General features: G+C 60.2%; 83 protein-coding genes and 1 pseudogene (1 of these 84 only partly in view). 70 read left to right on the top strand and 14 right to left on the bottom strand.

What is annotated here, in order from left to right:
* The 20 genes and pseudogenes from fabZ to FGQ67_RS00845 form a co-directional block, all read left to right on the top strand.
* On the top strand, positions 1-348 hold the 3' portion of the coding sequence (gene fabZ, locus FGQ67_RS00750; protein ID WP_138339621.1) for a 3-hydroxyacyl-ACP dehydratase FabZ. 75 nt of this gene lie to the left of the window's left edge; only the last 348 of its 423 coding nucleotides appear in the window; the start codon falls outside the window, past its left edge; its stop codon occupies positions 346-348.
* Between the two features lie 10 nt (positions 349-358).
* Entirely contained in the window at positions 359-1,702 is a 1,344-nt protein-coding gene (locus FGQ67_RS00755) for an acetyl-CoA carboxylase biotin carboxylase subunit (RefSeq protein ID WP_138339622.1), read from the top strand.
* 34 nt (positions 1,703-1,736) lie between these two features.
* Positions 1,737-3,413, top strand: a complete 1,677-nt coding sequence (accD, locus tag FGQ67_RS00760) for an acetyl-CoA carboxylase, carboxyltransferase subunit beta (protein WP_212745990.1) — start codon at positions 1,737-1,739, stop codon at positions 3,411-3,413.
* A gap of 40 nt (positions 3,414-3,453) precedes the next feature.
* Entirely contained in the window at positions 3,454-4,668 is a 1,215-nt protein-coding gene (locus FGQ67_RS00765; protein ID WP_138339624.1) for a PTS sugar transporter subunit IIC, read from the top strand.
* A gap of 150 nt (positions 4,669-4,818) precedes the next feature.
* The gene (locus FGQ67_RS00770) at positions 4,819-5,973 is read left to right on the top strand and encodes a cation diffusion facilitator family transporter (RefSeq protein WP_249934342.1); all 1,155 of its coding nucleotides are present in this window, start codon (positions 4,819-4,821) and stop codon (positions 5,971-5,973) included.
* Positions 5,974-6,012: 39 nt separating this feature from the next.
* Positions 6,013-6,639 (top strand): histidine phosphatase family protein, encoded by a 627-nt coding sequence (locus FGQ67_RS00775; RefSeq protein ID WP_138339626.1) that lies wholly within the window; start codon positions 6,013-6,015, stop codon positions 6,637-6,639.
* 458 nt (positions 6,640-7,097) lie between these two features.
* Positions 7,098-7,718 (top strand): 50S ribosomal protein L3, encoded by a 621-nt coding sequence (gene rplC, locus FGQ67_RS00780; RefSeq protein ID WP_035137484.1) that lies wholly within the window; start codon positions 7,098-7,100, stop codon positions 7,716-7,718.
* A gap of 46 nt (positions 7,719-7,764) precedes the next feature.
* The gene (gene rplD, locus FGQ67_RS00785) at positions 7,765-8,391 is read left to right on the top strand and encodes a 50S ribosomal protein L4 (RefSeq protein ID WP_006235032.1); all 627 of its coding nucleotides are present in this window, start codon (positions 7,765-7,767) and stop codon (positions 8,389-8,391) included.
* On the top strand, positions 8,392-8,679 hold the full coding sequence (gene rplW / locus FGQ67_RS00790) for a 50S ribosomal protein L23 (RefSeq protein WP_006235033.1): 288 nt from the start codon (positions 8,392-8,394) through the stop codon (positions 8,677-8,679).
* A gap of 179 nt (positions 8,680-8,858) precedes the next feature.
* The gene (gene rplB / locus FGQ67_RS00795) at positions 8,859-9,689 is read left to right on the top strand and encodes a 50S ribosomal protein L2 (protein WP_022094198.1); all 831 of its coding nucleotides are present in this window, start codon (positions 8,859-8,861) and stop codon (positions 9,687-9,689) included.
* A gap of 32 nt (positions 9,690-9,721) precedes the next feature.
* Positions 9,722-9,982, top strand: a complete 261-nt coding sequence (rpsS, locus tag FGQ67_RS00800) for a 30S ribosomal protein S19 (protein ID WP_006235035.1) — start codon at positions 9,722-9,724, stop codon at positions 9,980-9,982.
* Positions 9,983-9,996: 14 nt separating this feature from the next.
* Positions 9,997-10,368, top strand: coding sequence for a 50S ribosomal protein L22 (gene rplV / locus FGQ67_RS00805; RefSeq protein ID WP_006235036.1), 372 nt, complete (start codon positions 9,997-9,999; stop codon positions 10,366-10,368).
* A 6-nt stretch (positions 10,369-10,374) separates the two neighbouring features.
* Positions 10,375-11,085, top strand: a complete 711-nt coding sequence (rpsC, locus tag FGQ67_RS00810) for a 30S ribosomal protein S3 (RefSeq protein WP_006235037.1) — start codon at positions 10,375-10,377, stop codon at positions 11,083-11,085.
* Positions 11,085-11,501 (top strand): annotated as a pseudogene (gene rplP, locus FGQ67_RS00815) (50S ribosomal protein L16); the annotation flags it as partial. The gene rpsC and the pseudogene rplP, both read left to right, overlap by 1 nt.
* Before the next feature lie 86 nt (positions 11,502-11,587).
* Positions 11,588-11,803 (top strand): 50S ribosomal protein L29, encoded by a 216-nt coding sequence (rpmC, locus tag FGQ67_RS00820; protein ID WP_006235039.1) that lies wholly within the window; start codon positions 11,588-11,590, stop codon positions 11,801-11,803.
* A gap of 16 nt (positions 11,804-11,819) precedes the next feature.
* Complete coding sequence (rpsQ, locus tag FGQ67_RS00825; RefSeq protein WP_006235040.1) at positions 11,820-12,080, top strand: 30S ribosomal protein S17; 261 nt, start codon at positions 11,820-11,822, stop codon at positions 12,078-12,080.
* A 118-nt stretch (positions 12,081-12,198) separates the two neighbouring features.
* Positions 12,199-12,567, top strand: coding sequence for a 50S ribosomal protein L14 (rplN, locus tag FGQ67_RS00830; protein WP_006235041.1), 369 nt, complete (start codon positions 12,199-12,201; stop codon positions 12,565-12,567).
* Positions 12,568-12,580: 13 nt separating this feature from the next.
* On the top strand, positions 12,581-12,886 hold the full coding sequence (gene rplX, locus FGQ67_RS00835) for a 50S ribosomal protein L24 (RefSeq protein WP_099432059.1): 306 nt from the start codon (positions 12,581-12,583) through the stop codon (positions 12,884-12,886).
* 483 nt (positions 12,887-13,369) lie between these two features.
* A complete protein-coding gene (locus tag FGQ67_RS00840) occupies positions 13,370-14,449 on the top strand; it encodes a Gfo/Idh/MocA family protein (protein WP_138339627.1) in 1,080 nt (359 codons plus the stop codon).
* A gap of 3 nt (positions 14,450-14,452) precedes the next feature.
* A complete protein-coding gene (locus FGQ67_RS00845; RefSeq protein ID WP_138339628.1) occupies positions 14,453-15,199 on the top strand; it encodes a DeoR/GlpR family DNA-binding transcription regulator in 747 nt (248 codons plus the stop codon).
* A gap of 423 nt (positions 15,200-15,622) precedes the next feature.
* Here FGQ67_RS00845 and FGQ67_RS00850 read toward each other — a convergent pair whose 3' ends face one another.
* Together FGQ67_RS00850 and FGQ67_RS00855 are read right to left on the bottom strand one after the other, a co-directional pair.
* The gene (locus FGQ67_RS00850; protein WP_249360943.1) at positions 15,623-16,282 is read right to left on the bottom strand and encodes an RluA family pseudouridine synthase; all 660 of its coding nucleotides are present in this window, start codon (positions 16,280-16,282) and stop codon (positions 15,623-15,625) included.
* A gap of 15 nt (positions 16,283-16,297) precedes the next feature.
* Positions 16,298-18,793 carry a U32 family peptidase gene (locus FGQ67_RS00855; RefSeq protein WP_138339629.1) on the bottom strand — a complete coding sequence of 832 codons (2,496 nt, stop codon included), beginning with the start codon at positions 18,791-18,793 and terminating at the stop codon, positions 16,298-16,300.
* 300 nt (positions 18,794-19,093) lie between these two features.
* Between FGQ67_RS00855 and FGQ67_RS00860 the strand changes: the two genes are divergently transcribed.
* Positions 19,094-19,471 carry a RidA family protein gene (locus FGQ67_RS00860; RefSeq protein WP_055285184.1) on the top strand — a complete coding sequence of 126 codons (378 nt, stop codon included), beginning with the start codon at positions 19,094-19,096 and terminating at the stop codon, positions 19,469-19,471.
* Between the two features lie 112 nt (positions 19,472-19,583).
* On the opposite strand, the gene FGQ67_RS00865 is transcribed toward FGQ67_RS00860, so the two are convergent.
* The gene (locus tag FGQ67_RS00865; protein ID WP_226790694.1) at positions 19,584-20,240 is read right to left on the bottom strand and encodes a helix-turn-helix transcriptional regulator; all 657 of its coding nucleotides are present in this window, start codon (positions 20,238-20,240) and stop codon (positions 19,584-19,586) included.
* Positions 20,241-20,592: 352 nt separating this feature from the next.
* Here FGQ67_RS00865 and FGQ67_RS00870 point away from each other — a divergent pair, with 352 nt between their 5' ends.
* The 15 genes from FGQ67_RS00870 to FGQ67_RS00940 all read left to right on the top strand — a co-directional run bounded on the left by FGQ67_RS00870 (position 20,593) and on the right by FGQ67_RS00940 (position 43,809).
* Positions 20,593-21,987 carry a uracil-xanthine permease family protein gene (locus FGQ67_RS00870; RefSeq protein ID WP_138339630.1) on the top strand — a complete coding sequence of 465 codons (1,395 nt, stop codon included), beginning with the start codon at positions 20,593-20,595 and terminating at the stop codon, positions 21,985-21,987.
* Positions 21,988-22,182: 195 nt separating this feature from the next.
* Positions 22,183-23,538, top strand: a complete 1,356-nt coding sequence (ssnA, locus tag FGQ67_RS00875) for a putative aminohydrolase SsnA (RefSeq protein WP_117769385.1) — start codon at positions 22,183-22,185, stop codon at positions 23,536-23,538.
* 148 nt (positions 23,539-23,686) lie between these two features.
* Entirely contained in the window at positions 23,687-26,686 is a 3,000-nt protein-coding gene (ygfK, locus tag FGQ67_RS00880) for a putative selenate reductase subunit YgfK (RefSeq protein WP_117769386.1), read from the top strand.
* Between the two features lie 11 nt (positions 26,687-26,697).
* Positions 26,698-27,177, top strand: a complete 480-nt coding sequence (locus FGQ67_RS00885; RefSeq protein ID WP_138339631.1) for a 4Fe-4S binding protein — start codon at positions 26,698-26,700, stop codon at positions 27,175-27,177.
* A 12-nt stretch (positions 27,178-27,189) separates the two neighbouring features.
* Positions 27,190-29,967, top strand: a complete 2,778-nt coding sequence (gene xdh / locus FGQ67_RS00890) for a selenium-dependent xanthine dehydrogenase (protein ID WP_138339632.1) — start codon at positions 27,190-27,192, stop codon at positions 29,965-29,967.
* 343 nt (positions 29,968-30,310) lie between these two features.
* Positions 30,311-31,702: an ATP-binding protein gene (locus tag FGQ67_RS00895; RefSeq protein WP_271735078.1), complete on the top strand. Its 1,392-nt coding sequence runs from the start codon at positions 30,311-30,313 to the stop codon at positions 31,700-31,702.
* Between the two features lie 258 nt (positions 31,703-31,960).
* Positions 31,961-33,184 carry an ATP-binding protein gene (locus tag FGQ67_RS00900; RefSeq protein WP_249934343.1) on the top strand — a complete coding sequence of 408 codons (1,224 nt, stop codon included), beginning with the start codon at positions 31,961-31,963 and terminating at the stop codon, positions 33,182-33,184.
* Between the two features lie 455 nt (positions 33,185-33,639).
* Entirely contained in the window at positions 33,640-34,374 is a 735-nt protein-coding gene (locus tag FGQ67_RS00905; protein ID WP_171025116.1) for a 3'-5' exonuclease, read from the top strand.
* A gap of 329 nt (positions 34,375-34,703) precedes the next feature.
* A complete protein-coding gene (locus FGQ67_RS00910) occupies positions 34,704-34,910 on the top strand; it encodes a hypothetical protein (RefSeq protein WP_117769397.1) in 207 nt (68 codons plus the stop codon).
* A 2-nt stretch (positions 34,911-34,912) separates the two neighbouring features.
* Positions 34,913-36,709 carry a type I restriction-modification system subunit M gene (locus FGQ67_RS00915; RefSeq protein WP_117769399.1) on the top strand — a complete coding sequence of 599 codons (1,797 nt, stop codon included), beginning with the start codon at positions 34,913-34,915 and terminating at the stop codon, positions 36,707-36,709.
* A gap of 2 nt (positions 36,710-36,711) precedes the next feature.
* Positions 36,712-37,986, top strand: a complete 1,275-nt coding sequence (locus FGQ67_RS00920) for a restriction endonuclease subunit S (protein WP_117848312.1) — start codon at positions 36,712-36,714, stop codon at positions 37,984-37,986.
* Positions 37,987-37,989: 3 nt separating this feature from the next.
* Positions 37,990-38,553, top strand: coding sequence for a hypothetical protein (locus FGQ67_RS00925; RefSeq protein WP_117769403.1), 564 nt, complete (start codon positions 37,990-37,992; stop codon positions 38,551-38,553).
* A gap of 1 nt (position 38,554) precedes the next feature.
* On the top strand, positions 38,555-41,647 hold the full coding sequence (locus tag FGQ67_RS00930; protein WP_138339635.1) for a type I restriction endonuclease subunit R: 3,093 nt from the start codon (positions 38,555-38,557) through the stop codon (positions 41,645-41,647).
* A gap of 72 nt (positions 41,648-41,719) precedes the next feature.
* A complete protein-coding gene (locus FGQ67_RS10375) occupies positions 41,720-42,241 on the top strand; it encodes a DUF262 domain-containing protein (RefSeq protein WP_416378153.1) in 522 nt (173 codons plus the stop codon).
* Positions 42,139-43,809 (top strand): DUF262 and DUF1524 domain-containing protein, encoded by a 1,671-nt coding sequence (locus tag FGQ67_RS00940; protein WP_249934344.1) that lies wholly within the window; start codon positions 42,139-42,141, stop codon positions 43,807-43,809. The genes FGQ67_RS10375 and FGQ67_RS00940 overlap by 103 nt, the downstream gene beginning before the upstream one ends.
* Positions 43,810-43,876: 67 nt before the next feature.
* Here the strand turns inward: FGQ67_RS00940 and FGQ67_RS00945 are convergent, their stop codons facing one another.
* The 3 genes from FGQ67_RS00945 to FGQ67_RS00955 form a co-directional block, all read right to left on the bottom strand.
* Complete coding sequence (locus tag FGQ67_RS00945) at positions 43,877-44,158, bottom strand: hypothetical protein (RefSeq protein WP_147332627.1); 282 nt, start codon at positions 44,156-44,158, stop codon at positions 43,877-43,879.
* A gap of 149 nt (positions 44,159-44,307) precedes the next feature.
* Positions 44,308-45,297, bottom strand: a complete 990-nt coding sequence (locus FGQ67_RS10160) for a hypothetical protein (RefSeq protein ID WP_117769409.1) — start codon at positions 45,295-45,297, stop codon at positions 44,308-44,310.
* A 123-nt stretch (positions 45,298-45,420) separates the two neighbouring features.
* Positions 45,421-46,074, bottom strand: a complete 654-nt coding sequence (locus tag FGQ67_RS00955; protein WP_022094290.1) for a helix-turn-helix transcriptional regulator — start codon at positions 46,072-46,074, stop codon at positions 45,421-45,423.
* A gap of 277 nt (positions 46,075-46,351) precedes the next feature.
* Between FGQ67_RS00955 and dpaL the strand changes: the two genes are divergently transcribed.
* The 5 genes from dpaL to hydA all read left to right on the top strand — a co-directional run bounded on the left by dpaL (position 46,352) and on the right by hydA (position 52,572).
* Positions 46,352-47,566, top strand: a complete 1,215-nt coding sequence (gene dpaL / locus FGQ67_RS00960; protein WP_138339638.1) for a diaminopropionate ammonia-lyase — start codon at positions 46,352-46,354, stop codon at positions 47,564-47,566.
* Between the two features lie 74 nt (positions 47,567-47,640).
* Entirely contained in the window at positions 47,641-49,026 is a 1,386-nt protein-coding gene (locus FGQ67_RS00965; RefSeq protein WP_117821229.1) for a YgeY family selenium metabolism-linked hydrolase, read from the top strand.
* 201 nt (positions 49,027-49,227) lie between these two features.
* Positions 49,228-50,430 (top strand): knotted carbamoyltransferase YgeW, encoded by a 1,203-nt coding sequence (gene ygeW / locus FGQ67_RS00970; protein WP_055287465.1) that lies wholly within the window; start codon positions 49,228-49,230, stop codon positions 50,428-50,430.
* A 150-nt stretch (positions 50,431-50,580) separates the two neighbouring features.
* Positions 50,581-51,195, top strand: coding sequence for a nucleotidyltransferase family protein (locus FGQ67_RS00975; protein WP_138339639.1), 615 nt, complete (start codon positions 50,581-50,583; stop codon positions 51,193-51,195).
* Positions 51,196-51,204: 9 nt separating this feature from the next.
* Complete coding sequence (gene hydA / locus FGQ67_RS00980; protein WP_138339640.1) at positions 51,205-52,572, top strand: dihydropyrimidinase; 1,368 nt, start codon at positions 51,205-51,207, stop codon at positions 52,570-52,572.
* 26 nt (positions 52,573-52,598) lie between these two features.
* Here hydA and yqeC read toward each other — a convergent pair whose 3' ends face one another.
* Entirely contained in the window at positions 52,599-53,333 is a 735-nt protein-coding gene (gene yqeC / locus FGQ67_RS00985) for a selenium cofactor biosynthesis protein YqeC (protein ID WP_138339641.1), read from the bottom strand.
* Between the two features lie 102 nt (positions 53,334-53,435).
* Here yqeC and yqeB point away from each other — a divergent pair, with 102 nt between their 5' ends.
* From yqeB to FGQ67_RS01100, 23 genes are all read left to right on the top strand, one after another.
* Positions 53,436-54,230, top strand: a complete 795-nt coding sequence (yqeB, locus tag FGQ67_RS00990) for a selenium-dependent molybdenum cofactor biosynthesis protein YqeB (RefSeq protein WP_138339642.1) — start codon at positions 53,436-53,438, stop codon at positions 54,228-54,230.
* Between the two features lie 9 nt (positions 54,231-54,239).
* Entirely contained in the window at positions 54,240-55,283 is a 1,044-nt protein-coding gene (locus tag FGQ67_RS00995) for an XdhC family protein (RefSeq protein ID WP_138339643.1), read from the top strand.
* 311 nt (positions 55,284-55,594) lie between these two features.
* Positions 55,595-56,152: a 50S ribosomal protein L5 gene (rplE, locus tag FGQ67_RS01000; RefSeq protein WP_006235260.1), complete on the top strand. Its 558-nt coding sequence runs from the start codon at positions 55,595-55,597 to the stop codon at positions 56,150-56,152.
* A gap of 79 nt (positions 56,153-56,231) precedes the next feature.
* On the top strand, positions 56,232-56,417 hold the full coding sequence (locus FGQ67_RS01005) for a type Z 30S ribosomal protein S14 (protein ID WP_022094280.1): 186 nt from the start codon (positions 56,232-56,234) through the stop codon (positions 56,415-56,417).
* A 119-nt stretch (positions 56,418-56,536) separates the two neighbouring features.
* Complete coding sequence (rpsH, locus tag FGQ67_RS01010) at positions 56,537-56,935, top strand: 30S ribosomal protein S8 (protein WP_006235262.1); 399 nt, start codon at positions 56,537-56,539, stop codon at positions 56,933-56,935.
* 33 nt (positions 56,936-56,968) lie between these two features.
* Positions 56,969-57,505, top strand: coding sequence for a 50S ribosomal protein L6 (gene rplF, locus FGQ67_RS01015; protein ID WP_006235263.1), 537 nt, complete (start codon positions 56,969-56,971; stop codon positions 57,503-57,505).
* Positions 57,506-57,580: 75 nt separating this feature from the next.
* Entirely contained in the window at positions 57,581-57,949 is a 369-nt protein-coding gene (rplR, locus tag FGQ67_RS01020; RefSeq protein WP_006235264.1) for a 50S ribosomal protein L18, read from the top strand.
* A 14-nt stretch (positions 57,950-57,963) separates the two neighbouring features.
* Positions 57,964-58,488 carry a 30S ribosomal protein S5 gene (rpsE, locus tag FGQ67_RS01025; protein ID WP_006235265.1) on the top strand — a complete coding sequence of 175 codons (525 nt, stop codon included), beginning with the start codon at positions 57,964-57,966 and terminating at the stop codon, positions 58,486-58,488.
* A gap of 2 nt (positions 58,489-58,490) precedes the next feature.
* Positions 58,491-58,673, top strand: a complete 183-nt coding sequence (gene rpmD, locus FGQ67_RS01030; RefSeq protein ID WP_006235266.1) for a 50S ribosomal protein L30 — start codon at positions 58,491-58,493, stop codon at positions 58,671-58,673.
* A gap of 3 nt (positions 58,674-58,676) precedes the next feature.
* On the top strand, positions 58,677-59,126 hold the full coding sequence (gene rplO / locus FGQ67_RS01035; protein WP_006235267.1) for a 50S ribosomal protein L15: 450 nt from the start codon (positions 58,677-58,679) through the stop codon (positions 59,124-59,126).
* Positions 59,120-60,406 carry a preprotein translocase subunit SecY gene (gene secY, locus FGQ67_RS01040; RefSeq protein WP_035137447.1) on the top strand — a complete coding sequence of 429 codons (1,287 nt, stop codon included), beginning with the start codon at positions 59,120-59,122 and terminating at the stop codon, positions 60,404-60,406. The genes rplO and secY overlap by 7 nt, the downstream gene beginning before the upstream one ends.
* An 18-nt stretch (positions 60,407-60,424) precedes the next feature.
* Entirely contained in the window at positions 60,425-61,051 is a 627-nt protein-coding gene (locus tag FGQ67_RS01045) for an adenylate kinase (RefSeq protein ID WP_138339644.1), read from the top strand.
* Positions 61,048-61,836, top strand: coding sequence for a type I methionyl aminopeptidase (gene map, locus FGQ67_RS01050; RefSeq protein ID WP_089573563.1), 789 nt, complete (start codon positions 61,048-61,050; stop codon positions 61,834-61,836). Before FGQ67_RS01045 ends, map begins: the two co-directional genes overlap by 4 nt.
* Positions 61,837-61,940: 104 nt before the next feature.
* The gene (gene infA / locus FGQ67_RS01055) at positions 61,941-62,159 is read left to right on the top strand and encodes a translation initiation factor IF-1 (protein ID WP_035137443.1); all 219 of its coding nucleotides are present in this window, start codon (positions 61,941-61,943) and stop codon (positions 62,157-62,159) included.
* 150 nt (positions 62,160-62,309) lie between these two features.
* On the top strand, positions 62,310-62,423 hold the full coding sequence (rpmJ, locus tag FGQ67_RS01060; RefSeq protein ID WP_006363204.1) for a 50S ribosomal protein L36: 114 nt from the start codon (positions 62,310-62,312) through the stop codon (positions 62,421-62,423).
* Positions 62,424-62,437: 14 nt separating this feature from the next.
* Entirely contained in the window at positions 62,438-62,812 is a 375-nt protein-coding gene (gene rpsM / locus FGQ67_RS01065) for a 30S ribosomal protein S13 (RefSeq protein ID WP_022094275.1), read from the top strand.
* Positions 62,813-62,826: 14 nt separating this feature from the next.
* A complete protein-coding gene (rpsK, locus tag FGQ67_RS01070; RefSeq protein ID WP_006235274.1) occupies positions 62,827-63,231 on the top strand; it encodes a 30S ribosomal protein S11 in 405 nt (134 codons plus the stop codon).
* Between the two features lie 19 nt (positions 63,232-63,250).
* Positions 63,251-63,847 carry a 30S ribosomal protein S4 gene (gene rpsD / locus FGQ67_RS01075; RefSeq protein WP_138339645.1) on the top strand — a complete coding sequence of 199 codons (597 nt, stop codon included), beginning with the start codon at positions 63,251-63,253 and terminating at the stop codon, positions 63,845-63,847.
* A gap of 32 nt (positions 63,848-63,879) precedes the next feature.
* Positions 63,880-64,821 (top strand): DNA-directed RNA polymerase subunit alpha, encoded by a 942-nt coding sequence (locus tag FGQ67_RS01080; RefSeq protein WP_138339646.1) that lies wholly within the window; start codon positions 63,880-63,882, stop codon positions 64,819-64,821.
* 30 nt (positions 64,822-64,851) lie between these two features.
* A complete protein-coding gene (gene rplQ, locus FGQ67_RS01085; RefSeq protein ID WP_006235277.1) occupies positions 64,852-65,319 on the top strand; it encodes a 50S ribosomal protein L17 in 468 nt (155 codons plus the stop codon).
* 92 nt (positions 65,320-65,411) lie between these two features.
* Positions 65,412-66,236 (top strand): tRNA pseudouridine(38-40) synthase TruA, encoded by an 825-nt coding sequence (gene truA, locus FGQ67_RS01090; RefSeq protein WP_117786816.1) that lies wholly within the window; start codon positions 65,412-65,414, stop codon positions 66,234-66,236.
* A gap of 161 nt (positions 66,237-66,397) precedes the next feature.
* Positions 66,398-67,438 (top strand): glycosyltransferase family 2 protein, encoded by a 1,041-nt coding sequence (locus tag FGQ67_RS01095; RefSeq protein WP_171025118.1) that lies wholly within the window; start codon positions 66,398-66,400, stop codon positions 67,436-67,438.
* 132 nt (positions 67,439-67,570) lie between these two features.
* Positions 67,571-68,008 carry an arginine repressor gene (locus tag FGQ67_RS01100; RefSeq protein WP_006235280.1) on the top strand — a complete coding sequence of 146 codons (438 nt, stop codon included), beginning with the start codon at positions 67,571-67,573 and terminating at the stop codon, positions 68,006-68,008.
* Between the two features lie 189 nt (positions 68,009-68,197).
* Here the strand turns inward: FGQ67_RS01100 and FGQ67_RS01105 are convergent, their stop codons facing one another.
* A complete protein-coding gene (locus tag FGQ67_RS01105) occupies positions 68,198-70,396 on the bottom strand; it encodes a transglycosylase domain-containing protein (RefSeq protein ID WP_138339648.1) in 2,199 nt (732 codons plus the stop codon).
* Between the two features lie 162 nt (positions 70,397-70,558).
* On the opposite strand from FGQ67_RS01105, the gene FGQ67_RS01110 reads away from it, so the two are divergent.
* From FGQ67_RS01110 to FGQ67_RS01125, 4 genes are all read left to right on the top strand, one after another.
* The gene (locus FGQ67_RS01110; protein ID WP_171025119.1) at positions 70,559-72,517 is read left to right on the top strand and encodes a U32 family peptidase; all 1,959 of its coding nucleotides are present in this window, start codon (positions 70,559-70,561) and stop codon (positions 72,515-72,517) included.
* 96 nt (positions 72,518-72,613) lie between these two features.
* Positions 72,614-73,825 (top strand): tyrosine--tRNA ligase, encoded by a 1,212-nt coding sequence (gene tyrS / locus FGQ67_RS01115; protein ID WP_138339650.1) that lies wholly within the window; start codon positions 72,614-72,616, stop codon positions 73,823-73,825.
* 385 nt (positions 73,826-74,210) lie between these two features.
* The gene (locus FGQ67_RS01120) at positions 74,211-76,031 is read left to right on the top strand and encodes an adenine deaminase (protein ID WP_138339651.1); all 1,821 of its coding nucleotides are present in this window, start codon (positions 74,211-74,213) and stop codon (positions 76,029-76,031) included.
* Positions 76,032-76,237: 206 nt separating this feature from the next.
* Complete coding sequence (locus tag FGQ67_RS01125; protein WP_138339652.1) at positions 76,238-77,032, top strand: Cof-type HAD-IIB family hydrolase; 795 nt, start codon at positions 76,238-76,240, stop codon at positions 77,030-77,032.
* Between the two features lie 115 nt (positions 77,033-77,147).
* On the opposite strand, the gene FGQ67_RS01130 is transcribed toward FGQ67_RS01125, so the two are convergent.
* The 6 genes from FGQ67_RS01130 to FGQ67_RS01155 all read right to left on the bottom strand — a co-directional run bounded on the left by FGQ67_RS01130 (position 77,148) and on the right by FGQ67_RS01155 (position 81,758).
* On the bottom strand, positions 77,148-77,990 hold the full coding sequence (locus FGQ67_RS01130; RefSeq protein ID WP_138339653.1) for a Cof-type HAD-IIB family hydrolase: 843 nt from the start codon (positions 77,988-77,990) through the stop codon (positions 77,148-77,150).
* An 87-nt stretch (positions 77,991-78,077) separates the two neighbouring features.
* Complete coding sequence (locus FGQ67_RS01135; protein WP_138339654.1) at positions 78,078-79,496, bottom strand: citrate synthase; 1,419 nt, start codon at positions 79,494-79,496, stop codon at positions 78,078-78,080.
* A 78-nt stretch (positions 79,497-79,574) separates the two neighbouring features.
* Positions 79,575-79,862: an ACT domain-containing protein gene (locus FGQ67_RS01140; RefSeq protein ID WP_006235289.1), complete on the bottom strand. Its 288-nt coding sequence runs from the start codon at positions 79,860-79,862 to the stop codon at positions 79,575-79,577.
* A 396-nt stretch (positions 79,863-80,258) separates the two neighbouring features.
* Complete coding sequence (locus FGQ67_RS01145) at positions 80,259-80,966, bottom strand: site-specific integrase (protein ID WP_255360342.1); 708 nt, start codon at positions 80,964-80,966, stop codon at positions 80,259-80,261.
* An 18-nt stretch (positions 80,967-80,984) separates the two neighbouring features.
* A complete protein-coding gene (locus FGQ67_RS01150) occupies positions 80,985-81,236 on the bottom strand; it encodes a helix-turn-helix domain-containing protein (protein WP_006235292.1) in 252 nt (83 codons plus the stop codon).
* A gap of 9 nt (positions 81,237-81,245) precedes the next feature.
* Positions 81,246-81,758 carry a hypothetical protein gene (locus FGQ67_RS01155; protein WP_138339655.1) on the bottom strand — a complete coding sequence of 171 codons (513 nt, stop codon included), beginning with the start codon at positions 81,756-81,758 and terminating at the stop codon, positions 81,246-81,248.
* Positions 81,759-82,310: 552 nt separating this feature from the next.
* Here FGQ67_RS01155 and FGQ67_RS01160 point away from each other — a divergent pair.
* Positions 82,311-84,533, top strand: a complete 2,223-nt coding sequence (locus FGQ67_RS01160) for a hypothetical protein (protein WP_117734371.1) — start codon at positions 82,311-82,313, stop codon at positions 84,531-84,533.
* A 5-nt stretch (positions 84,534-84,538) separates the two neighbouring features.
* Positions 84,539-85,279, top strand: coding sequence for an ABC transporter ATP-binding protein (locus FGQ67_RS01165; protein ID WP_117769450.1), 741 nt, complete (start codon positions 84,539-84,541; stop codon positions 85,277-85,279).
* Positions 85,280-85,389: the final 110 nt, after the last annotated feature.

The raw sequence follows: 85,389 nt of genomic DNA on the forward strand, positions 1-85,389 counted from the left end.
GGCGACGAGGCCCACGGCAAGATCACGATTACGGGCGACGAGTACTTTTTGCAGGGGCATTTTCCGGGAAACCCGGTTGTCCCCGGCGTGATTCAGTGCGAGATGCTTGCCCAGAACTGCTGCGTGCTGCTGATGGGCGATGAGGAGGCGCGCGGCGCGACGCCGTTCTACACGAGTCTGGACAAGGTGCGCTTTAGGCGTCCGGTGCGCCCGGGCGACACGGTTGATCTGGTGTGCTCCATCACGCGTGCGCGCGGGCCGTTCCGCTTTGCGACGGGTACTGCGAGCGTCAACGGTGAGGTTTGCTGCCGCGCCGATATGTCTTTTGCACTCATGCACGAAAGTTAAGGAAGGCTTCATGTTCGACAAAGTGCTCATCGCCAACCGCGGCGAGGTCGCGGTCCGTGTTATCCGCGCGTGCCGCGATATGGGCATCAAGACCGTCGCCGTCTACTCCACGGCCGATGCGGACGCGCTGCACGTGCAGCTTGCCGACGAGGCGTATTGCATCGGCGGCCCGCGTCTTGCCGAGAGCTACCTCAACGACGATGCCGTGCTCACCTGTGCCGTAAAGTCGGGAGCTAAGGCGATCCATCCCGGCTATGGCTTCTTTTCCGAGAAGGCGAGCTTCGTGCGCGACTGCGACAAGTATGGCCTGGCGTTTGTCGGTCCTTCGGCCGAGGTGATCGACAACATGGGCGACAAGGACGCCGCACGCCGAACGGCTGCCGCGGCGGGCGTGCCCATCGTTCCGGGCTGCGATTTGCTCAAAAGCCCTGAGGAGGCGACGGCCGAGGCCGAGCGCATCGGCTGCCCCGTGCTTATTAAGGCGCGGGCGGGCGGTGGCGGTCGTGGTATTCGCAAGGTCGAGCGCGTGGAAGACGCGGCAAAGGCCTTTATTGAAGCACGTGCCGAGGGCGAGGCCGTTTTTGGCGACGGCGAGTGTTACATGGAGAAGTTCGTCGCGCCGGCGCACCACGTTGAGGTGCAGATTATGGCCGATAAGCAGGGCCATGTGTTTTCGCTCGGCGAGCGTGAGTGCTCGGTGCAGCGCCGCAACCAAAAGCTGATCGAGGAGAGCCCCGCACCGTGCCTCGACGGACACGACGACATTCGTGCCCGTATGCACAAGGCGGCGCGTGACCTGGCTCGTGCCGTTGGCTATGAGGGCGCCGGCACCATTGAGTTTCTGTACTCAGATGACGGCAATTTCTACTTTATGGAAATGAACACGCGCTTGCAGGTGGAGCATCCGGTTACGGAGTTTGTGACCGATACCGACCTGGTCAAGTGGCAGCTGCGCGTGGCAGCCGGCCAGCCTCTGCCATTTGAGCAGGAGGACGTGCCGGTCCGCAACCACGCCATGGAGTGCCGCATCAATGCCGAAACGCCGGACTTTCTGCCGTCATGCGGAACGGTCACCGCGTTGCGTGTACCGGGTGGTCCGCGCGTGCGCTGGGATTCGGCCATGTTCACCGGTGCGACAGTTCCGCCGTACTACGACTCCATGCTCGGCAAGCTCATCGTGTGTGCGCCCACGCGTGACGGCGCCATTCGCAAGATGCGCTCGGCCCTGGGCGAGCTCGTGATTGAGGGCGTGAGCGAAAACAGCGAGCTTCAGCTCGACGTGCTGGCAAACGGCGAGTTCTTGTCGGGCATGTATCACACCGATCTGATGGGGCATCTCTATGCTGATGAATAGAAAAGCGAAGACGGTCAATGTCCTTGAGGGGCCGATGACCGAGTCGTGCGCCGAGTTTCCCGCGCGCCATGTGTTTATCAAGTGTCCGGAGTGCCGCCGTGTGATCGATGAGGCACGCCTGCACGACAACCTCGAGGTCTGCCCTCGTTGCGGCAAACACTTTCGCGTGAGCGGTCGCGCGCGCATGCGCATGACGGTCGACGAGGGCACGTTTGAGGAATGGGATGCCAATCTGGCGTCGGAGGACTTCCTCTCGTTTCCCGGCTATGCCGACAAGCTTAAGAGCGTGAGCGAGCGTTCGGGCGAGCGCGATGCCGTTGTGTGCGGCAGGGGCAAAATCTGCGGTTGCGATACCGCGCTCTTCTTTATGGACGCCAACTTTATGATGGGCTCGATGGGTTCCGTGGTGGGCGAGAAGATCTGTCGCACATTTGAGCATGCGACCGAGCTGGGATTGCCAGTTGTCGGCTTTACCGTTTCGGGCGGTGCGCGCATGCAAGAGGGCGTGACATCGCTTATGCAGATGGCCAAGATTTCTGCGGCGGTTAGGCGCCATAGCGAGGCGGGCGGCCTGTATATCACGGTGCTCACCGACCCCACGACCGGAGGCGTAACCGCGAGCTTTGCCATGGAGGGCGACATTATCCTGGCCGAGCCCGATGCCCTGACGGCATTTGCCGGCCCGCGCGTGATCGAGCAGAACATGCATAAGCGACTGCCCAAGGGATTCCAGCGCTCCGAGTTTTTGCTGGAGCACGGCTTTTGCGATGCCGTTGTTCCGCGTGGCGAGATTGCGCTCACGGTAGGCGAGCTGCTGGCGCTGCACGAAGGGCACGCGCCCGGCCTGGGGGCACCGCACGAGATCGTGCATACGGGTCGCCGCGGCAAAAAGCTGGGGCACTTGTTTAAGCGATCGGCGGCACCAAAAACCGCGCTCGAGATTGTCAAGCAGACCCGCTCGGCAGATCGTGCCACGGCGGGTGAGATAATCTCGCTGGGCCTGGATGGATTTGTGGAGCTGCACGGCGACCGTTACTTTGGCGACGACGCCGCTGTGGTGGCTGGCATTGGCTGGAAAGACGGACGCCCCGTAACGGTCATCGCCATTGAGCGCGGCACCACGACCAAAGAGCGTATGCGCCGCAACTTTGGCATGGCGCATCCCGAGGGCTACCGCAAAGCGCGTCGCCTTATGCGCCAGGCCGAAAAGTTTGGTCGACCGGTTCTGTGCCTGGTCGATACTTCGGGCGCGTTTTGCGGCATCGGTGCCGAGGAGCGCGGTCAGGGCGAGGCGATTGCCCAGAATCTCATGGAGATGAGCGGCCTTAAGACGCCGATTGTCTCGGTGGTGACAGGCGAAGGCGGCTCTGGTGGCGCGCTGGCGCTGTCCATGGCCGACCGCATCCTGATGCTCTCGAGCTCGGCCTATTCGGTCGTGAGCCCCGAGGCCTGTGCGTCGATCCTGTGGAAGGATACCGAGCGCGCGAATGAGGCCGCCGAGGCGCTGAAGCTCACGGCTCCCGATCTGTTGGCGCTCGGCATCATCGACGGCATTGTCGACGATAGGGGCCTGTCGCATGAGGAGATCGCCGGCGCCGTCATGTCCTCGGCATTTGATGCCTTCGATACGCTTGGGCGGCTCGACGACGCGACCCTCGCAAACCTCCGCTACGAAAAGTACCGCGCAATCGGTCGGTACAGCACGATGTAACAAAGGGACAGTCCGCATGTCACATTGGGAAAGGGTTCCTGTGTCACAAGTTTCTAACACCTCGTTTACAACGACGGTTTCATCAAACGCCATGGCCGTGGTGGACTATCTGTCCAAAAGCATGATGTCGGCGCTGCCGTTTATTGTCTGCGCGGCGTTGTTCCGCACCGTCGCCGTCATTATGGGCGAAGGCATGCTGGGCCTATGGTCTGCCGATTCCGAAATCTATCGCCTGTTCTACAGTTGGCTCTATAACGCCGGCTACTACTTTTTGCCCATTTATCTTGGTTGGGCGGCCGCCCGCCAGCTCGGTTGCTCGGAGCAGCTGGGCATGATGCTGGGCGGCGTATTGATTGCGCCCGATCTGCTTAAGCTCGTCGATGCCGCATCGACGACGGGGGCATCGATGACTTCCGTGTATGGCCTGCTTCCCGCGCCGGTCAACGATTACACGACGACTGTTATTCCGGTTCTCATCTCGGTACCCGTGCTTTGGCGAGTGGAGTGTTTCTTTCGGCGCGTTATCCCTCAGGCCGTGGCGTTTTCGTTCGTTCCGTTTGCGACCATGCTCGTCATGGTTCCGGTTTCGCTGTGTATCACGGCACCGGCGGGCAGCTATCTGGGCATGCTGTTGGGCCAGCTTATGTTTATGCTTGGCAATTCCGGTGGCATCGTGTCGCTGCTCACGCTCATGGGGCTTGCCGCGGGCTGGGAGTTCCTAAAGATCGCGGGCGTCAGCAACGTCGTCCTATCGCTCGCCTACGCGCAGTTTATGAGTGTGGGAACGGATTCGTGCATTCTGATCGCCGCGACGATGGCAACGTTTGCCGTTTGGGGCATGCCCTTTGGCGCGTCGCTCCGCGTTGCGGATAAGGACGAGAAGGCGCTCATGCTGGGCTATTCGATCTCGGGTGTTCTTGGCGGCGTAAGCGAGCCGGCGCTGTACGGTTGCGGCTTTAAATATGGCAGGTGCCTGACGTACATGGCCATTGGTGGTGCCGTCGGAGGCCTTGTTGCGGCCGTGGGCCACGTTACGGCCTATACCATCGGCATGACGAATGTCCTCATGGTCATTGGCTTTGCCACAGGTGGTTTTTCGAACCTGCTGTGGTGCTGCGTTGCCGGCGGCACGGCATTTGCGGTGTCTGCGGCGCTGAGCTACTGCTTTGGCGTGGTGCCGGCGAAGGGGCAGGCGGCAGGAGACGGAGCCGATTCGCCCAAAACCTCGAAGAGCGTGGCCGAGGCAAGCGCATAAATCGATCGACAAAGGGGCAGTCCCGCATGTCACATTCCAAGGCCGCGGCCCGTGTGGGCTGCGGCCTTTTTGTATCTGGGGAACAAAGTGGCTACACTACAATCCGGTCAAGCAATAGATATATAAGTAGTACCGTGGGGGCGGATGCAGATGGTCGAGTGGATTGTTAGGCGCGCGCAGGGCGATCGTGCGCGTGTGGGCACGTTAGCGGGCATGGTGTGTATTGTCGCCAATGTGGCGCTATGCGCTGCAAAGGGTGCCATTGGTGTGGTTTCGGGATCGGTTTCGATTGTGGCGGATGCCATGAACAACCTGTCCGATGCCAGCTCGAATATCGTGAGCGTGCTGGGCTTTAAGTTGGCGAGCAAGCCGGCCGACCCCGAGCATCCTTACGGCCACGGTCGCTACGAGTATCTTTCGGGATTGGTCGTGGCGGCCCTCGTGCTGCTGATTGGCGTTGAGCTGGTGAAGTCCTCGGTTGAGCGCGTCATCCACCCCGAACCTGTCGAGTTCTCGCTTGCCCTGGTGGCAGTTCTAGTGCTCTCGATGGTCGTTAAGCTGTGGATGGCGGCCCTCAACCAAAAGCTCGGCGATCGCATTGAGTCCGAGACACTGCATGCGACCGCGCAAGATTCCAAGAACGATGTTCTTGCCACAGGCGCCGTGCTGGCGTGCGCAATTGTTTCGCAGGTGACGCACATCAATCTTGACGCATGGGTCGGCCTTGCCGTTGGCGCTTATATTGGCTGGAGCGGCTTTGAACTCATCCAGGATACGGTGAGTCCGCTTTTGGGCCAGACGCCCGATCCTAAGCTGGTCAAGCACATTCGAGACAAGATCATGAGCTACCCCGGCGTTTTGGGCGTTCACGATCTGATGGTTCACGACTACGGCCCGGGCAGGAAGTTTGCAAGTGCACATGCCGAGATGGCAGCCGAGGCCAGCCCGCTGGAAAGTCACGACACGCTCGATAACATCGAGCAGGCGTTTAGGAACGAAGACGGCATGATTGTCACGCTCCATTACGACCCCATCGTGACCGACGATCCCAAGGTGGCGAGCGTGCGTTTACGCATTAACGCCATGGCTCAACAGATCGATAGCCGCCTTTCAATTCACGATCTGCGCTGTGTGCCGGGCCCTACGCACACCAACGTGATCTTTGACTGCGTGCGGCCCTCGGATCTGCAGATGAGTGCCGAGGACCTAAAACACGAGTTGGCACAACGGGTCGAATCGGAATATCCCAAGTCGGTTGCCAAGATTACGATCGACGAGGACTATGTCGGCCATACCCACGAGTAAGGTCACGCCGATAAAGCAACTGATGCAGAAGGGGAGAGCATGAAGCGCCTATACCTACTCCGCCACGGCCAGACGGAATTCAACGTCAAAAAGCTCGTCCAGGGTCGCTGCGATTCTCCGCTCACCGATCTGGGCCGCCAGCAGGCACGGGCGGCAGCCGCATGGCTCAAGGCCCACGGCGTCGTTCCCGACAAAGTGGTCTCATCACCCTTAGGCCGAGCCATGGACACAGCTCAGCTCGTCGCATGCGAGCTCATCGGCCCGGATGCAGCAGTCGAGCCCTGCAAAGGCATTATCGAGCGCTGCTACGGCACCTTCGAAGAAGGCCCCCACGACGCCCTCCCCACCGACGTCTGGGATCCGGGCGAGGACCTGGTCCCCTTCGGAGGAGAAGGAAGCCGCGCGCTGCAAGAGCGCATGGTAGACACTCTCACCGATATCATGGGCGTCGAGGGCATCGAAACCCTCCTGGCAGTAAGCCACGGCAGCGCCAGCCGCCAATTCATCAAGGCTGCAGCCCCAGAGGGCTTCGAGCTCCCAGCAAAACTCCCCAACTGCGCCATCATGATCTTCAATTTCGATGAGGCAAAGCCACAAGCAGAAGGCGAGCCAATGCAATGCAAGTTCACCCTCCAGCAAATAGTGGACCCTCAACAAAGTAATTAGCTGAGCGAGCAAGGTTTAGCAGACATCAACGTGGCGTTCCCAGTGTGCGGCGGAGGGGGCGGGCCTGAGACATATTAAGGTTGTCGCGAGTTCCGCACGAACAGGAGAGCACTTAATGTGCTCTCCGTCGTGAGCAGGACTGTAGAGCAGCAACCTTAATATGTCTCAGGCCCGCCCCCTCCGCCGCACACTGGGAACGTGCCACGCACTTTACCTGCGTAAACAATGTGAGTGAAATATGAATCTCGATGGATACGCCCGCAGCCGTGTATACTAAACAGCTGTGTGAAACCAGGGGAGTATTCTGGCTGGACAAAATGCCTGCTTAATAGGGTTGTCAGGTAGTCCGGGCGAAATACAAGGCTGGGGAGCACGTCGTGTAAGTAGTGGTCCTCTAGGGGCGTACGCTCGGTGGTGTACGCATTGTCCCAAGACCACGCGAGAGTTGGGATCATATCTTGATCAGCATGATTCTCGGCCGCAAGATTGGCATGACCCAGGTTTGGGACGAGGACGACAACGTCGTTCCCGTCACGGTCATCCAGGCTGGCCCCTGCGCTGTCTCGCAGGTTAAAACTCAGGCAACCGACGGCTATGATGCCGTCCAGATCGGTTTCGGCGACATCAAGGCCAAGAACGTGAACAAGCCCATGGCTGGTCACTTCGCCAAGGCTGGCGTCGAGCCTGTCCGCTTCCTTCGTGAGGTCCGCGTCGAGAACGGCGAGGAGCACAAGGTCGGCGAGGTCGTCACCGTCGCTGATTTCGCTGATGTCGAGAAGGTCGACGTCATCGGTACCTCCAAGGGTAAGGGCTTCCAGGGTCGCATCAAGCGCTGGGGTCAGCGCCGCGGTCCTATGACGCATGGTTCTCACTTCCAGCGTCACCCCGGTTCTATCGGTCAGTGCGCCTATCCTGCGCGCGTCCTCAAGGGCGTCAAGATGGCCGGTCACATGGGTAACGAGCGCGTTACCGTCAAGAACCTTTCCGTTGTCCGCATCGATGCCGAGCAGAACCTCATCTTGGTCAAGGGCGCTGTCCCGGGTGCCAAGAATGGTCTCGTCGCCATCCGTATGGCCTAAGGGCCCAGCCCATTTAGCCCAGCGTCATACCAAGGAGAACACTTAAATGGCAAAGTTTGAAGTAAAGAACAGCGAGGGCAAGAAGGTCGCCGAGGCCGAGCTCGCCGCTGAGGTGTACGGCATCGAGCCGAACATCCACGTTATGCACCACATCGTCAAGTGCCAGATGGCCTCTTGGCGTCAGGGCACCCAGTCCGCTAAGGGCCGCTCTGAGGTTTCCGGTGGCGGCAAGAAGCCTTGGCGTCAGAAGGGCACCGGCCGTGCCCGCCAGGGTTCCATCCGTGCTGCCCAGTGGCGTCACGGTGGCGTTGTCTTCGCCCCCAAGCCCCGTTCCTACGCTAAGCGTATGAACAACAAGGAGGTCAAGCTGGCTATGCGCTCCGCGCTGTCCGCCAAGCTGGCCGATGGCGAGCTCGTGCTCGTCGACGACTACGGCTTCGAGAAGCCTTCCACCAAGGCTGCCGTTGCCATGCTCAAGGCTCTCGGCCTTGAGGGCAAGCGTCTGACCATCATCGTTCGCGATGAGGACGTCAACGCCTACCTGTCGTTCCGCAACATTCCCAAGACGTTCATCATCACCGCCGACGAGGCCAACACCTACGATCTCGTCAACAACAACGCCGTGCTGATGCCCGCCGACATCGCCGCTCACTTCGGGGAGGTGCTTGCTTAAATGACCGCCCACGAGATCATCATCCGTCCGATCGTGTCCGAGCGTTCCTTCTCCGGCATGGAGCAGAACAAGTACACGTTCGAGGTCGCCAAGGATGCTAACAAGTATCAGATCAAGGACGCTGTCGAGGAGATCTTCGGCGTCAAGGTCGTTCGCGTGAACACCCTGACGGTCAAGCCCAAGACCAAGCGCGTGCGCTATGTCGCCGGCAAGACCCGTTCTTGGAAGAAGGCCATCGTCACGCTGGCCGAGGGCGACACCATCGAGGTCTTTGGCAACCAGGCCTAAGACTCGCTGCTGTTGAGTGAGCTCATGCCTCCCAAATAGGGGAGGCGGGAGCTCAAGGTTTTGGGCGTATAAAATGGACACGCCCGGAACCGTGTATACGTCCGGTGTCATCGCACCCGAGGCAGAACCTCGAATCCCTGTCTGCGATGGCTAACGGATTCCTATTGAAAGGGATTGTAATGGCTGTAAAGCACCTTAAGCCGACCTCCGCTGGTAGGCGTTGGCAGACGATCTCCGACTTCTCCGAGATCACCTGCACCAAGCCCGAGAAGTCTCTTCTCGAGCCCCTGCCCAAGAAGGCCGGTCGTAACAACAACGGCCGCATCACCACCCGCCACCAGGGCGGCGGCGTGAAGCGTCGTTACCGCGTGATCGATTTCAAGCGCAACAAGGACGGCGTGCCCGCCAAGGTTGCCACGATCGAGTACGATCCGAACCGTTCCGCTCGCATCGCTCTGCTGCACTACGCTGACGGTGAGAAGCGCTACATCCTGGCCCCCAAGGGCCTCGAGGTCGGTCAGACCATCATGTCCGGTTCTGACGCCGACATCAAGCCGGGCAACGCTCTGCCCCTCGCCGACATCCCCGTCGGTACGCTCATCCACGCCGTCGAGTTTCAGCCGGGCAAGGGTGCCGCTATCGCCCGTTCCGCCGGTAACTCCTGCCAGCTGATGGGTAAGGAGGGCAAGTACGCTATCGTCCGTATGCCTTCCTCCGAGATGCGCCGCATCCTCGTTACCTGCCGCGCCACCGTCGGTGAGGTCGGCAACGCCGATCACTCCAACATCGTCATCGGCAAGGCCGGCCGTAAGCGTCACATGAACGTGCGCCCGACCGTCCGCGGTACCGTCATGAACCCTGTCGACCACCCGCACGGCGGTGGCGAGGGCAAGAACCACACCTCTGGTCGTCCCTCTGTTACCCCCTGGGGTAAGCCGACGAAGGGCCTTCGTACGCGCAAGAAGAAGAAGGTCTCGAACCAGCACATCATTCGTCGCCGTAAGAAGTAATTTCGGATACCGAGTTTTAGGAGAAAGCACTTATGAGCAGAAGTCTCAAAAAGGGCCCGTTCGTGGAGACTCGCCTTCTCTCGCGTATCACCGCGATGAACGAGGCTGGCAAGAAGGACGTCGTGAAGACCTGGTCCCGCGCGTCCACCATCTTCCCCGAGATGGTTGGTCACACCATCGCCGTCCACGACGGCCGCAAGCATGTGCCCGTGTATGTTACCGAGTCCATGGTTGGTCACAAGCTCGGCGAGTTCGCGCCGACTCGTACGTTCCGTGGCCACAAGGCCAAATAGGGGGTTAACCGTAAATGGCAACTAAGTCTATTGAAACTGAGGCCACCGAGGTTCGCGCCGTCGCTAAGTACGTGCGTGTTTCCCCCAGCAAGGCCCGCCTGGTGGTCGATCTGATCCGCCGCAAGCCTGTCGCTCAGGCCTTCGACATCCTCCACTTCTGCGACCGCGCCGTCGCCGTGGATGTCGAGAAGGTTCTCCGTTCCGCCGTTGCGAACGCCGAGAACAACAACGGTCTGCGTGCCGACAACCTGGTTGTCGCCGCTGCCTATGTTGACGAGGGTCCGACGCTTAAGCGCATCCGTCCCCGCGCCAAGGGTTCCGCTTCTCGCATTCTGAAGCGTACTTCCCACATCACCGTCGTCGTTGCTCCTCGAAAGGAGGCGTAAAGCTGTATGGGTCAGAAAGTCTACCCCACCGGCTTCCGTCTTGGCATCACCGAGAACTGGCGCTCCCGCTGGTTCGCAGAGAAGGATTACGCTAAGACCCTCGGTAACGATCTCGAGATCCGCAAGTACCTCGAGAAGCGTCTTTCCCGCGCAGCTGTCTCCCGCGTCGAGATCGAGCGCGCTGGCGACAAGGTGAAGGTCATCATCCTCACCGCTCGCCCCGGCGTTGTCATCGGTAAGAAGGGTGCCGAGATCGATACCCTCCGCACCGAGCTCGAGAAGGTCGCTGGCGTCTCCAAGGGCCAGCTCTCCGTCGACGTTGTCGAGATCAAGCGCCCCGAGCTCGACGCCAACCTCGTTGCTCAGTCCATCGCTGAGCAGCTCGAGGGCCGCGTTGCCTTCCGTCGCGCTATGCGCAAGGCTGTCCAGTCCGCCCGCAAGGCCGGCGCCAAGGGCATCCGTATCCAGTGCTCCGGTCGTCTCGGCGGTGCCGAGATGGGCCGTCGTGAGTGGTACCGTGAGGGTCGCGTGCCTCTGCACACCCTCCGCGCCAAGATCGACTACGGCACGGCTGTCGCCAGCACCACTATGGGTGCCTGCGGCGTGAAGGTCTGGATCTACCTGGGCGAGAAGCTCCCGGGCCAGCCTGTTCCCAACCCTGCACTCGAGGGCTCTTCCCGTCCTCGTCGTCGTAACTCCGAGAGGAGGGGTCAGTAGTGCTTGCCCCTAAGCGTATTCTTCACCGCAAGGTGCAGCGTGGCTCCATGAAGGGCCAGGCCAAGGGTAATACCGAGCTGCATTTCGGCGAGTTTGGTATCCAGGCTCTCGAGGCCCATTGGATCACCAACCGTCAGATCGAGGCCGCTCGTATTGCCATGACCCGCTACATGAAGCGTGGCGGTCGTGTCTACATCACGATCTTCCCCGATAAGCCCATCACCAAGAAGCCTGCCGAGACTCGCATGGGTTCTGGTAAGGGTAACCCCGAGGAGTGGGTGGCCGTCGTCAAGCCCGGCCGCATCATGTTCGAGGTCAAGGGCGTGCCCGAGGAGGTCGCTCGCGAGGCTCTGCGTCTTGCACAGCACAAGCTTCCCATCAAGACCAAGATTGTTGCTGCTAAGAACGCTGAGCAGCGCATCGAGAAGGAGATGGCTGAGGAGGCCGCTCTCGAGGCCAAGTGGGCTGCTGAGGACGCCGCCGCCGCCAAGGAGGAGAACTAATGAAGCCCGCAGAGATTCGTGAGCTCTCGGACGCTCAGCTCGTTGAGAAGCTGAAGGAAATGCGCGCCGAGCTCTTTAACCTTCGTTTCCAGATGGCCACCAGCCAGCTGGACAACACCGCTCGCGTCAACACCGTGAAGAAGGACATCGCTCGCGTCCTCACGGAGCAGCGCGCCCGCGAGATCGCAGCGGAGAAGTCCGCTGTCGCCGAGTAGGACCTAAGGAGAGAACATGACTGATTCGCGTAACTCGCGTAAGGTCCGTACGGGTGTCGTTACCTCCGTCTCCGGTGCCAAGACCATTGTTGTCACCATCACCGAGCGCAAGCGTCACCCCAAGTACGGCAAGATGATGACCAGCTCCAAGAAGCTGCACGCTCACGACGAGGAGTGCACGGCTGGCGTGGGCGACACCGTCCGCGTTATGGAGACCCGTCCTATGTCCAAGATGAAGCGTTGGCGCCTCATCGAGGTCGTCGAGCGCGCTAAATAAGAAGTCGCTCTTACGACTTGTACGTTTCCGAAGATGTGCGTATGCCTGGCTTGCATACCACGAGCCGCATAAAGGCTGCGCACCTCTCTTCGGTTCTTAGTTCGGAGGAACATCTACCATGATTCAGATGCAAACCATGCTGAACGTCGCCGACAACTCCGGCGCTCGCAAGATTCGCTGCATCAAGGTGCTTGGCGGTTCCAAGCGTCGTTATGCAGGCATCGGCGATGTGTTCATCGGTGCTGTCCAGGAGGCTACCCCTGGCGCCAACGTCAAGAAGAAGGACGTTGTCCGTTGCGTCGTCGTTCGCACCGTTAAGGAGATCCGCCGCAAGGATGGCTCCTACATTCGCTTTGATGAGAACGCTTGCGTTGTCATCAACAACGATGGTTCGCCCGTCGGCACCCGTATCTTCGGGCCCGTCGCTCGCGAGCTTCGTGACAAGAAGTACATGAAGATCGTCTCGCTCGCTCCCGAGACCCTGTAGTTAGGGGAGATATATGTATATCAAGAAGGGCGATAAGGTCCAGGTTCTCTCTGGTAAGGATCGCGGCAAGCAGGGCGTTATCCTGCGTGCTCTCCCCGCCGAGAACAAGGTCGTTGTCGAGGGCGTTTCGGTCGTCAAGAAGGCCGTCAAGCCCAACGCTGCCAACCAGCAGGGCGGCATCGTTTCGCAGGAGGCTCCCATCGACGCCTCCAACGTCAATCTCGTCTGCCCCGAGTGCGGTAAGGTTACCCGCGTCGGTCACGAGAAGGACGGCAAGAACAAGCTGCGCGTCTGCAAGAAGTGCGGCCACAAGTTCTAAGCTGCCCGCAACATCAAGTTGCTAGCAAAGGCCCGGATGCCACGGCACCCGGGCCTTTTTCTATCCCCACTCATTGGGTACTCATTGGGGACAGACTTAAATGAGCGGAAGTCGCTTGGCATTCATTGGGGACCATTTATTGGGGACAGACTTAAATGACCGGTCGTTGGGGGGCAGACTCTATGTGCCGGCAGTTTGGGACGGTCCTTTGATGTCTGGTGCCCCCAGAGGGGTGAAGTAATACAGCTGGCTCTGTTTTTTGGCTTCGGTGCTCCGCCCCTTTATGTTTCACAAGGATCGTCGCATGCGCATTTACGCGCATGCCTTGCGCGATAATGCGCATAGCCGCGCAAACATCTGACAACTATGGCTAAATAATGACCGATACGCAAATAAGCACGCAAACACGAGCAGATACGCGCGCAATTGTGCGAATATAGGGTTATTAGAAATGAAGGACTTCCGATGATTCAGGAGGCACATATGGCAGATTCCAAACAGGCTCCACTCGACTCCGCGGCAGCCGCAAAAGCAGCGTTCGCTTCGGTCCAGGACAAGCCATTCCCTGATGATATCTTTACGGCTCCCGAGCTTCGCTGGGCTGTGATCGGGTGCGGCGTTATCGCCAACCAGATGGCCCAGTCTCTCGCTCTTGCCGGCCGCAAGCTTGCGGGCGTCGCCAACCGTACGCTGTCCAAGGCTCAGGCTTTTGCTGAGCAGTATGGCATCGAGAAGGTCTATGAAACGGTCGAGGACCTCTATGCCGATCCGAACATCGACGCGATCTATATCACCACGCCGCACAACACGCATATTACCTACCTGCGAGCCGCTCTGGCAGCTGGTAAGCACGTGCTCTGCGAGAAGGCCATTACCCTCAATTCCGCTGAGCTCGACGAGGCGCGTGCCATCGCCGACGAGCACAACGTCGTCCTTATGGACGCCACCACGGTGCTTCACATGCCCTTGTACCAGGAGCTGCGCCGTCGCATGAATGCGGGCGACTTTGGCCGCATGAACCTCGCTCAGCTCAACTTTGGCAGCTACAAGGAGTACGGCGACCTGACCAACCGCTTCTACAATCGTAACCTTGCTGGTGGTGCCATGCTCGACATTGGCGTCTATGCCCTGTCCGTCATGCGCTTCTTTATGGCAAGCCAGCCCACTGAGGTCATTTCGCTGGGCAACACCTGCGAGACCGGCGTTGACGTTGCGGGCGGCATCGTCTGCCGTAATGCAGAGCAGCAGCTGGGTGTTGTGAGCCTTACGCTCCACTCCAAGCAACCCAAGCGCTCGGTCATTAGCTTCGATAAGTGCTATATCGAGGTCAACGAGTATCCGCGTGCCGACCACGCGACCATCGTGTGGACTGCGGATGGCCACCGCGAGGAGGTCCACGCCGGCACCGAGGCTTACGCCCTTTGCTATGAGATGGCCGATCTTGAGCAGGTCGTTGCCGGCGACGACTCCAAGCGCGAGCTTCTGGGCTATGCTTCCGATGTTATGGAGCTGATGACCAAGCTCCGCGCCGATTGGGGAGTCGTGTACCCTGAGGAGGAGTAAGCGATGCTTGCGGAAGATAGGCTCAACGCGATCGTGTCGATGGTGCAGCAGGCTGGCTCGGTTACTGTGCCAGAGCTTGCCGAAGCCCTGGGTGTGACGGCGTCTACCATTCGGCGCGACCTGCAGACGCTCGACCGAGCGCATCGCATCGCCAAGGTCCACGGTGGAGCAACGAGTCTTGAGCGCGCGCACGTGACGCGCGACCTAACGCTTAATGAGCGCAGCGACCTCCATAACGACGACAAGGAGCGTATCTGCGCCCGTGCGGCGGCGCTTGTGGAGCCTGAGAGCTTTGTATACATCGACTCGGGCTCGACGACGCTCAGACTCATCGAGCATCTTCCACACCTTGAAGATGTCACCTATGTGACCGATTCCGTGCTCCATGCTCAGCACCTTGCTTTGCGCGGCATGCGTACCGTGGTGCTGGGCGGCGAGCTCAAACCCGAGACCGAGGCGCTCGTTGGCCCCGATGCCTTGGCAACCTTAGACCGCTACAACTTCAACTGTGGTTTTTGGGGCTCTAACGGCATTGCCGCCGAGCAGGGCTTCACGGCGCCCGATATCGAGGAGGCGCAAGTAAAGCGTATCTCGATGCGCCATACGGCCAAGCGCTTCGTAATCTCGGACGTCAGTAAATTTGGCATGGTGGCGCCCGTCAAGTTCGCGGACTTCCGTGACGCAACGATTATTACCGCAGGCGATGTCCCTGCCAAGTACCGGGCAATGGACAACGTCATCACGGTCTAGCGATGAGGCAAGGCCAAAACCACTACAAAGGTGCCTGTCCCCATTGTGGTGGTTAGTAACGAAAACCGAGTAGTTTTCTCAATAGAAAAGCGGCAACGTCCATCCCGGGCGTTGCCGCTTTTGTTGTCTACCGGTTTGTCTAAATCTGTAACAACTGGACCGTTAAAAGTGGGCTAGATGTTACAGATCGAGATAATTCCGAACCGAGCCGTCCCTTTGTCTCAATCTGTAACATCTGGGACCGATTTTGCCGAGTTACTGTTACAGATTGAGATTTTCCCTTGAGGGGGATTCGAATGTCTCGATCTGTAACAGATAGACCGGAAAATGGGTTCTAACTGTTACAGATCGAGACGTTTTGGGACCGCGGCTGAGTCATTGCGGCTAAACCACCACAAAGGCGCCTGCCCTTTTTGGCGGGTTTTAGGGCTCCCAGGGGCAGGGGGCTTCGATGTGGATGTGCTCGCCGGTTACGGGATGCGTGAAGGACACGCTGTGGGCGTGGAGCATCAGGCCGCAGGGGCGCGGCGTTCCGTACAGGTCGTCGCCAACCAGGGGATGATGCTCGCTCGCCAGATGCACACGGATTTGGTGCTTGCGGCCGGTGAGCAACTCGACATCGATATACGAGCGCGTGGGCAGGCCTCGGCGGCTCTTAAGGCGCTTGAGCACCTTCACGCGCGTTTGAGACGGCTTGCCGCTGGCGCCGACGCGCATCTTGCGGCTGTCGTGGCGGTCGCGGGCGATGGGCTTGTCGATGAGCTTCTCGTTCCAGTCGATCTTGCCCTCGGCGAGCGCCAGATAGTGCTTTTCGAATGCGTGGTCGATGATCATCTGGTCAAAAGCGGGTTGCGTCTGCTTGTCGAGCGAGAACAACACCACGCCGGTGGTGTTGCGGTCCAGGCGGTTGAGCGGCTGCATGTCAGTCGCGGCAAAGCCGTCACCCATCGCCAACAAAAGGTCGCTAGCGTAGTCGGTAAGTGTGCGCTCGCCGGTGCCGTCACCGTGGACGATCATGCCAGCGGGCTTGTCGATGGCCATGAGCCAGGCGTCGCAGTAGAGGACTTGAGGTTCTTCGTTCACGCGTAAGCCTTTCGGTTAGCTAATTCCCACAAACATGCAGCCCGAGGTCGCCCCGCGCAGGCGGGCGGCGGGCTTGCGGCCGGCATGCGCTGCTTCGATGGCACGACGGACGCGGGCGACGGCACGGCCCACCTCATCTGTCTCGAGCAGCGTTCCGTCTACCATGAGACGACGCACGCCGGCATCGAGCAGCTGAGGAACCTGCGGCGTGAGGTCGATGGGGTAAGCATCGTACAGGCGAGAGCGGCCGTGGATGTCGGTACGCACCGGCATGACCTTGCCGTCGATATTCTTAAGCGAGAGCTTGCGGGCGCGAAGGCGGCAGTTGGCACAATCGTGGATGCAGCCGTTGGCAACCTGCAGAATGCAATGCTCGCTTGTCATGACGCGTGGGCGGCCAAAGACGGTGATGCCCAGAGCTGCGGGCGCGGCGGCGCCGAGCGAGACAATCTCGTCGAGCGTGATCTCGGGCGAGAGCCAAAACGCACCGGCTCCGCGCTCGGCAAGCGCCTCCATGCAGGGCGCGTTGTGAACCGGCAGGCAAGAGCGAATCTCGGCCGTGGTGCCAACCTGGGCGGCCAGGGCAAGCTCAGAGATGTTGCCAATAGCGACCGTGGCGCCGGCAACAACCCACGGGTCGACGCGTACGTGGTCAACGGCGCGGCAGACCTCGTCGAGCACGGGTACGATGCCCTGCTCAAATGCATCGGCGGGGGAGAGCTCGGCCGCATCGAGCGCGTCGGTGGTCATGTAGATGCGCGTTGCACCCTCCGCCCGCGCTGCCTCGGCGGCCTCGAGCGAGGTGACGGTGGCACAGATCTGCGGCTCATCGCGGTAGTGCTCGGGCGCGGGACGGGAATCACTGGTTGCAATCGCCGGCAGCTCGAGCGTTTTCGCGCGCTCCTCGTACGGTGCCAGAATGGTCTCTTCCAGCGCCTTACAAGCGGCGGCGCGCACCTTATGTACGGCGGAGAAGCCCATGCCACAGGCCTCGTCGAGCGCCACATCAAAGCTCGCGGCCTCAAAGGGCGAGGAACCCATGCGGCCTACATGCTCCACCAGATCGGATGCCTCGACGGCGCGCGTCTTGGCAGCCTCGACGGTAAAGCCCGTGGCCGTGGCCGTAAGCGAAGGATCGTCACAGCAGGTGAGCGTAACGGTAAACGGCTCGCCTAGACGCGCCACAACGGACACGTCTACAGAGCGGCGGCGCAGCACATCGCGTTTGAGCGCAGCGCCGGCAGCGTCAATGGCGCGCTGGCTTCGAATCACGCGCACGCGGCAGCCCTCGGGCATGCTGCGGGGCACGCGGCATTCGATGATATCGCCGGCGGCGGCATCATCGGCGGCGATGGTGGTCAGGAATTGGTCGAACTCATCGTCGTGACGAAGTTCCAGCAGGTCGCCCTTGCCCACGGGCTCAAACAGCTCAATGCGGGCGATGGCAGCGCGGCGACGGCGGTCGTCGGGCTTGAGCCCGCGCACATCGCGGTTGGCCAGACGGCTGCCCAGCACCGTGCCCACAATCTGGCCGCGGTTGTTGGAGCGCTCGTAGCTCATCATCTCGTCGCCCGAGGTGCCATTCTGGTAGGCGTGCGTGAAGTCGCGATTAAAGCAGCGCTTGAGCTGGCGCTGTCGGGCTGCATCCTCATCCTTGGAGGTCGAAACATCGGCCAGCATATCGTCAATCTGGTGACGGTACACATCGACGATGGAGTACACGTAATCGGGAGCCTTCATGCGGCCCTCGAGCTTGAGCGATGCGGCGCCGGCGTCATACAGACGGCGAACAAGCTGCGACGTGTTGGTGTCGCGCGGGCACAGCGCGCGCTCGCGACCGGCAGGGGAGAGCGAGCGGCCGCTCTCGTCGATCAGCTCGTAAGGCAGGCGACAGGGCTGAGCGCACATGCCGCGGTTGGCCGAGCGGCCCGCCATGGCAAAGCTCGAAAGCAGGCACAGGCCCGAGTAGCAAAAGCAGATGGCGCCGTGGCTAAAGACCTCGAGGTCGACATCGGGCGCGGCGTCGTGGATGGCGGCGATCTCGTCGATGGAGAGCTCGCGCGAGAGAGTCACGCGGTCGGCGCCCTGCTCGCGGCACCAAAGCGTTCCGCGGTCGTCATGGATGTTCGCCTGGGTCGAGATGTGCGTCTCGATGCCGGGCATGGCGCGCTTGACCTCAAAGAACAGACCCCAGTCCTGGATAATGAAGGCGTCGGCGCCCAGCGTTGAGCAGCGATAGATGAGTTGCAGCGCATCGTCCATCTCGGACTGCTTGATGACGATGTTGACCGTGACGTAGACGCGCGACCCGGCTAGATGTGCGGCGCGGCAGGCTTGCTCAAAGGTCTCGTCGGTAAAGTTGGTGGCCTTGCGGCGGGCGTTGAAGCTGCCCATGCCGCAGTAGATGGCGTCTGCCCCGGCGGCGAGTGCGGCGGCAAAGGGCTCGGGTCCTCCGGCGGGCGCTAAAAGCTCGGGTCTGCGGTTGGTGGTTCGACTGGCGGTTGCGGTCATATCCTGCCTTTCAAAATGCTCAGATACTCAAAAGTATAGTGGCGTCGCTGCGGTGGGCGACGCCCGCAGCCTAAGCAGGACAAAGTCTTCAGCAGCTTGGACTGGCTGCTCCACATGAGAACCGTTCAGCGGTTCGGGGAAACCGTTGGGCGATAAAATATTCTCGCAACGTGATAATAATCTTGCATCGCGCGGAAACCTTGAGTACTATCCCAATCAAGCGCGGTGTTCAGACCGAACTGTGCCTCCCGGTGTGAACACCGCGCTCACGCTCTCTCAATTGATCGTAAGGAGAAAAACATGAGCAAGACCGTCGTGTCTTCCGATAACGCACCCGCAGCCATCGGCCCGTATTCCCCCGGTATCCAGGCCGGCAACATGGTGTTCCTGTCCGGCCAGCTGGGCATCGATCCCGCGACTGGCAAGATGCCCGAGGGCGTCGAGGCCCAGGCCAAGCAGTCCCTCGCCAACGTTGAGGCCCTGCTGACCGCTGCCGGCGCTACCTTTGCCGATGTCGTCAAGACCACGGTCTACCTGGCCGACATCGCCGACTTCGCTGCCGTGAACGAGATCTACGCTTCCAAGTTCGAGGCTCCGTTCCCCGCGCGCAGCGCTTTCCAGGTTGCCGCTCTTCCGGCCGGCGGTCTGGTCGAGATCGAGGTCGTCGCCGCTCTCTAAGGCGTTGGCCACAACTAAACATGACATGCAAAAAGACCCTGCAGCGCGTGCGAGCTGCAGGGTCTTTTATCAAGTGACGGATCGCTTGTGGAGCCGCGCTCCATTTTGCCCGTTAGCCTTCCTTGCGGACTTTTTGCAGGTAGCGGTAGACGCTGGGCTCCGAGATGCCCAGCGCGGTGGCGGCGCAGGACACGGCGCCCTTGAGCATGAACACCCCGTTGCCGTTGAGGTGGCGAATGACGTCCACGCGGTCGCTCTGACCAAGCGACGCCACATCCAGCCCGCGCGCGCTCAGCAACTCGGCAATGCTGCGGTCGATGAGCTCCTGTGTAGACTCCGAAAGACTTTCGACCTCGATAGACGCGGGCTCCGCCTGCCTTGGCACAGCGTCGAAGCAGGCCATGAGCTGCTGAGCCATGGCGTTGATGGAGCGTACCGTGGAAAGATCGGTGTTGACGCAGAGCATGCCGACGATCTCGTTATCCTCGCGGATAAAGTACGTCGCTGACTCCAACGTCTTGCCGCCGGCACCGCGCCCCTCGTAGCCCGTAATAAACGGCAGGTCGCGATACTTGGCGTCGTGCATGATCTTGAGTGCCAGATCGGTGGCGGGACCGCCGACCTTGCGGCCGCTCACGATGCCGTTGCGAATATCAACGATGGCGTGGTCGGGATCCGAGAAATCGTGCAGCACGATTTCGCTGTTTTTGCCGAGTACCTGCTCCAGAAAATCGACCATCGGCAAAAAGCGACGTACGGTCTCGTTCACGGGCAACTCCTTTGGGTGAAATCGGAAATGTTCATAACAATTTTTTCTCATGGTAACACGGTGTCTATTGATTCACATATTCGCAGGTACATTGCGTAATACGGACGAGCGGTAGGAATTTGGCGGTAAACGGTCGACCAAAAGAAAAGTTAGATGCTATTTTGACAGGACACTTTCCTGACCTGCGGAAATGCATTGTCTCAGCTCAAGAATAGTCTGATAACAAAAAATTATTATTGAGAATGAGAAAAATCTTTAATACGATATGCAACGAAGGCACAACCTCACCCCCGCACTGCGTCACAATAGAGCGCTAGATGCGAAAACAACTACTTCGAGGATTGGTGGTCAAATGGCCCAGGAGACGGTTACGAACGGCACTGAAGCCCTGTTCACTCGCGAAGGCATGCCGCCCGTTACGGAAATGATTCCGTGTGCCCTTCAGCATGTGCTGGCATCGTTTGCCGGCATCATTACCCCGGCGGTCATCATGGCCGGCGTCTACGGCTTTAATAGCCAGCAGAGCACCGACATCATTCAGGTTGCGCTCATTCTTTCGGCAATCGACACGGCCCTTCAAGCCTTCGCTCCCTTCCGTCGCATCGGCGGCGGCCTGCCCATCGTCATGGGCGTTTCGTTCGCGTTCCTGCCGGCCCTGCAGGCCATGGGTGCCTCGGGCTTTAGCTTTGGTGCGCTGCTGGGCGGCGAGATTGTCGGCGGTGCCGTCGCGGTCCTCTTTGGTCTGGCCTACAGCAAGATTAAGTGGCTGTTCCCGCCCGTCGTGACCGGTACGGTCATCTTCTCCATCGGCGTTTCGCTGTATCCCACGGCCGTCAAGTATATGGCCGGCGGTATGGGTACGCCGCTGTGGGGCACCCCGCAGGCCTGGTGCGTCGCTCTTATCACCTTCGCCGTGGTCTTTGCGCTCGCCAACTTTGGCAAGGGCACGCTCAAGCTGGGATCCGTGTTCTTTGGCATGATCGTTGGCATGATTGTCTCCATCCCCTTTGGCATGATCGACTTCTCCAGCGTCGCCACCGCTCAGGTCTTCGCCCTTCCCAAGCTCATGCCCTACGCACTCGAGTTTGATCCCGAGGTCTGCATTACCCTCGCCGTCGTGTTCCCCATGGTCGCCATCCAGGTTATCGGCGACGTCTCCGCTGCCTGCCTGGGCTCCATCGACCGTATGCCCACCGAGCGCGAGCTTTCCGGCGCTATCGTGTCCCAGGGCCTCACCTCTATGGTCGGCGGCCTGCTGGGCGGTCTTCCCACCAGCGCCCTTGGCCAGAACGTGGGCATCATCTGCTCCAACAAGGTCGTCAACAAGTGGGTCTTTGTGATCATCGCGGCCGTCTTTGCCATCGCCGGTCTGTTCCCGCAGCTCTCTGCCGTCCTTTCCGCTATCCCGCAGCCCGTCATCGGCGGCGCGACCGTCGGCGTCTTTGGCACCATCACCATGAACGGCGTGCGCATGTTCACCCGCGAGGGCCTCACGCAGCGCACTACCACCATCGTCGGTACCTCCGTCGTCTTTGGCCTGGGTATCTGGATGGCCAGCGGTTGCCTTGCCGGCGAGGGTATGCCCACCTGGGTTTCCACCGTCATCGGCTCCAATGCCGTAACCCCCACCGCCATCATGGCCATTGTCCTTAACCTGATCCTTCCGCAGACGCCGGTCGTGGCCCAGCACATCGATGCTGCCAAGGACGCTGCCGTGGATCTGGTCTTGCCCGAGAGCAAGAAGTAACCAATTCGGTGCTATTCGTCGGCGGACGCATCGCCTCGTCCGCCGACGTCATGCGGCGCCAAGCCGCACTTCAAAGGGTTTGTCCCTTTGGTGAAGCGTTGACGGGAGAGGGCCCGTTTCCGGTGTAGGCCGGCGCTTCGCACTCCGCCATGTCAGAGGTGTCAAACCCCGCCTCTGATGTCGAAGGGAGCATCCATGCTTCTGGTCGCTAACGGTTCCGTCTTTACCCGCAACGCTCAGACCCCGTTTATTCCAAATGGTGCGGTCGCCATTGACGGAGATACGATCGTCGAAGTGGGCCCCGAGTGCGAGCTCAAGGCCAAGTACCCGGATGCCGAGTACGTCGACGCCCAGGGCAACCTCATCATGCCCGGACTCATCAACTGCCACACCCACATCTATTCGGGTCTAGCCCGCGGCCTTGCCATCAAGGGCTGCAACCCCACCAACTTCCTGGAGAATCTTGAGCAGCAGTGGTGGAAGATCGACGACAACCTGACGCTCGACGGCACCAAGGCCAGCGCCTATGCCACGATCTTGGACTCCATCCGCGACGGCGTCACCACGATCTTCGATCACCATGCGAGCTTCTGTGAGATCCCGGGTAGCCTCTTTACCATTAAGGACGCAGCTCAGGAGCTGGGCATGCGTTCGTGCCTGTGCTACGAGGTCTCCGATCGCCGCGGCCAGGAAAAATGCGACCAGGCCATTGCCGAGAACGCCGAATTTGCCCAGTGGGCCGCCAAGGAGCGTCGCGATAACGACAACCATATGATCGCCGCCATGTTTGGCGGACATGCCACCTTTACGCTTTCGGACGAGACCATGGATAAGATGGCCGAGGCCAACAACGGCCTGACCGGCTTCCACATCCATGTGTGCGAGGGCATGAACGACGTGTGGGATTCCCGCCTCAACCGCGGCGGCATCAGCCCCGTCGAGCGCCTGCTGCAGCACAACCTGCTGGGTCCCGACACCATGCTGGGCCACTGCATCCACGTGACGCCTGCCGAGATGGATATCGTCAAGGAGTCCGGCACCTGGCTCGTCAACAACCCCGAATCCAATATGGGCAACGCCGTGGGCTGCGCCCCCGTGCTCGAGTTCTTCCGCCGCGGCATCCCCGTGTGCATGGGCACCGATGCCTACACCCACGATATGCTCGAGAGCCTCAAGGTCTTCCTGATCATTCAGCGTCACAACGCCGCTATGCCCAACGTGGGCTGGTGCGAGGCAATGACGATGCTGTTCGAGAACAACGCCAAGATGGCCAGCAAGTACTTCGATCGCAAACTCGGTGTGCTCGAGGCCGGCGCTGCCGCCGACGTCATCGTCATGGACTACAAGCCCTTTACGCCGCTGAGCGAGGAGAACATCGACGGCCACATGCTCTTTGGCATGATGGGCAAAAACTGCCGCACCACCATCATCAACGGCCGCGTCCTGTACAAGGATCGCGAGTTCGTTGGCATTGATGAGGACAAGATCAACGCGTGGACCATGGCTGAGTCCAAGAAGCTCTGGAGCACGCTCAACGAACGCACCTACTAATTACAAGTAGATTCACGCGCGTCGGATGTTTCGCCGCGTTCGACGCGCGTATAGGCGGCCTCCGCGGGGTCGCCGGCGCTGTGCTAGCGCTACACCGTATTTGCGCCCGTCGCGCGGTCTCGCCGGGCGTTACAGAGAGGAGCTCATTATGAGCGACATCATGAGGCCGATCCCGTTTTCGCAGCTGATGAACTGGATCATCGAGGAGCACAAGACTCAGGGCGCCGTCTTTGGCGTGCGCAAGATGGTCACGACCAACCAGGAGGGCGCGCTTCCCATTTTTGACGAGCGCATCGAGACTCCGTTTGGCCCGGCCGCCGGTCCCAATACGCAGCTGGCCCAGAACATCGTGGCATCCTACGTGGCCGGTTCCCGCTTCTTTGAGCTCAAGACCGTTCAGGTTATGGACGGCGAGGAGCTCTCCAAGTGTGTGAACAAGCCCTGCATCGTGGCGCAGGACGAGTGCTACAACTGCGAGTGGTCGACCGAGCTCGAGGTTCCGCAGGCCTTTGCCGAGTACGTGAAGGCATGGTTTGCCTGCCACCTGATCGCTCGCGAGTACGGCCTGGGCAGCCCGGATGGTTTTGTCTTCAACATGTCCGTGGGTTATGACCTCGAGGGCATCAAGAGCCCCAAGGTCGATGCGTACATTGAGGGCATGAAGGACGCCAGCGGCTCCGAGGTTTGGAACGAGTGCCGCACGTGGGCGCTCGCTAACCTGGACAAGTTTGAGCATGTCGATGCCGCGTTTGTCGAGTCCATCCCGGCGCGCGTCTCCAACTCCATTACCGAGTCCACGCTGCATGGCTGCCCGCCGGCGGAGATCGAGCGCATCGCGACCTATCTGATTACCGAGAAGGGTCTCAACACCTACATCAAGTGCAACCCCACGCTGCTGGGCTATGAGTTTGCCCGCCAGCGTCTGAACGAGCTGGGCTTTGACTACATCGTTTTCGATGACACGCACTTCCGTGAGGACCTGCAGTGGGCCGATGCCGTGCCTATGTTCGAGCGCCTGATTGCCCTGTGCGCCGAGCGCGGCCTGGAGTTTGGCGTCAAGCTGACCAACACCTTCCCCGTCGACGTGACGAGAAACGAGCTGCCCTCTACCGAGATGTACATGTCCGGCCGTTCGCTGTTCTCGCTGACCATCGAGGCCGCCCGCCGCATTACCGAGCAGTTTGACGGTAAGCTGCGCATCAGCTACTCCGGTGGTGCCACGGTCTACAACATCCGCGCCCTGTATGATGCCGGCATTTGGCCCGTCACCCTGGCGACCGACGTGCTCAAGCCCGGTGGCTACGAGCGCTTTAGCCAGATGGCCGGCGAGTTTACCGACCTGGATGGCAAGCCGTTTGCGGGCGTCTCGCTCGAGGCCGTGACCGCGATTCAGACCGACTCGCTCACCAACCCGCTCTACAAGAAGCCGCTGCGCCCGCTGCCCGACCGCAAGGTCGCCGGCAAGAGCCCGCTTTCCGACTGCTTTACCACGCCGTGCCGCACGAGCTGTCCCATCCAGCAGGATATTCCCGCCTATCTGGCGGCTGTTGACGAGGGCCGCTTCGAGGACGCGCTCAACATCATCATCGAGCGCAACGCCCTGCCGTTTATCACCGGCACCATCTGCCCGCATCCCTGCGGCCGCGCTTGCGAGCGTGCGTTCTACGAGCCCGAGGGTGCCCAGATTCGCGCCAGCAAGCTCAAGGCTGCCCGCGAGGCCATGACCGCCGTGCTGCCCAAGCTGCGCGCCCAGGCCATTGCCAACGACGGCGAGCACAACGTTGCCGTTATCGGTGGCGGCCCGGCCGGTCTGGCGACGGCGTTCTTCCTGACGCGTGCCGGCGTGCCCGTCACTATCTTTGAGGCCCGCGATTCGCTCGGCGGCGTGGTCCGCCACGTGATCCCCGAGTTCCGTATTGCGAGCGACGATATCTCCCACGATGCCGAGCTCTGCCTGGCCTTTGGCGCCAAGGTGCAGCTCAACGCTCGCGTGGATTCCATTGAAGAGCTCAAGGCCCAGGGCTTTACCGACGTGGTCGTGGCCACCGGTGCCTGGATGCCCGGCTCTGCGGGCTTGGGCGAGGGTGCCGAGCTCGACGTGCTGGAGTTCCTCGAGACCGCCAAGAAGGGCGAGAAGCTCGAGCTGGGCGAGGACGTCGTGGTCATCGGCGCCGGCAACACCGCCATGGATGCTGCCCGCGTGGCCAAGCGCCTGGCTGGTGTGAAGAACGTGCGCCTGGTGTATCGCCGCACCAAGAAGCAGATGCCCGCCGACGAGGAAGAGCTTGATCTTGCTCTTGCCGACGGCGTTGAGTTCTGCGAGCTGCTGGCGCCCAAGGCACTCAACGGCGCCGTGCTGACCTGCGATGTTATGGAGCTTGGCGAGCCGGATGCAAGCGGCCGTCGCAGCCCCGTCGCCACGGGCGAGACCGTCGAGCTTCCCGCCACCACGGTGATCTGCGCCGTGGGCGAGGGCATCGACGCCAGCCTGTACGATGCCGCGGGCGTCGAGCACGACCGTCGCGGCCGCCTTGCCGCCACCTCCACCGGCGTCGAGGGCGTCTGGGCTGCGGGCGACTGCCGTCGCGGTCCTGCCACCGTGGTCGAGGCCATCGCCGATGCCGCCGAGGTTGCCCGTGCCATCGCCGGCGTGGACTTTAACAAGTACGCCGACCAGAATGCTCAGGCCGGCCGCGAGGACACCTGCTACGAGCGCAAGGGGTCGCTGTGCCGCGACAAACGCAACTGCACCAAGACCCGCTGCCTGGGCTGCGGCTCGGTGTGCGAGGTCTGCTGCGACGTGTGCCCCAACCGCGCCAACGTGGCAATTAAGGTGCCGGGCCTGGCCAAGCATCAGGTCGTCCATGTCGACGGCATGTGCAACGAGTGCGGCAACTGCGCCGTGTTCTGCCCTTACCAGGAGGGTCGTCCCTACAAGGACAAGCTCACCCTGTTCTGGAGCGAGGAGGACATGGAGAACTCCGAGAACGAGGGCTTCCTGGCCGTGGACGAGGACCACTTTAAGGTTCGCGTCGCCGGCACGGTCCGCACCGTCTCGGTCGATGCCGTCAACACCGGTCTTCCCGAGGCCGTCCGCCTGACCATCAGGGCTGTGCGCGACAACTATTCGTACCTTCTTAAGAAATAGGCGAGTCTCTTATGGCCAAATCCATTCAACATAACGTGGCCTACGTTGCCTGCGGAAGCGGTTGCGCCTCCGCAGGCGGCGATGCCCGCTGCAGCGAAGGCTGCATTGGCTGTGGCGCCTGCGTCACGGCTTGCCCCCACGGTGCCATCTCACTGGTCGACGGCGTTGCCCGCGTGGACCGCTCCAAGTGCACGGGCTGCGGCCTGTGCGGCATGGCGTGCCCGCAGCGCGTGATTGCCTTCGTTCCCGGCTACCAGAACATCCTGGTGCGCTGTAACAACACCGACAAGGGCGCCATTGCGCGCAAGATCTGCGACACGAGCTGCATCGGTTGCGGCATGTGCGCCAAAAAGTGCCCTGCCGGCGCTATTCGCATCGAGGACAACTGCGCCCATATCGACGGCGCGGACTGCCTGTCGTGCGGCATGTGCGCGGTTGTGTGCCCGCATGGCGCCATTCACGACCGCACCGGCATTGCCGCCGGCGTGTAGAAGGGAATCACCATGGCACAGGAATTCACTTTTACCGTTAACGGCGTGGAGCGCACGACGACTCAGAACAAACCGCTGCTGCGCTACCTGCGGGACGACCTGCATATTCACTCCGCCAAGGACGGCTGCTCCGAGGGCGCGTGCGGTACCTGCACCATCCACGTGGACGGTGCGGCCGTCAAGGCGTGCGTGCTGACCACCGCGCTTGCCGCCGGCCGTAACATCGTAACCGTCGAGGGCCTGCCCGAGGACGTGCGCGAGGCCTTTGTGTACGCCTTTGGCGCCGTGGGCGCCGTGCAGTGCGGCTTTTGCATCCCCGGCATGGTCATGGCGGGTGCGGCACTCATCGCCGAGGACCCCGAGCCCACCGAGGAACAGATCAAGTACGCCATTCGCGGCAACGTCTGCCGTTGCACCGGCTACAAGAAGATTATCGAGGGCATTTCGCTGGCAGCCGCGGTGCTCCGCGGCGAAAAGCAGATCGACGAGGACCTGGAGCGCGGCGATGACTACGGCGTGGGCAAGCGCGCCTTCCGTATCGACGTGCGCAAGAAGGTGCTCGGCGAGGGCAAGTACCCCGACGACATCGACGAGCTCGACCAGCCGGGCCTGACCTATGCCAGCGCCGTGCGCTCGAAGTACCCGCGTGCCCGCGTGCTCTCCATCGATACCTCCAAGGCCGAGGCCCTGCCCGGCGTGGTGGGCATTCTGCGCGCCGAGGACGTGCCGGTCAACCAGGTCGGCCACCTTATCCAGGACTGGGACGTCATGATCGCCCAGGGCGATATCACCCGCTGCGTGGGCGATGCCATCGTGCTGGTGGTTGCCGAGGACGAGGCGACGCTCGAGAAGGCCAAGAAGCTCGTCAAGGTTGATTACGAGCCTCTGGAACCCGTGCGTAACATCGCCGAGGCCAGGGCTGCCGACGCTCCGCGCCTGCACGACAGCTTCTTTGCCTTTGGCAACACGGTGGAGCTCAAGGACAACGTATGCCAGAGCCGTCACGTGACGCGTGGCGACGCCGCCAAGGCGCTGGCGGAGAGCGCGTTCACCGTGACGCAGCGCTTTACTACGCCCTTTACCGAGCATGCTTTCTTGGAGCCCGAGTGCGCCGTCGCCTTCCCGTACAAGAACGGCGTCAAGGTGCAGTCGACCGACCAGGGCGCCTACGACACGCGTAAAGAGTGCGCCCACATGTTTGGCTGGGATAGCGAGCCCGAGCGCGTGGTCGTCGAGACCATGCTCGTGGGCGGCGGCTTTGGCGGCAAGGAGGACGTGTCCATCCAGCACCTGGCCGCGCTCGCCGCATATAAGTTCCAGCGTCCCGTGAAGTGCAAGCTCGCGCGTGCCGAGTCGCTCGCGTTCCATCCCAAGCGCCACGCCATGGACGGCACCTTTACACTGGGCTGCGACGCCGAGGGCAACTTTACCGGCCTGGATTGCGAGATCAACTTTGATACCGGCGCCTACGCGTCGCTGTGCGGCCCGGTGCTCGAGCGCGCCTGTACGCATGCCGTCGGCCCCTACAAGTACCAGAATACCGACATTCGCGGCTTTGGCTACTATACCAACAACCCGCCCGCCGGCGCGTACCGCGGCTTTGGCGTTTGCCAGTCCGAGTTTGCGCTCGAGAGCCTGATCGACCTGCTGGCCGAGAAGGTCGGCCTGGATCCGTGGGAGATTCGCTACCGTAACGCCATCGAGCCGGGCGAGGTTCTGCCCAACGGGCAGATTGCCGACTGCTCCACGGCGCTGAAGGAGACGCTGCTCGAGGTCAAGGATGCCTACTATGCGCATCCCGGACACGCCGGTATCGCCTGCGCCATGAAGAACGCCGGCGTGGGCGTGGGCCTGCCCGATGCCGGCCGCTGCAAGATTCGCGTCGAGAACGGCGTGGCCGTGGTCTATGCTGCCACGTCCGACATCGGCCAGGGCTGCAACACGGTCTTTTTGCAGGACGTTGCCGAGGCATGCGGCCTGCCGCTTCGCTGCATCGCCAATGGCGAGTGCTCTACCGAGAACGCTCCCGACTCCGGCACCACGTCTGGCTCGCGTCAGACGGTCGTGACCGGCGAGGCCGTGCGCGGTGCCGCCTTCCTGCTGCGCGATGCCATGCTTGACATCGAGGCCGGCAAGCATGCACCCGATGCTCCTGTGAGCGCCCATGGTGATGGCATCAAGATCGAGTACGACGACGGTCGCGCCTATCAGCTGCACACACAGGAACTCGTCGCCGGCCAGGGTATGCATCCTCAAGATCCCGCTGCCGCCATCAAGGCGCTCGAGGGCTGCGAGTTTGGGTACGTGTACCTGGAGCCGACCGACAAGCTGGGACCCGACGTTCCCAACCCCAAGAGCCACATCTGCTACGGCTTTGCCACGCATGTGGTCATTCTGGATGATGACGGTCGCGTGAGCGAGGTCTATGCCGCGCACGATTCCGGCAAGGTGGTCAATCCCATCTCCATCCAGGGTCAGATCGAAGGCGGCGTGCTCATGGGTATGGGCTATGCGCTTACCGAGGATTGGCCGCTCAAGGACTGCGTGCCCCAGGCAAGGTACGGCACGCTCGGACTGTTCCGTGCGCCCGAGATTCCGGATATCCACGCCATCTACGTGGAGAAGGATGAGCTGCTGCCCGTGGCATACGGCGGCAAGGGCATCGGCGAGATCGCAACGATTCCCACGGCGCCCGCCGTACAGAACGCCTATCGCGCATTTGACGGCAAGCTGCGTCCGGATCTGCCCATGGTGGATACGCCCTACAGCCGCGCCCGCAACCGCGGGTAGGGTAGGGCGCGGACGGCCATTGCTGACGAGCTGTTCGCGCTCAACATCAACTACATACGCTGCGCCTTTGGCCCCGGCTCCATCGCGAGCCGGGGCCCTTTGTTTGGAGTGGAAACTGCGTCCCGGATTTGGCGCTCAGAACGGGACACGCTTTCCGGATGGGATGCTTGGCGGAAACTACGGCCCAGTTTTTGGCTCCAGAACGGGATGCATTTTCCGGAACGGTCCACGTGCGGTGGTGTACCGCCCCTTTCGTGTGCGCCGCTTGTCGAATTACGTTATAGCTAGCTATATTATAGGAAGGTATAATATAGCTAGCTATAACGTAAAGGAAGGATGGTCTATGTTTGTCGGAAGAACAGCGGAAATGTCCGAGCTCAATCGACTGTATGGCACGGACTCCTTTGAGATGCCTGTGATTTACGGCCGCCGTCGTGTGGGTAAAACGCGCCTTATCACAGAGTTCATCCAAGGCAAGAAGGCTATTTACTTTCAAGCTCGTCGTACCAATGCGGAGGCAAACCTGCACGGCTTTAGCCAGGCGATACTTGCAGGCTCGGTTGGTGCTGCAGGCGTGTCGTTTCGTAGTTTTGACGAGGCGTTCGATGCATTGGTCACCATGGCTCGAACGGAGCGTTTGATTGTCGTGATTGACGAGTATCCCTATCTCGCCCAATCGAATCCCGAGATCAGCTCGTTGCTGCAAGACAAGATCGACCACTTATACAAAGAGACCAGGCTAATGCTGATCCTATGCGGCTCGTCTCTTTCGTTTATGGAGGAACAGGTGTTGGGCTACGAGAGCCCACTATACGGTAGGCGTACGGCCCAGTTTAAGATCATGCCGCTCGATTTTACGACGACCCTCGGGTTGTGGCAGAGCATGAGTCGCGAAGACGCTGCAGTTTGCTATGGTATGACGGGCGGCATTCCTGCATATATCGAGAGAGTCGATCCTGCCGCATCGCTCAAGGACAACATCAAACGTCTTTTCCTTACTCCTACGGGCTATCTCTTTGAGGAGCCGAGTAACCTGCTAATGCAAGAGTGCCGCAATCCCGAGCAATATGATGCGATCGTGCAAGCAATTGCTCAGGGGCGCTCGAAGATCTCGGAGATTGCGAGCTCTACGGGAATCCCTGCGAGCAACGTAAAGAGCTATGTGGATAAGCTGGCGTCGCTTGGGATTGTCGAGCGCGAGCTGCCCCTAAACGAGACGAGCAATAAGCGAGCCGTGTATCTGCTGAGCGACCAGATGTTTAGGTTCTGGTACAAGTTTGTTCCGCAGAACATCGGGCTGATTCAAAACGATATGGCCGAGATGGCGTATAAGCGCATTGAGCCGCACGTATCGGATTACATGGGTACGGTCTTTGAGCTTATATGCAGACAATACGTGTACGAACTCGCGCGCGCGGGCGAACTTGGTGTGGTGCCGGCAACAGTTGGCCGTTGGTGGGGAACGGACAATCGGACGCGTACGCAGGAAGAGATCGATTTGATTGTCGACGACGGAGAGGGCGCGGCGCTCTTTGCGGAGTGCAAATGGCGTAACGAACCGGCAGGCGAGGATGTTCTGGAAAAGCTCGTGTACCGAAGCGAGCTCTTTAGGCGTCAGCATAAAAGCTACGTGATCTTCTCGAAGCGTGGCTTTACGCAAGGATGTCAGGAAGCTGCGGCGAGCAGGGGAGATACCAAGCTGATTTCGTTTGCCGAGATGTGCGAGCGGAGATAACCAAGCGCGCTCTGATGTGATTGCTCGGAATGGGTCGCGCTAAGGATGCCAAGCGTAAAACCTACAATGAAAATGGCGTAAAAACTACATCTGTCATGGCGTAAAAACTACATTGAAAGTAGCGTAAAATCAGCATTGAGAATGGCGTAATTTCGCATATCGCGTGATAGAGAGGGACGGCCGTCTATGGATGCACCAAAGAGATTGACCCAAAAGGGATATAGGCCCCGGCTCATAGAGGAGCGCCTCGACACCCTTATGCGGGCGTTTGGCTGTGTGGAGATCAACGGCCCCAAATGGTGCGGCAAGACCTGGACGGCGCTCTCTCGCTCGGCGAGCGTCTCCAGGCTCGATGAGCCTGCGCAGCGTGCGGCGGCAGAGGTCGACCCAAGCCTGGCGCTCATCGGCGATGCGCCACACCTGGTCGATGAATGGCAGGAGGTGCCCGAGGTTTGGGATGCCGCCCGGCGTTTCGTGGACGCGAGCGGCAACGAACGGGGGACACTTTTGCTCACGGGCTCGACCGCGCTCAAAAGCGAGGAGCGCAGCCATGTTCGTCATTCCGGCACGGGTAGGATCGCCCGTCTGTCAATGCGCCCCATGGCCCTGTGTGAGTCGGGCGACGGCGAGCCGCTCGTGTCACTGGCAAGCCTCTTTAAGGGCGAGGATTTTGCCCCTCAGCGTCGCGAGAGCACGGTGGATGACGTCGCCCGCTGGTGCTGCAGGGGCGGTTGGCCTGCAAATCTTGGGCTTTCGGAAGATCTTGCGCGAGAGACGGCAAGCCAGTACGTGCACTCGGTGCTCGACGTCAACGTGCTGGACGAGGGCATGTCGCCCGAGCTTGCACACGGCCTTTTGCGAGCTCTTGCCATGAACGAGAGCCAGGCTGTCACGTACAAGACGCTCGTAAAGGACGCCTCGTACGGTGAGGCGGGCCCCGACGAGAGGACCATCGCTGCGTACTTGGACCTCTTCAACAGGCTCAAGCTGACCGAGGACCTGTGCGGATGGGAGCCGCCCATGCGCTCGAAGGCCCGCGTTCGCGTGCGCCCCAAGCGCTACTTCTGTGACCCGTCACTTGCGGCGGCGTTGCTGGGGGCTACCCCTGAGCGGCTGCTTGGCGATATGCAAACGCTGGGGATGCTCTTTGAGAATCTCGTCCTGCGCGACGTGCGCGTGTTCCTTTCCACCTACGGCGGTGTCGACAACAGTGTCCATTATTTCCGAGATGAGAAGGGCCTTGAGGTCGATCTGATCGTTGAGCACGACGGGCGCTGGGGAGCCATCGAGGTCAAGCTGAGTGATGCGAAAGCAGACGATGGAGCGAGAAATCTCAAGGCGCTGGAGAGGAAAGTGCTCTCCAATCCTGCCGCCCAGAATGCCGCGCCGGCGTTTTTGGCGGTCGTGGTTGGAAAGGGGAGCATTGCCTACACACGCGACGACGGCGTGGCGGTGATTCCCATGGCGGCACTTGGGGCGTAGTGGTTTTGCGGGCGTGCCGTGCTTCCTTTACCGAAAATCCATTTGGTAAACCAGATGCTCGCGGATAGAATAAAGTTGACGGCAGCCCAAGGGTGATAGCTGGGCAGCGCCGTTGCTTGGTCAAGAGGTCAGTGCCTTAATGGCAGCGACTTGTTATGCTTCGAATGCTGCTTGAGTGCCTCGGAAAGTTCGATAAGCGCCGTGAAGAGCGAGACCAAAGCAACCAAGAGCTCTACGAGCTCTGATGGGCCCGGGATGACCGCTGATTCAAGTCACCGGGCCTAAATCTTTTTCATGCATTTGAATAGAGCGGGCAACTCTCTTGGGGCCGTCTGCATGACGTGTGCCTGGCGCATGGTATTGCGCCCCACTTTCATGTCCGTACGGGCGCCTATCCTTACGGCAATGTAGCCGCCTATGTAGCAAGCGGCAGGCAACGGAGAAAGGCCCTAACCGTGTCAGCTGAAAAGACGCCGTGTATCTCGGCTATCGATACGACGAACTTTGCGCGCCAGATTGTGCTGGACTTTGAGTTTGCGCCGGTGCCAAAGCAGCGCCAGCGCCGTGGGCTGCGCAATGAGATTATTGAGGCCGGCGCCGTCAAGCTCGATTACCACGGCAACGTTATGGGTGAGTTCTCGCAGTTTGTGCAGACAGAATTTACCGAAGGCGTTGCGTATCCCGTCCGCGAGCTTACGGGGATATCGGCTGTGGACACCGCGATGGCCGATCCGCTCTATGTGGTGATCAAAAGGCTCAGCGATTGGATCGGTCGCTACTCCGCCCAGGTGGTTTGTTGGAGTGGGGCGGATCGTCGACAGCTTTTGACCGAGTGCCAGGCAAAGCACATCGACCTTTCCGCATTTCCTACGGACTGGGCCGACCTGCAGGCGTTTTACACCTCGATCATGGACGTGGGCAGCCACGGGTGTGTCTCTTTGAGTGACGCGGCGACGTGGTTTGGCATCGAGTTCGACGAGTCGACGGGTCACGCCCACAGCGCCCTAGCCGATGCGCGCGTGACCGCTAAGTTGCTCAAGCAGGTAATGGACGGGGGCTACCACGTGAGCCCACGTGCCCAGGAAGTCCGCCAGCGGTGGGGGATGGGCGAGCGAGCCCAGACACGCCTTTCCAGCAAGTGCCCCGAGCTGAGCGATCTGCTGCTGAAGCTGAAGGCGGAGGGGAGATAGGGGGCGTTCAGTTGGTAGCCGAGGCAGTTGGGACGGTCGAGGTCGCGCTAACGAAAATCCATTTGTTAAACCTGCTAGCCCTGGGTACACTGCATATCGATGGGCCCGGGATGACCGCTGATTCAAGTCACCGGGCCTAAATTCATATCTATAGGTTTAACCGAATGGCTGACAAGCCTACGGGACCTAAGATTCCATGGCATCGCGAATGGGCAGAACGTTGACTCTCGACTTCCCCTTCTATCTGCGTCAGATGGTCATTGGCTTCTGTTCCTTTGCTAGAATCAGAAGCACATTTGTATTGCATCATGCAATCGCGGGGGTTGCCAATGAAATACGCCGAGCTTGTCGACGGAGAGGCCAAGACAGGCGAGCTCAAGAGCTTTCTTGTGGATGGCGAGAACGTTGCCGTGACCATCCGCATACCTAAAAACATGCGTGATGCGGCGAAGGACGCCGCTGCGCTTTCTGGCATCAGCTTTACCTCGCTGGTAAAGATGAGCCTCATCGAATATCTGACCAAGAAGGAGAAATAGCAGTGGCGGATAGCGACGATCTTATCAAGGCCGTTGGCGCCAATATTCAAGAGAAGGCATCTCTCATTTGGAGTGCCGCCGATACCCTGCGTGGCCCCTACAAGCCTCATGAGTACGGCCTGGTCATCCTTCCTATGACCGTTATCAAACGCTTCCACGACTGCCTTGAGCCCACGCACGATGCCGTTCTCGCCGCAGCTGAGAAATACAAAGCCTTTTCCGTGAAGGACGGCTTTTTGCGCGATGCCTCCGGCTACCCCTTCTACAACACCTCTAAGTTCACCTTCGAGACGCTCAAGGCCGACCCGGAGAACATCGAGGACAACTTCAAGGACTACATCAACGGGTTCTCGGACAACGTGCAGGACATCTTGGCACGCATGAAGTTCGCCGACCAGATCGAACGCCTCTCCGACCCAGACGCCCCGCTGCTCTACCAGGTCGTCTGCGACTTCTGCAAGCCGCAGGCCGACATGTCGCCCGACAAGATCAAAGCTGTGGACATGGGCTACATCTTCGAGAACCTCATTCAGCGCTTCTCCGAGTCCTACGACGAGGACGCCGGCGCTCACTTCACGAGCCGCGACATCGTGTACCTCATGACCGACCTGCTCATTCAGGCGGACCCGCACGTCTTCGACGGCGACCGCATCACGAAGACCGTCTACGACCAGACCATGGGAACCTCGCAGATGCTCGGCTGCACCGAGGAGCGCCTGCGCCAGCTCGACGCCGAGGCCCGTGTAACCTGCTACGGTCAGGAGTTCAATCCCTTCACTTTCGGCATCGCGAAGGCGAGTGCGCTAATTCGTGGCGAGGACGACGCCAACATGCGCTTCGGAGATACCCTCTCCGCCGATAAGTTCGATGGCTTCAAGTTCGACTACTGCATTTCCAATCCACCCTTCGGTGACCCGTGGAATCCTCAGGCCCCCTCGGTGGAGAAGGAATTCAAGACTGCCGGCGGTGGACGCTTCCCCGTTGAGAAGCTTCCCGCCAAGGGCGATGGTCAGATGCTCTTCGTGCTCAACGGCCTGTCTAAGCTCAAGGACGACGGCGTGATGGCGATTGTCCAGGACGCGAGTCCGCTCTACAAGGGCAAGCCCGGCAGCGGCGAGGACAGCATCCGCCGATACGTGTTGGAGAACGACTGGCTCGACGCGATCGTGCAGCTGCCCTGCGACTCGTTCTACAACACCGGCATCGCCACCTACGTTTGGCTCTTCAGCAAGGCGAAGGCACCGGAGCATCGCGACCACGTGCTGCTCATCGACGCCTCCCGGTGCTTCGAGAAGCGCCGCAAGGGCATTGGCGACAAGAAGAACGACATCACCAAGTCCTGCCGCGACCTTATCGTCCAGGCGTACTCCGAGTATCGCGACGGCACTTGGACGGGCGCCGGGTCCAACGGACTAGAGGTCTCCGTCGAGGCGCGCCTGATGGAGACGGTCGAGTTTGGCTTCAACCGCGTTGCCGTGGAGAGCCCCGTCGTCGACGAGGACGGAGAACCCGTCCTTAACAAACGCGGGAAAATGCAGGCGGACAAGGCCAAGGAGGACACCGAGGACATCCCGCTCACTCAGGACATTGACGCCTATATCGAGCGCGAGGTACGCCCGTACAACAAGTACGCCTGGGTGGACAAGAAGAAGACCAAGGTGGGCTACACCGTCCCGTTCACGCGCGTGTTCTACAAGTACGCCGAGCTGGAGCCAGCTGACGAGATCGCCAAGCGCATCCTCGAGCACGAGAAGACGCTCGAGAAGAGCCTCAAGGCCCTCTTCGGAGAGGTGCGTTAGCAATGCGGGAGATGAAGGACAGTGGCGTCGAGTGGCTCGGCGAGGTCCCCTCGAGGTGGAAATTGCATAGGGCTAAGCGCCTGTTTAAACTCACCAACGACAGGGGCAACGATGACCTTACGCTTTTGGCAGCGACCCAGAAGCATGGCATGTGGCCTCAGGATAGGCTTGAAGGTGTTGTTCGCGTTAAGGACGATACCGACCTAAGTAGATTCCGTACGGTTCACAGGAATGATTTTGTAATCAGCCTGCGCAGCTTCCAGGGCGGCTTCGAGCGCTCCGACTTCGAAGGGGTCTGTTCGCCTGCTTACCAAACGTTTCGCTCAATAAAGCCAATCGACTATCAGTTCTATAAGTACTTGTTTAAGTCGCCGTCGTTTATTGACCATATGAATTCACTAACGTTGGGCATCCGCGAAGGCAAAACAATCAAGTTCGAGGACTTTGCAGCCCAAGTGCTACCCATGCCTCCCCTCGATGAGCAGCGCCGCATCGCGGAATACCTGGACGATAAGTGCGCCGAAATCGACCGCGCCGTCTCCACCGCCGAGCAGTCTATTGAAGAGTACAGGGCGTATCAAAACGATGTGGTTAAACGAGCCATTGTTTACGGTACGTGTAACGCTTTCAAAGTGAAAGAAAGCGGAGTCCCGGCGATAGGAAAAATGAATGCGAACTGGGGCCTCGTGATGGTGAAGCGTCTCGCTGTATTTCTCAACGGAGATAGAAGTGACAGCTACCCTTCAGGCGACGACATTCAAGAGGCTGGAATTCCGTTTATTACGTCTGGCGACCTCAATGGTCGTTATCTTCCCGACGTCTTTTCGAAGTACATTTCGCAAGATAAGTACGATTCACTTAAGGGTGTGAAGCTACGGCGCGGTGATGTCGTCTTTTGTTTGCGCGGAAGCGTTGGCAAATGCTCGTTGAACCGAACGGAGAACTGCGGCACGGTTGCTTCTTCGCTGACTGTCGCTAGACCCATTTGCTGCGCTCCCGAGTGGCTTAGCTATGCGCTTACGTGCTCATCTACCACCAATCAAGCCATGGCTACTGCCATTGGTGCAACGAGCGCAAATCTTGCCGCTAACGTATTGGCTCGGGCGTTTGTGCCATTGCCCCCTCTCTCCGAACAGCGTCTCATTGCGGACTACTTGGACGAGAAGTGCACCCAGATCGATGCCGATATCGCTGCCAAGCAGGCTATCATCACCGACCTCAAAGCGTACAAGCAGTCGCTCATCTACGAGACCGTCACCGGAAAGCGGGAGGTGTAGCCAATGGGCGATTCCTATCGTCTTCCGGGCATCGTGCTGGAGGCGTCGTCGTCGAAAACGTGGGATATTGCCGTTTCCGAATGGCACGTGGTGGGGTGCCATGACAATGGGAACACCTCCGGAGAGTGTCTTTGCGGGCATGAGGGCATCAGGTATGAGTTCACAATCAAAAATTCCGTCAACGGGAAAGAGCTCTCGCCAATAGGCTCCACCTGCATCCTTAAGTTTGAAAATGATGAGCTCAAGAACGAGGTTGAGGGCTGGAAGGCAGCGATCAAGCTGCTGGAAGCCCTTGAGGCGAGGAAGCCGGGCGTGCGACTCGATGGCATGAACAGGGATCTGTTTTCTCGACGCCTCTACGCTTTCCTTTACGAGAGGGGCGCCTTTCCGGCCAATAGGTACAACGGTTATGACGGTCGAAACGATTACGAGTTCATGGTGGATATGTTCAACAAGAGGACGGCACCGACGGAAAAGCAGCGCGCGAAGATGTACATGGTGCTAAACAAGAGCATATTTCCGTGGCTCGCTCTCTTTGGTCGCGAGTTGAGAGAGATGAGGTTGTAGCATGCCTGCGCAGACAAAGGAAAAGAACCTCGAAGAGGACATCGAGTCGTTTCTCTGCTCGCCTGAGGGCGGTTTCTTCAAGTGCGACGACAGGCATTCGCTCCTCTACGTCGAGGACGGCACCTATCAGATGGTCGGCGGCGGCTACATGGAGCATCGTGACCGTGCGCTCGACGCCGCCACCCTGGTCAACTTCATCCAGACGACGCAGCCCAAGGCGTGGGATCGCTTCGAGCGCATGTGCAACTCCGATTCCACGGCGAAGTTCGCCAAGGTCTTCAACGACGCCGTCGACCGCCTGGGTATGGTCGCGGTGCTCAAACACGGCTTCAAGCACCGAGGAATTCCTTTCAAGGTCGTATTCTTCAAGCCGGAGAGCGGGCTTAACGAAAGCGCCGCCGACCACTATGCCAAGAACGTCTGCCGCTGCATCCGCCAGTTCCACTTCGCCGAGACGGGCAACCAGACCATCGACATGGTCCTGGACGTGAACGGCATCCCCCTGGTGGGCATAGAGCTCAAGGACCAGTTCACCGGCCAAGACGTTGAGAATGCCATGCGCCAGTGGCGCGAGGACCGCGACCCGAGGTGTCGCTGTCTCAAGTTCAACACGCGCATGGTGGCCTTTTTCGCCGTCGATCTCGAAAATGTCTACATGACCACCAAGCTGGAGGGCGCGAAGACCTTCTTCCTGCCGTTCAACCAGGGCTCCGCCGGGGCGGGAAACGACGGCGGCGCCGGCAACCCCGCAAATCCCGACGGTTATGCCACGAGCCACTTGTGGGAGGTCGCCCTGCAGAAGGACAGCCTGCTCGATATCGTCAACAAGTTCCTCCACCTGGAGGTCAAGGAAGAGACAGAGCTCGATGCGCGCGGCAACGAGGTGAAGCGCAAGAAGGAGCGCATCATCTTCCCCCGTTACCACCAGCTCGACTCCGTGCGTAAGGTCATCGCCGACGTGCGCGCGAACGGGACGGGCAAGAACTACCTCGTGCAGCATTCGGCGGGGTCGGGCAAGTCGAACAGCATCGCCTGGACGGCCTATCGCCTTGCATCCCTCTTTGTGGATGACACCCCGCTGTTCGACTCCGTGGTCGTCGTCACCGACCGCCGAGTGCTCGACAGCCAGCTGCAGGAGACCATCTCGGGCTTCGATCACGCCATCGGCTCGGTCGTGACCATCGGCAAGGACAAGACCTCGGCCGACCTGCGGGACGCCATCAACGGCGGCGCTCGTCTCATCGTCTCGACCCTTCAGAAGTTCCCCGTGATCTACGAGCAGGTCGAGAGCAAGGGTAAGCGCTTCGCCATCATCGTCGACGAGGCACATTCGTCCCAGACGGGAACGAGCGCGCTCAAGCTCAAGAGCGCCCTTGCCGACAAGCGCGACGCGCTCGAGGAGTACGCTGAGATCGAGGCGGAAGCCGAGGACGCCGCAGCCGATTGGGAGGACCAGCTCGCCGACGAGCTCGCGAGCCACGGCCGTCACAAGAACCTGACCTTCGTTGCCTTTACCGCCACGCCAAAGGAACAGACGCTCGAGATCTTCGGCGATGAGTGGCCTGACGGGTCCTTCCACCCGTTCCACGTCTACTCGATGCGCCAGGCGATAGAGGAGGGCTTCATTATGGACCCCCTCGCCAACTACGTGAGTTATTCGGAGGCCGTCGAGCTCGCACGCACGGTCCCCGACAATCCCGACGTACCGAGCAGCCCCACGCTCAAGCTGCTCCGCAAGTATAAGGAGCTGCACCCCTATGCCCTCGGCCAGAAAGCCGAGATCATCGTGGAGACATTCCGCAATGTGACACGCACCAAAATCCGCGGCAAGGGCAAGATGATGGTGGTCACGGCCTCGCGCCTCGCGACGGTTCGCTACTACCACGAGATCAAGCGCTACATGCAGAAGAAGGGCTACGATGATATCGAGGTGCTGGTGGCGTTCTCGGGCGCCATTAGCGACCCGGCTGACGGCCCCGACGGTCCCGAGTACACCGAGCCGGTCATCAACGTCGGCCACGATGGACAACGCGTCGCCGAGAGCCAAACGAAGGCCGAGTTCCACAACTATGGGGACGTGCTTGTTGTTGCCGAGAAGTACCAGACGGGCTTTGACGAGCCGCTGCTGCACACGCTGGTGGTGGACAAGAAGCTCAAGGACGTGAAGGCCGTCCAGACGCTCTGCCGCGTCAACCGCATCCACCCGGACAAGGAGGACACCTACATCCTCGACTTCGTGAACAAGCCCGAGGACATCCAGAAGGCTTTCGAACGCTTCTACACCGAGACGTCGCTTTCCGAGCAGATTAACACCGACCTCCTCTATCAGGTGCAGACCGATATTCGCGGTTACGGGCTCTATGACGAGTCTGACATTGAGGCCGCTGCCGAGATAGTCTTCACCGATGGCAAGGGTAAATCGCAGAGCAACGTGCAGGGTAAGCTCGCGGCCGTTTTGAAGCCGGCGGTCGCGCGTTATAACGAGTTGAACGACGATGAACGCTATCAGGTTCGTCGCAAGGTGCGTAGCTTCTGCAAGTGGTACACCTACATCACCCAGATCGTGCGCATGTTTGACCGAGACCTGCATAAGGAATACGTGTATTTAAGCTATCTGCGCCACCTCCTCAAGGTCGAGAAGATCCCCGTCGAGGCTGTGGACGACAAGGTCGAGATGCGCTTCTACAAGCTCAAGCAGGAGTTCGAGGGCAGCATTTCGCTTGAGCCTGGCGGCGGCGTGCTCGATCCCGGTGGCGCGGCCAAGACCGTGACGCCCGATAAGAAGCGCGACCCGCTGCAGGTGCTCGTGGATAAGTTCAACGAGCAGTGGGCTGGCAACTTCACCGAGGGAGATCGTGTGGTTATCGACACGCTGTGGAAGCGTATCGCCGAAAACCCGCAGGTCGCCGACACCATCCGTCGCGACGGCAGACAGGTCTTCGAATCAAGCCTGCTGCCCAAGGTGTTCGATGAGGAGGCTCGCCGCGCCTATGTGGAGAACACGGACTCCTTTACCAGCCTCTTTGAGGACAGTGAGAAGTATCGCGCCATGATGAGCGCCATCGGGCAGCTGCTGGTTGAGAAATTCAAGTAGGATTCCTGAGATTGATGTTGGAAAAAGGGGCAACCGCAAATGAAAGCAACCGAGGCAAATCTACTCGACCTTATGGGCGTGGCGAAGATGCAGTTTGTCATTCCCGTGTACCAGCGAGTTTACTCGTGGAGTGTAAAAGAGTGCGAGGTGCTTTGGGATGACGTCATGCGAGCGGGTCGTGATGGCGTATCGCACTTCGTGGGGTCAATGCTTTATATCCCCGAGTCCGAGAGCTCTGCCACGAGCATTTCGCGCGTGCTTCTGATTGACGGACAGCAGCGCATGACGACGTTTTCGTTGATGATTGCAGCTTTGGCTGACTATTTGGAGAGCAACCCCGACAAGGCTGGCTTCCTTGGCGACCTCAAAATCTCGGCGCTGAGGAAAATTACCTCTTTAACGATGACGACTACAACGGTCTGGCACGCTACAAGCTGGTGCTCTCGCAGGACGATAAAGAGACGCTGTTCTCCATCGTGTCTGGGGCTCCCGTGCCAGATGAAAAATCGGATCGGATTGTCGAGAACCATGCGTTCTTCCGCGAGAAGATGCGTGGTAAATCATTTGACCCGGCAAGGCTTTGGGCGGGGCTAAACCGCGTGCAGGTCATCGACACTAAGCTCACCGCTGGCGTTGATAATGCCCAGCTCATATTTGAGTCCATGAACTCCAAGGGCAAGCCGCTCACACCCATTGACCTCATCCGTAACTACGTTCTAATGTCGCTTCCCAACGACGAACAGACCAAGCTTTATGAGGGTTATTGGCATCCACTCGAGTGCTTGTTCGGAAAAGGCGGCGAGGACGAGTTCAATGCATTTATCTGGTACTGGCTGTGGCTTAAAGTTCCCAATAGGATGCCGAAGGAGAACGAGGCCTACTACGAGTTTAAGCGCTATTTCGCCGACGACTACGATGGTGACACCGAGGGCCTGCTTAAGGAGCTGCGCGGGTATGCACATAGATACGCCAGTCTGTTCCTTGGTAAGGAGAAGGACGACGGACTGCGCCGAGTGTTCGGCAGAATCGTAAGCCTCGACGTGAAGCAGATAAGGCCCCTCTTAATGTTGCTTTATTCGGTTTACGAGGGGAATGGACTAGACCGCAATGCGTTTTTACGTATCTGCGAGACTATCGAGTCGTTTCTGTTCAGGCGAGCGGTTTGCGGCAGACTTACCACGGGCCTAAATAATTTCTTTGCCGGCATGTATCGCAATCTCGAGCAGCAGGACGATATCGAGGAGTACGTTACGGCGATGCTCCTTATCCACAGCAGCGGTATGACCGCATACTTTCCGACAGACGAGCATTTTGTCGAGGAGTTTAAGGCGCGTGACTGCTACAACCGCTTCTCTAAAAAGCGCTATTACCTGGAACGCATGGAGAACTGGCACCACCCGAAGGAGTCCATCTCAGCCGACGATTACCAGATCGAGCACATCATGCCCCAGACGATTGATGATGAGCACGGCTGGAAGGAATCGCTTGGTGAGAACTGGGAAGACGTCCACGACAGGCTGTGCAACAACTTGGGAAATCTTACGCTGACGGGCTACAACCAGGAGTACTCAAACCGGTCGTTCTCGGACAAGCTCAATCTGCCTGACGTCGGATTTAAGTGCAGCCCGCTCTACCTAAACAAATCGATTGTCTCGCATGAAAAATGGGGTGAGGAAGAGATTGGGCAGCGCGCGGACGAGCTGGCGAAAGAAGCGTGCGAGATATGGAAGTATCCCGACCTTCCGGCAGACGTCGTCGACAAGTACCGTCCTTCTCGTGGGGAGCCTGACGAGGCTCCTGTCTGGACTCTGCATGAGAACCACCCCACCTTTGCCGAAGGTGGGCTCAACCAGAAGCTTTTCGATGAGGTGCGCGAGTCCGTTCTGAGTGGTAACCCTTCGTGGGAGTCCTACATAGCCAAGTACTATGTAGGCTTCAGGTCGGGCAAGCGAAAACTGCATGCCGTGTTAGAAGGTAGGACCAGCAACGGTGGCTGGATTGCCGTCGGCCTGGCAAAGAGCGTGGATGACCTAATTGATCCAGAGGACATGTGCCAGGACAAACGTACGCAGGGTGGATTTGGCCCAGGCCTACCGACCTATGTTGCTCTTCGTAATGCCGATGACATTCCCGCGGTGCTCGATCTTATAAAGCAGTGCTAGGTTAAAGGCCGGGAATCTAATTCCCGGCCCTTGCCATCTCGGAATTGCCGATGGCTTATCTGCCCACCTACACCCCCGCAATCCCGCGCGCCGCGCTCAGCAGCTCGTACTCCCTCTGGCTCCACTGGTGCAGCTCGGCCGCGTGCACGGCGTCGCGACACAGGTCCAGGAACACCTCGGCGCCCTCGCAGAAGCACTCGCGGGCAAAGGCGCCGGATCCGTCCGCAACGCACGCACCGTCGGCAAAAAGCTTCCAGCTGGACGGCTCGCGCGAGCCGTCTCCGAGCAGCTTGATCTGCAGAACATGTGGGCCGCCAGCGGCACATGGCCCTTCTTCCAACGCCTGCACCGTAAAGCGCATCTGGAGGGACAGAGTATAAAATCCGGAAAAGTGTCGAAATAGGCACCTTAAAACTTCGGAAAAGTGTAGCTGGATGACAAAACAGCACTAAGAAGCTGGTGCTGGATGCGGGATCCTGTGGCCGCCTTCAGCCCTCGCTACTCGTCGTCCCCGTCGTTGGGGTCGCCCTTGAGGGTGTTGATGTCCAGGTACTGGTTATCGTCCTCTTTTTGCTGGGTCTCCGACTCCGCTTGGGTGGGGCCGCGGAACAGCTGGAATCCCTCAAATGCAATGACACCGAGCAGGGCAATGATAATGGCGATAAAGGCAACCTTGACTGCCTGCGGAAATTCCGAGAAACGCAGTGCCTTTTCCTCGGCGTAATAATCGGCGAAGCGCTCTTCGCCCGTGCTTTTGGTATACGCCGGCGCGGACGCGGCCTCCGGGTCATATTCCGGTGCGGGCGTGGCAGCGTACGGATCGTTGGGATAATCGCTCGACGCGGTGCCATAGTCCTCGGTCTCGATGCGACTGTTGCCAGCATAGCCATCGGAATAATCGGAATATGCCGTACCGCCCTCATAGTCTGCGGCGCTCGTGTTGGCGGCAAAAAGCGGGTTAACTGGAACGTCGAGCGCCGGCATGCCGGTAGAGGTCTCATCCAGATCGGTTGCAGCCCAGGAATCGTAGGCAACCTGATGGGCAACGGGCTCATCGAGCCTTGCGACCGGAGGCTTGCGTGCCGCAGGAACAGGCAACTGCTGGGCGCTGTACATAACAGTGCTGTCGGCCGATTTGCCCTGCGTCGCTGCTGCGAGAAATGCCGCCGTCTCGGATGGGTCACTTGCGGGGCGGGGAGCGGGCGTGGGCGCCGAAGTGGGTGCGGGTGTAGGCGCGGGCGTCGAAACAGCCGACTGCGCAGGAGTCGGCGCAGATGCGGTCTTAGGCGCAAGTGCGGGATTGGGGCTTGACGGGCGAGCCGCGCCGCCGCCCATGAGTTCGTCGGCGGTCCACGGGCGATCATCCATCACATCGTCAAGGCTCAGCGAAAACAGGTCGTCTTCACCCTCATCGAACATGCGGTGCACATGTCCACCAATTGCCGGAATCAATCCGCGACCGGTGCATGATGCCTTGCTCAACGCCATTCTGTTCCATCCTTTCGAAATACTAATGACATCGATTATATGGAACTTCCCAAGTGGCTCGGTCTTGGATTCGTGCTTTCCAGAACTCGCGCCCAAAAGGGGAGGGGCAATCCAGGCGAGCGCCTACTTGTCGCCGGCCGCCGCCTTGGCCTCATTGAGGTAGCTATAAAAACTGTACTTGGAGATGCCAAAGAACTCGCAGGCGCGCTCGCTCGACTTGGAAATGAGGAAGGCGCCGCGACGGTCGAGGTAGCCAATGGCACGAATGCGCTCGTCTTTGGTCATGAGTGCCGCGGGCTTGCCCACAAACTGCTCGCACTCGTGCAGCAGGTCCTCGAGCAGGTCGCCGATGTTCTTGGTAATGGGCTCGGGCTCGGTATAGCCCGTGCCGCCGGTGCCGGTAAAGGCGTCGAGCGAACGCTCAAAAGCCTTCATGAGCGTAATGTCAAAGTTAATGCCCAAAATGCCGACGGGCTTGCCTTCGTCGTTGCGGATAAAGATCGTCGACGATTTGAGCAGCTTGCCATCGGTGGTTTTGGTGAGGTATGGCTCGCGGTCGTGCACGTCGGTGGTGCCCTCGTGCATGGACTCAAACACGATATGGCTGGGGCCGTCACCCAGTTTGCGCCCGCTGACGTGGCCGTTTTCGATCACTACGATGGAGTGGTCCACGTCCTCGGTTTCCAGATCGTGGACGACGACTTCGCAGTTGGGGCCAAATTGGAGCGCCAGGCCGTGTGCTAGGCGCTTGTAAAACTCAATCTGTGCGGGGGTCATGGGTGCCTTCCTAAAAATTAGTTTGGGCACACTTTGCCATAAACCACACTTGACCGCAAACAAATCCATCAACAAGGCAATTCATGACCGTTCGGCGGCGAAAAAGTACCGATTACGGCAACAAACAATTCGTTAGGTATGCCAATCAAAAAGTGTGATAGAACAGTGCTAACAAACTTTTTGTTTGGCATCCACATAAAAGTTCAGTCGCATGAATGGGAATGGGCTGAAACGCGTATGCGGGGGCCGGCAAGAGAGGACTTAAGGAGTTCACCGTATGGCCGATAAGATCCAGTGGGCGGGCAACACGATGCCCAAGAGCGATGACAAGCACTTGGGAATCATGAGCCTCGACCACGTGAAGAAGGCCCGCGCCTTCCACCAGTCGTTCCCCCAGTACACCGTCACTCCGCTTGCCCGCCTGGACGGCCAGGCCGCGCGCCTGGGCCTGTCCAACCTGTGCGTTAAGGACGAGAGCTATCGCTTTGGCCTCAACGCCTTTAAGGTTCTGGGCGGCTCGTTTGCCATGGCCAACTATATTGCCGACGAGACCGGCAAGGACGTTGCCGACTGCACCTTCGATTACCTGACCTCCGATCAGCTGGCCGAGGACTTTGGCCAGGCCACCTTCTTTACCGCTACCGACGGCAACCATGGCCGCGGCGTGGCATGGGCTGCCAACAAGCTGGGCCAGAAGGCCGTCGTGCACATGCCCAAGGGTTCCACCAAGCCCCGCTTCGATAACATCGCGGCCGAGGGCGCCACGGTGACCATCGAAGAGGTCAACTACGACGAGTGCGTGCGCATGGCCGCCGCCGAGGCCGATGCCTGCGAGCGCGGCGTCATCGTTCAGGACACCGCCTGGGAGGGCTACGAGAAGATTCCGTCCTGGATCATGGAGGGTTACGGCACCATGGCTTCCGAGGCTGCCGAGCAGCTGCGCGAGATGGCCATCAACCGCCCGACGCACGTGTTTGTCCAGGCTGGCGTGGGTTCGCTCGCCGGCGCTGTGGTGGGCTACTTCACCAACCTGTATCCCGATAACCCGCCCACCTTCGTCGTGGCTGAGTGCGCGCCTGCCGCCTGTCTGTACAAGGGCGCTGCCGCCGGCGACGGCGATCCGCGCATCGTGGACGGCGACATGCCCTCCATCATGGCCGGTCTGTGCTGCGGCGAGCCCAACATTCTGGGCTGGGATATCCTGCGCAACCACGTCACCGCCTTCGTGTCCTGCCCCGACTGGGTCACCGCTCGCGGCATGCGCACCCTGGGCGCTCCCGAGAAGGGCGACCCGCGCGTCATCTCCGGCGAGTCCGGCGCTGTGACCACCGGCCTGGTCGAGACCCTCATGCTCGATCCCGAGTACGCCGAGCTCAAGGAACTCATCGGCCTGGACAAGACGAGCTCCGTGCTCTGCTTCTCCACCGAGGGCGACACCGATCCCGACCAGTATCGCCGCATTGTTTGGGAAGGCGAATATCCCACTTGCTAATCGTTGGGGCGGAGTAAATAGGTATCGCTCCGCCACCTCACAGGTAGATTCCTTCGTTTGAAAGGTTATGAACAATGGCTAAAGAACTCGATTTCGACGCTATCAAGGCTGCTGCTGAGTCCCATCGTGCTGATATGACTCGCTTCCTGCGCGCTATGATCTCCCATCCCTCTGAGTCTTGCGAGGAGGGTGAGGTTGTCGCCTGCATCAAGGCCGAGATGGAGAACCTTGGCTATGACGAGGTCAAGGTCGATGGCCTGGGCAACGTCATGGGCTTTATGGGCGAGGGCGACAAGATCATCGCCATCGACTCCCACATCGACACCGTCGGCATCGGCAACATCGAGAACTGGGATGCCGATCCCTATGAGGGCTACGAGACCGACGAGATCATCTACGGCCGCGGCGGCTCCGACCAGGAGGGCGGCATGGCTTCTGCTACCTACGCTGCCAAGATGATGAAGGACATGGGCCTCATCCCCGAGGGCTACAAGATCATGGTCGTCGGCACCGTCCAGGAAGAGGACTGCGACGGCATGTGCTGGCAGTACATCTACAACAAGGATGGCATTAAGCCCGAGTTCGTCATTTCCACCGAACCCACCGACGGCGGCATCTATCGCGGTCACCGCGGCCGCATGGAGATCCGCGTCGACGTTCACGGTACCTCCTGCCACGGCTCCGCTCCCGACCGCGGCGACAACGCCATCTACAAGATGGCCGACATCATCGCCGACGTCCGCGCCCTCAACAACAACGGCTGCGACGAGTCGACCGACATCAAGGGTCTCGTCAAGATGCTCGACCCCAAGTACAATCCCGAGCACTTCGAGGATGCCCGCTTCCTGGGCCGCGGCACCTGCACCGTCAGCCAGATCTTCTACACCAGCCCCAGCCGCTGCGCCGTGGCCGACTCCTGCGCCATCTCCATCGACCGTCGTATGACCGCCGGTGAGACCTGGGAGTCCTGCCTGGACGAGATCCGCAACCTGCCGGCAGCCAAGAAGTACGGTGACGACGTGAAGGTCTCCATGTACATGTACGACCGTCCGTCCTGGACCGGCGAGGTCTACGAGACCGAGGCTTACTTCCCCACGTGGATCAACAAGGAGACCGCTCCGCACGTCAAGGCCCTCGTCGACGCCCACAAGGCCATGTTTGGTGACGAGCGCATCGGCTGCGAGCCCAGCATGGACAAGCGCACCGGTCGCCCGCTGTGCGACAAGTGGACCTTCTCCACGAACTGCGTCTCCATCCAGGGCCGCTACGGCATCCCCTGCGTGGGCTTTGGCCCGGGTGCCGAGTCTCAGGCTCACGCTCCCAACGAGGTCACCTACAAGGACGACCTGGTCACCGCTGCCGCCATGTATGTGGCTGCCCTGAACCTCTACGATCCGAGCCAGGCCGATGGCGACGCCACCGTGTTCCGCGCCGGTCTGACCAACAACAAGATCGACTAGTCCCATTCCTCGATTTTGTTGAGCCGGGGACAGTTTATGCCCTCGGCGCCTCCTGTTGACTTGGGGCCCGCGGTCGTTATCTCCCATGCTTCCTCAACGGTAGCGGGTCCTCGTCATAGCGCTCTGCATGTTCTAGCCACACGCGCATGCCGGAGCACATCTACTCATTGCGATCGTTTCACCTTTAGAAAGGACATTTACATGGACGCCAAGTTTACCGAGCTCGTCGAGCAGCTGAACGGCCTCGATTTTAAGGGTATGTACGGCAGCGACTTCCTGCACACCTGGGATAAGACCACCGATGAGCTCAAGGCTCTCTACATCGTCGCCGACGCCCTGCGCGAGCTGCGCGAGAACAACGTCTCGTCCAAGATCTTCGACTCGGGCCTGGCCGTCTCCCTGTTCCGCGATAACTCCACCCGTACGCGCTTCTCCTTCTCTAAGGCCGCCAACCTGCTCGGCCTTGAGCTGCAGGACCTGGACGAGAAGAAGTCCCAGATCGCTCACGGCGAGACCGTCCGCGAGACCGCTACCATGATCTCCTTCATGGCCGACGTCATCGGCATCCGCGACGACATGTACATCGGCAAGGGCGACGCCTACATGGCCGAGGTCTCCGAGTCTGTCCAGCAGGCTTACGAGGACGGCGTTCTGGATCACCGTCCCACGCTCATTTCCCTGCAGTCCGACTCCGATCACCCCACGCAGTCCTCTGCCGACATGCTCTACCTCATCAACGAGTTTGGCGGCCTTGAGAACCTCAAGGGCAAGAAGGTTGCCGTCACCTGGGCCTATTCGCCCTCTTACGGCAAGCCGCTGTCCTGCCCGCAGTCGCTGATCAGCCTGCTGCCCCGCTTTGGCATGGACGTCACCCTGGCCCACCCCGAGGGCTACGACCTCATGCCCGAGGTCGTCGAGCGCGCCAAGGGCTATGCCGCCGAGTCCGGCACCACCTTTAAGCAGGTCAACACCATGGCCGAGGCCTTCGAGGGCGCCGACATCGTGATCCCCAAGAGCTGGGCTCCGTTTGCCGCCATGGAGAAGCGTACCAATCTGTACGCCGAGGGCGACGACGCCGGCATCGCTGCGCTCGAGAAGGAGCTGCTCGCCCAGAACGCCACCCATCAGGATTGGTGCTCCACGACCGAGCTCATGGAGAAGACTGCCAACGGCCAGGACACCATCTTTATGCACCCGCTGCCCGCCGACATCTCCGGTGTCTCCTGCGAGCACGGCGAGGTTAACGCCGACGTCTTCGACATGCACCGCGTGGGCATGTACAAGGAGGCCAGCTACAAGCCGTACGCCATCGCTGCCATGATGTTCCTGCAGAAGGTTGCCGATCCCGCCGCTACCCTCAAGGCCCTCGACGAGCGCAACACCGCCCGTTGGCTCCAGGCCTAAAGCCGGGCTGAGGTAAGCTATGTAAAGGGGGCGCTCTGCCAACCGGCGGGGTGCCCCCTTTTTGCATCGCGGGCGTGCGGGATAAGCGCTTTCGATGTGGATGCCCGCGGCGCGAGTTATGGGTACGATGGTTTCAGGGGAGGTATCGCCATGAAACTTGGTTGCGTCATTATGGCTTCGGGCGAGGGTAAGCGGTTTGGCTCTAACAAGATGCTTGCCGATATCTATGGTGAGCCGCTGATTTCTCGGACCATCGATTCGGTTCCCCGGGGCTTTGACGTCGTGGTTTCGACGCGTTGGCCCGAGGTCGCCCAGATTTGCGAGGACAAGCATTGCCCGTGTGTGCTGCACGATGGCGAGCTGCGCAGCGAAAGCGTCCGTGCGGGCCTTTCGTGGGGGGTACAACGCAACTGGAAAGGTTGTCTCTTTTTGCCGGGCGACCAGCCGCTTGTGAGCGCGGATTCTTTTGAGGCCATGGTTCGCGCGTTTGAGGAGCGTGGCCGCAAACACCCGGTGCGTCTTGCGTGCAACGGCGAGCCTTCGAGTCCGGTGCTCTTTCCGGCGGAACTGTTCGATGCGCTCATACGTCTTGAGGGCAAGGACGGCGGCGGTTCGATCCTCAAGGGCCGTGCCGACGTGGTACTGGTCGAGGCGCGTGCCTACGAGCTGTGGGACGTCGATACCGCCAAGGGACAGCGACGCATAGCGGAGCATATCGCCGCCTGCTCGTATTTTGATCGCGTGGCCAACTGCATCAACCAATAAGGAGCAATTATGATCATCATCAAAAACGGCGCGCTCGTGACGCCCCAGGGACTTCGCCGCGCCGATCTTGCCATGGAGGGCGACAAGATTGTGCGGATTGCCGCAGCAATCGAGCCGGGCGAGGGCGATACCGTCGAGGATGCCGCGGGCTGCTGGGTGTTCCCCGGCTTTATCGACGGCCACACGCATATGCAGTGCTGGACCGGCATGGATTGGACAGCCGATAGCTTTGAGACCGGCACGCGTGCGGCTGCCTGCGGCGGTACGACGACCATCGTGGACTACGCGACGGCCGATCGCGGCGTGACCATGCCCGATGCCTTGGCCGAGTGGCGTCATCGCGCCGACGGCACCTGCACGGCAAACTACGCCTTTCATATGGCACTCGCCGAGTGGAATGAGCGCAACCGCGCCGATCTTTCGGCCATGCGCGAGGCGGGCGTATCGTCGTTCAAGACCTACTTTGCCTACGACCACCTGCGCTTGGACGATGCCGAGACACTCGAGGTGCTGGAGGAGCTCAAGCGCCTGGGCGGCATACTGTGCGTGCATTGTGAGAATGGCACGTTGGTGAATGAACTGCAGAAGCGCGTGTACGAGCAGGGGATTCATGGGCCCGAGGGGCATGCGCTCAGCCGTCCGGACGTGTGTGAGGCCGAGGCCGTGAGCCGCCTGCTGTATCTGGCGCACTTGGCCGGGGACGCTCCGGTCAACGTGGTGCACCTTTCGACCAAGCTGGGGCTCGAGGCCATCCGTGCCGCCAAGGCGCGCGGGCAGAAGAACATCTATGTCGAGACCTGCCCTCAATATCTGATGCTCGACGACACCTGCTATTTGGAGCAGGGAGAGGACGGCTTTGCGGGTGCCAAGTATGTGATGAGTCCGCCGCTGCGCCATGCCGGCGACCGTGCGGCCCTGCGCGAGGCGCTTGTGGCCGGCGAGATCGATACCATCGCCACCGACCACTGCAGCTTTAATCTGCACGGGCAAAAGGACCGCGGGCGCGACGACTTCCGCGCGATTCCCAACGGCGGGCCCGGCGTGGAGCATCGTCCCGTTGCGATTGCCACGAGCTTTGAGGGGCAGCTGGGCCCCGAAGACCTCTGCCGCCTGATGAGTGAGAACCCGGCACGCGTGTTTGGCATGTACCCGCGCAAGGGCTGTCTTGCCGAGGGTTCCGATGCCGATGTGTGCGTGTGGGATCCCCAGGCGCGCTGGACCATTCGCGCGGCGACGCAGCATCAGGCTGTGGACTACACGCCACTCGAGGGTTTTGAGGCACATGGCCGCGCCAAGGCTGTCTACGTCAACGGCGTGCTGGTGGCGCGCGACGGCGAGCCCACCGGAGCCCAGCCCGGTCGCTACGTGCCTCGTTAGCAGAAAGGGCGCCGGGGTGGCGCCGGCTACTTGAGGCTGCCGACGACGATGGGGCGGCCGAGGGCGGCCTCAAAGCGTCCTGTCATAGCCGGGTCGTTGAGCGTGTCGACTTGGTTGAGCATGACGCGTGCGGTGCAGAGTCCCAGCGCCTGCATCTCGGCATTGAGCACCTGGGCGACGCGCTCGGGTGTGGCGATGTCGGTGAGCTCGCAGCCGCAACGCTCGCAAAAGAGCTCGGGGCGGTGGACGGCTTCGTTGATGGGCTTGCCGAGCCCCGAGGCGCCGACGATCCAGACGATGTTGGCGGTGCCAGAGGGAATCACCGGCTCCCAGGCGGCGTGGGCTTTGAGCGGGAGTCGCTTGCTGCCGTCCGCCTCGGCCAAGACGTAGTTAAAGCGCTGTGCCAGCTCGCCGAGTGGCTCGGCGGGGGCGGAGAGCTTGCCTGTCTCCGGGTCCAAGACGCCTGCCTGACAGATGCTTCCGCGCGCAAGGCCCGCGCAGGCCTCGCAGGTGCAACCAGAGACATGTGCGGCGCCCGGCTTCCAAGGCGCGGCGTCCAGGCGACGGTTCGACCCGTCCCATGGCACGCCGGCGACGGGAAACATATGCGTGGTGGTGCAGAGGAGCACGCGGCCGCCAGCGCGCATGAGCTCAAGACCCAGCGCCTTTAGCAACGTCGACTTGCCGCCACTGCCGATAATCGCGGTAATGCCCGGCTCGATCCTGAGCGCCGAGGCAAGGTTGCCGCTAACCGTTTCCATCTGTTCACCGCCGTATAATACTGTGATAATAAATAATCATCAGAGTAGCGGTCGAACCGCTTTTGCTCTGCCCAAACCGTAGCACAGGGAGGTGCCCCGGGAATGCTCGTTTATGTTCGCGGCGCCGGCGATATCGCCACGGGCGTCGCCGCTCGCTTGGTGCGCGCCGGCGTGTCGGTCGTCATGGCCGATATCGCGGTCCCCACGTGCATCCGTCGTACAATCAGTTTTTGCGAGGCCATTCGCTTGGGCGAGGTCCAGGTCGAGGGCATTCGAGCCCGCTTGGCGCAGACGCCGGCCGAGGCGCTTGAGATTACCGAGGCGGGGGATGTTGCCGTTGTGATGGACCCCCAGGCCAAGATGCTCGATGAGCTTAAACCCGCTGCCGTGGTCGACGCGATTCTGGCCAAGCGCAACTTGGGCACCACGCGCGATATGGCGCCTGTCGTCATCGCCGTGGGGCCGGGCTTTACCGCGCCGGTCGATTGCGATGCCGTGGTCGAGACCATGCGTGGGCATTTCCTCGGCCGCGTCATCACCCAGGGCTCGCCCCAGCCCAATACGGGCGTGCCGGGTGTGATCGCCGGCTATGGCAAGGAGCGCGTTATCCACAGCTCCGCCGCCGGCGTGTTTAGGTCCGACCGCGCGATCGGCGACATCGTGAGTGCCGGCGATGTGATCGGGTATGCGGGTGATACTCCCATGGTCACGCAGATCGACGGCTGCTTGCGCGGCCTTTTGGCCGACGGCGTTCAGGTGGCCGAGGGCTTTAAGTGCGCCGACGTCGACCCACGCGGCGATGCCAGCTATATCAACTATATTTCGGACAAGGCGACGTCGGTCGGCGGCGGCGTGCTCGAGGCGCTCGCCATGCTCACCGGTGTATTCCAGGGATAGGAAATTGCAATGGAAAAGCTCGATGTGGTGAATGCTGCGCTTGGCGCTCTGAAGGCCGGTAAGACGTGCGAGCTGGTGGTGGTGGCCGGCACGGCAGGGTCATCGCCGCGCGGCGTGGGCGCTTGGATGGCCGTCTTTGCCGATGGCAGTCAAGCGGGCACCATCGGCGGCGGCAAGATTGAGCTCTTTGCGCTGGACGAGGCGCGCGAGCTCTTGAGCGCGGGACAGTCGCGTCTGGTCCGCTACACCATGGGCGGCGAGAACTCCGATACCGGCATGATTTGCGGCGGAGCCATCTGCCTGTGCTATCTGCACCTGGATGTATCGCAGGTGCCGTTGTTCCAGTCGGTTGCCGACGTCTTGGCATATCGACGCATCGGCGACTTTGTCATCGACTTTGAACCGTTTATCGCAAACGCGCTCGAGGGCGATGTGGCCGAGTACCATGGTGGGGCATCGCGCCATACCATTGCCGGCTGCCCCGAGCTTTCGTTGGTGGAGGAGGGGAGTAAGGTCACCTACACCAACGCCGCCTCCGAGATTCCCCCGGCGCACATCGAGACGCTCTGCCCCGAGGGCCTGACCTATATCTTTGGCTGCGGACACGTGGGCGCTGCGACAGCGCGGGTGCTCACGGCGGCGGGCTTTGCCGTTGTGGCGTGCGATGACCGCCCCGGCACGCTGACGCCCGAATGGGTGCCCGGTGTCTACGATCGTCGCTTGGTCGATTACAAGAACCTGAGCGAGCTGTGTCCCATCGGTCCGCGCGACTTGGTGGTCGTGGCCACAGCAGGCCACAAGTCCGATATCGACGTGGTGATTCAGGCGATGCACGCCAAGCCCGCCTACCTGGGCTGTCTGGGCTCGCGTCGCAAGACGGCCTTTGTGCGCGCCCGCCTGGAGCAGGAGGGCTTTACGCAGGACCAGATCGACGAGCTGCACCTGCCGATCGGCGTTGCCATCCAGGCCGAAGACCCCGAGGAGATCGCTATCTCCATCGCCGCCGAGATGATTCACCTGCGCCGCACCAAACTCGTCCCCCGCAAGCGCTAATCGCATCCCCACCAATAAGTTGCGGTGAAATACGGATTGTTTAAGCCTGTTAGGCCGCCAAACAGTCCCTATTTCACCGCAACTGCTTTTTGGGATCCATTTGTGCGGGGGAGTTGTGGAGTTGTGCAGGCAGACGAGGTTTTTCTGGAAATACGCTCCCGATGCGCGTATAGTACCGATTGTTTTGTCGGCTCCTGCTGCGTCGAGTCCAAACCGCAAAATGCCATGAGCGGCGCGGATGCAGCCAGGAGGCACGAGGACAACCCATCGTGGCCACGCCCCGTGCTTAAAACCCCAAGAAGGAGTGAACAATGGCAGAAGAGAAGTATGTGCCGCGTCTGAAGACCAAGTACAACAACGAGGTCAAGCAGCAGCTTCAGGACAAGTTCCAGTACGAGAACGTCATGATGATCCCCAAGTTTGAGAAGATCGTCGTGAACATGGGTGTCGGCGAGGCCGCTACCGATTCCAAGGCCATCGACGGTGCCGTGCGCGACCTGCGCGCCATCACCGGCCAGCAGCCGATGATCACCCGTGCCCGCAAGTCCATCGCTACTTTCCGCCTGCGCGCTGGTATGCCGATCGGCTGCAAGGTTACCCTGCGTGGCGACCGTATGTGGGAGTTCTTCGATCGTCTGACCTCCGTCGCGATCCCCCGTATCCGCGACTTCCGCGGCATCTCCGCCAAGAGCTTCGACGGCCGTGGTAACTTCTCCATGGGCGTCACCGAGCAGCTCATCTTCCCCGAGATCGACTTCGATTCCGTCGATCACCAGCGCGGTATGGACATCACTTTCGTGACCACCGCCAATACCGATGAGGAGGCCAAGGCCCTTCTGGACGCCTTCGGTTTCCCGTTCAAGAAATAGGTTCACCTGCCCTATAAGCGCCGTTCCCACAAGGGGGCGGCGCTTGGGGCGAACAATACTCTATGTGAGGAGGATATAAGTGGCTAAGACATCGATGATCGTCAAGTGCAATCGCAAGCAGAAGTTCTCTACTCGTGAGTACACGCGCTGCCAGCGCTGCGGCCGTCCGCACTCTGTGTACCGCAAGTTCGGCCTGTGCCGTGTCTGCTTCCGCGAGCTTGCACTCAAGGGCGAGCTTCCCGGCGTTAAGAAGGCCAGCTGGTAAGTCACTACCAGCGTTTCAAGCATCAGTTTGGAACAGGGAAAACGCGCTAAAAAGGCTTTGCCGTTAAGGGCGGCGAAGAACCAAGAGCACGTGTTCATCAAGAACGAAGGAGAATCTGTATGAACCTTACAGACCCGATCGCAGATATGCTTACGCGCATCCGTAACGCTAACTCTGTGAACAAGGCCACGGTCTCCATGCCGAGCAGCAAGAAGCTCGTCGAGATCGCTCGTGTTCTGCACGAGGAGGGCTACATCGAGGGCTACGATGTCGAGGACACCGTTCCCCAGAAGACTCTGCACATCACGCTTAAGTATGGTCCCAAGAAGGCTAAGGTCATCAACGGCATCCGCCGCATTTCCAAGCCGGGCCTGCGTAAGTACACCGGCGTTGCCGACATGCCCCGCGTCCGCGGTGGCCTTGGTACCGCCATTATTTCCACCAGCCATGGCGTCATGACCGACCGCGATGCTCGCAAGCACAACGTCGGCGGCGAGATCATCGCTTACGTCTGGTAATTCGCTCGGTAGGTAGAAGGAAAGGAGATCACCGTGTCTCGTATCGGTAATAAGCCTGTCCAGATTCCCGCCGGAGTCGAAGTGGCAGTCAACGGCAACAACGTTGTCGTCAAGGGCCCCAAGGGCCAGCTCGAGCTCGATGTCTTTGAGAAGCTCGCTATCAACGTCGAGGACAACGTCCTCACCGTTTCCCGTCCCGACGACGAGCGTGAGACCCGTGCCCGCCACGGCCTCACCCGCGCCCTCATCCACAACATGGTTGTTGGCGTTTCCGAGGGCTTCGAGAAGAAGCTCGAGCTCGCCGGCGTCGGTTACCGCGTGCAGCAGAAGGGCAAGAACCTCGAGTTCTCCCTGGGCTTCTCGCACCCCGTGATCGTCGAGGCTCCCGAGGGCATCACCTTCGAGGTTCCCGACAACACCCACGTGAACGTCAAGGGTATCAACAAGCAGCAGGTCGGTCAGATCGCCGCTGAGATCCGCGGCCATCGTCCTCCCGAGCCTTACAAGGGCAAGGGTATCCACTACGTTGGCGAGCACATCCGCCGCAAGCTGGGTAAGGCCGCCAAGTAGTCGTAACCGACTCACTCGCATAAGACCAGCACCCCGTCAGGTGCTGGCAAGATCAACCTTTTTAGGAGTTTACGTATGAACAAGCATAAGGCGAAGCTGGAAGGCCTCAAGCGTCGTCAGCGTCGTGTTCGCGGCAAGGTCTCGGGTACCTCCGAGCGTCCGCGTCTTCGCGTGACCCGTACTAACGCCAACATCTATGCCCAGATCATCGACGACAGCAAGGGCTCCAGCCTGACGCTCGTCTCTGCCTCGACCCTCGAGGCCGAGTTCAAGGGCACCCACACCTCGAACAAGGAGGCTGCGGAGAAGGTCGGTCAGCTCGTTGGCAAGCGCGCCATCGAGGCCGGCATCACCAAGGTCGCCTTCGATCGCGGTGGCCGTATCTACCATGGCCGCGTCAAGGCCCTCGCCGACGGTGCTCGTGCCGCCGGTCTCGAGTTCTAGGAGGTATGTAGCACATGGCTCGTAATCAGAAGCAGCAGCGCGAGGCCTCCGAGTTCGAGGAGCGCGTCGTTTACATCAACCGCGTGTCGAAGACCGTCAAGGGTGGTCGTCGCATGAGCCTCGTCGCTCTCGTCGTCGTTGGCGACGGCAAGGGCAACGTCGGCGTTGGCATGGGCAAGTCCGCTGAGGTGCCCATGGCCATCTCCAAGGCATCTCTCGATGCCAAGAAGAACATGTTCCACGTGCCGGTGACCGAGCAGGGCACCATCCCGCACGAGGTTCTCGGCCACTTTGGTGCCGGCCGCATCATCATCAAGCCCGCTGTCGAGGGTACCGGCGTTATCGCCGGCGGCGCTGTGCGTCCCCTCTTTGAGCTTGCTGGCATCAAGAACGTCCTATCCAAGTCCCTCGGTACCGACAACGGCCTCAACATCATCAAGGCTGCCGTCGAGGGCCTCAAGGAGCTCTCCAGCCCTGAGGACGTCGCGGCTCGCCGTGGCCTGACGGTCTCCGAGATGTTCGTCGGTAAGGAGAACTAAGCATGGCTGACACCATCAAGATCAAGCAGGTCCGCAGCACCAACGGTTGCAAGCAGGACCAGGTCCGTACTGTCCGTGCCCTCGGTCTCCACAGGATCCGCGAGGTTCGCGAGATTGCTGACAACGAGTCCGTCCGCGGCATGATCTTCAAGGTCAAGCACCTTGTCGAGATTGTAGAGGAGTAGCAAATGCAGCTTCACGATCTTACTCCCGCGCCCGGTTCCACCAAGAACCGCAAGCGCGTCGGCCGTGGCAATTCTTCGGGTCACGGCACCACTTCTGGCCGCGGCCAGAAGGGCCAGGGTTCCCGCTCTGGCGGCACCAAGGGTGCCGGCTTCGAGGGTGGCCAGACTCCGCTGGCTATGCGCCTGCCCAAGCTTCCGGGCTTCCGCAACCCCCGTCGTATCGAGTACACCGCCGTTAACGTTGAGCGTCTCGAGCGTAAGTTCGAGGACGGCGCTGTGATCGACGGTGCCGCTCTTAAGGCCGCTCGCATCACCAAGAGCGAGTTCGAGCCCGTCAAGGTGCTCGGCAATGGTGAGCTCACCAAGAAGTTCACGGTCAAGGTCGACAAGGTCAGCGCTTCTGCGCAGGCCAAGATCGAGGCCGCCGGCGGAAAGGTCGAGCTGCCGTGCTAAATGGTCTTAAGAATGCTTTCCGCATCAAAGAATTGCGCGAAAAGATTCTTTTTACCATAGCTATGCTCGTCGTGTACCGCATTGGTGCGCACGTTCCTGTGCCCGGCATTCCCTTCCAGGGGATGCTGGGCCTTTTCTCGACCGATAACAATTCGGTCGCCGCAGGTGCTATGGCCCTCCTGAATCTTTTCTCTGGCGGCGCGTTGAGCTATGTGTCGGTGTTTTCGCTGGGCATCATGCCTTACATCACCAGCTCGATCATCCTCCAGATGCTCCAGGCCGTCGTGCCTTCCCTGCATGAGCTTGCCCGCGAGGGCGAGGTCGGTCAGACCAAGATTACGCAGTATTCGCGTTACCTCACCCTGGCTCTGGCAATCCTCAACTCCGTGGGTTACCTCTTCCTCTTTAAGAGCTTCGGCATCAGCTTCAATGGCGCCGGCGCTCCCGAGATCATCTTCGACCTCATGATCGTCGGTACGCTCACCGCGGGCGCCATGCTGATCATGTGGATTGGTGAGCTCATCACCCAGCGCGGTATCGGCAATGGCATGTCGCTGATCATCTTCGCGAACATCATGGCCGGTCTGCCGCAGGCTATCTTCTCCAGCACCGAGGGCAATGCCGGTGGCATCATCACCATGGTGATCATCTGCGCCATCATCCTGCTGGTTATCCCGCTGATTGTTTTCCTTGAGCGCGGCCAGCGCCGCATCCCGGTCTCCTACGCTAAGCGCGTCGTGGGCCGTCGCATGATGGGTGGCCAGACCACCTACCTGCCCATCAAGGTCAACACCGCGGGTGTCGTGCCGATCATCTTCGCTTCGGCGCTGCTGTACTTCCCGGCTCAGATTGCCGTGTTCTTCCCCGGCATCGGCTGGATTCAGGCAGTTGCCTCCGCGCTTTCGACCGGTTGGCTCAACTGGGTGCTTAACGTTGTCCTCATCGTGTTCTTCGCGTACTTCTACACCTCCATGGTGTTCAACCCCGATGACACGGCCGATAACCTTAAGAAGCAGGGCGGCTTTATTCCGGGCGTGCGTCCGGGTAGGGCTACCGCGGCCTACATCAAGAACGCGCTCAACAAGATCACGCTTCCCAGCGCTGTCTTTTTGGCGCTCATCGCCATCGTGCCTTCGATCATCTTCTCCTTCACGGGTAACCATCTGATCCAGGCATTTGGCGGTACGTCCATCCTCATCATGGTCGGCGTCGTGCTCGACACGGTCGATAAGCTCGAAGGCCAGATCAAGATGTATGATTACGATGGATTCTTTAAATAGGCTAGAGGAGGATTGCTCATGAACCTCGTATTGCTCGGAGCTCCGGGTGCCGGTAAGGGCACCGTCGCACAGGAGCTCGTCGCCGAGTTTGGCGTCGCCCACATTTCCACGGGCGACCTGCTGCGTGCTGCCGTCAAGGGTGGCACCGAGCTTGGTATTCAGGCTAAGAAGTACATGGACGCTGGCGAGCTCGTTCCCGATCAGCTCGTGATCGACCTTGTCAAGGAGCGCCTTGCCGCCGATGACGCCCAGCAGGGCTTCATCCTCGACGGCTTCCCGCGCAACACCGCCCAGGCCGTGACGCTCGATTCCGAGCTCTCCGCCATGGTTCGCGAGATCGACTGCGCCCTTCTGGTCGATGTGGCCCCCGAGGTCATTATCGATCGTCTGTCTTCGCGTCGCACCTGCCGCGCCTGCGGTTACACCGGCACCGCTGCCGATGCTACCTGCCCCAAGTGTGGCGGCGAGATGTATCAGCGCGACGACGACAAGCCCGAGACCATCAAGAACCGTCTCGACGTCTACGAGAAGTCCACGAGCCCGCTCGTCGACTACTATCGTGGCCAGGGTCTGCTCAAGTCGGTCAACGGTGACCAGGCTCGCGAGACCGTGTACGGGGATGTCAAAGAGGCTCTCGGTCTATGATCAAGATTAAGTCTGCAACGCAAATCGAGCAGATGAAGAAGGCAGGAGCGCTATCTAAGATGGCGCTCCGCCACGTTGGAGCCATGGTGCGCCCCGGCGTTTCGACTTTTGAGCTCGATCAGCTCGCGGAGCAGATTATCCGCATGCATGGTGGCATCCCAGCCTTTAAGGGTTACGGCGGGTTTCCCGGAACCATTTGCGCATCGATTAACGATGCCGTGGTCCACGGTATTCCCAACCCCGACATGATCCTGCGCGATGGCGATATCATCTCCATCGATACGGGAGCCGTTGTCGACGGTTGGGTCGGCGATAATGCTTGGACGTTTTTCGTCGGCACCCCCACGCCCGAGGCCAAGGCCCTGTGCGAGGTCACGCGTGATTGCCTTAAGGCTGCCATCGAGCAGGCTGTTCCCGGTAACCATATCGGGGACGTCGGTTATGCCGTTCAGTCCCTCGCCGAGTCTCACGGCTATGGCGTGCTTCGTGATTATGTGGGCCATGGCATTGGCCGCGTGATGCACGAGGACCCCAACGTTCCTAACTATGGAAAGAAGGGGAGGGGCGTTCGCCTCCAGGCCGGCATGGTCATTGCCATCGAGCCGATGGTTACGATGGGTTCCAACCATGTGAGCACGGGCTCCGACGGTTGGATCGTCACGACCAACGACCACCTGCCCGCCGCGCACTACGAGAACACCGTCGCCATTACCAATGACGGTCCGGTGATTCTGACCACGGATGCCCAAGGTGCTTGGTGTTCGCTCCAAGGCGGAGAAATGTAACAAGTTCCACTTAGTTGTGGAGCCATTACGAAGTTATTACGATGCGTGCATACGTGTTGTAGAATACTCAATCGCTGTCGTTTTCTAGAGAAAGATGATTGCTTGTGAAGAAGGAAGACGCAATTGAGCTCGAGGGTACGGTAAAGGAACCGCTGCCCAATGCCATGTTTAAGGTCGAGCTCGAGAACGGTCATTCGGTTCTGTGCAACATTTCTGGCAAGATCCGAATGAATTACATCCGTATTCTCCCCGGTGACAGGGTTGTCGTGGAGCTTTCCCCGTACGACCTGACCCGCGGCCGCATCACCTATCGCTACAAATAGCGGCACGCATACACGCACTCCATTTCCGACTGCAGGCTTAGCTCAACCTACGGTCGGATTGTGTGTGAAGACCAGCCATAGTTTTAAACGCCTGCGGCTGGGCGAGTAGATAGTAGGGAAGTAGTTTGAGCGCTACCGAAAGGAAGAACGATGAAGGTACGTCCTTCGGTCAAGAAGATGTGCGATAAGTGCAAAATCATTAGGCGCCATGGCAAGGTCCTCGTCATTTGCGAGAACCCCCGTCATAAGCAGCGTCAGGGTTAAGAGAGGAGACTACGTTGGCCCGTATTAATGGTGTCGACCTCCCGCGTGAGAAGCGCGTTGAGATCGGTCTGACCTACATTTACGGCATCGGCCGCACCACTGCGACGAAGATTTGCGTCGAGTGCAACGTTAACGTGGATACGCGCGTTAAGGACCTCACCGAGGATGAGGTTAACGCCATCCGCGATTATATCGATAAGAACCAGATCATGGTTGAGGGCGACCTCCGCCGTGAGCGCAACCAGAACGTCAAGCGCCTTATGGACATCGGCTGCAACCGCGGCCTTCGTCACCGCAAGGGCCTCCCGGTCCGCGGTCAGCGCACCCACACTAACGCTCGTACCCGCAAGGGCCCGAAGCGTCAGATCGGTGCTAAGAAGAAGAAATAAGGAGCGCTAGATAGATGGCTACTGCTAAGAAGAACGTTCGCGCTGCCCGTCTGAAGCGCGCGGACCGTAAGAACATTTCCGTGGGCCAGGCTCACATTCGTTCTACGTTCAACAACACGATCGTTTCGATCACCGATCCCCAGGGCAACGTCATTTCCTGGAAGTCGGCTGGCCAGGTGGGCTTCAAGGGCTCCCGTAAGTCCACGCCGTTCGCTGCCCAGATGGCTGCCGAGGCTGCTGCCAAGCAGGCCATGGAGCACGGTATGAAGAAGGTTTCCGTCTTCGTCAAGGGCCCCGGCTCCGGTCGTGAGACCGCCATCCGCTCCCTCCAGGCTGCTGGCCTCGAGGTCTCGAGCATCCAGGACAAGACCCCCATTCCGCACAACGGCTGCCGCCCCAAGAAGCGTCGCCGCGTGTAACTGAAAGGATCGTATCAATATGGCAATCGACAGGACTCCTGTTCTTAAGCGCTGCCGTCAGCTCGGGATCGATCCCGCTGAGCTCGGTTACAGCAGCAAGAAGGAATCTATCCGTCAGCCCAAGCGCCGTCGCAAGGAATCTGAGTACGGCATGCAGCTGCGCGAGAAGCAGAAGGTCAAGTTCATCTATGGCGTTCTGGAGAAGCAGTTCCACGGCTACTTCAACAAGGCCCGCAAGATGAACGGCGTCACCGGTGAGAACCTCATGATCATCCTTGAGTCTCGCCTCGACAACGTCGTCTTCCGTCTTGGCTTCGCCCGCACCCGCAAAGAGGCTCGTCAGTCCGTCCGTCATGGTCACTTCACCGTGAACGGCAAGCGCGTGGACATCCCGTCCTACCGCGTCAAGGCCGGCGACGTCGTCGCTGTCGGCGAGAAGTTCCGTGACCTCCTCCCCATCAAGGAGGCCCTGATTTCCTCCGAGCGCTTTGAGGTTCCTGGCTGGCTCGAGCTCGATATCGAGAAGCTGTCTGGTAACGTGCTCGCTCTGCCGACGCGTGAGCAGATCAGCGGTGATATCAACGAGCAGCTCATCGTCGAGCTCTACTCTAAGTAGTCCATCCGGGCTGCTGAGGCTGGAGGTAATACATGTCAGAATTCATTAGGCCTCAGGTTCAGGTCGAAGAGATCAACGAGACGTCTGCTCGTGTCTCCGTCGAGCCGCTCGAGCGTGGTTACGGCGATACGCTGGGTAACTCCCTTCGTCGCGTTCTTCTGTCCTCGCTCGAGGGTGCCGCTGTCGAGGCTATTCAGATCGATGGTGCGCAGCACGAGTTCATGACCATCCCTAACATGGTCGAGGATGTCACCGACATCGTCCTGAATGTCAAGGGTCTTGTCTTCAGGGCTCTCGGCACGACCGACGAGGCGACCGCCACCATCTCGGTTGACGGCCCCTGCGAGGTCACCGGTGCGGACTTCTTTATTCCGTCCGAGTTTGAGCTGGTCAACCCCGAGCAGCACATCGCTACGCTCACCGAGGGTGGCCATCTCACCATGAGCATGCGCATCGGCTATGGCCGCGGCTATGTTTCTGGCGAGGCCAACAAGCGCGATAACGATCCCATCGGTGTGATCCATGTCGACTCGCTGTACTCGCCGGTTTCCCGTTGCGCCAAGCTCGTTGAGGCTTGTCGTGTCGGTCAGCACACCGACTACGACCGCCTTGTCCTCGAGATCGAGACCAACGGCTCCATCGCCCCGCGCGACGCCGTGGTCCAGGCTGCCAATATCATCAACCAGCATATGGCCGCCTTTATGAACCTTGCCGAGACCACCGAGGTCGAGGAGGAGGCTTCGATCTTCGCTCCCGAGGTCACCAACGACAACGCCGAGCTGGACAAGCAGATCGAGGATCTGGACCTTTCCGTCCGTTCCTACAACTGCCTTAAGCGCGCCAGCATTCACTCGGTCCGTCAGCTCGTTGAGTTCTCGGAGAACGATCTGCTCAACATCCGTAACTTCGGTGTTAAGTCGATCGAGGAAGTGAAGGACAAGCTTGAGTCCATGGGCCTGAGCCTGAAGGCTTAATGCTTCGCATATTTGAGGAGAAACTAGACCATGCGTCACAACGTTAAGAAGGGCCTGAAGCTCGGCACCGATGCGAGCCACACCAAGGCCATGAAGAAGAGCCTTGCTAAGGCCCTCTTCGAGAACGACCGCATCAAGACCACCGAGACCCGCGCTAAGGCGCTGCGTTCGGTCGTCGACCCGATCATCACTTGGGCCAAGAAGGGCGACCTGCACTCTCGTCGTCTGGCTATCGCCAAGCTCGGCGATAAGCAGCTCGTTGCCGAGATCTTCGACAAGGCTGCCCAGGGCATGTGGCAGGACCGCAACGGCGGTTACACCCGCATCATGAAGCTCGGTAACCGTAAGGGCGACAACGCTCCCATCGTTATCATGGAGCTCGTCACCGAGCCTTGCACGCCTAAGGCCAAGAAGGCTGCTCCGGCCCCCAAGAAGGCCGCTGCTCCCAAGAAGGTCGAGGCTGTCGAGGAGGCTCCTGCTGAGGAGACCGCTGAGTAGACATTCCGTCTGCATAGGCTATATTCGAGGGGTACGTTCGCGTACCCCTCTTTTTTTGTCGCGATACCGTTACTTGTTTGTTGGGAGCGCCCATGACTGCGCCGTCTGATTTCAATTCGATTTCCGAGCTTGACGCCACGCTCGTATTTCGCGTGGCCTATGATGGCTCGTCGTATAGCGGATTTGCCGAGCAGCCGGGACAGACGACGGTTGCGGGTGAGCTGCGTCGAGCCATCGAGACGCTGCTTCGCCGTCCGATCGATCTGACGTGCGCAGGTCGTACCGATGCCGGCGTGCATGCCGTGGCTCAGTACATCAGCGTGCCCGTAACGGACGCTGAGCTCGCCCTTACGCGCCGTAGGTGGCTGCGGGCTATGGATGCCCTGCTGCCTAAAGATATCGCCATAAACGAGGTCTACAGGGCCCGTAAGGGCTTTTCTGCACGCTTTGACGCGCGTTCCCGTACGTATACGTACCGTATTGCCGATCGCGATGCGCGCCCCGTGCTGTCCCGTGGTGCCGTGTGGTGGCATCGCTATCCCTTGGACGTCGAGGCCATGTCTGCGGCCTGTCCCGCGCTTTTGGGTGAGCAGGACTTTAAGAGCTTTTGCAAGGTCGCCTCTGCCGTGGGCAAGCCTACGCACCGCTGCGTGATGCGGGCCGAGTTTGGCCATGAGGTTGCGTTTGGCGAGGACATCCTGACGTTTACCATCGAGGGCAATGCGTTTCTGCATTCGATGGTCCGCACGATCGTGGGCACGCTTGTCGAGATTGGCATGCATCGCCGTGAACCCGAGTGGATGCGCGAGGTCATCGATGCTTGCGACCGTACCGCTGCGGGCCCCACGGCTCCTGCCTGCGGCCTTACGTTTATGGGCGTGGATTACGATCCCGCCGAGCTTGTCGTGCTCGACTAGGGGAGGGCTCGGCGCGTCGTGCGTCGGCACCTGTCATCTGTGGGCTGCGCGTGTGCAACATCTGTTCTTGGCGTGCAATACAACCGGTGTCTCATTGCTTTTATTGCCGGGGTGTACCATGAACGACAGTTTGATTCACTGCTGTCGAGAGGACGGATAACTTGGTTCGACGTGGCTCGCATCCGCGACTTTCGGTGATCCTTGTGGTAGAAGGTTCGCCCAGCTATGCGATGCGTGCGCTCGAGAGTATCCAGAACCAAGACCTCTACGATTTGCAGATTGTCGTTGTCTGTCGCGATGCTGCGCCCGGTGTGCGCCATTCGCTTCAAGTTGCTGCCGACAGGGACATTCATATTGATTTGATTGACGTCGAGGACGCGAAGCGCGGCGCTTGTCTTCGTGCCGGTTTTGCTGCCTCGCGCGGCTCTCAAATCATCGCTATGAACGCCGATGAGTGGTTTGCTCCGCAGTCCCTTTCCAAGATGGTCAATATCGCGTGCGATACTACGGCAGACATAGTGCTCCCCACGGTGTCGCTCGACCGCTATGATGCACATCGAGAGCGCCATTCGCGCGTCTTGGATGCTGCTCATATTTCCATTGATAGCAAATCTTCGATGGTGGCCGGGCTGCCTCAGTTGATTTTAGGCGGCCTAGTCGTTCAGACCTCTGGTGTGATGTACAGCCGCTCGCTGTTTGAGGCATGCCTTTTGTGCGACAAGGTGTTTCGCACAGTTGGGTTTATGGCATGCGCGCTTTCGCAGACACGATGCGTGTCCGGCTGCGGCGATGCTTGTTTCCACACGGCGGCACCTAAACTTACAGATGCCTTTGATCCCACCATGTATGCCAAGGTATCCGATGACACTCGAGCGCTCGACGAGCTTGCGGACTCACTCTCGGAAGCAGACAGCGGTGGTCGGCTCAAGCTGGCAAGCCAAAAGTTCTACTTTGCCGGACTGGTCGCCTGCATCGAGAATTTGTGTCTGAGCCCGCATGGGGTGTCGTCAATCGAGCGTTCCGCCCGCATGCGTGATATGCTCGATGCGCCTCGAACCCGTCAGATGGTCGCCGCGCTCAAGGATAACCATCGGGGGCTCGGTCTGTTGTTTGGGCCGATCGCCAGCGCCAAGCCCGCGCGCTGCGTGATGTGTACGCATCTGGCGGCTTTTCTTAACCGGACGGGCGCAAAAACCGCCTAAACGGCTCATTTCGAAACAAACTTGCATAGAATTGTTTCGAAATGCGTTCTTATACACAAAAGCCTTCAAATAGCGTTAAACTATTCAATCACTGATTGATTGTCTCCGCCATCTTTTGGAGAGAGGGTTTGTATGGCTAAAAAACGCAATGGGCGCCAGGATGCCATTAGAGATATTGTGCGCAATAAGGACGTCCGTACGCAGCGCGTGCTGGTCGATGAGCTCCGCGCTATGGGCTTTGATTGCACGCAGGCGACTGTCTCTCGCGATATTGCCGATATGGGGCTGCGTAAGCTCCCTGAGGGCATCTATGTTCTGGCAGAGGACCTGCACCTGCAGCGTATGGTTTCCGAGCTCGTAACGGGCGTTCTGCGCACCGATAATCTGGTTATGATCAAGGCTCAGCCTGGCACGGCTTCCGGCATCGCCGCCGCCGTTGATGCGGCAGAGCTGCCCGATGTGCTTGGCTCGCTTGCCGGCAACGATACGATTTTGGTTATTGCCCAGACGGCCGAGGACGGCGAGCGTCTCGAGGCGCTGATCAATAAGCTGAGCAATTCTCGCAAGTAGGCGTGCGGGTCGTGCGCTCGGCACTGTGTGCGTGACATGGTGGCTTGTAAGGGGGTATCGACGTTGGTCGGTACCCCCTATATTGTTTGCCGGTATAAAGACCGTTCACCAGGTCGCTTTAAACTAAAAGGCCCCCGAGCAGTTTAATAAGCTGCTCGGGGGCCTTGTTGCTAATGGCCGGATGAATTTCTAGCCAACAGTATCGTCAGGCGTGGGCGAGGGGTCGGGAGTGGGCGTAGGCGTGGGCGTAGGCGTGCCGCCATCGCCGCCGGTCGAACCACCAGTGGAGCCGCCCGTCGAGCCACCGGTCGTTCCGGTGCCGCCGGTGGTGTCGCCGCCCGTGGTCTCGGTGGTCGTGGTCGTCGTGGTGGTCGTTGTGGTGGTTTCCTCTTCGTCCTCGTTCTCGTCCTTGTCGTCGTTCTCCGTCTTCTTGGTGTTGTTGGTGCCGTAGAACTTCCAGACGCTGTTGTTCTTGTAGGTGGGCGCCGTTCCGGTCGCAAACTCCTCGCGTTCGGTACCGGTCAGAACGGTGTTCATAAACCGCTTAAAGACAGGCAGGTTGGTGCTGTCGCCCAGCAGGTCCGTGCCGTATTTTTGGATGGGGATCTCGCCCGCGGAATAGCCGGTCCACAGGGCGCACGCCAGCTGCGGGGTATAGCCGCAGAACCACAGGTTGGTGGTGTTGTCGGTGGTGCCCGTTTTGCCGGCATAGGGCTGGTTGACGCTCAGGGCGCCAGCAGCACCCGTACCGCCGCCCTGCATGACGCCGGACAGAACATCGGTGACCGCGGCGGCCTCGCCCTCGGTAAGCACCTGTGAGGGATTGTCCGTGTGCTGGTACAGCACCGAACCGGTACGAGAGTCAATCTCGGTGATGGCGATCGGCTGGCGATAGTAGCCGCCGTTGGCAAACGTCGCGTAGGCGGCGGCCATCTCGAGCGGCGAGATCGAGCCGGTGCCGAGCGTCATGACGGGAACGTCCTCGATGTTGTCCTTGGCGGGATCGATGCCGAGCTTTTTGACGAGTGAGATGATCTTGCTGTTGCCGACGGCTTCCGCCACCTGGATGTAGCCGGTGTTGGAGGAGTATGCCGTTGCCTGCTTAAGCGTGATGTTGCCATAGCTATGGTTGGCGTAGTTTTGGACCTCGGTCGTGGTGCCCTTGGCCTTGAGCGGCGAGTTGCAGTTGAGGGTGACGTTGGGGTTCATGCCGTTTTGGATGGCAGTTGCCAGCGTAAAGGCCTTAAACGTGGAGCCCACGGGACGCTTGGCCGTGGCGTGGTTTACGTGGTTCTCGTCGGCGTTGTAGTCGTAGCCGCCCACCATGCACTTGATGTAGCCGGTCTTGGGGTCGACGACGACCATGCCCATGTCCAGGCCGTCGAGTGAGAGCGTGTCGAGCTGCTGGCGGACGGCATTCTCTGCCACCTGCTGCATCGTGGGGTCGATGGTGGTCTTGACGGTCAGACCGCCCTTAAAGAGCACGTCGGTCGAGAACTCCTGCTCCAGCAGCTGCTTAACATAGGCGACAAAGTAGGGCTGCGAGTATACGTCGACGCCGCTGCCCGAAATCTCGGTCACGTTGAGGGTGATGGGCTCGGCCTGTGCGGCATCGTGTTCCTCCTGCGTGATGTGGCCCAGGCGCAACATGTTGTCGAGGACCTTGTTGCGACGGGACAGCGCTAGGTCGGGGTTGACCGTGGGGTCGTACTGCGAGGGCGAGTTGGGAAGGCCGATGAGCAGCGCGGCCTCGCTGAGGGTGAGATCGGCGGCGCTCTTGGACAGATAGGTCTCGGCTGCGGCCTCGATGCCGTAGGCGCCGTGGCCGTAATAGATGGTGTTGAGGTACATCATGAGGATCTCGTCTTTGGAGTACATGTCCTCCATCTTGACGGCGATGTAGGCCTCGCGCACCTTACGCTCGATGGTCGAGTCGAACTGCTCCTCCTGCAGGATGGTGTTGCGCACCAGCTGCTGTGTGATAGTCGAGGCGCCTTCGTGTCCGCCGCCGAGGGTTGCCACCGCAGCACGCGCGATACCCCACAGGTCGATACCGCCGTGCTCGTAGAAGCGTTCGTCCTCGACGTCAACGGTGCCCTGCAGCACGTAGGGGGAGACCTCGTCCTTGGTGATGGACTTGCGGTTTTGCGTGTAGAAGCTCGCGATCTTGTTGCCGTTGCAGTCGACGATCTCGGTGGGCTCGCTCACTAGATACGCGTTGGCGTCGGTGTAGTCGGGCAGATCGGACAGCCAGCGGTTGACGTTGCCGACCATGCCGATGCCAAATGCCACGCCCGCGATAAGCAAAAAGCCCAAAAACGAGAGCAGGATTATGGGCAGAGCATGCGTCTTTGAACGGCTGCGTCCCTGTCGTTGGCGAGGACCCATATATTGACCTCCAGGTATGTCGTGCCGGACGGTGGATGTACCGTCGGGGCAGGATGGACATAAGTTATTACACGATAAACCAAACGGGGCGCGCGAGGCCTCGTGTATGCTGGAAGACGGCATTTTTCAGAGTGAATGCATACCTTGGTAAGGAGTTTGCCGATGGCGATTCGGACGATGGGGCCGAGCGGACAATACGAGACTGGATTGGATGATGCCGGTGCGGCGCTGCCCGAGCTGCTGGCGCCGGCGGGTGGACTCGACCAGATGCTTGCGGCCATCGCCGCGGGTGCCGATGCCATCTATGCGGGGTTGGGCGGCTTTAACGCCCGTGTGAGCGCCCATGGCTTTACGGATAACGAGTTTGCGCGCGGCTGCGCCGTGGCGCATGCCCATGGCGTGCGTGTGTGCGTAACGCTCAACGTGTTCGTGTTTGACGATGAGTTGTCCGACGCGGTGGTGTTGGGAGCTCATGCACTGGAGCTGGGCGCCGATGCTCTGATTGTCGCCGATGCCGGGTTGGCCTGCGCGCTGCGCGCGGCGATTCCCGGGGTCGAGATTCACCTGTCCACGCAGGCGGGCGCTCATGGCGAGGGTGCCGTGCAGTTGGCTGCCAAGGAGTTGGGAGTTGAGCGCGTGACGACTGCGCGCGAGCTGAGCATGGCGGAGATTGGGACGCTTTGCGCTACTGGCGTGCCCATCGAGGTATTCTGCCACGGTGCGATTTGCATCGGCTATTCGGGGGCGTGCGAGTTCTCGGCCCTGCGGCGTGGGCGCTCGGCGATGCGCGGCGACTGCACGCAGCCGTGCCGTCTGGCGTACGACCTGGTGGACGAGGCGGGGCAGAGCGTTGTCGCCGTCGAGGGAGATCGCCTGCTGTGCCCGCGCGACTATCTGGGTATTGCGCATCTGCCCGAGCTTGTAGATGCCGGCGTGGCGTCGCTCAAGATCGAGGGGCGCATGAAGAACCCCGATTACGTATTCAACGTGGTGCGGGTGTGGCGCCGGGCACTCGATATGCTGTGCGACGGCGCGTGGGACCCCGGTGCCGTGGAAGAGCTTGAGCGCGAGCTGGGAAGGTCGTTTAACCGTGGGTTTACCGATGCGTACCTGCGAGGGCGTTCGGGTGCCGAGCTGATGAGCTTTGAGCGCGCAATTAACCAGGGCGTGCGCGTGGGGCGCTTGGTCGCTGTGGGCCACGAAGAGGTGACCGTTGAGCTCGACGCCGCCGTGGCGGCGGGTGACACGCTCGAGATTCGGTTCTATCCGGGTGTCGACGCGCGTCCCGATGTGCCCAAGCGCTGGCCGCAGGTGCCCTGCCCGGTGGATGCCGCAGCGGGGAAGCGCGTCGTCGTGCATTGCAAGCGTAAGGTGGACACGGGCTGCGAGGTGTACCTGATTCGCAGCGCCGGTGTGTTGGAGCAGACGGCGACGGCCCTGGAGCGCATGCATGCCGAGGCCGATGCGGTCGTGCCTGCTGCTCGCGCCGTTGAAGTGCTGCCGTTTGAGGGCGTTGCGGTGGATGGCGGTGCATCGACGGAGTTGGTGGAGTGCGCGGTTCCCACTCGCATGGTTTTTGCTTGGCAGCTGATGGATGCCGACCCGTGCGGAGAACTCGATTTGTCCGACGCCGTTGTGGTGCTTGACGAGGTGTGCCGCGCGAGTGACGCTGACTGGACCCGCTCACTGATGCAGCGTGCCGGGCACGTCGTCTGCCGCAACCTGGGACAGGTGGTGATCGCTCGCGAGCTGGGCGTGACGTTTGACGTGGCGGCGCCGGTGTTCTGCGCGAATCGGGCCATGCTTACCTGGCTGCGCGGACTCGGTGCGGGGCGGGTGTACTTGCCGGCCGAGTTGCTCGGCAATGATGCGAAACGTATTGCCGAACTGACGGCCGAACCTGATGTTTTGGGCCCCGTCGATGCCGATTGCCCCGAGCTCATGGTGTGCGAGCACTGCCTGCTGACCGCCGAGGGCGTCTGCGCCACCGATGCGACGGGGCAGGTCCATTGTCGTGACTGCTTGCGTCGTCGGCAGGCACGCTATCTGGTCGAGCGTGACGGTACACGTCTGCCAGTTGCCATTGACGCATGCGGCAGGACGAGGATTTTCCTGTCGTAGGTGCCGCGTCGCGTCAGTTTGTTATCATAAGAGAGTTTATGGACTTCCAGCACCGCCGTTTTCGGCGAGGGTGCTATAGCAAAAGGAGGATACCCAATGCTGTCTGTTGACGAGCAAATGCGTATCATCACCTCGGGCGCCGCGCAGATCGTTCCCGAGGCCGACCTTCGCAAGAAGCTTGAGAAGGGCGAGCCCCTCAACATCAAGCTCGGCGTCGACCCCACCAGCCCCGACCTGCACCTGGGCCACGCCGTGCCGCTGCGCAAGATGCGTCAGTTCCAGGACCTGGGCCACAACGTCACCCTCATCATCGGCAACGGTACCGCGCTGATCGGCGACCCCTCGGGCAAGAACTCCACGCGTCCGCAGCTTTCGCAGGAGCAGATCGAGGCCAATGCCGAGACCTATGTGAGCCAGGCCATGAAGATCCTGGATCCCGAGAAGACCACCATCGTGCACAACGGTGACTGGATCTTGTCGATGGATCTGGCCGGTCTGCTGCAGGTGTGCTCCAAGTTCACCGTCGCCCGCATTCTTGAGCGCGATGACTTTACCAAGCGCTACCAGTCTCAGACGCCGATCGCCCTGCATGAGTTCCTGTATCCCGTGATGCAGGCTTTCGACTCCGTGCAGATCAAGGCCGACGTGGAGATGGGCGGCACCGATCAGCTCTTCAACCTGCTCGCCGGCCGTGAGCTCATGGAGAAAATGGGCATGGAGCCGCAGATCGCGCTCACCATGCCGCTGCTCGAGGGCACCGACGGCGTGCGCAAGATGTCCAAGTCCTATGGCAACTACATCGGCCTGACCGACGCTCCCAAGGATATGTTCGGCAAGACCATGTCCATCCCCGACGAGATGATTGGCAAGTACTACCGCCTGGCGAGCTCGCTCACCCCGGCAGAGGTCGACAAGATCGACGCCGCCCTGGCCGATGGTTCTGCCGACCCCTACGAGCTCAAGCGCGCTCTGGGCCGTGACCTGTGTGACACCTACCACGGCGCCGGTGCCGGCGACGAGGCTCAGGCCGAGTTCGACCGCGTGTTCAAGGAGGGCCAGCTCGCCGACTTCCCCGAGAAGCACGTTGAGCTGACCGTCAACGACGAGGGCCAGATCTACCTCGCTGGCCTGCTCAAGGACCTGGGTCTTTCGGCGAGCGCCGGCCAGGCTCGTCGCGATATCGACGGCGGCGGCGTCAAGATCAACGGCAAGGCCGTGGCTCCCAAGAGCTATAACATCGATCCCGGCGCCCTCAAGCTGGGCGACACCCTTTCTGTGGGCAAGCGCAAGGGCTTTAAGTTGATTTAGTTCCGCCGTTCTAACGAACGGCGGACCGGCCGACGCTGCGCGGGCCGCATTTGGACAATCTGACGTTCAACTTCAAGGGCGCGACCAGAAGGTCAGCGCCCTTTCGTTTCACGTCACCTTGTCTCAAATGCGGCCCGCTCGCTGTCGTTGCCAAAACATCGGCGCTTCCGTTGTTGGCACTTTGGGACGTTCCTTTTGTGCCGGCACTTTGGGACACTCCTTGTCATTGGTGCAAAGCAACCTCTCCTCATTGCACCAAGTGGCGTGTGCCGTTAAGCGGAGAGGCGTATTGTTGACCCATCGTTTGGGCATACAATGGCTATTGGCTTGCTGCGGTGAAGGCTCGTCCGCTCCGCAGCTTTTTTCTACGGTTAAAGGAGTATGTATGTCCGTTGAGGTCATGAGGTCTGTGATCGATGCTGCCGAGGGGCGCGTGCCCGTCGACACGCTGTTTGCCAATGCGCAGATCGTCGACGTGTATGGCCAGCGTGTGGCGCCCGGTAGCGTTGCCGTCAAGGACGGTGTAATCGTCGGCGTGCTCTACAACGGTCGCGACGATGCCGCCGGTACCTACGAGGCTGCCGAGGTTATCGACTGCCAGGGTCGCTATCTCGCTCCCGGTTTTATTGACGGGCATCTGCATATCGAGTCTTCGAACATCCGTCCCGCCGAGTATGCTCGCATGGCCGCGACGCGCGGTACTACCACCGCCATTGCCGACAGCCACGAGATTGCTAATGTTGCCGGTCTCGATGGCTTGCGCTTTATGATTGAGGACGGCCGCCGCGCACCCATCTCCATCAAATACATGATGCCTTCGTGCGTGCCCGCTCTACCCGACGAGCAGGCCGGTGCCGTTATTTCGGCTGCCGATATGCAGGCGTTTTTTGCCGAGCATCCGGGCGATGTCTTTGGTCTGGGCGAGATGATGAACCTGCCGGGCGTCTTTATGGCCGACCCCGAGACCTGTGCTCGCATTGATGCTGCCAACCAGACGCCGTCCAAGCAGGTTGACGGCCACGCGCCGCTCGTTGCCGGCAAGGACCTCAACGCCTATGCCGCGGCGGGTATTATCGCCGACCACGAGTCGACGATTCCCGAGGAGGCACTCGACAAGCTGTCCCGCGGCATGTATGTGATGCTGCGTGAGGGCACGTGCAGCCACGACCTGGCCAATTTGTCCCCGATGCTGCTGGAGAATCCTGCCCGCGCCCGCCGCTGCTGCTTTGCGACCGATGACCGCGCTCCCTCCGATGCTCTTTCGACCGGCATGATCGACAATGCCTGCCGCGTGGCTATCGAGGCCGGTATCGACCCCGTGGTCGCCATCTCCATGGCGTCCCTTTCCACGGCTGAGGCATTTGGCCTGGACCACGGCTGCCGCGACCCGCACGAGCTCCGCGGCTCAATCGCCCCGGGCAAGCGCGCCGACCTGCTGTTGCTCGATGACCTGACGTTTGCCAAGGCTCCGCATCGTGTTTATGCCGCCGGTGCCCTGGTGGCGCAGGATGGCACCTTTGTGGGCGAGGTCGCACCCGAGACTGCCGAGGTCGCCTCTCTTGCCGATGAGCTGCGTGCTTCCGTTAAGCTGCCGAAGCTTTCGCTTGACGTGTTCGATTATGCCTTTAAGCCGGGCGAGGCGGTTATCGATGTCATCCCGGGTATGGCTATCACGGGTATGGCCCGTCCCGAGACTGACGAGGACTTGCGTCGCATTATGCTGATTGAGCGCCATGGCCGCGGCGTGTCGCTGCAGGCCGAGGGCGTCGATGGCGATGGCCCCGCTGGCCTGAGCCTGGTCGGCAAACATATCGGTCGCGGCTGGGTGCGCGGTTTCACTATCACCGGTGGTGCCATTGCCTCCACGATCGGCCACGACTCGCACAACGTGTGCGTGGTGGGCGACAATGCGGCGGATATGATGGCTGCTGTTGAAGCCGTGGGCCAGGGCGGCCACGTGCTGGTGCGCAACGGCGAGGTCGTGGCTCGTATTCCCCTGGCGCTCGGCGGCCTGATGAGCGAAGACACTGCCGAAGACGTCGCGGCGCAGCACGACGACTTTATGGTCAAGGCACGCGCTATGGGTATTGAGCCGCCGCTCGACCCCATCATGGGCATCATCTTCCTGCCCCTGCCGGTCATCCCGACGCTCCGCATCCGCCCCGAGGGCATGTTCGACGTTACAACCTTCACCTACGCCGACTAGTCATCGGGGACGTTCTTAAACGACTAGTCATCGGGGACGCTCTTTGGCGGGCTGCCTGACGCCGCGACCGTAGGACCTCTGGCATGTGTGAGCTATTTGCCAGGTCCTTGTAACGTTTACGCCCGCGGAGTCTTATTTGAGCTCCCTTTGGGTACGTTGGAATCGGATACGCGTTCGATTCCAACAAGCCCGAAGGGAGCTTTTCTATGTTTAAACTGATTGCATCCGATATGGACGGCACACTGCTTGACGAAAACGGCCAGGTGCCTCCCGAGACCTACGAACTGATTCTGGCGCTACACGAGCATGGCGTGCATTTCGCCGCATCGTCAGGTCGTCGCTACGATCGCCTGTGCGAGTTCTTTGCGCCCGTTCGCGACAAGATGGACTTTGTCGCCGCTAACGGCGCCCAGGTCTACGCCGACGGCAAGATGGTGGACCGCGAGGTGTATTCGCACCTGGCGATTCGAAAGCTCGCCCAAGCAGTCGCGACGTTTCCCAATCTGCATCTTGCGCTCTTTGACCGAACCAAGTCCTTTTTGCTCGATGACGAGTGCAAGTTCGTGCGCGAGGTCGATAAGGACCTTCCCAATGCCGAGCGCATTTGGGAGCTGCCCGATCCCAGCGTAAATATCATCAAGGCGAGTATCTTTTGCGATGACGGTGCCGTTATGGACAGCGCTTACGTACTGCAGCGCGAACTTGGTCAGCTCTTTACTTTTGCGCCTTCGGGCAACGCGTGGATTGATGCCATGCAGCCCGGTGTGTCGAAGGCCTCGGGTATCGCGCAGCTCGCGGAGCATTACGGCATTGGTCGCGACGAGGTCATGGCGTTTGGCGACTCGATGAACGACTACGAGATCATTCGCTTTGTCGGCACGGGCTGCGCGATGGAAAACGCGCGCCCCGCGCTCAAGGCGGTGGCCGATCGCGTGGTGGGTTGTAATCGCGACCACGCCGTCCAGCAGGAGCTCCGTCGCGTGCTGGAGAGTCTCGCTTAATCCGGCAGATGGGGACGTTCCTTTTCTGCCGGCAGTGGGGGGCAGTCCTCGCGGTTTTCCGGGGGTAGCTAATTTGGGACGGGGCTATTTTAGCTACCCTGCCGGGTTGCTGCTGCTAGGCGAGGGCGGCCATGATGGTGCGGGCGACGCCGTCGTGGTCGTTGTCGTATTCGGTGATGGCGCCGGCGGCCTCGCGGTCCTCGGGCTCGGCGTTGATCATGGCCATGCCGTGGCCCGCTGCCTGCAGCATGGGGATGTCGTTGATGTTGTCGCCGAACGCCCAGGCGTCGGCGAGACGCTCGCCCAGGTGCTCGCAGAGCCACGTGAGGGCCGTCCCCTTGGTGGCGCCCTCACCCATGACCTCGATATTCATGGCGTACGAACGCGTGACCTCAATGCCTTCGAGCGTGTCGAGCTCCGCCGCGATGGCGTCGCGATCGGCCGGGTTGTGCCAGTACATGGCGATGCGTTCGAGTGTCTCGACCTTGTCGATCTTGCTGTCGATATCCATGTTGATCGGTGTTCGTGTGCGCTTGAGCGAAGCCGCGATGTGGGGGTCGCCGCCGCAGAATTCGTCCAGGCGCGTGTAGAGCGAGCGGGGGAGGAAGCACTGCCCGTCCGCGAAGATATCGAAGGTCACATCGTGACCGGCGGCGATGCGATGGACGCGGTGGGCGATGGCGCGGTCGAGCGGACGGCTCAAGATGCGCGTGGCACGCGAGGCATCGGTGGGCACAACGTCGTCGAGCTGCCAGACGCTGGCACCGTTGGCGCAGACCGCGTAGTGTACGGCGGGGTGGGCGAGGATGGGCTCAAAGATGCCCGACAGAGGACGCCCCGTGCAGGGCACAAACTCAATCCCACGTCGAGCGAGTTCGTCGAGCATTGCCCAGGTGGCGTCGCTCATCTGCTTATTACTCGTCAGCAGCGTTCCATCCATATCGGAAAACACAATCATTCGCTGCAATCCTTTCTACTGGCATAAAAAGCGTGGCCGAGGGCGGTGATGCCCTGGCCACGCTCGGGTTCTATAACGGTCTGCGTCCTAACGATCGGCGAGCGGCTTGTACTCCAGCGGCTCGATAACCGGGCGATACGCGGGACGGATGATGCGGTGCGCGCAGAAGAGCTCTTCCATGCGGTGCGCAGACCAGCCGGCCATGCGGGCGACGGCGAACAGCGGCGTAAAGAGCGTCTCGGGCACGCCGAGCATCTTGTAGATAAAGCCCGTGTACAGGTCGATGTTGGCGCAGATGGGCTTGGTCATGCCGTGATCGCGCATCACTTGCGGGGCCAGGCGCTCGATGCGCTCGATGAGCGCGAACTCTTCGCCCAAGTCCTTCTTGGCTGCCAGCGAGCGCGCGTAACGGCGGCAGACCTCGGCGCGTGGGTCGCTCAGCGTGTAGACGGCGTGGCCCATGCCGTAGATGAGGCCCGTGCCGTCGAAGGCCTGCTTGTCGAGGATCTTGCCCAGGTAAGCCGCGACCTCGTCTTCATTTTCCCAGTTGGAAACATGCGCGCGGATGTCCTCGTGCATAGACACGACCTTGGCATTGGCACCGCCGTGGCGCGGGCCCTTGAGCGAGCCGATAGCCGCGGCGTAGGCGGAATACGGGTCGGTGGCCGAAGACGACAGCACGCGGCAAGCGAAGGTGGAGTTGTTGCCGCCGCCGTGCTCGGCATGCAGCATGAGCATAACGTCGAGCAGCATCGCCTCATCGTGGGTGAACGCCATGCCGCCGCGCAGGACCTGTAGGATGGTCTCGGCGGTGGAGAGACCGGGCGTGGGGTGCGGCACGTGCACCTCGGAGCCGCGAAGCTTGGCGATCGAGGCCATGTGTGCGAAGGCGGCGATGCGCGGGAGACGTGCGAGCATGGAAATGGCGACGTCGATTTCGTGCTCGGGCGTGATCACGTCTGGTTCGGCATCGAAGGCGTAGAGCAGCAGCACGGCGCGCTGGAGCACGTTCATGATGCTCGACGACACCGTGGTCATAGGGAACTCTTTAGCGTACTCGTCGCTCAGATGTCTAAAGGCACCTAGGCGCTCGCAGAAGCCGCCGAGCTCTTCCTTGTTGGGTAGCGAACCCGTGATAAGCAGATAGGCGACTTCTTCGTAGCCGTAGCGATTTTCGGCCTGGGCATTGTTGACCAGATCCTCGATGCTGTAGCCGCGAAGCGTGAGCTTGCCCTGATCGGGCACGACCTTTCCGTCGACCTTGTTGTAGCCGTGCACGTCCGAGATGCGGGTAAGGCCCGCAACCACGCCCGAGCCGTCGGCATTACGCAGGCCGCGCTTGACGTTATGCTCGACGAACAGACCCTCGTCATACGGATTAGTCGGCATGCCGTGGTAGAGGTTTTCGCTTTCGGGCGAAATCTGGCGGCTCGCCTCATAATCCAAGACCAGGCGGCTCAGATGGTCATCGAAGCGGTAGTAGATTTTCTTGGCGTCGTAAGCCATGCGCGCTCCTCTCGGGGCCGTGTGGGGGCGGCGTGCTTGGGTGCAGATGCGCCGGCCTGTTCCCGCACGGCCTGTTCGCTACAGGCGGTACATAAAGTTAAAGACGTCCTCGCGCTGGATGGACACGTTGACGCCCGAAAGCTCGCCGGCCTCGGCCAGGGCCTTCTGCAGCTCGGCGAAGTCGAGCTTGGACTCGGCGGTGTCGGCCAGCATGGTCATGGTGAAGATGTCCTCGATAATGGACTGCGTGATGTCGCGGATGTCGACGTTGGCCTCGCCCAGAACGCGGGTGACGCCGGCGACGATGCCGGGGCGGTTCTTGCCAAGGACGGTGATGACGATACGGGAGGACGAGATCTCGGCCATGGGAAACCCTTTCGCGTGGTTGCGGCGCGCGCGGGGCGCTCCGCTACGGTACAATGTTCATCATTGTACCTGTCTGGCGCAAAAAAGGCGCGCTCGCTGCGGCGTTACATGCCTGCAACATGAGCGTAAGGGGGAAGGCCGCACGGGGAAGAGCCGTCTGGCGCGTGTCCGGCTCGTGTTGGGTTGATTTCCGATCTCAGCCGAACACATTGAGCGGACAGGCCGTTCCCGCAGTCAGCCGAACGCCTCCGACGGCTGATTCCGAACTGGAAGCGGAGGGCATCCCCGCCCTTCGGTAGGGGATACCGCTCCGCGGCGCATGCCGCGGGCGGCGCCCCTATCGGACCACCGTGACCTCAGTTGGGATGGGCCCAGCACTGCCGCGTACTCGGTGAGCTAGAGCCAACTGTTCGTCTTCACGTCGCGTATGGCGATATTTCGGTCGTCCGGCTCGGTGATGCCGTAGCCGAACGCCTGGAGCGTCTCGATGGACTCCTGGATCCTCTGTTGGAACATGGGACCCGGATCGACCCTCGGCCCGAGGTGCCCGCGCCAAAGGCACGGCGTGGCGCGCAGCATGTTATGGATTTTGGAGATGGGCTCGATGTCGGCGTAGACGTTGAGCGTCGCCATGGCGTCCTTGTGGCCGAGGATCGATTGGAGCGCCTTGATATCGCCGCCTTGGCGGATCCACTGCGTTGCGAACGTGTGGCGAAGGCCGTGGAACGTGATCAGCTCGTCGTTGGTGCCCATGAGGCCGTTGGTCTCCGAGAACGTCTTGAACGCCCTGCGGATATAGCTTGTCGTCGCGAAGGTCGCGCCCGGCTCCGACAGGATGTAGCAGTCCCCGATCTCGACCGCCCCGGTAAGGCCGCGCAAGCGCAGCTTTCCGCAGTCGATCTCGTGGGTCTCCTTCAGGAAGGGGAGTAGGCCGACCGGGTCGATGGGGATACCCCTGGCGTCATGGGTCTTGGTGTCCTTGATGAACGAACCCATTCCCTTCGCGTACGCCACCGAGTGTCTGATCGAGATCAGGCCCGTCTCGAAATCCACATCGCACCACCGAAGGCCGCAGACCTCGCCGATTCGCATCCCCGTGTGCAGGGCGAGTACGACCGCCCTCTAATCCTCGGCGGACCAATCGAGTCCGAACTCCTTTCGGGCATCCTCTTCGCTCATGACTTCGAGAAGGTCTCCGGGTTGGCAACGAAGGGCGAGGCATAGCTGCTCGAGTGTGTTGAAGCGAATGCCGCGAATATGCCCTTTTTTAATACGGGACAGGTTCACGGGCGTGGTTCCAATCCTTTCGGCAAGTTCGTTCGAGGAAATCTTTCGCTCGGCCATGATCTTGTCGAGGCGAACAATTACGGGCATGGCGTTTCCTTACGCAATCTCGTCGGAGTCGAGGTACAGCTCTCGGGCGTACAAGAAGAGCTGGGAAAGCATGAACAGGACGATGCCGAGAACCAGAGAGGTCCAATCGAATGATGAAGCGATCTCTTGGGCGCCGACGGCCCCCTCGCCGCCAAACATCGAAACGGAGGTTTTGAGTGAGCCGGCGTAGAGGCTGGTGGCAGCTTGAACAACGAAGAGAATGCCGAGCACCTTCAAGCATGTCGCAGGCCCTTTCTTGAAGGGGTCTCCGCTCTTGATCGTCCACACGAGAACGGCGCTGAGGATGGTCGTAGCGATACCGATGACGGCAGGGACCAATGTCGAGATCGCAAGGGCTGGATACGCGGGGGAGTCTGCAATTACAGGGTTGTCGAGCACTTCGATTGCTGGCTTTAAGGAGAACGCCACTTGTGCGATGGCGGTGGCGCAAAGGGTCGCAGAGGCTATCGCACATGCGATGCGGAAGGAATAAAGCCGGGGAGTGCGATTGTCGGAACTCATAATAACCTCCGAAGAATTTAAAAAACTCAGGTTACTTTTTAACAGTTTATGTTAAATTGACTTTGCTGGCCAGTAATCACAGCATGCTGCAACCGAAACCCCTCTAGATTGGAGAGGATTATGTTCAGTACTGTTAAGTCGTGTAAGCTCTTGGTTTTCCTCGGCCTCGCTCTTTGTCTGTTGCTGCCGGGAGCCCCCGCTTTTGCGGATACCCCGATGCCTCCTTCCCAGGAGAGCAGCCAGTGTGCCCTCGTTGAGCCCCTCGGGTATACGGACGACGTCGTCGATACCTACTGGAGCTACAGCTGTCCTCGCGGCGTAAGCGGGCACAGCATCTCGATGTTCAACATCTCTTACAAGACGATCTCCTACCGAAATGGCTATCGCCGATCCGCGCATCATAGGGAATCCCGCCTCGCTGCAATGTGCTCCTGTGGTGTTCTTGGCACAACTGATAAATGGCAATTTGTCTATAGCACCTAATAGATGCGAGGAAGGGCCGAGCATTTTGTTCGGCCCCTCTGTTCCGACTGGATGAGGTTAAGGTTGGCGATGAATATGCTCAAAATCTCGAAGGCGATCTTTAGGTCGCTTCTCTCCTCCAGGTCGCTCTGTGTTGTCGTTGTTGCGTTGATGGTTCTTTGTGCTCTGCCCGTCTTCAGGAGCGCGGCTGGCATCGACGGACGGGTCGAATACCTCGAGTCGGGAATAACCCGTGTTGAGCAGGAATTGTCAGCATCCTATGCGGATGCGCTTGTGAATGCGGGGGAGGACGGTGTCTATACCTCTTCATCAAGCATGCCCGCGCTTCTGTACCCTCTTGCCGCGGGACGTCTTATCTTGGCACCGCTCTCTCCCCTACTTCCGTTTCTGCAGATATCGGATGGAGAGTACACCTATTATGACGGATCGAAGGAGTACTTGCTATGGGTCGCAACGGCCGTTGCCGTCTCGTTCCTTGCCGCGCGTCTTAACAAACGTGAAAAGCTCATCATCCAGGCACCGATGGGCGAGCTGGGTAGACTTGTTGCATCGAGCGTATGGGCGAGTGTTTTTGCAATGCTTGCCGTCCTCGCCATCAATCTTCCAGGGATAATCGCCGCGCTTGTGAAGAATGGCCCGGGCTCGCCGTTCTATCCGATAGGCTACATTCAATATGCGACTCCGGTTATCAAACCGGCTTGGCTGGTGTTCGCGCAGACGGCCATCTTGCAATTCTTGGTGGCAGCGTTCATCTCGCTTGTCGTTCACCTTGCCGTGAAGATTGCCAATAACCCTACGCTTGGAATCGTGTTCGTATGTGCCCTGATGGGGGTGACGATGGTTCCCGGGTATTACGGAAGATCCATCGCTTTACGTGAGTTCGCCCTGTTGAATCCCCTTACGTATGCGAACACTGAGTTGACCGTCGGCGCCTATAGCCCGTACCCGACAACGCAGATAGTGAATCTGCCTGGACTTTGCTTCGAGCGTGGCGCGATTGCCCTCGTATGCGCAATCGGGATCGAGGTGCTGGCAATTAGCCTGCTTTGCGTTGCTGGAAAGAGCGGCTGCGCGTGCCCGATATCCCCGATTTGTCTTGAGAGAGGTTCCTTCACTGCATCGAGAACGGCAACTCGTTCGAGCGCTTGTGCCTCCGCCGTTGCATACGTAAGAACGATGGGGAAACTGCTCCTGCGTTCTCCTACCCTCGCCGTATGCGCGATTGCAATGTCGACGACGATGCTGGCCCCGGCTCTGGTCGAGATGTTTCCTGACGCTGATAACGTTTCCGCTGTTCGGTATAGGGATGGGGAGCTCCGTTCAATAGATCGGTATCTAGAGCAGAACGCTGCGAATATGGACGTCGAGGGCAAAGCGGCCCTGGAAGACATGCGGGATGCTCTTTCGGGTTTCGTGTACGCGCCTATGCCTGCGGAGGGGTTTCGAAGCCTTGCGACGTACGAGCGCGCTCGAGGTGAGCTGGGCGCGGCAGATGCGACTCTCCTGCAATCGATCGGAATCGAGCCGGAGACTCCTTCTCGTGCGGAGGCGCGCGCCCTTCTGCTTGAGTCGATCGCGAGCTTGCCGGACCCCAAGGTTTACGAGTTAAGTACGAAGATGCCCCCATTAATCCTCCTTTCGTATCTCCAGGCAGCGCTTCCCTCCTTATTTTTGCTGTTGCCCGTGGTTGTCACATCGCTCGCGTGTACCCACCTGCAGTGTCGTTCCCTTCTGGTTCTCCAGATCCCCGCAACAGCGCATGTGCGTTTTCTGACGGCTGTTGCGCTGGCTCTCCTGCTTGGCTTGGTGCTGCTTTTGGTGTCGATGGTTCCCGCTGTCGTTGTGTCCGTGATTAAGAACGGTGCGGGTGGATCGGAGTATCCCGTCGCTCTCATTCGGGCGGGAGCTTCGACAACGTCCATGGTGGGGGAGGCGGTGTTGTGCAGTATTCCGTTGCTGGTCATGGCATACGGCGTGATTTCCGTCGTCGCTGCGTTGACAGCAGCGATTAGCCGCAACCCCGTTGTCACCGGAATGGTTTGCGCGGTTCTCTTGGTGTTGGGTTCGTTGAGCGCTCATGTTGAAAGCGTGGGCATGGGCGTCGCGCTGCTGGCTCCATTCGCCTCGTTTGATCCCGCTTCCCAGGTGGGGACGATTGGGTTCCTTGGGCGAGGGACGAACGCGATGCCTTTTGGAGAGGTCGTCGGCGCATCGGGCGCTCTGCTGGTGGTCTTGGGTGCCGTATCTCCGTTGATGGTGCGCCTGAGTGTTCCAAAGATCGAAAGGGGATGATCTCGATGATTGACCTTCAAACGCTGACGATCTCTTATGGAAAGAAGGTGCTCGTAGATTCGGTGAACGCTGAGTTTGCCCCGGGTACGGTCTACGGTCTCGTCGCTCCGAACGGGCATGGAAAGACGACGTTGCTGCGTGCGATGGCAGGTTTGCCGGGTCCTCGCGTGGACGGGAGCATCGTTCTGGATGAGGTGCAGGGTACGGGTGCGAGAGAGGTCCGTTCTATGATCTTCTATGCACCTGGTGAGGGGACGCTGCTGTATCCCGGATTGCGTGCGGAAGATCACCTCAAGATGGTTTGCGATATGTGGCCGCATGCTCGCGATATCGAAGAGATAGTGGAACAAACGCAGATAGGCGAGTTCGCGAAGATGAGGATCCGCACTCTGAGCCAGGGCATGAAGCAGCAGCTTACCCTGGCGATTGCGTATGCGACGGGCGCGCGGTACCTTCTATTAGATGAGCCCATGAACGCGCTCGACCCCAGCAGGGTGGACTTGCATTCCGAGATTCTCAGGAAGCTGGCCGATTCTGGTACGTGCATCATCATGTCATCCCACATCTTGGATTCGGTCGATAGGCTGTGCGATGAGATTCTGTTTTTGAAGGATGGGAGGCTCATTAGAAGCATTCCGCAAGATGATGCTGCGCCGAAGTCTCCTGGATCCCATTTCGCAAAGCCTGCCGGACGCGCCGAGGGTGCGCTAAGCACGTATCGGCGACTCTACGAAAAGGGCGGGTAGAAATGCAAGTTAAAAATCTATGTGGCCAATGTGATACCGTTGAACCCGCATATCGATACCGCTCAGCCATTCGCCTCGCCCCCGTCGCACGCATCTTCATTCGGTCTGTC

This window comes from Collinsella aerofaciens, from assembly GCF_005845035.1.
Classification (GTDB): domain Bacteria; phylum Actinomycetota; class Coriobacteriia; order Coriobacteriales; family Coriobacteriaceae; genus Collinsella; species Collinsella aerofaciens_I.

Coding starts and splice junctions, on each gene's coding strand:
- ygeW (WP_055287465.1), top strand. CDS start 49,228: ATGGACGCCAAGTTTACCGAGCTCGTCGAGCAGCTGAACGGCCTCGAT.
- FGQ67_RS00895 (WP_271735078.1), top strand. CDS start 30,311: ATGTTTGTCGGAAGAACAGCGGAAATGTCCGAGCTCAATCGACTGTAT.
- rpsS (WP_006235035.1), top strand. CDS start 9,722: ATGAGCAGAAGTCTCAAAAAGGGCCCGTTCGTGGAGACTCGCCTTCTC.
- ygfK (WP_117769386.1), top strand. CDS start 23,687: ATGAGCGACATCATGAGGCCGATCCCGTTTTCGCAGCTGATGAACTGG.
- rpsD (WP_138339645.1), top strand. CDS start 63,251: ATGGCAATCGACAGGACTCCTGTTCTTAAGCGCTGCCGTCAGCTCGGG.
- rpmC (WP_006235039.1), top strand. CDS start 11,588: ATGAAGCCCGCAGAGATTCGTGAGCTCTCGGACGCTCAGCTCGTTGAG.
- rplR (WP_006235264.1), top strand. CDS start 57,581: ATGAACAAGCATAAGGCGAAGCTGGAAGGCCTCAAGCGTCGTCAGCGT.
- FGQ67_RS10375 (WP_416378153.1), top strand. CDS start 41,720: ATGGGCGTGGCGAAGATGCAGTTTGTCATTCCCGTGTACCAGCGAGTT.
- FGQ67_RS00885 (WP_138339631.1), top strand. CDS start 26,698: ATGGCCAAATCCATTCAACATAACGTGGCCTACGTTGCCTGCGGAAGC.
- rplN (WP_006235041.1), top strand. CDS start 12,199: ATGATTCAGATGCAAACCATGCTGAACGTCGCCGACAACTCCGGCGCT.
- rplV (WP_006235036.1), top strand. CDS start 9,997: ATGGCAACTAAGTCTATTGAAACTGAGGCCACCGAGGTTCGCGCCGTC.
- FGQ67_RS01160 (WP_117734371.1), top strand. CDS start 82,311: ATGAATATGCTCAAAATCTCGAAGGCGATCTTTAGGTCGCTTCTCTCC.
- FGQ67_RS00870 (WP_138339630.1), top strand. CDS start 20,593: ATGGCCCAGGAGACGGTTACGAACGGCACTGAAGCCCTGTTCACTCGC.
- FGQ67_RS01080 (WP_138339646.1), top strand. CDS start 63,880: ATGTCAGAATTCATTAGGCCTCAGGTTCAGGTCGAAGAGATCAACGAG.
- map (WP_089573563.1), top strand. CDS start 61,048: ATGATCAAGATTAAGTCTGCAACGCAAATCGAGCAGATGAAGAAGGCA.
- rplB (WP_022094198.1), top strand. CDS start 8,859: ATGGCTGTAAAGCACCTTAAGCCGACCTCCGCTGGTAGGCGTTGGCAG.
- FGQ67_RS00860 (WP_055285184.1), top strand. CDS start 19,094: ATGAGCAAGACCGTCGTGTCTTCCGATAACGCACCCGCAGCCATCGGC.
- rpsQ (WP_006235040.1), top strand. CDS start 11,820: ATGACTGATTCGCGTAACTCGCGTAAGGTCCGTACGGGTGTCGTTACC.
- FGQ67_RS00755 (WP_138339622.1), top strand. CDS start 359: ATGTTCGACAAAGTGCTCATCGCCAACCGCGGCGAGGTCGCGGTCCGT.
- accD (WP_212745990.1), top strand. CDS start 1,737: ATGACCGAGTCGTGCGCCGAGTTTCCCGCGCGCCATGTGTTTATCAAG.
- rpsC (WP_006235037.1), top strand. CDS start 10,375: ATGGGTCAGAAAGTCTACCCCACCGGCTTCCGTCTTGGCATCACCGAG.
- ssnA (WP_117769385.1), top strand. CDS start 22,183: ATGCTTCTGGTCGCTAACGGTTCCGTCTTTACCCGCAACGCTCAGACC.
- truA (WP_117786816.1), top strand. CDS start 65,412: ATGACTGCGCCGTCTGATTTCAATTCGATTTCCGAGCTTGACGCCACG.
- FGQ67_RS01120 (WP_138339651.1), top strand. CDS start 74,211: ATGTCCGTTGAGGTCATGAGGTCTGTGATCGATGCTGCCGAGGGGCGC.
- hydA (WP_138339640.1), top strand. CDS start 51,205: ATGATCATCATCAAAAACGGCGCGCTCGTGACGCCCCAGGGACTTCGC.
- FGQ67_RS00775 (WP_138339626.1), top strand. CDS start 6,013: ATGAAGCGCCTATACCTACTCCGCCACGGCCAGACGGAATTCAACGTC.
- FGQ67_RS01150 (WP_006235292.1), bottom strand. CDS start 81,236: ATGCCCGTAATTGTTCGCCTCGACAAGATCATGGCCGAGCGAAAGATT.
- FGQ67_RS00840 (WP_138339627.1), top strand. CDS start 13,370: ATGGCAGATTCCAAACAGGCTCCACTCGACTCCGCGGCAGCCGCAAAA.
- FGQ67_RS00965 (WP_117821229.1), top strand. CDS start 47,641: ATGGCTAAAGAACTCGATTTCGACGCTATCAAGGCTGCTGCTGAGTCC.
- FGQ67_RS00900 (WP_249934343.1), top strand. CDS start 31,961: ATGCGGGCGTTTGGCTGTGTGGAGATCAACGGCCCCAAATGGTGCGGC.
- FGQ67_RS00855 (WP_138339629.1), bottom strand. CDS start 18,793: ATGACCGCAACCGCCAGTCGAACCACCAACCGCAGACCCGAGCTTTTA.
- FGQ67_RS00770 (WP_249934342.1), top strand. CDS start 4,819: ATGGTCGAGTGGATTGTTAGGCGCGCGCAGGGCGATCGTGCGCGTGTG.
- dpaL (WP_138339638.1), top strand. CDS start 46,352: ATGGCCGATAAGATCCAGTGGGCGGGCAACACGATGCCCAAGAGCGAT.
- rpmD (WP_006235266.1), top strand. CDS start 58,491: ATGGCTGACACCATCAAGATCAAGCAGGTCCGCAGCACCAACGGTTGC.
- FGQ67_RS00925 (WP_117769403.1), top strand. CDS start 37,990: ATGGGCGATTCCTATCGTCTTCCGGGCATCGTGCTGGAGGCGTCGTCG.
- FGQ67_RS01125 (WP_138339652.1), top strand. CDS start 76,238: ATGTTTAAACTGATTGCATCCGATATGGACGGCACACTGCTTGACGAA.
- rplX (WP_099432059.1), top strand. CDS start 12,581: ATGTATATCAAGAAGGGCGATAAGGTCCAGGTTCTCTCTGGTAAGGAT.
- FGQ67_RS01130 (WP_138339653.1), bottom strand. CDS start 77,990: ATGATTGTGTTTTCCGATATGGATGGAACGCTGCTGACGAGTAATAAG.
- yqeB (WP_138339642.1), top strand. CDS start 53,436: ATGCTCGTTTATGTTCGCGGCGCCGGCGATATCGCCACGGGCGTCGCC.
- FGQ67_RS01100 (WP_006235280.1), top strand. CDS start 67,571: ATGGCTAAAAAACGCAATGGGCGCCAGGATGCCATTAGAGATATTGTG.
- rplE (WP_006235260.1), top strand. CDS start 55,595: ATGGCAGAAGAGAAGTATGTGCCGCGTCTGAAGACCAAGTACAACAAC.
- rpsH (WP_006235262.1), top strand. CDS start 56,537: ATGAACCTTACAGACCCGATCGCAGATATGCTTACGCGCATCCGTAAC.
- FGQ67_RS01105 (WP_138339648.1), bottom strand. CDS start 70,396: ATGGGTCCTCGCCAACGACAGGGACGCAGCCGTTCAAAGACGCATGCT.
- FGQ67_RS01045 (WP_138339644.1), top strand. CDS start 60,425: ATGAACCTCGTATTGCTCGGAGCTCCGGGTGCCGGTAAGGGCACCGTC.
- FGQ67_RS01165 (WP_117769450.1), top strand. CDS start 84,539: ATGATTGACCTTCAAACGCTGACGATCTCTTATGGAAAGAAGGTGCTC.
- rplO (WP_006235267.1), top strand. CDS start 58,677: ATGCAGCTTCACGATCTTACTCCCGCGCCCGGTTCCACCAAGAACCGC.
- rpmJ (WP_006363204.1), top strand. CDS start 62,310: ATGAAGGTACGTCCTTCGGTCAAGAAGATGTGCGATAAGTGCAAAATC.
- FGQ67_RS00910 (WP_117769397.1), top strand. CDS start 34,704: ATGAAATACGCCGAGCTTGTCGACGGAGAGGCCAAGACAGGCGAGCTC.
- tyrS (WP_138339650.1), top strand. CDS start 72,614: ATGCTGTCTGTTGACGAGCAAATGCGTATCATCACCTCGGGCGCCGCG.
- yqeC (WP_138339641.1), bottom strand. CDS start 53,333: ATGGAAACGGTTAGCGGCAACCTTGCCTCGGCGCTCAGGATCGAGCCG.
- rplD (WP_006235032.1), top strand. CDS start 7,765: ATGGCAAAGTTTGAAGTAAAGAACAGCGAGGGCAAGAAGGTCGCCGAG.
- rpsK (WP_006235274.1), top strand. CDS start 62,827: ATGGCTACTGCTAAGAAGAACGTTCGCGCTGCCCGTCTGAAGCGCGCG.
- rplQ (WP_006235277.1), top strand. CDS start 64,852: ATGCGTCACAACGTTAAGAAGGGCCTGAAGCTCGGCACCGATGCGAGC.
- xdh (WP_138339632.1), top strand. CDS start 27,190: ATGGCACAGGAATTCACTTTTACCGTTAACGGCGTGGAGCGCACGACG.
- rpsE (WP_006235265.1), top strand. CDS start 57,964: ATGGCTCGTAATCAGAAGCAGCAGCGCGAGGCCTCCGAGTTCGAGGAG.
- FGQ67_RS01135 (WP_138339654.1), bottom strand. CDS start 79,496: ATGGCTTACGACGCCAAGAAAATCTACTACCGCTTCGATGACCATCTG.
- FGQ67_RS00955 (WP_022094290.1), bottom strand. CDS start 46,074: ATGACCCCCGCACAGATTGAGTTTTACAAGCGCCTAGCACACGGCCTG.
- FGQ67_RS00930 (WP_138339635.1), top strand. CDS start 38,555: ATGCCTGCGCAGACAAAGGAAAAGAACCTCGAAGAGGACATCGAGTCG.
- FGQ67_RS01155 (WP_138339655.1), bottom strand. CDS start 81,758: ATGAGTTCCGACAATCGCACTCCCCGGCTTTATTCCTTCCGCATCGCA.
- FGQ67_RS00975 (WP_138339639.1), top strand. CDS start 50,581: ATGAAACTTGGTTGCGTCATTATGGCTTCGGGCGAGGGTAAGCGGTTT.
- rplW (WP_006235033.1), top strand. CDS start 8,392: ATGACCGCCCACGAGATCATCATCCGTCCGATCGTGTCCGAGCGTTCC.
- FGQ67_RS01110 (WP_171025119.1), top strand. CDS start 70,559: ATGGCGATTCGGACGATGGGGCCGAGCGGACAATACGAGACTGGATTG.
- FGQ67_RS00995 (WP_138339643.1), top strand. CDS start 54,240: ATGGAAAAGCTCGATGTGGTGAATGCTGCGCTTGGCGCTCTGAAGGCC.
- FGQ67_RS10160 (WP_117769409.1), bottom strand. CDS start 45,297: ATGGCGTTGAGCAAGGCATCATGCACCGGTCGCGGATTGATTCCGGCA.
- FGQ67_RS01140 (WP_006235289.1), bottom strand. CDS start 79,862: ATGGCCGAGATCTCGTCCTCCCGTATCGTCATCACCGTCCTTGGCAAG.
- FGQ67_RS00845 (WP_138339628.1), top strand. CDS start 14,453: ATGCTTGCGGAAGATAGGCTCAACGCGATCGTGTCGATGGTGCAGCAG.
- FGQ67_RS00920 (WP_117848312.1), top strand. CDS start 36,712: ATGCGGGAGATGAAGGACAGTGGCGTCGAGTGGCTCGGCGAGGTCCCC.